The 115,343-nt window shown below is 36.4% G+C and carries 64 protein-coding genes, 1 tRNA gene and 1 pseudogene (2 of these 66 running past the window's edge); 16 read left to right on the forward strand and 50 right to left on the reverse strand.

Annotated elements, in window-relative coordinates; genetic code table 11:
- On the forward strand, positions 1–901 hold the 3' portion of the coding sequence (locus ACHZAX_RS14055; protein WP_320017662.1) for an IS4 family transposase. 197 nt of this gene lie to the left of the window's left edge; 901 of the gene's 1,098 nt are visible here — the last part of the coding sequence; its start codon lies beyond the left edge, outside the window; its stop codon occupies positions 899–901.
- 43 nt (positions 902–944) lie between these two features.
- Here ACHZAX_RS14055 and rbr read toward each other — a convergent pair whose 3' ends face one another.
- Positions 945–1,523 (reverse strand): rubrerythrin, encoded by a 579-nt coding sequence (gene rbr, locus ACHZAX_RS14060; protein ID WP_320019576.1) that lies wholly within the window; start codon positions 1,521–1,523, stop codon positions 945–947.
- A gap of 537 nt (positions 1,524–2,060) precedes the next feature.
- On the opposite strand from rbr, the gene ACHZAX_RS14065 reads away from it, so the two are divergent.
- The gene (locus ACHZAX_RS14065) at positions 2,061–2,813 is read left to right on the forward strand and encodes a TorF family putative porin (RefSeq protein WP_101308948.1); all 753 of its coding nucleotides are present in this window, start codon (positions 2,061–2,063) and stop codon (positions 2,811–2,813) included.
- Positions 2,814–3,027: 214 nt separating this feature from the next.
- Here the strand turns inward: ACHZAX_RS14065 and ACHZAX_RS14070 are convergent, their stop codons facing one another.
- Positions 3,028–3,681: a 7-carboxy-7-deazaguanine synthase QueE gene (locus ACHZAX_RS14070; RefSeq protein WP_306597569.1), complete on the reverse strand. Its 654-nt coding sequence runs from the start codon at positions 3,679–3,681 to the stop codon at positions 3,028–3,030.
- A gap of 222 nt (positions 3,682–3,903) precedes the next feature.
- On the opposite strand from ACHZAX_RS14070, the gene ACHZAX_RS14075 reads away from it, so the two are divergent.
- Positions 3,904–5,349, forward strand: coding sequence for a bifunctional metallophosphatase/5'-nucleotidase (locus ACHZAX_RS14075; RefSeq protein ID WP_320019577.1), 1,446 nt, complete (start codon positions 3,904–3,906; stop codon positions 5,347–5,349).
- 53 nt (positions 5,350–5,402) lie between these two features.
- Here the strand turns inward: ACHZAX_RS14075 and ACHZAX_RS14080 are convergent, their stop codons facing one another.
- Positions 5,403–6,314, reverse strand: a complete 912-nt coding sequence (locus ACHZAX_RS14080) for a hypothetical protein (protein ID WP_101308946.1) — start codon at positions 6,312–6,314, stop codon at positions 5,403–5,405.
- A 274-nt stretch (positions 6,315–6,588) separates the two neighbouring features.
- On the opposite strand from ACHZAX_RS14080, the gene ACHZAX_RS14085 reads away from it, so the two are divergent.
- Both ACHZAX_RS14085 and ACHZAX_RS14090 read left to right on the forward strand, forming a co-directional pair.
- Positions 6,589–9,372, forward strand: coding sequence for a TonB-dependent receptor (locus ACHZAX_RS14085; RefSeq protein ID WP_320019578.1), 2,784 nt, complete (start codon positions 6,589–6,591; stop codon positions 9,370–9,372).
- A gap of 20 nt (positions 9,373–9,392) precedes the next feature.
- A complete protein-coding gene (locus ACHZAX_RS14090) occupies positions 9,393–10,523 on the forward strand; it encodes a phytase (protein ID WP_320019579.1) in 1,131 nt (376 codons plus the stop codon).
- Between the two features lie 43 nt (positions 10,524–10,566).
- Here the strand turns inward: ACHZAX_RS14090 and ACHZAX_RS14095 are convergent, their stop codons facing one another.
- From ACHZAX_RS14095 to ACHZAX_RS14115, 5 genes are all read right to left on the reverse strand, one after another.
- The gene (locus ACHZAX_RS14095; RefSeq protein WP_320019580.1) at positions 10,567–13,947 is read right to left on the reverse strand and encodes a PAS domain S-box protein; all 3,381 of its coding nucleotides are present in this window, start codon (positions 13,945–13,947) and stop codon (positions 10,567–10,569) included.
- A 108-nt stretch (positions 13,948–14,055) separates the two neighbouring features.
- Positions 14,056–14,517, reverse strand: a complete 462-nt coding sequence (locus tag ACHZAX_RS14100) for an Lrp/AsnC family transcriptional regulator (protein ID WP_101308942.1) — start codon at positions 14,515–14,517, stop codon at positions 14,056–14,058.
- 372 nt (positions 14,518–14,889) lie between these two features.
- Positions 14,890–17,709, reverse strand: a complete 2,820-nt coding sequence (locus ACHZAX_RS14105) for an alpha/beta hydrolase family protein (RefSeq protein ID WP_320019581.1) — start codon at positions 17,707–17,709, stop codon at positions 14,890–14,892.
- 34 nt (positions 17,710–17,743) lie between these two features.
- Complete coding sequence (cysQ, locus tag ACHZAX_RS14110) at positions 17,744–18,559, reverse strand: 3'(2'),5'-bisphosphate nucleotidase CysQ (protein WP_320019582.1); 816 nt, start codon at positions 18,557–18,559, stop codon at positions 17,744–17,746.
- A gap of 44 nt (positions 18,560–18,603) precedes the next feature.
- Positions 18,604–20,502, reverse strand: a complete 1,899-nt coding sequence (locus ACHZAX_RS14115) for an SLC13 family permease (RefSeq protein ID WP_320019583.1) — start codon at positions 20,500–20,502, stop codon at positions 18,604–18,606.
- Between the two features lie 70 nt (positions 20,503–20,572).
- Between ACHZAX_RS14115 and ACHZAX_RS14120 the strand changes: the two genes are divergently transcribed.
- Positions 20,573–21,142, forward strand: coding sequence for a DUF2284 domain-containing protein (locus tag ACHZAX_RS14120; protein ID WP_320019584.1), 570 nt, complete (start codon positions 20,573–20,575; stop codon positions 21,140–21,142).
- Between the two features lie 55 nt (positions 21,143–21,197).
- Here the strand turns inward: ACHZAX_RS14120 and ACHZAX_RS14125 are convergent, their stop codons facing one another.
- From ACHZAX_RS14125 to ACHZAX_RS14140, 4 genes are all read right to left on the reverse strand, one after another.
- Complete coding sequence (locus ACHZAX_RS14125) at positions 21,198–21,755, reverse strand: HDIG domain-containing metalloprotein (RefSeq protein WP_394698273.1); 558 nt, start codon at positions 21,753–21,755, stop codon at positions 21,198–21,200.
- The gene (locus ACHZAX_RS14130) at positions 21,733–22,974 is read right to left on the reverse strand and encodes an isocitrate/isopropylmalate dehydrogenase family protein (protein ID WP_320019586.1); all 1,242 of its coding nucleotides are present in this window, start codon (positions 22,972–22,974) and stop codon (positions 21,733–21,735) included. The genes ACHZAX_RS14125 and ACHZAX_RS14130 overlap by 23 nt, the downstream gene beginning before the upstream one ends.
- A 304-nt stretch (positions 22,975–23,278) precedes the next feature.
- Positions 23,279–24,061 carry a toxin-antitoxin system YwqK family antitoxin gene (locus ACHZAX_RS14135; RefSeq protein WP_320019587.1) on the reverse strand — a complete coding sequence of 261 codons (783 nt, stop codon included), beginning with the start codon at positions 24,059–24,061 and terminating at the stop codon, positions 23,279–23,281.
- A 57-nt stretch (positions 24,062–24,118) separates the two neighbouring features.
- Complete coding sequence (locus ACHZAX_RS14140; RefSeq protein ID WP_320019588.1) at positions 24,119–27,382, reverse strand: UvrD-helicase domain-containing protein; 3,264 nt, start codon at positions 27,380–27,382, stop codon at positions 24,119–24,121.
- 379 nt (positions 27,383–27,761) lie between these two features.
- Here ACHZAX_RS14140 and ACHZAX_RS14145 point away from each other — a divergent pair, with 379 nt between their 5' ends.
- The gene (locus ACHZAX_RS14145) at positions 27,762–31,658 is read left to right on the forward strand and encodes a fibronectin type III domain-containing protein (protein WP_320019589.1); all 3,897 of its coding nucleotides are present in this window, start codon (positions 27,762–27,764) and stop codon (positions 31,656–31,658) included.
- A gap of 175 nt (positions 31,659–31,833) precedes the next feature.
- Positions 31,834–32,232: a DUF6146 family protein gene (locus ACHZAX_RS14150; RefSeq protein WP_320019590.1), complete on the forward strand. Its 399-nt coding sequence runs from the start codon at positions 31,834–31,836 to the stop codon at positions 32,230–32,232.
- A gap of 78 nt (positions 32,233–32,310) precedes the next feature.
- Here ACHZAX_RS14150 and ACHZAX_RS14155 read toward each other — a convergent pair whose 3' ends face one another.
- Positions 32,311–33,195: a DUF3078 domain-containing protein gene (locus tag ACHZAX_RS14155; protein WP_320019591.1), complete on the reverse strand. Its 885-nt coding sequence runs from the start codon at positions 33,193–33,195 to the stop codon at positions 32,311–32,313.
- A 205-nt stretch (positions 33,196–33,400) separates the two neighbouring features.
- Between ACHZAX_RS14155 and mnmA the strand changes: the two genes are divergently transcribed.
- A complete protein-coding gene (mnmA, locus tag ACHZAX_RS14160; RefSeq protein WP_320019592.1) occupies positions 33,401–34,573 on the forward strand; it encodes a tRNA 2-thiouridine(34) synthase MnmA in 1,173 nt (390 codons plus the stop codon).
- Positions 34,574–34,652: 79 nt separating this feature from the next.
- On the opposite strand, the gene ACHZAX_RS14165 is transcribed toward mnmA, so the two are convergent.
- The 8 genes from ACHZAX_RS14165 to ACHZAX_RS14200 all read right to left on the reverse strand — a co-directional run bounded on the left by ACHZAX_RS14165 (position 34,653) and on the right by ACHZAX_RS14200 (position 44,771).
- Positions 34,653–36,443: a T9SS type A sorting domain-containing protein gene (locus ACHZAX_RS14165; RefSeq protein ID WP_320019593.1), complete on the reverse strand. Its 1,791-nt coding sequence runs from the start codon at positions 36,441–36,443 to the stop codon at positions 34,653–34,655.
- 455 nt (positions 36,444–36,898) lie between these two features.
- Complete coding sequence (locus ACHZAX_RS14170; protein WP_320019594.1) at positions 36,899–37,564, reverse strand: hypothetical protein; 666 nt, start codon at positions 37,562–37,564, stop codon at positions 36,899–36,901.
- Positions 37,565–38,069: 505 nt separating this feature from the next.
- Complete coding sequence (locus ACHZAX_RS14175) at positions 38,070–39,902, reverse strand: LTA synthase family protein (RefSeq protein WP_320019595.1); 1,833 nt, start codon at positions 39,900–39,902, stop codon at positions 38,070–38,072.
- A 40-nt stretch (positions 39,903–39,942) separates the two neighbouring features.
- A complete protein-coding gene (locus ACHZAX_RS14180; protein WP_320019596.1) occupies positions 39,943–40,617 on the reverse strand; it encodes a phosphatase PAP2 family protein in 675 nt (224 codons plus the stop codon).
- Between the two features lie 19 nt (positions 40,618–40,636).
- Positions 40,637–41,509 (reverse strand): diacylglycerol/lipid kinase family protein, encoded by an 873-nt coding sequence (locus ACHZAX_RS14185; RefSeq protein WP_320019597.1) that lies wholly within the window; start codon positions 41,507–41,509, stop codon positions 40,637–40,639.
- A 91-nt stretch (positions 41,510–41,600) separates the two neighbouring features.
- The gene (locus ACHZAX_RS14190; protein WP_320019598.1) at positions 41,601–42,323 is read right to left on the reverse strand and encodes a nucleotidyltransferase family protein; all 723 of its coding nucleotides are present in this window, start codon (positions 42,321–42,323) and stop codon (positions 41,601–41,603) included.
- Positions 42,324–42,522: 199 nt separating this feature from the next.
- A complete protein-coding gene (locus tag ACHZAX_RS14195) occupies positions 42,523–43,962 on the reverse strand; it encodes a RapZ C-terminal domain-containing protein (protein ID WP_320019599.1) in 1,440 nt (479 codons plus the stop codon).
- Positions 43,963–44,090: 128 nt separating this feature from the next.
- A complete protein-coding gene (locus tag ACHZAX_RS14200; RefSeq protein WP_101308923.1) occupies positions 44,091–44,771 on the reverse strand; it encodes a DUF554 domain-containing protein in 681 nt (226 codons plus the stop codon).
- Positions 44,772–44,971: 200 nt separating this feature from the next.
- On the opposite strand from ACHZAX_RS14200, the gene ACHZAX_RS14205 reads away from it, so the two are divergent.
- The gene (locus ACHZAX_RS14205; RefSeq protein WP_320019600.1) at positions 44,972–46,501 is read left to right on the forward strand and encodes a M64 family metallopeptidase; all 1,530 of its coding nucleotides are present in this window, start codon (positions 44,972–44,974) and stop codon (positions 46,499–46,501) included.
- Between the two features lie 97 nt (positions 46,502–46,598).
- On the opposite strand, the gene ACHZAX_RS14210 is transcribed toward ACHZAX_RS14205, so the two are convergent.
- The 16 genes from ACHZAX_RS14210 to ACHZAX_RS14285 form a co-directional block, all read right to left on the reverse strand.
- Positions 46,599–50,621 (reverse strand): hybrid sensor histidine kinase/response regulator transcription factor, encoded by a 4,023-nt coding sequence (locus tag ACHZAX_RS14210; RefSeq protein ID WP_320019601.1) that lies wholly within the window; start codon positions 50,619–50,621, stop codon positions 46,599–46,601.
- 184 nt (positions 50,622–50,805) lie between these two features.
- Positions 50,806–51,948, reverse strand: coding sequence for an acyltransferase family protein (locus ACHZAX_RS14215; RefSeq protein WP_320019602.1), 1,143 nt, complete (start codon positions 51,946–51,948; stop codon positions 50,806–50,808).
- A gap of 1 nt (position 51,949) precedes the next feature.
- The gene (locus ACHZAX_RS14220) at positions 51,950–54,184 is read right to left on the reverse strand and encodes an alpha-N-acetylglucosaminidase (RefSeq protein ID WP_320019603.1); all 2,235 of its coding nucleotides are present in this window, start codon (positions 54,182–54,184) and stop codon (positions 51,950–51,952) included.
- 45 nt (positions 54,185–54,229) lie between these two features.
- Positions 54,230–56,512, reverse strand: a complete 2,283-nt coding sequence (locus tag ACHZAX_RS14225; RefSeq protein WP_320019604.1) for a GH92 family glycosyl hydrolase — start codon at positions 56,510–56,512, stop codon at positions 54,230–54,232.
- A 114-nt stretch (positions 56,513–56,626) separates the two neighbouring features.
- Positions 56,627–58,942: a GH92 family glycosyl hydrolase gene (locus ACHZAX_RS14230; RefSeq protein ID WP_320019605.1), complete on the reverse strand. Its 2,316-nt coding sequence runs from the start codon at positions 58,940–58,942 to the stop codon at positions 56,627–56,629.
- A gap of 95 nt (positions 58,943–59,037) precedes the next feature.
- Positions 59,038–60,624 carry a glycoside hydrolase family 28 protein gene (locus ACHZAX_RS14235; protein WP_320019606.1) on the reverse strand — a complete coding sequence of 529 codons (1,587 nt, stop codon included), beginning with the start codon at positions 60,622–60,624 and terminating at the stop codon, positions 59,038–59,040.
- 367 nt (positions 60,625–60,991) lie between these two features.
- Positions 60,992–62,623 carry a RagB/SusD family nutrient uptake outer membrane protein gene (locus ACHZAX_RS14240; protein ID WP_101308915.1) on the reverse strand — a complete coding sequence of 544 codons (1,632 nt, stop codon included), beginning with the start codon at positions 62,621–62,623 and terminating at the stop codon, positions 60,992–60,994.
- Positions 62,624–62,649: 26 nt separating this feature from the next.
- Entirely contained in the window at positions 62,650–65,715 is a 3,066-nt protein-coding gene (locus tag ACHZAX_RS14245) for a SusC/RagA family TonB-linked outer membrane protein (RefSeq protein ID WP_218973019.1), read from the reverse strand.
- 798 nt (positions 65,716–66,513) lie between these two features.
- Positions 66,514–68,532, reverse strand: a complete 2,019-nt coding sequence (locus ACHZAX_RS14250) for a metallophosphoesterase (RefSeq protein WP_320019607.1) — start codon at positions 68,530–68,532, stop codon at positions 66,514–66,516.
- 21 nt (positions 68,533–68,553) lie between these two features.
- Positions 68,554–71,526, reverse strand: a complete 2,973-nt coding sequence (locus ACHZAX_RS14255; protein WP_320019608.1) for a glycosyl hydrolase 115 family protein — start codon at positions 71,524–71,526, stop codon at positions 68,554–68,556.
- 357 nt (positions 71,527–71,883) lie between these two features.
- Entirely contained in the window at positions 71,884–73,203 is a 1,320-nt protein-coding gene (locus tag ACHZAX_RS14260; RefSeq protein WP_320019609.1) for a BNR repeat-containing protein, read from the reverse strand.
- 104 nt (positions 73,204–73,307) lie between these two features.
- Complete coding sequence (locus ACHZAX_RS14265) at positions 73,308–74,474, reverse strand: glycoside hydrolase family 88/105 protein (RefSeq protein ID WP_320019610.1); 1,167 nt, start codon at positions 74,472–74,474, stop codon at positions 73,308–73,310.
- Between the two features lie 109 nt (positions 74,475–74,583).
- Entirely contained in the window at positions 74,584–77,709 is a 3,126-nt protein-coding gene (lacZ, locus tag ACHZAX_RS14270; protein ID WP_320019611.1) for a beta-galactosidase, LacZ type, read from the reverse strand.
- A 46-nt stretch (positions 77,710–77,755) separates the two neighbouring features.
- The gene (locus ACHZAX_RS14275; RefSeq protein ID WP_320019612.1) at positions 77,756–78,940 is read right to left on the reverse strand and encodes a glycoside hydrolase family 43 protein; all 1,185 of its coding nucleotides are present in this window, start codon (positions 78,938–78,940) and stop codon (positions 77,756–77,758) included.
- Between the two features lie 234 nt (positions 78,941–79,174).
- Entirely contained in the window at positions 79,175–81,211 is a 2,037-nt protein-coding gene (locus tag ACHZAX_RS14280; RefSeq protein WP_320019613.1) for a RagB/SusD family nutrient uptake outer membrane protein, read from the reverse strand.
- A 12-nt stretch (positions 81,212–81,223) separates the two neighbouring features.
- Positions 81,224–84,451: a SusC/RagA family TonB-linked outer membrane protein gene (locus tag ACHZAX_RS14285; RefSeq protein WP_320019614.1), complete on the reverse strand. Its 3,228-nt coding sequence runs from the start codon at positions 84,449–84,451 to the stop codon at positions 81,224–81,226.
- Between the two features lie 413 nt (positions 84,452–84,864).
- On the opposite strand from ACHZAX_RS14285, the gene ACHZAX_RS14290 reads away from it, so the two are divergent.
- The gene (locus tag ACHZAX_RS14290; RefSeq protein WP_320019615.1) at positions 84,865–88,956 is read left to right on the forward strand and encodes a hybrid sensor histidine kinase/response regulator transcription factor; all 4,092 of its coding nucleotides are present in this window, start codon (positions 84,865–84,867) and stop codon (positions 88,954–88,956) included.
- A 621-nt stretch (positions 88,957–89,577) separates the two neighbouring features.
- On the opposite strand, the gene ACHZAX_RS14295 is transcribed toward ACHZAX_RS14290, so the two are convergent.
- The 13 genes and pseudogenes from ACHZAX_RS14295 to ACHZAX_RS14355 all read right to left on the reverse strand — a co-directional run bounded on the left by ACHZAX_RS14295 (position 89,578) and on the right by ACHZAX_RS14355 (position 111,507).
- Complete coding sequence (locus tag ACHZAX_RS14295; protein WP_320019616.1) at positions 89,578–91,917, reverse strand: beta-galactosidase; 2,340 nt, start codon at positions 91,915–91,917, stop codon at positions 89,578–89,580.
- 41 nt (positions 91,918–91,958) lie between these two features.
- Entirely contained in the window at positions 91,959–94,136 is a 2,178-nt protein-coding gene (locus ACHZAX_RS14300; RefSeq protein WP_320019617.1) for a family 43 glycosylhydrolase, read from the reverse strand.
- Positions 94,137–94,153: 17 nt separating this feature from the next.
- On the reverse strand, positions 94,154–96,115 hold the full coding sequence (locus ACHZAX_RS14305; RefSeq protein ID WP_320019618.1) for an alpha-L-arabinofuranosidase C-terminal domain-containing protein: 1,962 nt from the start codon (positions 96,113–96,115) through the stop codon (positions 94,154–94,156).
- A 17-nt stretch (positions 96,116–96,132) separates the two neighbouring features.
- Positions 96,133–98,724, reverse strand: coding sequence for an alpha-L-arabinofuranosidase C-terminal domain-containing protein (locus ACHZAX_RS14310; RefSeq protein ID WP_320019619.1), 2,592 nt, complete (start codon positions 98,722–98,724; stop codon positions 96,133–96,135).
- A 12-nt stretch (positions 98,725–98,736) separates the two neighbouring features.
- On the reverse strand, positions 98,737–98,922 hold the full coding sequence (locus ACHZAX_RS14315) for a hypothetical protein (protein WP_320019620.1): 186 nt from the start codon (positions 98,920–98,922) through the stop codon (positions 98,737–98,739).
- A 41-nt stretch (positions 98,923–98,963) separates the two neighbouring features.
- The gene (locus ACHZAX_RS14320) at positions 98,964–100,328 is read right to left on the reverse strand and encodes a glycoside hydrolase family 27 protein (protein ID WP_320019621.1); all 1,365 of its coding nucleotides are present in this window, start codon (positions 100,326–100,328) and stop codon (positions 98,964–98,966) included.
- 494 nt (positions 100,329–100,822) lie between these two features.
- A complete protein-coding gene (locus ACHZAX_RS14325) occupies positions 100,823–103,195 on the reverse strand; it encodes a glycoside hydrolase family 31 protein (RefSeq protein WP_320019622.1) in 2,373 nt (790 codons plus the stop codon).
- Positions 103,196–103,947: 752 nt separating this feature from the next.
- The gene (locus ACHZAX_RS14330; protein ID WP_320019623.1) at positions 103,948–105,498 is read right to left on the reverse strand and encodes a RagB/SusD family nutrient uptake outer membrane protein; all 1,551 of its coding nucleotides are present in this window, start codon (positions 105,496–105,498) and stop codon (positions 103,948–103,950) included.
- Positions 105,499–105,510: 12 nt separating this feature from the next.
- Positions 105,511–108,840, reverse strand: coding sequence for a TonB-dependent receptor (locus tag ACHZAX_RS14335; RefSeq protein ID WP_101308897.1), 3,330 nt, complete (start codon positions 108,838–108,840; stop codon positions 105,511–105,513).
- 129 nt (positions 108,841–108,969) lie between these two features.
- Positions 108,970–109,995, reverse strand: a complete 1,026-nt coding sequence (locus ACHZAX_RS14340) for a FecR family protein (protein WP_394698274.1) — start codon at positions 109,993–109,995, stop codon at positions 108,970–108,972.
- Between the two features lie 114 nt (positions 109,996–110,109).
- Positions 110,110–110,703 (reverse strand): RNA polymerase sigma factor, encoded by a 594-nt coding sequence (locus ACHZAX_RS14345; protein ID WP_143470845.1) that lies wholly within the window; start codon positions 110,701–110,703, stop codon positions 110,110–110,112.
- A 333-nt stretch (positions 110,704–111,036) separates the two neighbouring features.
- A pseudogene (locus ACHZAX_RS14350) lies at positions 111,037–111,225 on the reverse strand (hypothetical protein); the annotation flags it as partial.
- A 198-nt stretch (positions 111,226–111,423) separates the two neighbouring features.
- A tRNA-Leu gene (locus ACHZAX_RS14355) sits at positions 111,424–111,507 on the reverse strand.
- Between the two features lie 149 nt (positions 111,508–111,656).
- Here ACHZAX_RS14355 and ACHZAX_RS14360 point away from each other — a divergent pair.
- From ACHZAX_RS14360 to ACHZAX_RS14380, 5 genes are all read left to right on the forward strand, one after another.
- Positions 111,657–112,205, forward strand: a complete 549-nt coding sequence (locus ACHZAX_RS14360; RefSeq protein WP_101308894.1) for a hypothetical protein — start codon at positions 111,657–111,659, stop codon at positions 112,203–112,205.
- A gap of 167 nt (positions 112,206–112,372) precedes the next feature.
- Positions 112,373–112,819: a thioredoxin family protein gene (locus ACHZAX_RS14365; RefSeq protein ID WP_320019625.1), complete on the forward strand. Its 447-nt coding sequence runs from the start codon at positions 112,373–112,375 to the stop codon at positions 112,817–112,819.
- A gap of 3 nt (positions 112,820–112,822) precedes the next feature.
- Positions 112,823–113,881 carry an FAD:protein FMN transferase gene (locus tag ACHZAX_RS14370; RefSeq protein WP_320019626.1) on the forward strand — a complete coding sequence of 353 codons (1,059 nt, stop codon included), beginning with the start codon at positions 112,823–112,825 and terminating at the stop codon, positions 113,879–113,881.
- Positions 113,859–114,086, forward strand: coding sequence for a DUF4266 domain-containing protein (locus ACHZAX_RS14375; protein ID WP_101308891.1), 228 nt, complete (start codon positions 113,859–113,861; stop codon positions 114,084–114,086). Before ACHZAX_RS14370 ends, ACHZAX_RS14375 begins: the two co-directional genes overlap by 23 nt.
- Positions 114,071–115,343, forward strand: partial view of a DUF3570 domain-containing protein gene (locus ACHZAX_RS14380; RefSeq protein ID WP_101308890.1) — the 5' portion only. Its footprint extends 17 nt past the window's final position; only the first 1,273 of its 1,290 coding nucleotides appear in the window; it begins with the start codon at positions 114,071–114,073; its stop codon lies beyond the right edge, outside the window. Before ACHZAX_RS14375 ends, ACHZAX_RS14380 begins: the two co-directional genes overlap by 16 nt.

A 115,343-nucleotide genomic window follows, 5' to 3' on the forward strand; every position in this document is an offset into this window, starting at 1 on the left:
GCGTGTTCAACGTTTTATCGCGCAGTTCATGTTAGATTCTGATTTGGTAGCAAAACTCATTTTTGGATTATTACCCCAAAAAGAAAACTTGAGACTTAGTATTGACAGAACAAATTGGAAATTTGGGAAAACTAATATCAATATCTTCATGCTTGGTGTAACTTATAAAGGAGTGGCTTTCCCTCTGCTGTTTTCTATGCTGGATAAACGTGGCAATTCCAATTGCCGGGAGAGAATTGATTTAGTGAACCGATTCATACGGCTTTTCGGAACGGAATGTATTGACTGTTTGATGGCTGACCGTGAATTTGTTGGAGATAAATGGATCGAATATCTAAATGAAAATCGTATTCGATATTATATCCGAATCAGGAATAATTTCAAAATTTACGTGCCTCATAAAAATGAGGAAATTAAAGCAGCATGGTTGTTTAAATCGCTTAAGTTTGGGGAGTTTGTTCATTATAAACGAATTGTTAGAATGGGATCACAGCTTTGCTATATCTCTGGATGTAAACAAAAAGGCAAAAAAAAAGATGAAGAATTATTGATGATCGTATCGTTCAATAAACCAGAGCAGGCTCAAATAAATTATAAAGAGCGTTGGCAAATAGAAACTTGCTTCAGAGCAATGAAATCAAGTGGCTTTGACATTGAGAAAACACATTTACAAGCCATTGATCGAATTGAGAAACTGACTCTTCTTGTTATGATAGCTTTCGTCTGGTGTTATAAAATCGGAATATTCATACATGAAAATGTGAAGAAAATTAAAATAAAAAAACATGGACGAAAAGCTAAAAGTATATTCAAATGTGGATTATCTTATATTGCAAACGTCTTGTTAAATTCAGAAAATCAGAACAATATAAATGTGTTCAAGTTTTTGTCATGTACTTAGAAAAAAAAGAGACTCTATTGAGTCTCTTTTCACATACAATATACTAGTAATTTTCTCCTTTAATCTCAAAGTACGCCTGAGGATGCTCACATGCCGGACAATTCTTTGGTGCTTTTTTGCCTTCATGAACGTATCCACACTTTCTACAATACCACTTTTCATTTTCTTCTTTTTCGAAAACAGAATCCTCTTCCAAATTAGCCAATAGTTTCAAGTATCTCTCTTCGTGAACCTGCTCAACCTTAGCAATCAATTTAAAAGCAGAAGCTACTTTCTTGAAACCTTCCTCTTCTGCAATACGAGCAAATTCTGGATACAACTCTGTATATTCTTCATTTTCCCCATTTGCCGCTGCCTTTAAATTTTCAGCTGTAGTTCCCACTTTTCCTGCAGGATAAGAAGCTGTAATCTCCACATCTCCTCCTTCTAAAAAGCTAAAGAACCGTTTTGCATGCTGCATTTCCTGCTCTGCTGTTTCCAAAAACAAAGCAGCAATCTGCTCATACCCTTCCTTCTTAGCTTGCTTTGCAAAATAAGTGTATCTGCTTCTCGCCTGAGATTCACCAGCGAAAGCTTTCAATAAGTTCTTTTCAGTTTGAGTTCCTTTAATCGATTTTTCCATTGTTTCTATTTATTGAATATAGTTTCACTATACGAATATCTTGATTTTTAACAAGACACAATAAAGATTCCTGCTAAAACATCATAATTTATAATCAATAAAAAATAAGACTCCCCTAAACTTCAATTTTAGTCCGGTTCCAAACGAACCCAAATTAAAAATTCCACAAGCATAAACTTAATTAACCCATTCCCCTGAACATCATCAACAGCTAATCAATTTTAATCTTAAAAACACCTCACAATCGATTAAAATACTTTTTTTTTCAACAACACCCCCTCATTTAAAACCTTTGCATTGATAAAAATGCATTTTTTTCAACAAACACCCCTTTTTAAAATAGCAATTGTAATTTTTTTTCATACTTTTGAAATCGAAACCCCATCATATTAGGGTTAGGATAGAAATTAGTTGATTCAAGCCAACACCACCCCCTTCAAAAGAGGGGGTGGGTTAGCAAAATTCTTAAAACAATTAGAAACCACATTTTATTCATATTAACTATTTACCACATTTATTAATCTAAAATCTATTACTATGTTGAAAGCAAGAAAATTTTTCGCATTACTTATAGGTACTCTTGTAGTAACAGGAAGCCTGTTTGCACAGGAAGAATCAGGAAACGGAGAAATTTCGTTTGGAGCGGATTTAATGAACAGATATGTTTGGAGAGGAACTCAGTTTTCAACAGGCCCGGTAATCCAGCCTTCGGTTGAATACAGCAATGGTGGTTTCGCTCTTGGAGCTTGGGGATCTTACGCACAGAATGGTGCTGACGGAGCCGAAGCCGATCTTTATGCATCCTACACTTTTGCAGATGATCTATTCACTGCTACTGTTACTGACTATTTTTTCCCAACCGATGGAATTGCTGTTAACAACAGCTATTTTGATTACAAAAAAGCATCTACCGGACATATCATGGAAGCTACTTTAGCTTTTAACGGGAGTGACGGATTTCCAATTAGCATATTAGCTGCCATGAATTTCTGGGGTGCTGACCAAGATACAAATGGTGATCAGCAAAACTCACTTTATATTGAATTGGGCTATGGCTTTAAATATAAAGAAGTAGCTATTGATTTATTTGCAGGTTTTACTCCAATAGATGCAGACGAATCGAAAGGTGAGTCAGGTTTTTACGGAGATACTGCCGGTTTTGTAAACATGGGATTCACTGCATCAAAAGAAATTGCAATTACCGATAAATTCTCTTTACCAGTATCAGCTTCTGTTATCGCTAACCCAATGGCAGAAAATCTATTCCTTGTATTCGGAGTTTCGTTCTAACCACATAACCACACTAACCCAAAGTGAAGCTTCTTTGGAAGCTGGTAAAAAGGCAGTCAGATTTTCTGATTGCCTTTTTCTATTTTATTGTCCCATGCTAAATAGTAGTCAAGAAAAAATAATTCAATTAACTTTTCGAATTGCATTTCTTCATCAAAACTAAAAAAGCTGAATCAACAATTGATTCAGCCTTTTAAATATCCTATATTGCCCGTTACGGTATTCTCATAAACTTGTGCGACTGTAAGGAGATATTCCATTTTGGATTGTTCTTTACGTATTCTACAATTGGTTTTATATTGTGAACATACTGACTCCACTCCGACTGCAAATACAACAGGCAATCATCTCCTACATTTTTTGATAACTCCTCAGCCCATTCAAAATCTTTTTCTAAATCGAAAATAATAACTTTCAGCTCATTTGCTTTTTCATAAGAAGATGGTACAGGCAATTTATTTCTCTTAGGCGATAAACAAATCCAATCCCATTCCCCACTTATCTCGTATGCCCCAGAAGTTTCCAGAAAATTTTCAATATTGTGCTTCTTTAATTCAGTACACAGTGGTTCCAAGTTGTACAGCGAAGGCTCTCCTCCTGTTACAACTACTGCTTTGGCAGGCGATTCAACAGCTTTTCGAACGACCTCTTCAACAGAAATCAGGCGATGTTCTGCAGGATTCCATGAAATCTTACTGTCGCACCACCGGCAACCGATATCACATCCTCCAATACGAATAAAATAAGCTGGCTTTCCTGTGTGATATCCTTCACCCTGTATGGTATAGAAATCCTCAACCAGAGGTAAATCTGTTCCTTTATCGAATATTTCTTTGTACTTGTCTTTCAAATCGTTCTTCTTAACCAATGATAAAATCCTAATTTTTGGTTGTTCAGTAAACTGGGATACAAAATTACACGCTTTTTAAGGATTTCAAAATCAAATAGGAATATTATTTAAACTGATTCTCGTTTACAATAAATGCTTTTAAATATATTCTTTAAAGACAAACACATTATGATGAGTTTAAATTTTTCCTTAATCTTACAAAAAATAACACACAATTATACTTACAGATCAAATCACACAATGAAAAACATTAAATTCTTACTTCTCTACCTGTTTATTTTCGCGTTTGCATCTTGTTCCAAAGACAGTAATTCGCCAGATAATCCTACTGACTTCACGCCAAAGGAATTGACCATTTTTTGTATAAATGATGCGCACGGTCAATTGGATAATTTCTCAAAAATTAAACAAATCGTTGATAAAGAGAGAGAATCAACCAATGTGATCGTAGTTTCCGGTGGTGATCTGTTTTCAGGAAATCCCACTGTTGACAATCATCCTGAAAAAGGATATCCAATGATTGATGTGATGAATAAAATTGGGTTTGATGTTGCCGTTTTGGGAAATCACGAGTTTGATTACGGGCCCGAAATTCTAAAAGACAGAATGGAACAGTCCAATTTTGCCTGGGTTTGTGCAAATATGGACAAGGGAACTACAGATATTCCGGAGCCATTTGAATACAAAACCATTACCCAGGAAAATATCAAAATAACTTTCCTGGGTTTAATTGAAACCAATGGAAAAAAAGATGCAACAATCCCATCAACTCATCCATGGAGAGTTAAACAATTTCATTTCGACCGGCCTGAAGACATTGTTTCTCTCTATTCAAACGTTAAAAATGAGGAAGAGTCAGATATATATATTGCTCTTAGCCACTTAGGATACAATGGCAATGACCAAATATTAGGAGATGTTCAGCTAGCCAACAAGTTTCCCTATTTCGATTTAATTATTGGAGGGCATAGTCACGATAAAATTAACGCTAAAGTAAATGGAATACCTATTTATCAGGCTGGCAGCAATCTAAATTATCTTGGAAAGATATCAGTTACCATTGTCAACAAAAAAATAGAATCAATTACCGACGAACTAATTAATTTAAACACATATCAAGAATATGATTCTGAATTAAAAACAACAATTGATGGATACAACAATCAAGACTATTTAACAGAAGTAATCGGGGTTTCAAAAAGAGATCATAATACTAGTATGGTTGGCTGTTTTTATACAGATGCATTACGAATTCAAATGGGAGTTGATGTTTGTTTTCAGAATACCGGCGGAATTCGGTCAAACTTAAACGAAGGCGATATCACCAAAAGAGAAATTTACGAAATTACTCCTTTTAGCAACGGAACGGTTATTTATAAAATGACGGTTCTTGACATTAAAAAATTTCTGGCAGGAAGCGGATCAGGATTTTACTATTCAGGCATTCAGATTCAACAGGTTGATCAAGAAATTGAAATAAGAAATATACAAGGGCAAAGATTATCTGATGACACAATACTAAAACTTGGACTAAACGATTACATTCCGGCAGTATATGACAAATACTTCCCTGAAGCTGGCCAAGTTCAAAACATGACAGATGCAGAAACTGTGATTTCTTATCTGCAAAACATCAACAACCAGGTGGATTATCCTGTTTGCGACCGCTACTTTAGAATGAAATAATTGTTTTACAAACAATAAAATACAAAATGATCAAGGTAATAACTTTGGTCATTTTAGTTTTTCATCCACTGTTCGTACTCCACTTTATAAATTGATTGGGGCAATTTAGTTTGCTCTGTAGAGATATACAAAGAGTCGTTTTCACCAAAAACAATACCTTCGGTTTGTGCTCCACCAAGAGGCCTCAGATCTATGCGCAAACTTTTCCCTCCAAAAAAGTCAGTGCCTTCAAATTCATAAAACAAAATTATATAACTTAAATAATCTTTATAACCAACCAACGCCAACAATTTTCCATCAGAACTGATATCAGCACCAGTAACCAACATATTTGCATTAAATTCAGCCTTTACCTTTAATTTCTGAACTTCAATATTTTTAGATGCCGAATACAATCTGGTTTTGTAATTGGCCCAGTTTTTTGTGAAAAAGAAAAGAGAATCACCATATGATAAAAAAGCTTCGCAGTCGAAATCATGTTTTTGTAAATGCCTGGTAAAATCCTCCTGATCAGCCCATTCTATTCCAATCATCTCAACCTCTGCTTTTGACAATTCAGAAGTTCCCAGGTCATCTTTTTTTAGTCTTAATACACGCAGATCTTTACGATTACCAAAATTATTGCCAAAATCCCCAATATAAATGTAGTTCTGATCTGCAGCCAAGTCCTCCCAATCAATGTTTTTAGCATTAGTGATTTCAAACTCTTTTTTAATTACTCCATCCCTATCATAGGCATATAACACTGGTTCACAATCACTATCATTGTTTATCCAAAACAAATTTTTGTACCACATCAAGCCCGACTGCTCATTTACCTTAGCCGACAGAGAATCAGAAACCAAAATGGGTTGGTAAACAATTGAAGCATTAGAAACTTTCAATTGTTCATTAATTGATTTGTTGGAACGACACGCCCCTAAAAACAGAAATGAAAATAAACTGGAATAGAATAAATATTTCACGATATAATTAATATTAGAACATAACAAATCTGTTCAAAATAAATGAATTCTCAAAATTAGAATTAACACCAACAATTCTCCCTCTCCTGTCAAGCGGTTAAAAACCTCCAAATTGATAACATTCTCTTAATAAACGTATTTTTCATTTTACAATAAGTTTACAAAATAATTATACTAAGCTAATCCTTACCCGTAAATCAAAACCTAGTTTTGAGTGTTTAAAAATCTATGGAAAAATATCTAATAAGCTCATCAATAAATTAAAATCTTAAAAATGAAAACATTATTTATTACTTTAAATCTCTTTGTCGTACTCTTATTTTCGGTCACAAGCACTATTGCCGAAAACAATGCAATTAACGTAAAAAGAACAGCGACAATAACCGGTCGTGTTATCGATTCTGAAGACTACCCATTACCAGGGGCAACATTAGTATTAAAAGAGACAAACCAAGGTGTTGCATCAGACAACAACGGAGTTTATCGCATCAACAATATCATCCCGGGAGAATACACTCTTAAGATTTCGTACATTGGTTATGAAAGTGTTGAGAAAAAAATAGTATTTGAAGAATCAACTACCCTAACCGAAAACTTTACTCTTTCGGAAGGTGTAGCATTGCAGGAAGTTGTGATTCAAGGACTACTGAAAGAACAATCACGTGCTTTAAATCAGCAAAAAAGCAACGTAAACATTACCAATATAGTTTCATCCGATCAGGTTGGACAGTTTCCTGATAATAATATCGGTGATGCTTTGAAAAGAATACCGGGTATTAACGTGGAGTACGATCAAGGAGAAGCCCGGTTTGGACACATTCGCGGTACTGCTTCAGAATACAATTCTGTCACCATTAATGGCGATCGTATCCCTTCTGCTGAAGCAGGAATCCGATCGGTACAGCTTGATCTTGTTCCTTCAGATATGATTCAGACTGTTGAGGTAAACAAAGTGATAACCCCGGATATGGAAGCTGATGCAATTGGTGGTTCGGTAAACCTGATCACCCGATCAAATCCATTTAAACAACAAATTTCTGCCCGTGTTGGAACCGGATATAATTTTTTAAGTGATGATCCTCAATTAATTCTTTCGGCTCTATATGGCAACCGCTTTAAAACAGGAACACAATCAAACCTTGGTATGGTATTCTCTGCCTCATACCAGGACAATCAACTGGGATCGGACAATATTGAAGCTGAGTGGGAAAAAGATGACAAGGGAGCCATCTACACATCCGATTTTCAGATTAGAACCTACTACGTTCAACGAATTCGTCAAAGCTATTCTTCTTCTTTTGATTACAATTTTAACCCAAATCACAAAATCGAATTCAAAGCCATTTATAATCACAGAAAAGACTGGGAAAACCGTTTTCGTTTGCAATACAAAGACATTGAACAAAAGGATGGAAACTGGATTACGGAAGTTCGCCGCCAGACCAAAGGCGGAACCAATAAGAACCGCAGACTGGAAGATCAGCAGACAATGAACTTTGCTTTAAATGGAGAACACCACTTAGGAACTATTGAAATTGATTGGAAAGGCAGCTATTCCAAGGCTTCTGAAGATCGCCCCAATGAACGCTACATCACATTAAATGCTAAGAAAGTTGCGATTACACCTAATTTCTCGAATACTGAAAAACCAATGTTTTCTGTAAACGCCCCTCAATTAGCAGATTTAAGCAGCGAATTTGGTTTAAAAGAACTTACAGAACAATTTCAATACACAGAGGATATTGATAAAAATTTAAAAGTTGATATCAAATTTCCAATCCTTAGCGGAAAAAACAAGAACTCTCTTCAAACTGGTTTCAGATTAAAAAGCAAGGAGAAAAACAGAGACAACAGCTTTAATGATATTGAGCCAAATGATGAAAACGGCTTTATAAGTAATGCCTTAAACAATCAGTATGATGCCAGTAAAAGTGATTTTATGGCTGGAAATTATGCTGCCGGACACTTTGCATCCAAACAGTTTCTTGGAGGATTAAATTTTGATAATCAGTATAACCAAACCCGAAATGTTGAAGAGGAAGCCGGTAACTTTGAAGCAAAAGAAGATGTTTACGCCGGATATGTTCGTTTGGATCAGGATTTTGGAAAAAAACTTAAAATGATTTTTGGTCTTCGTGCAGAACAAACAAAATTAAAATATTCCGGTAGAATTTTGGATATTCCTGCTGACGGTGATCCAACGATTAGTACTACTGCAAAAGAAAAGAACGACTATACCAATATTCTTCCCAGTGTAATTGCAAAATTGTCGCTATCCGAGAATACTAAACTAAAACTAGCCTGGACAAACTCTATTTCACGCCCGAAATACTACGATTTGGTTCCACACAGCAAAATTAAACAGGAAGATAATGAAATTGAAATAGGCAATCCTAAACTGGATCCAACCAACTCAATGAACTTTGATGTAATGGCTGAGCATTACTACTCAAATGTTGGATTACTTTCAGGTGGTTTCTTTTACAAATCGTTAAGTGATATTTCGAACACCATTGAACACAGAGATTTCAGCTACAGTGGGAAGACCTGGGATAAATTCTACCAACCTATTAATGTTGGTGATGCTGACCTTTATGGTTTTGAGTTTGCTTTTCAAAGACAATTGGATTTTCTACCAGGTTTCTTAAGTGATATGGGATTTTATGCCAACTATACCTACACTCATTCAAAAATGAAAAACGTGAATATTTCGGGTAGAGAAAATGAAGATTTATCGATAGTAGGAACACCGGAAAACAACGTTAATTTATCTTTATTTTACGAAGGTAAAAAACTTAATGTACGTGTATCATTACAATATGCTGATGATTTTATTGATGAGTGGGGAGAATCTGCATTCTACGACAGTTACTATGATAAAGTAACACATATGGATGTAAGCGCCGGCTACAACATCAATTCCAATTTCAGCATTTTCGCATCGGTAAACAACATCTTAAACGAACCTTTACGCTACTACCAAGGAGACAAGAGTCACACCAAGCAAGCTGAATACTATGGCGCTAAAGCGAATATTAGTTTAAAAATGAATTTCTAAGCAAAAAAACAAGTTTTATTATGCATAAAAGACCAAATACAATAATTCTACTAGGGATAACTGCATCACTCCTAATTGCCTGTTCATGCGATCGCTCAAGCGAAGGTTCGAGAAAAGCTTCTTTACTGATTGAAAAAGTTACTGAGGCAGACGGCGAAACGGATGCACTGAAAAATAGATTGGCAACCGAAGATGCTGCTGATGACCCTGCAATATGGGTAAACCCTGACTCTTCGGAACAAAGTAGAATTATAGGTACAGATAAAAAAGGCGGTTTAGCTGTATATGATTTAGATGGCAATGAACTGTTTTACTATGCTGATGGCAACATGAATAATGTTGACGTCCGCCAAAACATTAAAAATGGGCAGGATTCAATTGATATTGCAGCCTGTTCGAACCGAAGCTCAAACACTCTGGATTTCTACAGCATCGAAAAAGACGGTAGTTTACATCAATTTGAAAATGCCATTCCTGTTGAAATGAAAGATGAAGTTTATGGTTTTTGCCTGTCTAAAAGTCAGGATCAACTTTACGCCTTTGTGAACAGCACTTTTGGAAATATTGAACAATGGGAAATCATGCCGGAAGGCAAAAAGATTTCCGCGAAATTGGTTCGACGACTAAAACTTGCCAGTAAAACAGAAGGAATGGTTTCCGACGACGAGGCTGGTATAATTTTTATAGGAGAGGAAGCCAAAGGAATTTGGAAAATATCAATAGATCCAAACAGTACGAAAGGATTTGAGCTTCTTTCTCAGAGTACGGTAGATCAAAATGAAAACATTTATGAGGACATCGAAGGTTTGTGCATTTACAAGCAATCGAACGGATCCGGATACTTAATTGCCTCCAGTCAGGGAAACTATTCTTATGCTGTATTTGAAAGAAAAGCACCTCACAACTATTTAGGAAGTTTTAGAATTGGTGATGGGGTGATTGATGGTGCAGAAGAAACAGACGGTATTGAGGCCATTAATCTAAATCTCGGAGAAAAATTCCCGGAAGGAATGTTTGTTGTTCAGGATGGGTTTAATAAAAAGGATGAAAAATCAATTGCCCAAAACTTCAAAATGGTACGATGGGAAAAAATCGCAAATCTTTTCGAGCCAAAATTAAATATTGACACTCAATGCATTGCTGCTAAATAGCGGACTGTATAATCTAAAAAGAGCAGGCTTTAAAAGTCTGCTCTTATTTTTTTTTCTCCTTTATAGTTTTAGGATAAAGAAACTCATACAAAACCCGATACAAGACATATTTATCAATTGGTTTTGAAATATATCCCTTAAAACCTTTCTCTAATATCTTCTTTTCATCTTCTTTCAAAGCGTATGCCGTTTGTGCAATTATCGGAATATTTGGATTCATCTTTAATATCTGTTTTGATGCTTTATATCCATCCATGACAGGCATTTTAACGTCCATCAATATTAAATCAACATCTGTTTTATCTTCTATAATTTTTACAGCCTCCATTCCATTTTTTGCCCATATTACTTTTACTGAAGTTGGAGCCAAAATTTCTTCAATCAACAAATAATTAAATTCAATATCCTCAACAACAAGAATGGTCTCATTTCTTAATAAAGGTATCGGAAATCTCTTTTCAAAACCCTCTGTTTTTCTCTGTTGTGAATGAACCACATCTCTTAATCTAAAATAGAAAACCGACCCTTTTCCCTTTTCTGATTCAAGCCACAATTCACCATTCAGCAAATTCGAAATCTCTTTACAAATAGCCAAGCCTAAACCAACACCTGACTGCATGCCCAAACCGGTTTCGTCAACCTGTCGGAAAATATCGAAAATAATTTTTGTATGCTCCGGCAAAATACCAATTCCAGTATCCGACACATAGAAGGTAATATCCGATCCTTCAACCTGATATCCATACGTAATTATTCCTGATTCTGTGTACTTTATTGCATTATTCAAAAGATTGGTTATTAACTGTATCAATTTTGTTTTATCCGAATTCAAATACAAATTGTCATCATCAGGAGTGCATTTTAACCGTATTGCCAGATTCGACTTATTGCTCTTATTTATTTCTGATTTTACATATTGTTGCAATGTTAAAAATAATTCAGACAAAGAAAAATCCTCTTTTTTAACTTTAGCCTCTTTTGTCTGAAGAAGTGATACATCGAATATCGATTCAATTATTTTCAACAAATGCTGCCCACTTAACTTGATGATCTCATTCCATTTCACAATTCTGTCAATTGCCGAATTTGAATTAACCAATCCACTAAATCCTATAATCGCATTTAAAGGGGTTCTTAATTCGTGAGACATAGATGCCAGAAATGCAGATTTCAATTGATCACTTTCTTCTGCCTTTTCTTTTGCAAATATGAGTTTTTGTTCAAATTTTCTCCGGCTAATTACTCCTGCTAATACGTCAGCAAAGGTATAGAGCAAGTTAATATCTTCCGAATCCCATTCTTTATCATGAAAAACAGAATCGAAACCTACAAAACCCAGTAAGGACTCATGTGACAAGATTGGAAGAACTAATAATGATTTAAGATCGGAATGAAAATTACCCAGCTTTTTCTGTATTTCTTTTGAAGAAAGTTTGGATAAAGGGAGATAAAGGTGCTTGCGTTGCTTAAATTTTTTAATCCACTGTTGAAAATCTTCTATTGACAAATTTTGTGAAATCTCTTTCATAGAAACAACACTTTCCCGACACCATTCGTGAGTATTATTTAATGAAATTCTATTTTCCTCAAACAAAAACACATAACTTCTATCTGTATTCGTAAATTCACTTATATTCTTTAATGCACGATTAATTAACTGATCTATATCGCTTAAAGAAGAGCCAATAAAATCAGCAGAAATATCAATTAGTAATTTTTCTATTTCCGTTTTATGCTTTAACCGAGCCTCTGATACCTTTCGATAACTAACATCCCGAACAATAGATTGAATGAATCTGGTTCCATTTAAATCAATTAAATTAGAATTAATTACAACAGGAATAATTTCACCTGATTTGGTTAAATAATTCGTCTCAAAAGATACTTTTCCTTCATTTCGCAAAGCCTCTCTTATGGCATTTATCTCACTGTCAAAATGTTCGTCTTTTAATCTTAAATTTACCAAAGTAAGTTTATAAAACTCTTCCCGGGAATAACCATAACGCTTAATTGCAGCATCATTAACTTCAACAAATTTTTGAAAATTAAAATCATCCCATGGATGAACAAAAGCAGCATCGTTTAAAGAATTAAAAAGTATTCGAAACTTATTTTCACTTTGTATTAAATTCTGCTCAGAAATCTTACTATCAGTAACATCAGCTATGTATCCTTCAATAAATAAAGGTCGGCTCTTTTGATCTTTTATAGTAATTCCCTGCTCAAACACCCATTTAAGAGTCCCGTCTTTACTAATGATTCTATACTCAATTGTAAATCTTTTATTTTTTGAACTTGCTTCATTAACGACTTGTGCAACAAAATCCCGATCTTCAGGATGTATTATATCATTATAAGCAACATGTGAATTATAATTTAATTCTTCGGGCGTATACCCAGTTAAGCTTAAACTTCCCTGACTAACGTACAACATAGTCCAGGACTCATCAGCCAAACACCTGTAAATCATACCCGTAAGATTACCCATTAAAGTTGATAACCGTCTGGTAGCCTCGATGGATTTACGCTGTAATTTTTTTTGCTCTGTTACATTTCTTACAATTGCGGTAATTTCTCTTTCACCGCTGCTGCTGATTCTGAACTCAAAATAACAAACTCCTCTACCTTCTATTCTAAGCCGATAATCAAAAACCTGAACTTTCCCGGTATCCAAGGCCGCCTCCATAGAATTCGCAAACTCACGAGTCAAATTCTCCTCAAATACTTTTCGGATATCCAAACCAACAATCGATTCCTCATTTCGGAATAAGCCTTTCTCCTCTCCATGAAGATCAATCACCTTTCCATCTCTTGATATTCTTAAAATTAAATCGGGAATTGTTTCCAGCAAGGCATTTGCTTTTGCCTCACTTTCTTTCAAACGTTTCTCTGCAGCTAACCTTTCTGTGATATCTTCAAATATGGTAAAGACTTCTTCGCTCAATCCCGTTTCCTTATTCATTAAAGGCGTTGCTGTAATACTAATCCAGATATAAGCTTGTTTTTGAGGATTATATACGCCAAGTATGGAATTAGTCACCTCTTTGCCTGTAGTCAGGGCAATTTTTGCAGGGTGTGTTTCCTTGGTCATTAAAGAACCATCTGCAAGGATGTTCTTTATTCTTGGTTCAAAGCTTTCAATGTTGAGTAAAAATTCCTTTTCAACACCTAATATTTTTGATGCGGAAGGGTTTGCATAAATTATCTTCCCGTCCTGATTTCGAATTAGTATTCCTTGATTTGTAGCATTATAAAGAAGATCAGCCCTGTTAACGATATTCTTTTTTCCAAGACTTTCTGAGTAACAATCTCTTTCCTTATTCAATTCCTCAACCTGCTTTTCCAACTCAGCAATTCTTTCCTTGTATTCGGAAAGTATTCTTTCGAATGCATCAGAAGACATATGTTGATTGTTATCAGTCATGAATTAAGATATTGCCTAATAAAACCGAATTAGCTTATCACAAGTTACTAAAACAACATCAGGAATTTATTAGATATAAGCATAAATTCTTTAGCTCAACAGTACCTATTATATATAATACTCAGATGTTTGTTTGATTTCCTTAATCAAAAATATACTATTCAGTACTCCTATGTTTTTAATTTTAGAAAGTTTATAACGTAAAAATTCATGATATTCCTCCAAACTTCCAACATGAATTTTAAGAATAAAATCGACCTGACCAACCGCATGATAACATTCCTGAACTTCTTGTAAATCCTGAATTTGTTCTTCGAATTCATCAATAAAAGCCTCATTATGATATCGCATGGAAACCTGACACATTACTGTAACGGCTTTACCTATTCTCATTTTATCAAGAATAGCCACATATTTTTTAATGAAGCCTTGATTCTCCAACCTCCTAATTCTCTCGTAAACGGGTGATACCGTAAGATTTAGCATCGACGCAATTTCCTTGGCCGTCTTCTTTGAATCATTCTGAAGTATCCTCAGAATTGTTTTATCCGTTTGATCTAAATTCTCCATATCAGAAAAAATTACTCCTTTTACAACGTTTGCACAATCACCTTTAGTAAAAAAAAGGTCTAAAACTTATATTTGCAACAATTATTACTTAATTATTTAATAAATATATGAAATAATACCGAAACATATTTACTTTGCTAGCAAATAGTACTAATACAAACATCAGATTTTTTGTAAATCGTTGATCTTAAAAATATAGGCTAACAGCCGAAGTAAAACAACAACAAACACACAACAACACACCTACAAACACTAATTCGAACGCCTCTTTTCCATCCGGAATCGAGGCGTTTTTCCATGTCCCAATTGATAGAAAGATCAGAATACAAAAAATGCGTCCTTTTCAGAACGCATTATAACTATTTTAATAATCTATTTCTTTAAATCGTAACCATCTGTAATTCCTTTTTCAACAGCCGGAATCCCATCTACCATCCATTCAGGAGCTGGTTTTCCTTTCAGATAATAGTCAAAAAACTGCATGGTTCTGATGGATAAATCCACTCTGTTTGGCCGCTTTTTTAGATTATGATCTTCATCGTTATAGGATAACAACCAACAAGGTTTTTGCAAACGCCGCATCGCCACAAACAATTCAATTCCCTGGTACCAAGGTACTGCGCCATCATGATCATTGTGCATCATTAGTAAGGGAGTTACAATTTTTGGCGCATAAAATATCGGCGAGTTCTCTATGTATTGCAATGTGCTGTTCCAAAGAGTTCCTCCAATACGACTTTGTGTGTGCTCGTACTGAAACATTCTGCTCATACCTGTTCCCCAACGAATTCCACCATAAGCTGATGTCATGTTGGATACGGGAGCCCCGGCCATTGCACATTTAAACAAATTTGTTCTTGTTACCAAATAAGCAATTTGATATCCGCCCCAGCTTTGACCTTGCAATCCAATATTTTTCTTATCGATAAAAGAATAACGATCCAGCATGCTCAGAGTTCCAGTTACAACAGCACTATATGCACATTCGCCAGGATATCCGACTTTATGATAGGTGATATCAGGCATAAATATCAGGTAATCATTACTCACACAATAGCTGGGGTTGATAATTGACCAATTGGGTTGCGGCACGTGGTGACGATGCAATGCATCGGAACTTCTCTCATAAAAATAAACTAACATTGGATATTTTTTATTTGGATCGAAATTTTCAGGCTTGTACAATAAACCTTGCAATTCTTCACCATCACCCGAAGTCCATTTCACCAATTCAACATCTCCCCAAAGGTAATTTTTCTGCTGTGGATTCGCATCCGATACTTGTTTTGAATTTGTAAACCTCATGTTACCAGTCCACAAATTTGGATAATCTTTAAAAGTAGATCGTTTCCATATCAATTGGTTTGCTTTTTTTGCTTTCAAAGGACTATTGAAACCTGCATCCTCAAAAACCAATTCTTCGGGTTCTTCATCTTGCTGTAAGCGGTAAAAACCTGATTTTTTTGTGAACTCATGAAACGCACTCAAAAGAACCGGCTTTTTCAAATCAATAAATAGTTCCTCTTCATCCAATTTCACGTAATCGAAACGAATCTTATTTCTACGACCAAAGCTATTGGTAATATTTTCAGAACCTTTCACTCCTGTCGGATCCAACTTCCAAAAATCATATCGATCACTAATAATTACATACTCATCTCCTTTTGTCCATCCCACTATTCCATATGGACTGGGATCACTCGGAGTATCATGAGTTTCATCGTAAAAATTAGCTTTTATCTTCTTTGTTAATGCCACCGTTTTGCGATTCTCAATCTGATACGAATACCAAATACTATCCTGAGTCTCGAACCAGATCAAGTACATCTGAACAGGGGAAATATTCACGCGTGAATTTTTCTTTTCCAGCACCATGTCTTTCTTTCCCGTTTTTGTGTCTACTACATAGTAATCGGAATACCAATCATCCCACGATGTCAATTGCTGATATGGCAATGACGAAGAGCCAAGCGCTAATTTAGAATTTCCGTCATCATACAATTTCACATCAGGTAATTTTTCATTTCCCAACTGCAAAACTTTATTCTCCAATGGATTATATACGGCTAACCAAGTTCTTTTCTTCTCTTTTTCGGCTTGTACTTTCTGTTGAGGCTGCAACAAAGGATCTTTCCAGTTCCACACATCAACATGATATTTTTCCTCGTCAAGCAGAGTGTCTTTTGGTTCATTAATCGGTCTGGGAGCTACTCCAAAAAACAATTTCTCTCCATTTTTCGAGAAATATATTTCGCCATTCTCACTTACCGTCCAATCTTTCTGAATATCCTTACTTAAGGTATCCACCAAAACCTTTAGCTCATTAGGTTTTATATTTTGATAGTATAAAGCAAAAGTTTTATTCTTGAGAGTATCAGAAGAAAAAATAAAAGAAAGCTGATCACCATTAGGTGCTAAAGATGTTTTCTTTGCAATTCCTTCTTGTTCGAATACAGTTTTAACCTGCTCCTTATTAGCAGTAAACCAATTCACCTTCGAGGTTTGAATACTATCCCCTTCAACCTGAACAAAAGAAACAGCATTTCCATTTTCAGATAAGGCATAATCGGAAACATCTTTGTATCGATACTCTTTTCCCGACAGGAAATTTAAGATTACGAGCTCTCCTTTTTCAATTTTCTCTTTGTCCTTCGCCCCCTTTTCACCTTTAGTTTTCTTTTCTGGCTTTTCAATCGAATCGTTAGCCAAAGAATCCTTTTTTTCCTTAGGCATTTTCAATAAAAAGGCCATCCAATTTCCTTTTTCCTTAGGCATCTTAAACGATTCCAATTCCGGAAATCGAAGAATGCTGTCTGCCATTAAATTCCAAATCCCCAATGAATCTTTTGGCAAATCCTTCTTTTCAATCTTCTTCACCTTTGCTTGCCGAATGGTATCAAACTGAGCTTTAATATTGAAACTTAAAATTTCACTTTCCGGCGAAAATATCGCCTGATATCCTCTGGCTACAGAATCCAACTTCCCCGTACTTACCTGATACAGGTAAAGATATCCATCTCCTTTCTGAGGATTCACTTCATAAGTGATCCATTCTCCGTTAGCAGATATCTGTTGATTTTTAAGGTTTTTCCAATGATCATAGTCGGCATGACTTAATGGAATTTTATTTGTTTGTGCCATTAAGCTGCCAATAAACAGACAAAACAATATGGCAAGTATTGATTTTTTCATTCCTAAATTTGTTGTGTTTGTATGTATTGTTTGTTTAGTATTCTCTTTTGCAGATGAACCAAGGATTTAAAAGGTCTTCCTTGTTGTATGAAATCTCAGCACCGGAGTTTAAATGCAAAACCTTTCCTCCTGAAGCCGATACAATTGCATGGCCTGCCGCAATATCCCATTCCATTGTAGGAGCATACCGTGGGTAAACATCAGCCTCTCCTTCTGCAATCATACACAGTTTTAAGGAGCTTCCCTTTGATATTAACTCAACATTACCGTGTTCCTCTTGCAGCTTCGAAATAAAATCTTTTGTTTCCTGATTCATGTGAGAACGAGATCCCACCACCCGAACAGACTTTCGATCCTGAGAAAGAGGCAGCGCTATGGAATGCCCGACTAATGAATCTAAATCACCAGACCAATCCATAATATCATCCATTCTAAATGCGCCCAATTCCTTATCGGAAAAATACAATTGCTTATAAACAGGTACATAAATAACACCTGCAATTGATGTTCCATTTTCAATTAAAGCAATGTTCACAGTAAATTCATCATTCTTTTTTATGAATTCTTTCGTGCCATCGAGCGGATCAACGATCCAACAATATTCCCAGTTTTTTCTAATTTCGAAACCCAAATGTTCTCCCTCCTCGCTTAAAACAGGTAAACCCAGCTCATCCAATATCGACACAATAGCTTGATGCGCCCTTTGATCAGCAATTGTCAACGGACTATTGTCCGATTTAATTTGAATCTCAAAGTCTTTGGAATTATAGACCTCCAATATCTCTTTTCCGGCTTTTAACGATGCAGTTACCGCCGCAAAAAGAAGTTCTTTTCTTTTACTAAAATTCATAGGTTTTTATGCTTAGCAATCCCTAAGGATTGTGGAATTATCAATTAATAAAAATAGATGTATGACAGTATTAATACAGTAACCAGCATGTAAATAATGGTCAGAGGAAATCCTATTTTGAAGAAATCTTTAAAGGTATATCCTCCTGGTCCGTATACCATTAAGTTGGTTTGATAACCAATTGGAGTCATGAAATTTGCTGCGGCTGCAAATGCTACAACCAATACAAATGGTTCCGGATTTAAATGAAGATTTAACGCTATTGTAAGCGAAATAGGAAATACAATAGCAACAGCAGCCTTATTGGTTATATAGGCCGCAAGTACCGATGTAATTAAATAAATTCCAAATAAAACGCCGACTCTTCCTAACGGAATAAAGACTGAAATTAACAGATCCGCAATGATCTCCGCCAATCCGGAATTTATCATGGCTGTGCCAAATGCCAAGGCAAGAGAAATAATTAAAGCCAGATTAAAATCAACCCTTGATGCAATATCTTTAGGATTAGAAATTTTCAAAGCCAGAATAACAATAATCATCACAATTAAAGTCATGAACAAAGGCACAATTTTTAGGGCTGACAAGACAACAGCCAACACCGTTCCTCCAAGCAGTAACCATATTTTATAAGCCTCCTGCTTTCTGAATTCTTTTACTTTCGATATAAAATAAAAATCCTGAACCAAATGAGAACGATCAACAAAATCGTCACCTCCTAAAAGCAATAATACATCACCGGCACGAAGTTTTACTTCTCCAATTTTACCACTTACCCGACCTCCATTTCGGTGAATACCAATTACTGCAGCATCAAAATGACCTCTGAAATTAGCCTCTTTAACTGTTTTGGATATCAAGGTTGAGTTATGAGAAATTACAATTTCAACAACTTCTATATGCTTTTTATGAGTCAGCATCCCAACCGTAGGAAGCGTTAATCCTGAATTGGGAAGCACCAAATCGGCAATGGTTTCGGTATCGCCTGCGAACAATAAACGATCGCCTTCTTCCAGTCTGTATTCATGCGAAACTGCTGCAATTCTTACATCACCCCGGTTGATCTGAAAAAGGTAAAGACCTTTCAAATTTCTTAAATCAGCCTCTTCAATTGATTTTCCAATTAAACCGGAATTTGATTTAACATGCGCTTCAACAATATACTTTCGCGAATTTTCAGAAAATTCACCCAACACATCCTCTTTTTCCGGCAACCATTTCTTACTTACCAATAAAAGGTAAATCGACCCAATAAGCATCATTGGAATTCCAACATATGCAAAACTAAACATATCGAGAGAACCCAATGCAGGTATAATTTTCTGATCGATAACCATACCATTAACAATCAAGTTTGTGGATGTACCAATTAGAGTTATACATCCTCCTAATATAGCTGCGTATGATAATGGAATTAATAATTTCGATGGAGAAATATTATTGCGCTTGCTCCAATTATGCACATATGGCATCATAACAGCAACAAGAGGTGTATTATTTAAAAAAGCTGAAAAAGCTCCCACCAGAAATATCATGCGTGCCATGAATTGCCGATAAGTAGTGGCTTTTTGAAATACCTTATCAAATAGAGTTTCAACAATACCCAAATCCCTGATAATATCTCCAATCAACAAGAGCATTAAAATGACAAAAACCTGATCATTGGCAAATCCACCAAGGATCTCTGAAGGAGTAAGAATCCCAAAAATCCCAAGAACAACAACTCCAATCAGGAAAGTAAAAGCAGGCCCAACCCATTCTTTATAGAATGATATCAGAATAAAAACCAACACGATTAATACAACGATCGCATCAAATGAGAGCATAAATAAGGTTTTTGGATTGAGTTTAAGGTACGAAGATACAAAAATACTGTAAGCTGAAAACTCATTTTTCAATCCTTTGCACGTCTGAATTATTAAACTGTTCAATTTTTTGTTCATAAACCTTTAAGCTACCCAACTAAAAGTTATCAAAACCATTAAATTTGTAAGGCTTACAAACAAATCAAACATGAATAATTACCAAACAGGCTCCTTTGAGAAACAATTTCACAACAATACAATCACGATTCATTACAAGCAGCTTCACCTCAAAACAAGTGAAATTCTTTCCTATCTAAATCCGAAAGAATTTAACATTTATTGCAAAAACGGCTGTCCAAATCATTCTCAAAAATGGACTTGTCCACCAAACTGTCCAACTTTTGAAAATTATTCCAAAGATTATTCTGTTGTATCTCTTTACTTATTTTACACCTCTCCTCATCAATTTGAAAATAATGATAACAAAGCCCTGTACTCTTACAATTTCATTAAAGAAGAACTGCAAACCTATCTTCGAAAAATTGAGCCGGCGAATGGAAAAATGATTGCTGCAAATAGTTGTGAGCTTTGCTCTACCTGTGGGCTTGCTTTGGGAAAGGAATGTCATATCCCGGAAAAAATGCGTTACAATTTGGTCGCCTTTGGTTTTAACGTAAGCAAAATAATGACCGATCTGTTTCAACACGAACTACAATGGGCTTCGAAAGATCAAATACCTGATTTTGTAAGCAGTGTTGGAGCCATATTAAAAAAATAACTCCGGCAAATTAGTTGCCCGGAGTTTTTTTGCATGATTTTTATTTATTAGACAATTACACTTTTAATCTTTCTTTAAAAGGCAAAAAAGTCATGAAGTCGGCATGGTGAACAATGTAGGCTTCGGTGCTTCTTTTCACCATATTTCCTTCTCCTGCATGGGTTGCAATAATGTGGCAAACCTCGGGTGGAATACCACACTCCTCAGCCAATGAAACCCCTGAAAAAGGATGACGGATGTATTTTCCATATGTGCCCTGAACTGCATTATCGTCCTCATCCAAAATATATTCCAACAACTTACCTACGTCGCAAAGTATGGCTCCGGAAAGTAAAACATCCATATCCACAGGCAACTCTTCTTTAAAAAAGGAATTCATTTTTTCGCCGCTTTCTTTTGCTATATGAACTACGCATTGCTTGTGATCCATAAAACTCACTTTAAAATCAGGTCCACATAAAAGCGTAAAAGGAATTCGTTGCAGATCTTCAGCGGACAGTACACTTCTTTCCAAAGCAATCTCCCATACTTTAGTCGTTTTTTCTCTTAGCACCTCATCTTCAATCCAATTGAGTTCGGGCCACAATTCCTTAACTATTTTTCTCATATTCATAATCAGGATTGTTGGAATATTTCGTTTTTAACTTTTCGATAATTACATCTGCCATTTGCTGAGTGGATGCAGCACCATTAGCAAGCACATCTGCACTGCCTGTCATCTTCATCATATCGTAGGTTTGTACCTTTCCTTCTTCAATTACTTCAGCAACCGCATTTCTAATTCTTGCAGCTATTTCCTTTTCTTCCAGATACTCCAACATCATACAAGCTGATTCTACCATTGCAATAGGATTTACTATGGAAACCGGATAATCGGCATATTTGGGAGCAGAACCATGAGTTGGCTCGAACACAGCAATTCCTTCATCAGACATTTGTGCACTGCAGGCAAAGCCTAAACCTCCAATAAGCCCGGCAAATCCATCAGACACAATATCTCCAAACATATTGCCCGCCACAATCACTCCGTAATTTTCAGGATTTTTGGTCAACCACATCATTTGCGCATCAATGTTTGTGTTCCAAAGTTCAATTTCAGGGAATTTTTTCTTCTGGATTTCCTGTGCCAGCTTAAACATCATTCCTGAAGTCTCGCGAATAACATTTGGCTTTTCGCAAAGCGTAACCGATTTATATCCATTCTTTTTGGCGTACCCGAAAGCTGCCATTAAAATTCTGGTGGTACCGGTTCTCGTGAAAATTCTTGTGGAAATGGATAAATCTTCCCTTGGTACACTGCCAAAATTCTTCACAAATTTAGGATGTGAAGTTAGTGCTGCATAAACAATATTATCGGGATTTGACCATTCTACCCCGCCGTACAAACCTTCTGTGTTCTGTCTGAAAATTACGACATCAACTATTGGTTCTTCAATTGCCCCTCCTTTGCCTCTGCGGATAAAATTTAACGGATTTCCTTTATAGGTTTTGCAGGGACGAATGCAGATATCGAGGTTGAAGTACTGCCGTAAACCAACAATTGGACTTGAGTACACCAATCCTTTATTTTGCAAAGCCGGAGCCAATTCATTCGCTGCATCATCCTTTGGTTTGGACGTTATGGCACCAAACAATCCTATTTTATGTTTTTTTAGCAGTTCAATCGTTCGCTTAGGAAGAGGATTTCCTTCCTTACACCAAAATTCCCAGCCGATATCACCTTCTTCGTAATCTGCTTCAAATCCTGCAGAATTTAAGATCCTAATGGTTTCGTTAAGTACAACTTTGCCTATTCCATCACCGGGCATAGCAACAATAGTTCTCCTGGTCATAAGTTTCTGTTTTGTAAGTTTATACCAAATTAACATCAAAAAATGCCTCATAAAATGTTTCTTTTTAGCTATATCTTCATTAAAAAAGATGCATCGTAACATGGCTATACTTTACTTTTTGCCTCGATACAGCTAAAAATTAATTCATTTTAATTAAAGTCTATTTTGAAATTAAATTGTATTAGTGTGATATATCATCTTAAATATACCAAATTACAAACATTTATCTTATGAGGAAAATCAGTGTTTATTTTAACAAAAAAAAGCCCCTAAAGGAGCTCTATATCAATAACAAAATTAATCTTTAGTTAGGATTTCGAATCGAAACAGGAACTATAATACTTAAAAGCCGATCATTTTGATACGTGGTTTTTTCCACTGCCACAATAGAAATGTTCTTTTCAATATTAAAACCTTTAGAAATAGGAATTCTTAATTCGCCTACTCCTGCAATGGTTTTCAATTCTGCAAGACCTCGGGTACCAATTGGAAAAAATTTCCCATCGATTAATTTACCCTGATAAAATTGTACTTTATTCCGCCCATTGCTCAACCGGAATTTAAGAACATATTCCTCCTTTGTTTTTAAAAGATCAATCTTCTCCACTTTAATGTAAGGTTCCGACTTCTCCTTCCCTGTCTTGGCATACTCTTTCAAGCCCACACCAAGCATATCATTTTTGTATAAAAGTTCAGATTTTAATTTCCCGTTTTCCCAGAATTTCTTCTGAAATCCATTCTTTTTACCTTTCACGTAATTGGTTTCCCGATAAACCTTTCCATCCTTATAATACCACAAAACAACACCATGTTTCATCCCATCAACATAGGGAATATCATACTGTTTCTCGCCGGTTTTATAAAAGGTTTCACTGACACCAACTTTTTTATTGTCTTTATACTCAACAAAGGATTTCAATTCTCCAGTCCCAAAATAATACTTTTTGATTCCATTTTTCACGTTTAACTTAACAGTGTCCTTTGTTTCAATCATCTTACTATCTGCTTGTTCTTTCGATTTCCCCGACAGTAAATCACAGGAATTAAGTAGGAGTAAAACGCTTATCAGCAATACAATATTTTTCATCGATATTTTTTTTTGACTGTGCAAGGTAACAGGATTTCAATTTGGAAGCAATAATAATTATACTTCCTCTATTTCAAACAGTTTTCCATAGAGAACAAATGCTTTCACCTTTTCGAATCCAAGTTGTTGAATCAATTTCTTGTAAGCTAAAACCTGCTTTTTGTGAATATTCTCCTTATTCTTTCCGAACTTAAAATCGATAACAACCGCCTCTTTTCCTTTGTAAATAACTCTGTCTGGCCGCAGCACTTCCCCTTTTCCCAAAAGAATATCTCTCTCGTTAACCACCGTCCAATCTTTCGAAAACCATTCAGAAACAATTGAGTCATTCAATAATTCTTTAGCAAACAATGAAACTTCCTGAGCTTGAATCTGATCCAGTTTCCCTTCAAATTGCAATTGACTCACCGCTTTGTTAACATCCTCTTTGTATTCTATCAGTTGAAACAGCTGATGCAGAATATTTCCCCGGCTTACCGGTGAAAAACTCTCGACCGATTCTGCTTCCGAGAAATCAAAATAATCTGCCGAATGCGCCCGTAACTTTAACCGGTCATCGAGCAAAGAAGCAGGATACCCGCTCCTCTTCTCTTTTGTTTTTTGAAGCCCTTCGGAAACTCTGACTTTCAATTCTCCCAATTCGAAATATTTACCTTCCTTGTTCCAATTCTGAGCTAAAGACACAATTTTATTTCCATTAAAATCAGAAGAATAGTTGTCTGAGTTTTCGAAAATGAACAAAAGCAAGTCTGAAATATTTCTCAAATCCCTCTTGGCCGAAAGTGGTGAATAACTGATAAAAACCTCTTCGGCTCTGGTTTGGGCAACATACAAAAGATTCAGATTATCAATGTATGACTGCAATTTTTCAGTGAAATATTCCTGATAATAGATGGTTTCCTTCAAACTGCTGCTATATCGAACAGGAAGTACATCCAAAACATTAAAACCTTCTACTTTAGGCTGACACCAAAGTATGTTTGTGTGCCGTGCATTGTCAAGATCCCAATTGCAGAATGGCAAAATCACCACCTTGAACTCCAAACCTTTCGACTTATGAATCGTCATGATTCGAATTGCATCCTGTTGGTCTGAAACCGAAATCACCTCCTTGTCTTTTCGTTCTGCCCAATAATCCACAAAAGAATTCAAATCCGGAGCATCTGTCTTTGTAAATCCCAACACCAGATCCTGAAAAGCCTCTAAAAACGGAAAGTCCTGAGCACGCTCATTCAGTTTGAAAATGTGAATTAATTTCTCAACCAAATCATACAAAGCCTGCCTTTTTAAAGCAGGAATATTGGCCGTAAATTCATCGGGGAAAATAGATTCAAATGTATTTTCATCTTTAGAAACTGTATACAATTTATCCTTATCTTCCTGTTGCTGATTTTGAATGTAAACCTGATATTCCTGCTTTAAAAACCCAAGATTTATTTTATCATCAGGATATACAAAGCAGGTCAGTAAATGAGTCAGAAAACTAATTACAGATGAGTTCTTTAAATAGAGTGAATCGTTTGAGATCACATCGTAATTGACACCTTCTTTCGCATTTTCGCTTGCGCGATACGCCATTAAAGTATCAGCTATCAAACCACCTTCTTTTCCATTTCGAACCAATATGGAAATGTCTCTTGCCTGATAACCCATTTCCTGAAATTGCTCAATTTTTAACGGCAAATCTTCCAGCACCTTCTCAATCCAATCTGAATCAGTCTCTTTTTCAATAAAATGGGCTTTTACGTATCCAGAAAATTTGTCTTTACTTTCCGGGAAGTGCTGATAAACGTCCTGATAAGCTCCTGTAATTTTCTCCTGCTCCTCTGCTAATCCTTCCGAAATATCGGTTGGAATAGAGGCATTGTATTCATTCTGCAAAATCTGCGCTCCAAGCGCAAACACCGAATTATTATAATTGATCACATTTTTAGAGCTTCGCCAGTTGTAATTCAGGGTCATGCCATTCACACCAAAACCTTGAAAATCCTGATCCAATTGTTCCGATAAGATTTTCCAGTCACCATTCCGCCATCTGTAAATGGATTGTTTTACATCTCCAACAACCAGAGAGTGATTCCCTTCGGCCAAAGAATTTGTCACCAATGGTTTGAAACTCTCCCACTGCATCGACGATGTATCCTGAAACTCATCAATCATGAAATGCTTGTAAACATTCCCGATTTTCTCATATATAAAAGGCGTGTCATTATCTCCAATAATGCTTCGGAGCAAACGACTCGCATCCGACAGAAGGAAGATGTTTTCGCTCTCGGAAAACTCCTGAATTTTTTTAGACAAGTCTGTTAATATGCCCAAAGTATAAATATAACTCAAGGTTTTATCCGTTGATTTATACAACATCGACTGCTCATCGTAATGATTAACAGCCTTTTTCAACAAATCATTCAAGCCTGCATTACAAGCCTCTCCAACAGCTTGTTTCGTTGAAGAACTTGCTTTTCCTGTTGTCCATTTTTCAGGAGTATCAACAGCTGACCTGGCTCTGATTCCCGGATCCATCTTTCCACCGTCTCCTAAACCCGATAAATAACCTGCAACACCAGATTTCCCGTATGCAAACTCAGTAATATCCAAAGCATGTTGAGCCAAAATCCGTCTTGTTTCTTCTCCTATTTTATTGAAAAACCCTTCAAAATCATCTTTTATCTCCTTTAGGATTTTACGATAGGAACTCAGGAAATTTTTATCAGAAAGTTTGTCAATTAATTTATCAGAGAAATTTTTAAAATCTTCCTTGAAAACTTCATTGCCAACGTCTAAAATTTCCTGTTTAAAATTCCAGTTTTTTCCTTCTCTGATTTTCGATTCTGCAAAATCGGTAAGCCATGATCTTAACTGCAGATCCTTATCTACATCAGTAAAAAGCAAATCAGCTGCCTCATTCAATACCCTTCGTTGGTCCAGTTCAATATTATAACCCATTTGCAGGCCAATTTCGCGGGTGAAGGAACGAACCACTTTCTGGAAAAAACTATCAATGGTAGTGACCGAAAACCTGGAATAATCGTGAAGAAGTCTGTTTAAAATTTCTTTTGCTCTGGAAACCAATTCAACAGAATTCAGATTGTGCTTTTCTTTTAATTCTTTGGCATAAGGCGAATCATCAGATTGTGACAAAAGATAAATTTCTTTTACAATTCTAGACTTCATCTCATCTGTAGCCTTGTTGGTAAAGGTAACAGCAAGAATACTTTTATAATTTAAAGGATCTTCAAAAACCAAATTTAGATACTCTTTGGTAAGCGTATAGGTCTTTCCTGACCCTGCAGAAGCTCGATATATGGAAAGTTCGGACATATTTTAATCTTTATTTAATCCGAAAATAGCAATAATAATTATGAGGTGCGAAGCAATGCAAAAATAAAATGATCATTTAACTCCAAACCATCTTGCAATTCCAAATAATAAACAAATGCAACATTATTTACAGTTAACCTAATAACAAATACAGTTTAATTTAAAACAACATTAAAAACATCAGGTGAAAACTTAAACATGCTAATTTATATGCAAAACAAAAGCCTTATCTATCACAAACTAAAAAATAACATAAAAATATAATTACATAGAAATACAACAATATATTCGTTCATCATAACAAACAACTATTGACATCGTCTTTTATTTTTCCTAACTTCTGCTTTATTATCAAAATATTCACTATAATCCAATAATTATGAAAAAAATCTTTACTCTTCTTCTTTGTTGTATTTTTATTCTTTCCTCTGGATATTCCCAAAAACGGGAAATAGACAATGATGGAAAATACAAAGGAATTATCAGGATAAAATTCTCTCCCAAATCCGATAAAAAGGTGAACGAGTTACACCAGCTTCTTATAAACAGAAGTCAGTCAAAAACAAAAAGCACTGAAGAATTTGTTCGCACCAACATCGCGAATCTTGACAAAGTAAACCAACAGTTTAAGGCAAATAAAATGCGTCGTGTGTTTCGTGATGCTGGTAAATTTGAGGCTAAACATAAAGCATTTGGCCTGCACCTTTGGTACGAAGTGGAATTTAATACGTCAACTCCGGTATCCCAACTCATAAAATCTTATCAGAATGTTGCTGAGATTTCGATGGCTGAAGGAATTAATGCAACCAAACAAATTGAAGGTGTTAAACTTCCAGAACGTAATAATACTCCTGTCCCAACTACTCTTCCTTCAGGAACCAATGATCCCCGTTTTGTTGATCAGTGGCATTACGAAAATACAGGACAGAACAATGGAACTCCAGGTGCCGATATCAGTTTACTGGATGCCTGGCAGGTAGAGACAGGAAATCCGAACGTTATTGTAGCAATTGAAGATGGTGGTGTCGATTATGACCATGAAGATCTAGCCGCAAACATGTGGATAAACCCTGGTGAAATTGCCGGCAATGGTATTGACGATGACAACAATGGATATGTTGATGATATCTATGGATATAACTTTGCTGACAATACCGGCGACATTTACGTAGGTGATCACGGAACTCACGTTGCCGGAACAGTTGCAGCGGTATCCAACAACGGAATTGGAGTTAGCGGTATTGCAGGCGGAAGCGGAAACAATGACGGTGTAAAATTAATGTCATGTAATGTTTTTAGTGCCTCAAGCGGTGGTTTTGCTGAAGCATACTCTTATGCGGCAGATAATGGAGCAGTTATTTCGCAGAACAGTTGGAGCTATACTTCCCCTTATCAATACGACCAGGCTGTTCTTGATGGTATTGACTATTTTATTGCCAATGCAGGTGGTGCAAATGCTCCGATGAACGGCGGTATTGTAATTTTTGCTGCCGGCAATGACAACTCTCAGAGCAGATACTATCCTGCCTACTACAGCAATGTACTTGCAGTTGCTTCTACCAATAAAAATGATGTGAAAGCGTACTATTCCAATTACGGAACATGGGTTGATATTGCAGCTCCCGGTGGAGAGCTGGAAACAACTAATGAGGATCCTACGGCTGTTCTTAGTACTTTTCCCAATGACAATTACGGAGTATTTCAGGGAACTTCAATGGCTTGCCCACATGTATCAGGTGTTGCAGCTCTTGTTGTTTCAAAATATGCAGGAAACATTACTTCTGCCGAATTACGTGCCAAATTAGTGGACAACACTGACCCCATTGACGATTTAAATACTAGTTACGCCGGTAAACTTGGCAGTGGCAGACTAAATGCCTACAAGGCACTTACCGATGATAATTTACCATCTGTTCCTTCTGGTTTAGCCGCCTCGAACGTAACTCAAACCAGCTTTACTATTGGATGGAATGCCGTTAGTGGTGCTGTTAGTTACGATGTTCAAATAAGAGAACAAGGCGGTACATGGCAAACTATTAATACATCACAAATTACCTATGACTATTCCGGAGCTGTTGCCGAAACTACTTACGAATTTCAAGTAAGAGCGAACAATGACGCAGGATCTGGCAGTTATTCTGCAATTGCTTCTGTAGTAACCGAAGCGGCACCAACTGTACCCGTGGCTCCGGTAAATCTTACTGCAACTAATATTACCTATAATTCATTTACCATTAGCTGGGATCTTGTAACAGATGCAACAGATTACGATCTTGATGTAAGACCTGTTGGCGGAACGTGGACTACGGTAAATTTAAACAACCCAAATTACGATTATACCGGACTTAATGCAGAAACAACTTATGAATTTCAGGTGAGAGCAAACAATTCCATTGGTTCAAGTGTTAATTCAAATTTGGTATCTGCAACTACCCTTGCTGCACCAACTGCTCCAAATGTTCCAATGAATTTAACTACCTCAGACATTTCATATAATTCATTCACCATTACATGGGATGTTACTGTTGGTGCTGTTGATTACGATTTAAATGTAAGACCTGCGGGTGGAACATGGAGTACAATAAACTTAAGTACAACAAGCTATAATTACTCAGGTCTGGATGCTGAAACAAACTACGAGTTTCAAGTGAGAGCAAACAATTCTGTTGGTTCCAGTGATTATTCAAACATAGAAACCGCAACCACTCTTGCTGCTCCTTCGGCACCAGCAACACCAATTAATTTGGCAGCTTCAAACATTACCTATGATTCTTTCACCATTACCTGGGATGTTACTGCTGAAGCTGTTGATTATGATTTAAATGTAAGACCTACCGGCGGAACATGGAGTACGATAAATTTAAGCACAACCACTTACAATTATACCGGACTAAATGCTGAAACCAACTATGAGTTTCAGGTAAGAGCAAACAATGCAATTGGATCAAGTGATTATTCAGGTATTGAGAATGCAACTACTTTGGCTGCGCCAACTGCCCCCACAGCTCCGGAAAATGTGACTGCATCAAACATTACCTACAACTCATTCACAATTAGTTGGGATGCAGTTACCGATGCTGATGATTACGATTTGGATATTCGTGAAACAGGTGGTACATGGTCAAGCTTCAACACAAGCTTAACCACATATAATTACACCTCTGCCCTGGCTTCAACCAGCTACGAATTTCGGATTCGATCGAATAATGAAATCGGCTCTGGTGATTATTCCAGTATTGAATCATTAACAACGGATCAGATTCCGGTACCGGAAATACCAACAGGATTAGTGGCATCGAATATTACGTCTAATTCCTTTAATTTAAGCTGGAACAGCATCGAATTTGCAGACAATTACGATCTTCAAATAAGAGAACAAGGTGGTAACTGGGAACTTTTCACCACATCGGCAACAAGTTTCGACTATTCAAGCGCAATGGCCGAAACGACCTACGAATATCAGGTTCTTGCCAGTAACAGTTCCGGATCAAGTGCTTATACTTCAATACAATCATTAACTACACTTGCCGAATCAACCACGCCTGATTATTGCGAATCCTACGGGCAAGCTACCCGCTATGAATACATCGATTTGGTAGAACTGGCGAATATGAACAATCCATCAGGTGATGACGGCGGTTACGGTAACTATACCAATATGACTGCAAGTGTAAAACCAGGAAACAGCTATACCCTAAATTTCTCTCTGGGATACAAATCGAGGTCTTATACTGCGAACTGGAGAATATATATTGATTTTAACCGTGATGGTGAGTTTACCAGTAATGAAATAGTAGTTTCAGGCTATACTGCCAGTGCAGGAATTTCATCTTCCAACATAACAATTCCTGCGAATGCCGCAATTGGAAAAACCAGGATGAGAGTTATGCTAAAACACAGAAGAGCTGCGAAATCCGGATGTGAAATATTTAGTCAGGGAGAAGTTGAGGATTATACCGTAGACATAAGCAACACGGCTCCTGCCCTGGCAACTAAATCTTCTGGTTTAGCCTTTGGCAACCCGCTAAGTGAAACTCCTCCTGTCGAAGAATTGAAGCTGTATCCAAATCCCGCTAAGGATTTTGTAACCCTTTACATTCAAGGCAATATTCAATCAAAAGTAAGAATAAGCTCCTTAACAGGAAAAACGATTCAAATTCTAAGTCTTGATCAGGAAAGTAATACAATTGATATTTCAAATTTACCTTCAGGAATGTATTTTATCTCTGTTGAAGATGGTGATGAAATTATCTCTAAAAAATTAATCAAACTATAAATCCACTTATATTTTCATTTTCGAGGACAGGTTTAAAAGCCTGTCCTTTTTTTTTTTACCCACAAAACAATGTAACAAATTAATTATCATACACGTAACAGCTATTACATCTTCTAAATAACTGACTCTCTCATTACTGTGATTTTATCTGTTTGATCTCTTAATTAGTTTCGTCATGAAAAAAATCATCTGTTTATTATTCATTCTTAGCATTGTTTATGGGTGTTCAACATATTCAGCATTCAAAACTCCTGTTCCTGTTCAGGGTAACGAAAATAAAATTGCCGTAACGGATAGTGTAGAGTACGAATTACTTATTTTAGATACAGGATTTGAATCGTGGTTTGCAACCAGAAACATGATGGCAACTGCACATACAAATAACTATTACAAAAACTGGAATCAGATTTACGTTTTGGAATGGAATCAGCAATACATGCAAAGAAATCCTCGTATAGATAATTATATAGAGTATGATCCTTTGGAAGATTATGGTTTGGAAATTAATTACAAGCTGTACAATTACTTTCAGTTTGTAGAAGAAAAAACCGGCATATCATTAGTTCGCCGATAAGAAAAGCGGAAGAATCCAAATAATGATTCTTCCGCTTTTTACTCATTTAAGAAGTGTATTCCCTATTAATAGTTCAGCTTAAAATTTGTAGGCCAATCCGATTCCAATAATTTCCTTGAACTGAATTTTTGGACCTTTGTTTACGCCATCCTTATTCACATATTCTACATCATCATCGTAAACCAAAGAAGTATTAACTGTTGCTGTTAAAAAATCATTCACCTTCATGTTAATCATCACATCCCATAAAACATCAACATTTCCAAAGTCTTGAGAATAATTTGTAAATAAACCCAAGGTACTCTTCAAATTTACATTTTCAACCAAATCCTTATTCAATGCCAACTTGGTAAACGCACCAAACTCTCCTCTGAATTTATCGCCCGGGTCAACACCAAAAGCCCCGACAGCAGATAATTCATCATCATTAACAATTGTCATTTTACCTGTAACAGGAGAAATATAAGCCGAAAAAACATCACTTGGTTTGTAATCCATACCTAAAGAAAGAGTAATATATGCAGGAGCCAAAAAGTTGGATACTTTCACATCTGGTTCTCCTTCGGTATTCGAATAATTGTAGCCCTTTGCAAATTGAGTTTTAAAATCCAACAAGGCACTGTAATACCATTCACCGCCATTCTTATGACCGTATTTGGTTGTGAAATCAATTTTATCAATGCTTTTGCGCATACCTTGGTCGCCTTGCTTAACCATACCGTATTCAAGGTTTAATGTATTTTCCCAACTGTTCTTTCCTTTATTGTAATTTGAGAATAAGTTTAACTGAGCATTCGTTGAGATTGCATTATCTCCACCTCCTGACCAATTTGTTAGCGATGTTTGAGAAAATGTTAGTGATGCCATACCTCCCTTTTTCCAATATGAGGTATCTTGTTTTTCCTGTGCGGAAACAAATATAGCCATGCAAAGCAATAGCATTAAAACTCCTGATTTTTTCATTTTTTATAAATTTTTAATATTTCAATAGTTATGGATCATTTATTTAATCCAACTCAAAACTAAATCGAAGTTAATTCATTTTTACTTTCAAAAAAAATACATAACAAAATTTAGGTGTTAAATTACAGGCAATTCGTCAGGCACAATTGGCACTAAGCCAAAAATTGAATACTTTTGCATCTTGAAAAACAAGGATTTATTAGTGATGAAGAAAAAAGTTGTTATCGGATTATCGGGTGGAGTGGATTCCAGTGTTGCTGCGCATTTATTAATTGAGCAGGGATATGAGGTGGAAGCACTTTTTATGCAGAACTGGAACGATACGGTTGGATTAAAATCCGAAGAATGTCCATTTGAGGAAGATGTACTGTTTGCTCAAATGGTAGCCAAAAAATTGGGAATCCCATTTCATTTTGTGGATTTAAGTGTAGAATACCGTGCAAAAGTTATCGATTACATGTTTTCGGAATATGAAAAGGGACGTACTCCCAATCCGGATGTACTTTGTAATCGTGAAATAAAATTTGATGTGTTCCTGAAAAAAGCACTGGAACTGGGAGCTGATTATGTGGCTACCGGACACTACTGCCAAAAGGAAACCATTATAAAGGATGGCAAAGAGATTCATAGGTTAATTGCCGGAGCTGATAACAATAAAGATCAGTCTTATTTCCTTTGCCAGTTATCGCAGGAGCAATTGTCAAAAGCGATGTTTCCTATCGGACACATTATAAAACCTGAGGTTCGGGAAATTGCCCGTCGTGAAAAAATGGCCTCTGCCGAGAAAAAAGATTCTCAGGGCATTTGCTTTGTTGGGAAAGTTGACCTTCCGGTTTTTTTGCAGCAAAAGCTGAAAGCCATGAAGGGACAGATCATTGAAATTATGCCTGACAAAGCTGATGAGATCATCCCAAAATCAGATGCTTTGGAAGATATTTCGGCACCATATCAGTTTAAACCTGAACACGGAACTGTTGTAGGGGAACACAATGGGGCTCACTTTTTTACTGTGGGTCAGCGAAAAGGCCTAAATGTTGGCGGAAAGAAAGAGCCATTATTTGTGATTGGAACCGATGTGGTGAAAAACATTGTTTACGTAGGCATGGGGCACGGGCATCCGCTATTGGCAAGAAAAGCTCTGTTCATTCCTAAAAATGAAGTGCATTGGATTCGTGAAGATTTAAGGCCAACTGAGGAATGTGAAAGAAAATATGATATCAGAATAAGATACCGACAGCCTTTGCAAAAGGGAACAATCTACTTCAAACAAGAAGGTTTGTACATACTTTTTGATGAGCCACAACGCGCGGTTGTTTCAGGACAATTTGCTGCCTGGTACGATGAAGGGGAACTGATTGGTTCGGGAGTGATTGACTAAAGAATTCAAAACAATTACATACAGAAGAGGCTGTCCAAAATAATGGTCAGCCTCTTTCTTTGGATATAGTGTATATGAATTATTTCTTTATTATTTTCTTTGTAATGATTTCTTGATCTGTGATTAATTTAACGATATAGGTGCCAGATGGCGAATTGCTCAAATCTATGGAGTTTGTATTGCTTACTAATTCTTTCCTGAGTAGAAGTTTTCCTGTTGAATTATAAATTTCAATAGAGAAATTATTATCTACAATTAAATTTCCAGGGATTTGAATATTAACTACATCTTCTACTGGATTAGGAAAAATTGCAATACTCGTAATTACTTTTGTAGATTCAAGATTCATTTGGGTATCGGCAAGTTGCTTAGAGTTTCCTTCTTCAGACAAGCCAACTTTTGATACAATTAATGGATCTGGATTAAAGCTATTTAAAGGACTAGGAGGTCCTGAACAATCCATAGGTATATATTTATACGCATAAATACCTGATCCACATGCGTTTTCTCCACTTACTCTTAAACACAAATTAGTTAGACATGTACTCCCGGTTGCGACAACTACATGTGAAGTGTTTTGAGCATATTGTATGCTTCCCCCATCAACACTCCAATTGTAATATGTAGCACCTGGTGATAATGCATCGGCCTCAATAATCGAATGTAATCCAACTAATCGCTGTCTACATAAAATTTCTGATCCTGAAGGTGGTCCAACCCAAACATTGTATTTCACCTCATAGATTTTTCCACATTGATTATGGAGTGTAAACTTAATTTCTGCTGCTCCTCTTATTTTAAAGAATATTGCCTTAAGGAAAGCACTGGCACCACTCCCTGTTGACTTTTCAACTAGATTAGAGGGACTTACACTCCATGTTACACTTGTTGCATTAGAGTATGCATTTTGCAATGAATAAGTACCTCCGCCAGTACATAGGACTTTTGCTCCGGTAATTTTTGGTGTAGGTTCATTTGGATCCCAATCTTTTAGCGTGATTATTTTGCTTTCTTTCAAACTAGTACAACCATCCACAATAACCGATATAGTTCCTCCTGAAAAACCATCAGGCATTACTTTAACAACATTTGAATTCGTACCACTTGTCCAAGTCCAGCTTGCAGGTTTTGTCCATTGGTATGTTGCATTTGGAACGCTTCCGATATTCAAAGTAATTTCTTTTGGTTTGCCACATACAATAAAGTCAGTGGAACTTACGAGAGGAGTAATATTTCTTCCTGTAATTTCTTTTTTTCTATCTCTAGAATTAGATGAACCACTACACTCTGTAACACCTCGCACTTTGATTGAACCATCGGTGCAGTCATCTGGAATTACAGTAATACTTGTACCTCGTGTTTTTATTCGCTTTTTTCCATCACTCACATCATTATTGTGTATCCATCCTGCTGGAATTAGCCATTCGTAATAACTGACATATACCGGAAGAGTAGAAAAACAGTTTGGATATTTTAGAGATGGAATTGAATATGTTCTAGGAGTATTATCACCAAAAGGTATGTTAAAATCTCCACTAAAATTTCCAGGAGTTTCTGTTTTTATAGATTTAACTCTAACTTCCAGAGTAGTTTCTTCAATGACTTTAGTGCCCTGTTTTACAGTTAAAGTCACTTTATGGGTAGTGTTTGAATCATTCCAGAGAATCCATACACTTGAAAAGGAGTCATAATCATCTCTGATAGTACCACCTTCAGGTATCCATTTCCACGTATACACATCAGAATCTGTATAGCTAGAGTTATACAAGGTCGCGTCGTTGGGACAAAGACCTTCTGCTTGACCTGTAATAGAAGCATTAGCAATAAAACTAATCAGTACGAAACTTAGTATCAAGTATAATTTTTTCATCATTAAGTTGTTTTAATAATTAATATCTTTTTTATCAAACACCTTCTGCAAGCTTACAAAGCACATTTTTGTTTTGTGAAGCTATGCTTGTCAGCTTACACAGTGCATTTTCATTTTGGAAAGTATGCCATGTTATCTTACACGGCCTGTTTTTATTTTTAGAAATAGGCTATGTTATCTTACATGGACTATTTTTCGTTTTAGAAATGAGCTATGTAATGTTGCACATGCTATTTTTGTTTTTGAAAACAGGCTGTGTAAGCTTGCAAGGAGTGTTTTGATTTTGGAAAGTATGCCATGTAAGATTACACAGCATACTTTTCTTTTTTTGGAGTGATTATACCGATTAGTATCTAAAATTACTCATTCATTGCTCCCGATAAACCGGGATTATGATTGAGCTTTAGATATCTATCGGCATTATACGAGTGTATAATTTTGTATCTAAAACCGTATCATGCATCAACAACTGCCACTTCTTCCTCAATTTTTTTCTTCGAAACAGTTTGCGGAAACAAGCGGTTGGCGAAAGTTTTGCCAAACATTTTTATGGCATCCAGGTAATTGAATTCGTATTGCTTCCGCAAGTTTGCCTGGGACACTTCTTCGTTGGCAACAGCCGTCCGCACTTTGGTTTTGGCTTGCTGCAAATCTGCCAATGAAGTTCGAACTTTGCCAATGCTTTCTTCCAATGGAGTAATTTGAGCAGACAGGCTGTGCTCTTGGCCCAACGATTTAATTCGCTCTTTTATTTCTTCGGCTGCATCGGCCTTTTTTACGATAGAAAAGCGCAGAATAATGGAATATCCTCCATTGGGAAATAATAGCTTATGAACCGGAAGACCTGGATTTTCTCTGTCGTATTGCTTTGCCCCATCGGATATGGTTCTGATACGATCATCCAATCCGCCTTCGTTAAATATTAAGTCGTCGTAAGCATTATCCTGCAACAGCCTTTCCTTTTTGGTTGCTGTATTTTTCACTTCCAAGTCGGTAATTAAGGGATTAATGTTGGTCACAAATATTTCTGCACCTTTTGTTTGTTTGCATCTGCGGGTGTGACGAATGGAATAGTTAATGTGTACTTCGGATGACATAGCATCGTTTAATTTTCCTGCCATTGTTTTTTGATTTAAATTATGAATAAAATCTCACCAAGGTGAGTGAATTGTAATCCCAATCTCTTAATCCGATCCATCTCACGCCTCTTAACTCTTACAAATAATCTTTATCCTCCTTCCCCCCTACTTATCTACTAATTATTTTTATGATCAGCCATAAACTTAATACATCTTTATTTAACATGCAAATATGCAGATCAAATATTAATTCCAAATTATCCGCTTAAGAAAAATAAAAATCGATTCATCACCAATTAAAATACATTCAACACGCATCAACATTAGGAAGACAAGCTATATACAATACCAAATCCACATCAAAATTTATCTTGTAAAATAATTTCTTTAGATTTATTAATCACGTCATACCCTGACATGGCCGGCTTGTTTATAGTCAGAGCATGACAGGCTTAAGACTGTAAACAGATTTTTTGAAATTAAGCAGGTATAAGACACAAAAAAAACCGTTCGAATTGAACGGCTTTTTTGTTTGCTATATGGCTTACTACCGAGCCCTAAAATCCTCATTCAGATACTGCAGTAAGGCTTTCCAGTTTTCTCTGTTGTTGGCACTTTCACCTTCTTCATGAACGTATTTATTCGAAGTTAAATCGAATACACTTCTTTCCTTTTCGTCGATGTAACCAAAACCGTTGTTGTAATCAAAATAGGCATATCCTTTCTGATCTGCCGCCAGTAGATCTTTTCCAAAAATAAACTCATCGGCATTTATATCCAACTGAGACAAAAGAGTATTTGCCATATCCGGCTGACATCCAAACTTGTCAACAACAAGATTTTTTTGATTTAAAGCACCACCCAACCACAACATGGGTATCTGATACTTTCTAAAATCACTTGGCACACTTTTATCAATATACCTGGTGCCATGATCGGCAACCAATATCAGTATTGTATTCTCCCAGGCTTCTGTTTTCTTAAAATCAGCAATGAATTTACCCAAACATTTATCGGTATAATTAACCGAATTTAAGAACCGCTCATCTTCGCTGTTTCCTTTAATCACCTTTTCCATAGGAACATCAAATGGCTCATGACTGCTTAAGGTGAAATATACTTTAAAGAATGGTTTCGTTTCCGATTTAATATCTTTTAGCAATCTTTCAAATACATATTCATCATGCACGCCCCATTTTGAATTGTATAAATCCTCCGAAAAATCGAACATGGTAACCAATCGATCAAAGCCGGTATTCATGAGATATGAATTTATATTCGCAAAACGAATATCGCCGCCATAATAGAATGCTGAAGAGTAATTTTGTTTCGTAAACTTCCGGCATAAACTTGGAATGCTTTGAGTTTTCTTGGTATAGGAAATAACGCTGCGCTGCGGCAAGGATGGATATCCGCTCAGTAATCCAACAATTCCGATTTTTGAACGATCGCCAATTGCATAAAAATTAGAAAACAAAACGCCTTCTTTGGTCAATTCATCGAAATTAGGCGTTGCTCCCTGATATCCTCCCAATGAACCAATTGCCTTACTGGTAAAACTCTCGAGCATCACCACAACAACATTAGGTTTCTTCGCTTTTATCACCTGCAGCCGATCAGAATTGGGATTGCATTTTAAGCCGGCAATCGCACTTTTCAACTGATCTTCTTTCAGGAACTTAAACTGTTTCCCATCTTTTCCAATCTTCTTTAATGAGTAAGAAAAGTTCCATACCGGATTTACTGCTGCATGATTCGCAAAAGTACTCTGAGAGAAATATACAAATCCCACATTCATAGGAGCAATACCAAAACCTCCCCTTATCGGGATAATCATACCGGCGGTAATGAATAATAGAACGGGAATCCATTTGTAGTTGATCGGTTTGATCTTTTCAAGCTTTACAATTACAAACTTCCTTAAACAGACGTATGAGGCTGTTGATGTAAGAATGAATAGAACAAACAGCAGTAAATGGGTCGAAAGCGTGGTTGAAGCCATCGCTTCTTTTGGAGTTTTCAGATAACTTAACACTGTTGCATCCAAATGAAAGCCCCAATTGCGGTACAACTCCAAATTAGGAATCAAAATCATGATGAAAATAAGACCAACTACCGAATAGATAACAGTAAACAGACCTTTTAATTTTTTCGCCGGCAACCAGAAAGTTACAGTCAAAATCAGTCCGCTCAAAAGAAGAATATATCCCATTAAGGATAAGTCGTGACGTGCACCTGAAACGAAAGCCTTTGCTATTTCGAAAAAAGACTGCCCCTCCAGCAAATCCCATTGATACAATACAAACAGCAATCGGAAAACAAAGAAAAACGCCAGCCAAAACAATCCGGCTGACAGTAAATAAAACAATCTGTTTTTCATGAAATCATTCAATTAATCAATTTAAAAATATGCTTATCGGTTATTTTAGGATATAAAAAACCGACAAAAGCATTACTATAATTTGCAGACTGCCTAACAGTGCAATTTGATGAATTCCCGCAATAGGATGAGTTTGCTGCTCCGGTTTGCAAATTAAACTTGGCTTAGAATATTTTTGCAGTAATGAATACACAAAACAGGCTGATAAAGTTCCTATTAATGCGCCAACAATTATATCTCCGGGATAATGAACCCCCAAATAAATTCGCGAATAGGACACCAAAACTGCCCAGAAAATTACAAATACACTTGTTACCCGATTCTTAAACAACAAGGAAACAAACACCGCCAAGCCAAATGAATTTGATGCATGCGATGATGCAAAACCATATTTTCCGCCCGTATATCCTTTTACAATATGCACTAAATGACTAAATGATGGATCTCTGGAAGGTCTGAATCGTTTAAAAACAGGTTTAAACACTCCCGAAGCAATTTGATCACTTAAAACAATTACCAGAAGTATGCTTAGGATGATTAAAGTTCCTTTTCTCCAGCCAAATGTGTTGATTACAGCAACAACTATCACAAAATAGAATACAAACCAAATTACTTTCCCCGATGTCAACATCATGAATGTATCCCAAAAAGGATTGTGCCGGCCATTGAAAAACAACAGCAATTCTTTGTCTAAACTAAGCAACCAATCTAACATGCTTCTTTATTTTATAGTGTTACATTTTCATTTTCACCACTTCAATCTGCTTCAAAATTTCAATACTTAAAGTCTCTTCCAATTTTTTAGGCTCGCCATCTACATGATAAGTTTCAGAATTTGAATCAATTACCAAACTACTGGCTTTTACAAACTGCACATATTTTGAATTCTTCAACTTTCCTAAAAACAAACGAACTACGAAGTTTGGCACTACATAAAAAGGAATTTTTTTTATCAAAACCAAATCGAACAAGCCGTCGTTGCAGACAGCCTTTGGAGCAATCAAAGCATTGTTCCCGAATTGCCGGGTATTTGCAATGTTGATCATATGATATTTACCCTCAATAACAGAACCATTAACATTGACTTTGGCTTGTATGGGTTTGTATTTTAGAAGCGCTTGAATGGTGCAATATACATAGGTCTTTAGTCCTCGTGCCGGCATCTTTTCAAATTCGGTTGCCACATAACTATCAAAGCCTAAACCTGCCATATTGCCGCATAGTTCATTGTTTATCTTTATGACATCAACTTTTTCAGTTCCACCTTTTAAAATCTGATCCAGTAATTTTTTAATATCGCCATCAAAACCTAACTCACGGGCGAAACCATTGCCTGAGCCATTAGGTAAAACAGCTAATTTTAGCTTGGAATATTTAATCAAATATTTCAGTGTCGTATTTATGGTACCATCGCCTCCACAAATAATAAGTACTTTGTATTTTTCCGCTTTAGCGGTCAAAAAAACATCAAATTCCTCCAAAGAATTACTGACAAAACAATCAACTTTAGGAGCAAGTTCTTTAAATTTCTCAAGGATTTTACCCGAATTAGTACCGGAGTGAGGATTGATAACAAAAATGATATCCTGTAAGTTTATTTTTTCCATATAAATTATTGGTGCACGGCTCTAGTATCTTCTGTTAAGAAGTGATATCGATATTCCGGTTTTTATTAAATTGAGCCCAAAAATAAACAAATTATTTCAGATGATCTTCTGCCCAAGCCAAATCTTCAGGTTTACCAAGGTCTGTCCAGATTTTTGAGCTGTCTTTAAAAGCCAGAATCTTTTCATTCTTTGCCAAGCGTAAATACAAATCGATAATGGAAAATTTACCTTTCTCTGTAATTAAGGGAAATAGTTTCGGACTAATTAAATGAATTCCGCTAAAAGCCATTGGTTCAGATTTATTCATCTCTTCTCTGGCAACTTTAACCTCACCGGTTTTACAGTTCTTCCAACCTGTTAACTGATTATCTTTACTGAAATACAAGTATCTGCTGCTGGTTCTTTCGCGCATAACCATACTTACCAATGCCCCGGTCAGTTTATGAAAATTGATTAATTCAGATAAATCCAAGGAAGAAAAAACATCTACATTATAGATTAAAACGGGTGCGTCAGGAATAAATAAATCAGCGGCTTTCTTTAATCCACCTCCTGTATCCAGTAGTTCTTCGCGTTCGTCTGAAATACGAATATCAACACCAAAATTGTTATTCTTTTGGAGAAAACCCTCAATCATATCTGCATAATGATGCACGTTAATAACGATACGATCTACCTTAAGTTCAATTAATTTTAATATTGCTCTTTCCAAAAGAGGTACTCCTGCCAACTCAACCAATGCTTTTGGTTTCGAATCGGTATGAGGTTTTAGGCGGGTTCCCAAACCTGCAGCAAAAATCATTGCATTCAACATCTTTTCAATTATCAGTGAACAGTTATCAGTTAACAGTTATCAGATTACCGGACTGTATTAATCCTTTTTCTTCTTGGAATCGCACAAGCTCTTGGCTTTTTTAGCCACCCGATTGCATTTTTTGCAAACAAAATTTTCCGAATTACATACTTTTTCTGCGTATTCCTTCGGTGATAATTTACAACGTTTATTGCCCATATTAACTTCCTTCTATTTCCCGTTCAATGTGCCTTAAACTGATGTTCACATCAAACTTTTCCCGTAAATGCTTTGCCAAACTCTCTGCCGAAAAAACGGAACGATGTCTTCCTCCGGTACAGCCAAAGTTCACCTGTAAATTGGCAAAATTTCGACTGATGTATTTATCAACACTCATGTCGACAATACTATATACTGAACCTAAGAACTCATCCATTTCGCTGCGCTCCTTGAAAAAGTCAATTACCGGCTGATCTTTTCCTGTCATCTCAACATATTCCTGATATCTTCCCGGATTATGAATGGCTCTGCAATCGAAAACAAAACCTCCGCCATTGGTTGTTTTGTCTAATGGAATTCCTCTTCGGTACGAAAAACTATTTATTTCAACATGAAGTTTTGGTTTTTCTTCCTTACCTACGCTTTTCAAAAAATCTGAAGAAATAACAGCCTTTAGTGCTTTCACCAATTCAGGCAATTCAACAGGAATACTCATTCGTCCCAATATGGTTTCCAAATTTTTTAATGCGAATGGAATCGATTTTAAGAAATGATCTTTTCTTTCGTAAAAACCTCTAAATCCATAAGCTCCCATTGCCTGCATGATGCGAACCAATACATATCCCTGAAAAAAGGAAGTGAAAGCTTTTGGATCTACTGTCTGTACTTTTTGAATTTCCTTTAGATAAAAGGCTAACAGTTCATCCCGAACATCCTGTGGAAGATCTGCCTTAGCATCGTATAGCAAAGAAGCCAAATCGTATTGCAGGGCTCCTCTTCTTCCTCCCTGATAATCGATAAACCAAGGCTCACCATTTACCAACATGATATTTCTTGACTGAAAATCCCGATACAAAAAATAATCACGGGGAGCATCCAACAAGTAATCCGAGAATTTTTGAAAATCGTTCTCGAGCAACTGCTCATCGAATGGAATTTTAGCCAATTTTAAAAAGTAATATTTAAAATAGTGCAAATCCCAAATCATAGATTGCTTATCGAAACTATCCCGAGGATAACAAACACTATAATCCAATCCATTTTCTCCTTCGAGTTGAAAACGTATCAGTTGAGAAATTATCTTTTTATAAATCTGCACCAAATCGTTGGCAAAACCTTCTCCTACTCTTAAATGCAGAATATAATCGAACAGAGTTGTATTGCCTAAATCCTGTAAAAGATAGATGTCCTGTTCGTTATTTTCACCGTAAATTTCCGGAACCGAAAGACCTTTTTCTGCAAAAAACCTACTAAAACTAAGAAAAGCAGTATTCTCTTTTTTATCGGCATTAAAAGCTCCCAATGCCGTTCTCTTTTCTCCTATTAACCGAATGTATTCGCGATAAGAACCTGATTGAGGTAAAATTTCCGTTTCAATTACTCTGTCATCAGCCCATTCTTCAAATAACTGAATTAGAGCAGTTTTTATTTCTTCTTTCAAATCGTATGTATTTTGATTGCCTAAAGCATTTCTTCTGATTACAAATCTACGAAAAGATCTTATACCGACTGATATGTGCAGTTCTTCTAATCTTTCAAAAACCTATTCGTACAAATATCAAACTTATTCTAAGTTAAAAAGATATAGCACAGCAGCACTTCCACAAACAAAGCGGGAAGCATATTTAAAACCTTTATTTTTTTTATTTCTAAAATACTAATCCCTAATCCGATGATTAAAACGCCGCCAACTCCGGCCATTTCGGTGATTATGGCTTCCGGTATTACTTCTCCAAACAAGGCCGCCAACAGGGTTAATCCTCCCTGATAAATCAGCAAAGGAATTACCGAAAATATAACTCCAACTCCCATAACTGCTGCTAAAGCCACAGCCGAAAATCCATCCATCATCGATTTGGTTAACAGCAGAGTCGGCTCCTTGCCCATTCCCTCTTCCATGCTTCCCAATATTGTCATTGCACCCAAACAGAACAGCATAAATGATGTAACAAATCCGGTTGAAAATTTATCATCCTTACTCCCGATTTTCTTTTTTAATAACTCGCTCAAATTTTCAACCCGATCCTCTAAACGTAAAAACTCACCAATTAATGATCCAACCACCAAACTAAACACCATCAGCAACAGCTCGTTGGCTTTTAGAGCCATACTTACACCAAGATACAGTGTAAAAATCCCAATGGCCTGAAAAACAATTTTAAACATTCGATCGGGAATCCTGGTCCGAAACAAAAGTCCCAAACTTCCCCCTATCAATATGGCAATTACATTAACCAGTGTTCCTATCATAAAATGATTTTATTTTTGAAAAACTAAATTTAAAAGAAAAACAGGAAAGTCAACGGTCTGAAACAAAAAAACTATACAGAATAAACGATACAGGAATAGGATTCTTTCATTCCTGTTCAGATATGACAATATGCATATTTCCGAAAACAGAAAATCACTATCTTGTTGCATCTTATAAAACTATAAAAGAACAAAATATTATGAAACGTCCATGCCAAAGTGATTTTGACACACAGGAGGATGATTATTCCAACATGGTAAGTTCTCCCGAAACAAGTTCGGAACAAGCTATATGGCAACTAAAAAACAAATTTATACACATGAAAAAGATTTTTGTATTTACCCTTATGCTAATTGGTATCTCCTTTTCATCAATGGCTCAATATGCTGATTATTTTACGAGTGCTGCTATGCGCCTGGATTATAATCATGTAGGAAATTCAGGAGAAGAACACTTCGCTTTCGATCAGATGGTAAATGATGGTGAGTGGCCTGGCAGTAAAACCATGCTAATCGACGAACTAAATCTGGGGAAATATTGTTTCGAAGTAAAAGATTCTAAAACAGGAAATTTACTTTACTCCCGAGGATTTGCAAGCATCTACGGCGAATGGGAAACTACACCCGAGGCAAAAACCGAATGGGGAAGTTTTCAGGAATCCCTTCGTTTTCCATGGCCGAAAAATGAAGTGGATATCACTGTATTTAAACGCAATATTAATAATGGTTTTGATCCTGTATGGACCTATAAAGTAAATCCAAAGCATTACCGTTCTTTTTCCAGCCCAGTAAAAAATCACTATAATACGATTGATATTGTTGTGAATGGTAAGCCTGAAAATCAAGTTGACATTGTAGTTTTGGGAGAAGGATACGCCAAGAAAGATATGGGCAAATTTAAAAAGGACGCACAACGTTTTGCGGAAGTTCTTTTAAGTACAGAGCCTTATGCTTCCTTTAAGGATAAATTTTCGATCAGAGCTGTGGAAACACCATCTCCCGATTCAGGAGTAAATCATCCTCATCAGGATATTCATAAACGTTCGGCACTTTCGGTTACTTACGGGGCTTTCGATTCGGAACGATACGCTTTAGGTTTCGACAACAAAACAATTCGCAATGCGGCGGCCGCAGTTCCTTACGAATTTACAGCTATTTTAATGAATGATTCTATTTATGGCGGTGGCGGTATCTACAACTTGTATATCACAGCTGCTGTTGACAATGCTTTTCAGGAATATTTATTTGTACATGAATTCGGACACCATTTTGCTGATTTGGCTGACGAATACTACACATCTGCAACAGCTTACGAAATGGATGCCAAGCATTTGGAACCTTGGGAATTAAATGTAACTGCGAATGCAAATCCTGAAACTATAAAATGGAAGGATATTGTAACACCAGACACTCCAATACCAACTCCCTGGGAAAAGGAGAAGTACGATGAACACAGTATTGCTGTTCAGAAAAAGAGAGTTGAGCTAAGAAAAGCAAAGGTTGATGAAAAAATAATGGAAGATTTCTTTATGAAACAAAGATCGTGGGATGATGAGCTTTTAGCAAATATGAGATACAGTGGTAAAGTTGGTGCTTTTGAAGGAGCTCAATACAAGTCAACAGGCTTATACCGAAGTGCTCCCAACTGTATCATGTTTACCCGTCACGATAAATTTTGTCCGGCTTGTCAACGGGCTATTAAGCTGATTATCGATCAGAACACGAAGTAAAACAAAAACACAGATAAATATTAAAAGCGATTCATACTTAAATATGAATCGCTTTTATTTTGAAATGTATAATTAAGAAATATTCCAAGACAGAAAATTATTGCAGCAAATTACTTGGAGGAAATCCAAATTGCTTTTTAAAGCAACGGCTAAAATATAAGGGATCGTTAAAACCAACAAGTGTAGCTACTTCAGATACATTATGACGCTTCGATTTAAGTAAGTATGCTGATTTTTTAAGTCGAATTGTTCTTATGAATTCATTAGGAGCCAAATCTGTAAGTTCCTTTACTTTACGATACAATTTAGAGGAGCTCATTCCCATCTCCAAACACAAAAGACTTGCCGTTAATTCGGGTTCACTCATCTTGTTTTCGATAAAACCAGTAAGTTTCGTCATAAATTCTTCGTCAATTGGTGAGTGAGTGAGTACATTAACATCACTGTCAACATCTTCCGAAAACTTTCCTTTCAGTTCAGCTCTGGCTTTTACAATGTTATCAATTCGACTCTTTAATAAAGAAGGGTCAAAAGGTTTCACCAAGTACCCGTCAGCACCAAGTTTGTAACCTTTAATTTTATTTTCGTTACCGGATAATGCAGTTAACAATATTACCGGGATATGACTAATCGACTCATCATTCTTCAATTCTTCACAGAACTGAAAACCATCCATCACCGGCATCATCACATCTGCAACACAAAGTATTGGTTTCATCTGACGACATACCCTCAATCCTTCTTCCCCATTTTCAGCTTCGTAAACTTTATAATAATCAGATAAATACTCAGCGATAAAATTCCTTAATTCCTTATTGTCCTCAATAACCAATATTTTTTCTTTCAGCTCTGTTGACTGAATTACTTTTTTAACTTCCGGCATTATTACCTCTTGATTACCTATTGGTTTTGATTCATAATCAAACACCTCCTGATCTTCATAAAACTCTCGGTCAATTGGTATTGCTACAACAAAAACACTTCCTTTATCCGGAAAACTCTGAACTTCAATAGTGGCTTTGTGCAACTGCACCAAAGATTGCACCAAAGACAATCCGATTCCTGAACCCGTATTTTCTTCCCGACTATGCTCAACCTGATAAAAGCGTGAAAATATCTTCTTCTGACTCTCCAAGGGGATTCCGATACCGTCGTCACTTACTTCCAAAACCAAAATTCTTGGATTCGTTTCTTTCAAACCTACAAACAGATCCACATTACCATATTTCCCTGTAAATTTTATGGCATTGGACAAAAGATTGTACAGAATCTTGTCGTACTTATCCCGATCAATCCAACCTGCAATCTTCTCATATTCACAAATTAAATTGAGATTTATTTTCTTATCCTTTGCAAATCCTTCGAACGAATTAAAAGTATTTCGGGTGTACAAAAGAATATCAGTTTTTGAAACCTTCAATTTCAGCTCTCCGGTTTGCGCTTTTCTAAAATCCAATAGCTGGTTAACTAAATACAGTAATCTGTTCGAATTACGCAATATCAGGTTCACTCTGCTTTTCTGATAATCAGTTCCTCCTCCCTCTTCTTCCAATTGCTTTGCAGGTCCGATAATTAAGGATATTGGAGTTCTTAACTCGTGCGATATATTGGTAAAGAACCGAAGTTTTTCATTGTTTAATTTCTCATCCCGTTCCCGTTTTACTTTCTCCAACAACAACTCTTGCTTTAAAAGACGACGATTTTTGAGTTGTTTTTGAACCTGATAAACAACAAAAGACAGGATAACAAGAAAAAGAAGTATTGCTTTGTAAGTCAGCCAAAATGGAGGATAAATAACGACCTGATAAGAAGACACATTACTCCAGTAACCACTGCTGTTACCAGCTCTTATCTTAAAAACGTATTCCTGAGGATACAAATTGGTATATTGAATATTTCTGGAATTATTACTTACGGTAACCCATTCCTTATCGAAACCTTCCAACATGTATTGGTATTTATTCAATCGAACATTAACGTAGGAGGGCGAGGAAAATGAAAATGAGAAGTTACGGTTGTCATAATCTAATTCTATTCTCCTCGAATAATTAATATCCTGATCCAATACAATTTGTCCATTAATGGTATCACCTGGGAAAATTTCCTTATTATTAACCTTAACCTCAGTAATAAATGGAGGATCCGAAATTAAATTATCACTTAATTCATTGGTTGAAAAGTAAATGATTCCATTTTTTCCCGTTAAATAAACAAGAGAATCATTGAACAACAAAAATCCTTTATTGCTAAAAATATCCAACCTGTTGCCACTCCCTACATGATAAATATTCAACTTATTTGTTGCGGGATTAAATCGACCTACCCTATCGTTGTTAAAATTCAGCCACAATTCTCCATTTTCACCCAATTTAATGTCTGTAATCCAATTATTGTGCAGTTCTTCCGGTGAAACAACCGGCACAAAATCATTTAGTAAAGGATCGTAGTAATTTAATCCCACAGTAGTGACAACCCAAATCTTCCCTTTGTTATCAATGCTGATGTCACGAACATCGCTAATCGATAATCCCTTTGATTCTTCTTCACTATGAACATAAGTAACCGCCTCGTTTTTTATCGGATCATACCGAATAACTCCAGTTCCTGTAGCTAACCAAATAATTCCTCCTGTATTGGAAACAGCATTATATATTTCAATATTATCCAATAAGTCCTTACACTTTAAATCAACAGTAGAATTTTTCGGATTCAATAAAACAGCCCCGTCACCATGCGAACCGACAAACAATTTGCCATTCTTTAACATGCAAAATGCCATTACCGGCACCTCATCAAATCCAACATCAATTAACTTTACTGATTTTGTAATGTAATTGTAAACCAATATATCGCCACTCCACAATCCACAATAAAATATTTTACCATCGGAAGAATAAATACTGGATATTTCCTTGTACTTATCTTGGAGTATCGAAAATTCCCTGTTTTTGTCCAAAAATAAACCATTATCATGAGTTGATACAATCAGTTGATCATCATACGTTTGAGCAAAACCACTTATTCTCGGAATTTTATCCCCTATAAACAATGAAATATCCTTACTTGTTTTAAATTGATTTTTAAACGGATCATACTTGTCCAAGCCATTTTCCGTACCGATCCATAGTATGCCTGAATTGTCAAAAAACAAAGCCGATACTAAATTGTCAACTAAAGATGTTTCTTCGGACCATACAGAATAATGCCATTGAAATTTCCCCTTAGCAATATCTTCCAAATGATCGCAAACAATCAATCCTCCAAGTGTTCCCAACCAATATCGACCATTTGGAGCACGTGTCACACAATTAAAATAGGGTCCCAAAATATCGCGAACCGAATTGTCGGGTATTTGCAGAACAACAAATTTATCTTCGTATTTATCTAAAATATACAGGCCTTCTCTAGTTCCTACAAAAAGATCCGACTTGTCATCTTGATAAATAAAATTAACATATGGATTGATTTCATTTGAATCTGCGAAAGGTAAGTTATAGGTTTTAATGTTTGAAATTGTCCGTGTGCTGTTTAGAGATATTTTTGCCAGCCCTTTATGATCACTACCAATCCAAATGCTGCCATTTTCATCCTTAAAAATTGATTTAATGTAATCAAAACCAAAATTTTCTACTTTAGAAAATGATTCTGATTTTGGATCATAAATACAAAGCCCCTGAGTTTTTGTTCCTACCCAAACCCGTTTGTATTTATCTATATAAATTGATCTTATCTCTGAATCGCAGATGCTATGCGGATTATTCTTTTCTGGTAAAAAAGTCTTAAACTGATGAGTTTTAAAATTATATTGGGTAAGTCCATTCCTAGTACCAATCCACATTTGGTCTGACTCATAGTCAATCTCCATTGCAGTTATATCATTATTCCTGATACTATTTCCTGCTCTGGAATTACTTAAATAGGATGTGAATTTATATCCATCAAAACTATTAACTCCTCCAAAAGTTCCCAGCCATAAAAGTCCCGTTTTATCCTGAACAATGTGCCTTATTGAATTGTGAGAAAGTCCATCCTCATTACTGAAATGCTCGAGATTAATATCCTCGGCATAAACCGATGAAGAAATTAAAATACAGATGAATACTATGAACCGACCACGCATTTAAAAAGTAAAAAATGAAATTAATAATAACAATATAGCTTCCAATATAACAATTAGAATAGTAAATACTGAAACCAGATCGTTAAATATAAGAGAGAAGGCATTAAACCTGTTTTCAAAACACCTAAATAATAAGCATTTACAAATTAGCAATCTACTAAGTAAATAGAGAAACGTAAACTATTTATATTTTGATATAAATACGTTTTCTGTTAAGCCACCATCCTAAGTACCAACAAAGAAACATGAATGCCAATGCTGTAATAAACGCACCAAATGGTCCTGGAAACACCATCTGAAAAATTCGTTCGCTTACCCACTCAAAAAGATCCAAACCAGAAGTAGTTCGGATTTGACGTAAAATAATATAGAACACCTCGGAAAACACATAAATAAACAAAGGGTTTTTCCCGAAAACATCGAAAAAATGAACACCAAACTTCACTTTTTTCATCTCGATAGCATAAATTAAAACAGCCATTACAGATAAGTCCAGGCCAATGGTATAAAGTGCGAACGAACTTGTCCAAAGCTTTTTTGAAATTGGGAAAACCAAATCCCACCAAAGCGCCAGTGAAGCAATCAAGAATCCAGCAATAAGCAATTTGCTTATTCCTTCGTAGGTTTTTCCCTTTTGTTGAATAAATACCCCCGCAATATATCCTGCAATCACATTAACAATAGACGGTATGGTGCTTAAAAGTCCTTCCGGATCGAATGGAATACTATCCCGCTTGTAAATATGTCCTTCTCCCAATATTGATAAATCGAAACGAGTTACTGCATTTGTTGCCATTGCCAATTCACCACCCGCTTCGCCAAACAAGTAAAGAATTCCCCAATATGCCAACAAAATAATACCCGACAAAATAAGAGCTGCTCTCTGAGAAAAATAGTAGAAGATAAGAGATGCGAAAAAATAGCATAAAGCAATGCGTTGCAAAACTCCCATTATGCGAGTTTGACTAATTGGTTTTAATCCCCAGGAACCATCTATGCCTTGTTGAAAAAATGGAAACCAATACATTAAATATCCAATCAGAAAAATAAGAACTATACGCCTGAGTATTTTTTTCCACACAAAACCTGATGATGCCAATTTTAGTTTTCCCATCGAAAAGCTCATTGCATTGCCCATGGCAAACAAAAAAGAAGGGAACACTAAATCGGCAAGAGTGAATCCAAACCAATTGGCATGAACCAAATAGGGATATAATTTTGCACCTGTACCAGGCGTATTTACAACAATCATTAAACAGATCGTTAGTCCTCTGAAAACATCAAGGGATAAAAAACGATTCGGTTTCTGATTTACTATTTCTTCCATCTTAGTAATTGTATTTTATTTCAGGTAAACGTTTAGTTAAAGGAATAATTCGCTTGTTATATTTCTCAAATAACTCTTTAGCAATTGCAGTTGAGCTTCCTTGTGGAACTATCGGGTAATCTTTTCTGGAATTTACCCATTCCCATTCCCACGTTTTAATTTCATCATCAAAGGCTTGTTGATCGAAATGTCCCCAGTTGCTATTTACATCCTTAAAAAAGTACTCCCAACGAGGTTTGTAAAAATCTGTAAATACGCCACTCCACTGCCTATTGGCATATTCATGAAGTCTGTTGCCAGCATCGCCCCAAAGTGTAATTAAATCGCGAGCATTTTGCTCGTACACTGCTTTTTCGCTTTCTGAATTTCCCCAACTTCGCGCATCAGCAATCCAAGGCCCCAGTAAAAAATCCTGACGAGTAGCTAACAAACGATCCATATCCTCTATCAATTCGATAAATTCTAAACTGTATTTTTCGAAAGCCACCCGATCGTCGTTTTGATAAGCCCTAGCAAATTCCTGTTGAAGTGGTAGTGCATAATTTGCCAAAACCTGACGTGTGAGATCTACCAAATCATACTGAAACCCATCATAAGTATCGCATTCAGGGATTGATTTAATGAATAAATCCCATGCAGGCAATAAATCTTCAGGTGCATAATTTAGCTTGGTTCTGGCCCATCTCCGATATCCGTCAAAAGTAGGTCTGGCTACAATAACAGACTCTGCTCCATCCCTAATTTCTTTCCCATTATATACCGTTTTCACCAAAACCGACCATGCCTCTATTAAGTTCTCTGTTTGTTTGCCATACCGATTCCTGATGTACTTTTTCAGCCAATCATTCAAATCAATAGGTGTATCTCTCCAGGTATTATCAGTCATCAACTCATAAAGAACTGGATTTTGCTCTATTCCTTCCATGGTCAATCCTATTCCAGCCATTTTTCCGGCATTAGAATCTGCTAAAGCTTTTGCCGGTTCTGCTGCAACAGTTTCAATGCGTCCGAACATACTGATGTTACCTCCAAAATTATGAAGCATGTTCCATATCCATTGTTTTCCATAGAAAGATTCAGTTCTTTTCCATACAGGTTCTATTTCCGTCGCCAGATCCAGAATAATCATTCTATCATCTGGAACAGCATCCAGTAAACCTTTTATCTGAGGAGCTTTCCAAAATTCACGATGACTGTAAAATAACCATCCCTGCATCACCCAAATAGCTTCTGGATCAGCAGATTTCATTCCTTCAAAAACCTTACTGCTTAAAGCTGACAAGTATTCCGGATCGTTAGATGGCGGCTCATTTTCGTTAAAGGTATCGGCAGAATACAAATGATCTGTTCCGTAAATACGGGATTGTGTTTCCAAAAATTTCTTTCCAATCTCGGCAAACAAAGGATCGTTTGCATCCAATATGTAGGTATCTTCAAAATCATTTCCCCAATTGGTTTGTTTCAAATTAGCTTTCGGGAAAAACTTCTTGAAGGAAGCTGGAACATGTCCTGTAAAAGCAGGTAAAACAGGTTTCATTCCCAATTCACGCTCACGTTTTAAAATCTTTTTTTGCAAATCCCGGTGGCTTTCCTTCCAACTCATTGGCAGCGGTCCGCCCCAAGCATCCAGATTCCCCATCCAAAACCATGAAAAATAAGAGGGGCCGCTAAAAAATGAGTCTAAATCCTCATCGGAAAAACCATAAGACCTATAAACCTCATCCCAAATATATTCCTGACCTGTAATTGCCAAAGGCATATTAATTCCATGCAAAGCCATCCAATCAATTTCCTTTTCCCATCGCTCCCAATCCCACCAGCTCATGCTGTAATTGAAGGTGCAGTAATTCAGATAATAGCGATATTCGTAGGGTGTTTTCTTATGCACCAATCCAGGTACTTTTGGCAATTGCTTAGGAAGCTTAAGGTTGGTTCCATTCCATGTTATTTGGCAATGAGCATATTCTTTCAGATAATAATACAAAGCAGAGGCTATTGATCCGCCGTTGTTGCCTCTCAAAACTATTTTATCATCTTTTGATTCTATTTCGAACCAATCGGTATCAAGAGTAGAATCAAGCTCAACAATAAAATTTGAAGCATAATCAGGTAAAATCCGTTCAATAATTGCTTCTTCCGGAGATGATTTTCCATCACTTATATCTTTATACTTACACCCTGCCAAACTTGAAACCAGTATCAGGCACATCAAAAGAGATTTTGAAATTTTTCCCATAATATAATTGTTACTAAAATCTAATTATTAAAAACACCTATTGATTTAATGGTTCGATTTTGAAGGTGGTAACAAGCTTGTCCCCCATGTTTTTGATGGCTTAGTATCCATTTCCAAAACAAGAGTTCCTCCGGCAGTGATATCGCTGTGCTCAATCCATGCCTTAGTAAATGGTTTCCCATTCAAACTTGCCGATTTAATGTATTTGTTTCTATCAGACATATTTTTTGCCACAATGGAAAAATCTTTCCCGTTTTCCTGATGAATTACAGTTTGTTTAAAATAAGGTGTATTGATCAGATAATAGGATTGCCCTGCGTTAGGATACAAACCCATCATATGAAAAGCCAGCCATGACGACATAGCACCGGAATCATCGTTGCCTGGAATGCCACTTCGTGTACTGTTGTAATGTGTATCAATAATTCTATGAATCTGATCATTGCTTAAGTCAGGTCTGCCAATCCAATGATACAAGTTTGGGCTCAAAAATGAAGGTTCATTGGCTACATTGTAATATTCCCGGTCGAAAAAAGTATCCAGCCTTTTTCTAAAAGCTTCTCTGCCACCCGATTTTTCAATCAACATAGCTACATCATGAGGAATTGATAAGGAGTATTCCCATGAACTGGCTTCATAGAAAAAGCCACACCACCAACACACACAATTTGGCCAATCCTGAGCAAGAGGTGTATAGGGAATATAATCAACTCTGCCATTGTTCGCATTGCATTGAATGCTGTCAACCCAATTTCCTTTGGCATCTTTTGGCATTATGAATCCGTGTGATCCATTGTCTTCAATGTCCCGCCATAAATTTTGCCAGTTATCAGACTGTTTTATGAACCGCTGATACTCTCCCTTTCGCTTTATTCCTTTTGCTACTACTGCCAAACAATAATCGTTGTATGCATATTCCAAGGTTCTATTTCCTGCCCTTACAAATCTGTTTGATACATAGCCCAAACGGTTGTAGTCTGTTAAGCCTCCCCGTCCTTCTTTTTCTTCATTTCCTCCAGGTGCAAAATCAGCATCTTTAAGCATTGCCTTTAATGCTAATTTATAATTGATCCCCTGTAAACCTTTTGTGAAAGCATCTGCAATTACAACTTCTCCATTCGATCCTCCTTGTGTTCGACCATTGCAATTGCCACTTCGTGCATCCGGCATATAGCCGTCGTGCTTGTAAATCTGAAGCATGGCGTTTACAATATCTACTTCACGTGATGGAGAAATTAAGGTAATGAGTGGGCTTGAGGAACGATAAGTATCCCATATGGCATAAAAGTCATCGTAATAAGGTGTATTGTTTTCCCACAAAGGATTTTCACCAGTTCGGTCAACAGGCATTAACATGGTATGATAAAGAGCCGTGTAAAACATGGTTTTCTGATCGTCTGTGGCATTTTTATCAATCTCAATTCTTTTTAGGATATCTTCCCAGCGAGCTTCTGTTTCTGCTAATGTTTTATCAAAATCCCAATGAGGGATTTCTTTATTTATATTATCGCGCGCTTTTAAAGTACTGACAAATGAGATGCCTATTTTCATTCGAACCGAACTTTCTTTAAGATCATCAAAAAACATCATGGCTCCGGTTTTTTCTCCTGAATCAATTTGAAGTTTCTCGTTTGGGAATAGTTTATTATTCTTCCAGGTTGAAAAATGGCTGAAAGGTTGTTCGAAAACAGCCGAAAAATAAACTGTGTAGGCACTTCCATTGTTCCATCCACCACGAATACGTGAATATCCCCGAATTTCAACATCTGAAACTACTTCTATCTCCGAGCTCACAAATTGCTGTGCTTCCCGATCATCAGGGATAGACGATTCGCCTAAAAATTGCCCCAAATCAATTTTAACGGCCTTTTTACTTTCAGTCTCGAATGAAAATTGATAAAAAGCCACTTTAGGTGACGTGGTTATTTCTGTCTGAATATTCCATTTATGAAGCTGTACACTATAATACCCCAGTTCCACAATTTCGTCGGTGCGCAATGATTCCTGAGTAATTGACTCAAAATCCCCGGAAAAAGGCATGACTGAAATATTACCATATTTTGCTCCACCGCCGGTTCCACTTACATGAGTCTGACTGAATCCGTAAATAGGTAAATCTAAATCCGGAGAGTAACCACTGTTTGCAGCTTTTTTATTATCGGGACCAGGTTTTATCATTCCATAAGGACAAGAAGGTCCAATGAAAACATTTCCCAATCCTTCCACTCCTATTTTCGGATCGACAAACTTGTATTTTTGCGCTGTCAATAATGATGTTTGAATCAATAGTACAACTACAAGTAACAGGGTATTTCTAAACAAGCTCATTAGCATGAATATTAAATAGATAATTTCATCTTTTTATTTTATAAAACAGATACTTTATTGATTATATCTGCATGTCTTTTCATTTTAATTAGTTCTACTAATTCTGAATTATTCCTAATCAGAATATTTTTCCTGAAGCATTGAAAATGGCCGGTCATTTATACCAGTACCCCATTCCATATTGGGTTTTGAACCCATTTTAAAATCAAGAACACCACCTTTACGAATATCGAAATGATTGAGATAAGTTTTTGACGTTTCAACACCATTAAACTTAACTCTTTGAATGTAATTTTTCCCGGAAGTAGCACCCGGAGCATTTAACACCAACTCTTTTCCATTCTCAAATGCAATAGTTATTTTATCGAAATGAGGACCTGAAATAACATATTCGGGTACCGAAGGACACACAGGATAGAATCCCATTGCTGCAAAAACATACCATGCCGACATTTGTCCGGCATCGTCGTTTCCACTCAAACCTCCAACACCTGTACTGTATTCAGTATTCAAAATTTTTGTCACCAACTGTTGAGTTTTCCAAGGCTGTCCTGAATAATTATATAAAAACGATATTTGATGACTTGGTTCGTTGCCATGCCAATATTGTCCTGCGCTAAAAAAGAGATCTAAATTGTTATTAAATGCTTGCCGTCCTCCCATCAGATTCATTAGTCCTGCCACATCATGGGGTACATACCATGTGTATTGATATGGCGTTCCTTCAGTTATATATCCTTGGCGAATATATTTATCGAAACCTTTAACAAAGCTTCCATCAGCATATTTTCCGCGAACACAGGAATCATTGGTACTGTATACATTTTTATAATTTGAAGCCCGTTGATGCAGTATTCTTGCATGATTAAGATCTCCTTTCTTACCCGCAATCTGTCCCAATGCAAAATCGTCGTAAGCGTACTCCAATGTTCGGGAAACCTGCTCATTATTATGAAACGATTCAAATACCATATCCTCCAAAGGAATGTATCCATATTTTAAATAAGATTTTAGAGCACGACGACCTTTACCTCCTTCGTACTCTTCATCTGTTTTTGGGGAAGTAAATGCATTCTGTAATAAATATGAATATTGCTCTTCCGAAAGATCAATCACTCCCTTCATATAAGCATCAGATAGTGCAGCGATAACATGATCACCTATCATAGCAGATGTGTAACTGTTCCAGCAGGGAAAAATAGGAAGCCAACCTCCTTGTTCTGCCTTTTGCAAAAGGCTATTCATCATATCGGCATTTGTTTTTGGAATCAACAAACTAAACAAAGGGTGGGATGCACGGTAAGTATCCCATATGGAAAAATCGACAAAATAATCTCTGTCTCCTGAATTCATGATCTGCTTTCCCCCAGCAAAACTAACGTATGAGCCATCACAATCGTTAAATATTCTTGGTTGCAAGAAACTATGATACATAGCGGTATAAAACTTCACTTTGTCATCTTCGTTTGTTCCTTCAACTGTTATTTTCGAAAGAATATTTTCCCATTCATCGCGAAGCTTACTTTTTACTTCTTTAAAATCAAGTTTTCCTGTTTCTACTTCTAAATTTTTGCGGGCCTGTTCTATACTTGTAAATGATGTTCCAACTCTTGCATAAATCTTCTCGTTTTTTTGAACTTGGAAAGTAACATACGCACCCAAATCTTTTAAATCAGAAACCTGCGTTTCCATTTCAAACAATTCTGATCCCTGATAAACACCGTAACGTTCAAAATCACCACTAAACTGAACAACAAAATACCCACTGAATCCGGCCTCTTCTCCCAATCCCTGATAAATTCGATGCACTGGATTATAACCAATTATTTCGTTGGATTCGGGAAGTACACGCACGAATCCTTGTCCCTCATCACTATTCGGATTTACAACAATATGGGCTTCCCCTTCTTTTTCGAATAGAAATTGAAATAATCCGGAACGCTTTGTGGCTGTAACCTCAGCTTCAATATCATAATCGTCTAAATGAACCTGATAAGAATAAGGTGTTGATTTTTCGTTATCGTGAGAAAATTTAGAGCCCCGAACTGTTGGCAGACATTTTAAATCACCCGAAATTGGCATAATCGTCATACTTCCATAATCCTGAACACAAGAACCACTTAACCAATGACTTCCCCTGAATCCCTGAAAAATGGAATCTGTATAATAGTACGGAGCCTGACACTTAGTTTCACTTGCACGGGTTTGCGGTGTCCAATTAGTCATTCCGAAAGGAACTGTAACATAAGGAACTACCTGCGAGTTATTTTCCAAACCATGACCATGTTCTATTGCACTAATTGTTGCAGCTGGAGCTGTACCGATTAATGGATTTACAAATTTCACAAATTTTGTTTCATTTTGCGGAGTTTGGCAACCAATCAGCAACAGGCCTAACAAGAGTGACTTTACGGATAATTTTTTATTCATTTACTATTTATTTGAACGGCATTAAGACATCGGTAGATGCTATAAAATCAAACCGTTACTATTCTAATCAATCGTTTAGTTTATTGATGGATTCTTTAATTTAACAGCTTCCTAATCAACAATTTGGCATCATTATCGGCACTTAGACCCTTTGTCTCTTTTAGGATAATCTGCTTTTTATCTGCTTTCTGCAGATTAATATTTTTAATTTCAATATCGTCTGCCTGATCGAAAACCATGGCTGGACGATAATCTTCTTCATTCAGGTTCATTCTTACATTTTTGAAAATGATTCCCTTTGCATGACGAACATAAAATCCCCAGGCTGGTAATTCTCCAAACATGGAAAACTCCGGATACCCTTTTATTTCTTCAGGAACTTGATTTAACCGGCTAAGTGGTACATAAGCCATTCCTTTTGAAGCTTTACCCGGACATGTAATTTCAACATTCTCAATCAGCACATCTTCCACACAAAATCCTGGGATACCTGTAATGGATGACGGAAGAGGATTGTGAAAGAAATTAACAGCAGGTCCACGCATATCGTAATTGATATCGGGTCGTTCAAAAGGAACTTGAACTTTAATGTCATGAATATGTATGTTCTTTATTGAGCCAGGAATTTCACCATCGCGATGTCCTAAGCGAATAAAAATAGCGTTCCCTGTATTTACAGCATCAATATTAGATACTTCAATGTTTTCTATTGCTCCCCCATCTACAGATTCTATAGCAATTGCCGATCGGAAAGTATCGTATATTTTAATATTTTCTATTTTCACATTTTTGAAACCACCATAGGATGCAGTTCCAAATTTTATTGCACTGGCACTACTTCGAACCGTGCAGTTGGCAATATAAATACTGTCATTACAAAAATCCGGATAATAGGATTTCAAGCAAATGCCATCATCGGCAGAGTTGATATTGCAATTTGTTATTTGAACATTTCGGCAATCGGTAATGTCAATTCCGTCGTTATTCCAGTAAGCACGGTTTACAAGCTGTAAACCATCAAGACTTAAATTCCTGCATAATTCAAACGAAAGTCCCCAACAAGATGCATTACTTAATTGTAAATCAGATATTGCGACATTATTACACATTGAAAACCGAAACAATTTTGGGCGGGCCGTTTCGTTCGGTCGCATTCTTCGGTAATTGTATTTAGGATCAACAATTACACCGGCATGATGCAGGCTATCGATATTCAAGGCTAAAGCTCTGCCTTGTCCATCTATTTTTCCTTTTCCTGAAATGGTAAAATTATTGGCTTTAAAAGCGACCAGCAATGCTATTTGCGAGTTATCATCTTTTTTTTGTGATTCTGGTCTTCCAAGCATTTCAACCTGAGGATAATCCATAGGATTGGTACTTCCCAATAAAATGGCTCCTTCTTCCAAATGAATATTCACATTTGATTTCATGACTAAACTTCCTGATAAAAAATTACCCGCGGGAAAAACGATTGTTCCTCCTCCTTTTTTGTTGACTTTTTCAATTAAGGATTGAATTGCATTTGTGTTTAAAGTCTCCCCATCACTAATTGCTCCAAACTCAGTTACAAAATATTCCTTATCCTTTCCTTTTGCCGATGATTCAAAACAAGTAACCAAAGCAAATAACAAGAGTATAGTAATCAACAAGTTTTTCAATATATGATGTAATTTAGTCTCCATAATTCTTAAATCTACTCCTTAAGTTTCTGTTCGTAATCTCACCGAATTCTGTAATTATATTTCCTGACTTTTTTCAACGGGTTAACATCTGCAAAACATTTCACTTTTTGAGCAAATAGTACAAATAGAGAAGTCTCAAAATTACAAGCAAATCATTCTCTACTTATGGACAAATCATGACGAAACATGGAATTTAGGGTCAATCGGGTATTTCTCCGGTCTCTATCTATTGTGAAGTAAAAACGGACAGGCACAAACAGCCTGCCCGTTTTAATCTTTCTCCAATATATTCGGTTTTACACTAGCCTAAGTAAAACCATATAAGTTGGACAGTTTCCCTAAAAAAGAAAACAATACAAGTCTGGAATTAATATCCAGGGTTTTGAGTTATACTTCCTGCTGTAATATCAATTTCGTTTTGAGGAATTGGTCTTAAAAGATGTTTTTCAGCCAGAGCATTATTTAAAGCAGCATGCGGATTATGCAATAGTGTTCTTTCAATTAACTTTCCAGTTCTCTTTAAATCCATCCATCTATTTGCTTCACCTGCTAATTCTCTTGCTCTTTCGTCAAGAATAAAGTCTAAATCTACATCACCTTCTGCTACTGATTCTGTTAAACCTGCTCTTGATCTTAAAGTAGTTAAAAGATTGGCTGCAATATCAGCGTTTCCTGATTCTAAACGAGCTTCTGCAGCAATTAAATAAGCTTCACCAGATCTCATAATCACCATATCTCTTTCTCCTTGTGAGGATTGATCCGGCTGTGCAAAAGGTACTTTTGGATCATCAAACTTTACAAACTGCGGATAGTGAACAGGTGTAACACCATCATTTGTAAAATAAGTGCCCGGATTGATTACTGCGTATGGTACCGCATCAATTTCTGCTTGTGTCCATGCTGTTTTAGGGAAAAATATTGCTAAATCTCCTGCCGGAACATTAACATTTGCTCCATTAACAGTTCCGACATAATCTTCAGTTGCATAAATTTCTCTGGTATAAGTTGCCTCAGCTCTTTCATCAGCATCATCAAAAAGACTATAAAAGAACGGAGTTGGCATAGGATCTAAACCTTTAACTGTTCTTGTCAATCCAGGATAATCAAAAAACCTGAATTTGTACATCATGTGTTTTGAGTTACCCCAACCTCTACTTACGGAATTGTTTCCAAATAGATAAGAAAAAATAACTTCAGAGTTTCGTTGATTGTCAATACTCACCAAACTTGCAAACGAAGATACTAAAGGGTGATTAGCAATAACAGTTTCAGCTAAAGCTGCTGCATCAGTAAAATCGGTACTGGAAGCAAACGATTTATAACCTCTGGTCAACAAAACTTTCGACATAAAATGTCTTACAGCATCCTTAGTTATTCTACCGTAAGCGCCTGCAGTAGTAGGAACTCCATCTAAAGCATCCTGAAGATCTTGTACAATTTGTGTGTAAACCTGCTCTTCACCAGCACGCGTATAATCTGTACTCGCACTAGTAACTTGATTAAGCACCAATGGCACTCCTCCATAGTTCTCAACCAAATTGAAGTATGACAGAGCTCTAAAAAATTTAGCTTCTGCTATTCCAATTGTTTTTTTATTTGCATCAATATTATCAATAACATCTGCATTATCTACAACTACATTAGCAGCAGATATAACACTGTATTGATTTCCCCAATATACACCAACTGCCCAATTCAAGGAATTAAAATCTACATAATCATTAAGATCACTCGTTCCGGTAATGGCTGAGCCTCTGGTTACAATATCAGTTCCTAAATCTTCAAGTGCATAATACAAATCTGAAGTATAGTGGGTTGTTGTTTCTCTTGCCCGTTCGTATACAGTAGCTACTAATTGATCAAAAGTTTCGGGATATGCGGAGGCAACCTCCACACTTAATGAGGTATTATTCTCTTCCTCAAGATAGCTATCACAACTCGAAGTGAAAACTCCTATTGTGAGTAGTGCTAGAATTACTTTATGATTAAATTTTCTCATTTTCTTACGTTTAATTTAATAAATAGTTAAAAGCTCAAATTAACCCCTGCCATAATTGTACGTGACATAAATGCAGCCCCCCATTGATTTCTTCCGGCGTTTTCAGGATCCCATCCATCATAATCTGTAAAGACGAAAGGATTTTGCACCGTAGCATAAACTCTTAGACTATTTACCTTAATTTTTTCCAGTAGATCAGAAGGAAGCCTGTAACCGAAAGTGATGTATCCAACTTTGGTAAAAGAAACATCCTTGTATTGTATAGCCGAGCCATAAATACCAGCATTACCTGGTTGATTGTAGCTGTTTGATTGGTTTTCCGGTGTCCAATAATTTACCTTATATCCGTTAAACGTTCTGTTCGGTTGGTCTTGCCAGCCCCAAGCATAGTTAGAATGAAAATTACTTTTGTACATGTTCCCCTGACTAGTGTTTATAGCAAAAGAGAAATCAAAGTTTTTATAGTTCATTGTACTTGTAATACCGCCGGTCCACTTAGGTGTAACCTGACCAATCACCTTTCTATCATGATCAGCATCGATTTTACCATCCTTATTAACGTCCGTTACTCTTACCTGACCAGGAAGTTGACCATAAACAGCAGCCTCATCTGCTTCATCCGATTGCCAAATGCCGGCAAATTCATAATCATATATTGAACCAATTGACTCTCCTACTCTATGGATAAGGTTCGTTCCGTTGATACCGAAAGTAATATCTTTACCGCCATACAATTTGTCAAGTGTGTTTTTATTGGAAGCAAAATTGAAGTTTGTAGTCCAGGTAAAATCACCATTATCAACATTCACAGTATTTAATGAAATTTCAATCCCTTTATTTGTTGACTCTCCAATGTTTTCAAATATTCTGGAATAACCTGTAACTGCCGGTAAATCTTTTCCAAAAATAATATTGGTATTTTTTCTATTGTATACATCAATAGAACCACTAATTTTATTATTTAAAAATCCAAAATCAAAACCCACATTCACTTCTGTTGTTTCTTCCCAGGTAAGATCAGAATTCGCCAAGTTAGTAATGTAAAGAGCTGGTGTAGAGACATCACCCAAATTTGTGGCGCTTGATCCTAAGAACGATTGTGAACTTAGCGGTGTTAATCCTCCACCTTGACCATTATTACCTGTTTTACCATAGCTCAATCTAAGTTTTGCATTTGACAGCAACTCTTGATTTTGCATGAAATTCTCATCCATCATCTTCCAGGCAAATGCTGCTGACGGGAAAAATGCCCATTTATTACCTTCCGCTAATATTGAGGCTCCATCATAACGTCCTGTAAACGTGAACAGGTACTTATCCATCAATGAATAATTTAATCTTCCTGTGTATGACTCTAAAGTTTGCTTAACAAAACTGCTTGATACATCTCTAATATCAGTACCTGCACCAAGATTATAGAAAGAATATGCATCGGTAGTAAAATTTCTAACCTCATTATAATATCCTTCCGAACGCTCTAAAAATCTTGACATTACGCCTGTTACATCAAAAGCATGTATGCCTTCACTAAACTTGTAGTTAAAAATATTATCCCATGAATAAGAGAAATAATTAGAATTGTTTACCTGAGCCCTTCTGTTTGATGCATTCCCACTTACACTCTTTGAGTATAGTCCCCGATATTCTCCATATCTCGTATACTTCATATTAGGTGAAAATTTAGAAGTGATCGTCATTCCGTCTAAAGGCTTAATCGTTACAGCAAGATCACCTATGTATTGTAAGAATTTCGTTTCTCTGGTAATGTTTTTTGTATCGAATAACGGATTGGTTATTTGAGTTTCTTTTTGTGTTGGAAAAAACCGTAAAGATCCATCTTCATTATAAGGACGACCAATAGGCTTTAATCTGTAAGCACTCCTAAATGCTTCCCAGCTTCCCGTGTTTTGAATGGCTGTGGTAATATAATTGCTTACACTTACATTTAACCATTTAGCAAGATCACTTTTTAAACTTCCGCGAATATTGTATCGGGTATAATCTTCACCTTCTACGTTGCCATTATCTTTAGTATAAGCCAAACCTGCCGAATAAACAGTCGTTTCATTTCCCCCGCTTAATCCAAGTGTGTGGTTGGTTTGAAAACCAGTTTTAATTAAAAGGTCTACCCAATCTGTACTTACTCCTTCAGCTATGTTTTGTTGCTCTTCCGCATCAAAAAATTCAGTAATGTCAACATCACTTGCTCTGTAACTTAAGTTTCCAGAAGCAAACTGATTACCCACAGCAACATCTTTAATAAAGTCAACATATTCGGCGCCATTAAAAACTGATGGCAGATTGTAAGCTTGCTTTACGCCAAAATAGTTACTGTAATCAACTTTTAGCTTGCCGCTTTTACCACGTTTGGTTCCTATTAAAACTACCCCGTTACTTCCTCTGGATCCATATACCGCAGTAGCCGAAGCATCCTTAAGAATATCCATTCTGCTGATATCTGAAGGATTCAAGAAAGAAATATCATCCACAAAAATTCCATCAACAATAAAAAGCGGGTTTTGTCCTGGAGTAAAACCTCCGTTCGAAGATGTCTCATTGGTATTAATAGTACTCGCACCACGAATACGAATGTTATAACCGCCAGCACCAGGTTTGTTGTCGGTACGTTGAATAACTACACCTGCAGACTGCCCTTGCATTGCTGAAACAGCATCCACTTTATTTGCCTGTGCCAATTCCTTAGCACCAACTGAAGTAACAGAACCTGTTAAATCACTTTTCTTTACCGTACCATAACCAATAGCCACAACCTCGTCCAACCCAATGGTTGAAGCTGCTAATTTTACTTGATACGAAGTAGTTTTTCCATCTAAAGTAATCTCCTGTGTTTCATATCCAACAAAAGAAAACATTAATGTCTCCGTTCCTGTTGGAGCAGTGATCTGAAAATTACCATCAATATCAGTTACAGTACCTGTTGTGGTACCTTTCACTATAACAGATACTCCTGGCATTGTTACATTCTGGTCATCAACAACCACACCAGACACAGATAACGTTTGCGCCCATGAGTTCGATGACAAGCCTATCAGTAAGGCTAACATCAAAAATTTTAAATTTAATTTCTTCATAGATTTTTTGGTTTATTAAATAAATCTTGGTCACGAATGTAACCCGAAACCGTTTTCGTAACATGGATGAATTATTCAAATGCATGGATAATTATTACATGTTACGCAATGCCCTTTAAACACAGGAGATTCTAAAGATCACACTTTCAACATTAAGATAGAATTACTATCAAAATCCAGCATATTTAAATTGTAACTTCACTAATTATATGTCCTTTTGTATAATTATCAAAACTTCAAACCTAATATTTCTTTTTACTGGAAGTTATTATCTGCCTTTTTTAAACTCTGCCTTTTTCAGTTCGTCTTTAATTCATATTCTTGGACGAAAGGCCATTTTCATATGATTATAACTGTATGTTTTTGCCATATAGCCTGTCCCGAACTTGTTTCGGGAGAACTTACCATGCTGAAATAATCATCCCCCTGTGTGTCAAAATATCCTTGTCATGGACGTTTCATATTTGAAATCTTGCGTGGATGTGTTTGAGTTCTTTGCTGTTAATTTGAAGTAAAAATGTAACCTGTTCGCCCAACTTTATACTCTATGCTTATATCCTGATGATTTTAATCAAATAACCGCACTAATTGTTGAAACAATACTGACAAACTATATTTTTGATGTACATCATACTTACATTTAATGTACATCATAATTATATTTGATGTACATCAAAAAAAATTTTAATGTAGATTAAACTTTCAATCAATAAAGACAAAGCATACAAATAAAGCTGTACAGAAGATCCATACAGCTTTATGTTTTTCAAATAAGAAAACTAAGTATTCCAAACAAACTTATTCAACCAAATCAACAAGCTCTGCATTCTTCAAGTCAATTTGGAAATGATCGGCTGGTGCTCCATTTAAAAAATGATGGAAAATTTCAGCAAATTCATAAAAATCGTTCTGCACCTTATTAGTTAATGAATTTGAGTCTTTCTGATTTTGCAATAGAGATTCAATAATTATCTGATATTGTTTGATTCTATCCAAGCCAATATCCTTTATGGCCAATTTATCGGCACTTCGAAGCCGGTAAAAATCAAATATCATATCAAAACCAGTCCAATTTTCGAATAAACTTGAATCTACTGCAGTTGAGTTTGTATAATTTAATAATTCCTTGCCTGTTGCATTCAATAAAAAATCTCTGAATTCAGCAGGCCAATCCTTCTTCAGAAACCGCAAACGAACCAACTCTTTTAAATGCCAATTGGTAAATTCATGATAGGTGGCTGCCGATAAAATATCCTTATTCCAGATATCCTTAGTTCCCGACTTTTTTAGATATAAATATTCTTGCTCGTAAATTGGAAAAAGCTCTTTGAAACGAGGAACTGAATCGATCACAACCGTTTCAACCTCCATTAAATTTTTATTTTTCACAGTGAGAATCTTATAAGCAGGTATGTAAGCTGCCAAAGATGGAATTTGAACATTTACCAAACCGGTTCCATTCTCATATTTTCTGATTCCTGTATCGTTAATGTGCATATGTCCCCCAAAATGCAGCTTGATGCCAGCCTCAGCAAAAGTTCTTGCCACATCTTCGTCAGGCACACGATGCAATTGCATTTTCCCTTCACCCATCAAATTTTTAATGTGCGGCGAAGCATCATCGTTAAAATCAATCATTGGATAATGACTAAAAACGATTAGTGTTTTCCCCAATCGGTCAGCCTCAGAAGATACCTTTTTCACCCACTTGATCAAATGTTTTTTATGCGTTAATACATTTGAGTACCCAGCACTGGCTCCTTCGTAGTTGTCGGCATTTAGTGAATCAGTTTCAACATTATCGTTGGGAACATAAACATTGGCATCTATGGCTAAAAACCACACTCCTCTTACCGGTTCCACCAAATAACTAACATCAGGAATACTTGTATTAAAATGTTTTTTATGCGTTAATACATTTGAGTACCCAGCACTGGCTCCTTCGTAGTTGTCGGCATTTAGTGAATCAGTTTCAACATTATCGTTGGGAACATAAACATTGGCATCTATGGCTAAAAACCACACTCCTCTTACCGGTTCCACCAAATAACTAACATCAGGAATACTTGTATTAAAGGGAGGTATTGAATAGTTTCTGTTATTTAATGATGACTGCTTAAAGGCTTTATCAAAAGCATAATCATTATGGGTATAAGATGTAAAAGGAGTTTCCCAATATAAATCTTCCTTTTTTGGGAAAAAACCAAAATCACCCAATGTTGTAATAACCTCCTCGTAACCCATTCGGCAAATATCTTTCGTTACTACCACAGGGTTTTCTTCCTCAGATAAAGGAACATACAAACTGTCGGCACTCATAATAACCTGTGGTTTTCCGCCTGCGCCCAAAAAATCTTTTTTGCCCGCATCCATTGCAAAAGGACGAACTGGATCGTGATTACCCGTAGTTGCAATAAATTTAATTCCATATTTATCGGAATAACTGTCCAGAATTTTCTTTAATCCGCGTACATTAAAAGGCTGTCCGTCATCACTAAAATCACCCGGCAGAACTACAAATTTTATATTTCGTTTCACTACATCATCCAAGGCCGCCAGAAAAGCGAAATAATTCTCGTTAAAAATTCGGGTAGAATTCAGTTGAGCTTCCATAGTTCGGGCAATAACGAATTTTCCGTTTGCCGGATTTACGACTCCTTTGTAATCGCAATCCTGAAATTCTCCGTAAATATCATTCAAATGAACATCAGCCATAAAGGCTATTTGTATGGATTTGTTAGACTGTAGCTTTTCTTCACACGCGTTACTGCCAATTAGTAATATGGTAAGTAACAGGCCTTGTAAAATCTTTGTCATGAGTAAAATCTATTTCCTAATTTACAATTTCGATTCCTGAGGAAATGCATATGATTTTTTCCAACCACCCAAATCAATTAAAATCTGATCAATCATCACTCCGGCATCAACCATCCAAACTTTTAGTGTGTGCTTTCCTGCTTTATTGATAATTTGCTGCACCGATTGAATCGTTGCATTTTTCAGTACATTTTCTTTCCACTGATTGCTTCGTCCCAAAGTCTGAAAATCGACAATTACAGGTTCTGCGTCATCGATGGATACGGCACAACGGACTCCTTTCCCTTCATATACTGCATGAGTGGGAACAGCCTGAACCAATACTTCTGCTTCTCCAAAGTTAAACGTATAAAAATCATATTCAAGCGACGGACTATTCTTTACAATTGCCTGAAGATCCTCAATAGATTCAGATCTATTGGGTAAAGCTGAAACAACCGATCCGGTATAACCTAGACCTTCAAGCACCTGCCACTGAGCTTGAGTACCGGAAACTTTCCGATTAAAATTTTTTGCATGCATAGAAACAAATCCTTTATCCTCAACAAAACCTTTAAAATGTTCCAACTCTGCAAATTTTGGATTGAAAACGGAAATTCCAATGCTGAATGTTGTATCTGCTGAAATGAAATTGATCGCTGAATTCACTTTATAACCTGGAGGAATTAATTGGTAATCGTGCCCAAGAGGGGCTTCTTTTTTATTCTCTCCAGCAGGAACTTTATCCCAATCGATACTGACCCAAAGTCGTTGTTCTGGTTTACCCGATTTCGTACTCACTTCTCCTTCCAATTGCGAAACATGGATCCAACCGGCTTTCGGCTCAGCCTTCCAACTAATTTCACCCTCTCCTTTTAAAAACACATCAACAAAATAAGAATTGTGTGTATAAGCATTAAAAACGGGAAGCACATCAGCATAAGAGTTGATTATCTTATTATTTACCTCCATTTGGCAGCTTTCCAATGCCAAACCCAATTCAGCTTTCTGACCGCCTATAGAAGAAGTAACCGTTGGCTTGGAAAAAACCGGTAATTGACGGGGAGCCATGCTCATAATGTGATTCCACTTGCCATTTTGCAACTGCTTATTGAAATAATTTGTTTCTTTTTGAATGCGCTGAAAAGCTTCCAACGATTTTTGTCCAAAATATTCAGCACTAATTCGGCCTTGCTGCGCTGTAAATTGATTCTTGTATGAATACAACCATTTAAAATTCAAATTAGCAGCTCCCATAACCGGATAATAAACCAATTCATAAAATGCATCTTTTCTATTTTCTGCTATGTTATCATTTATCTTATCTGCAGTAGTAAGCAATTTTTGATATTCATTAATTCGTGTCGAAACCTCATCTCCGTAATTAATTTGTGTTAGCTCGGTTTGTCCTTGTTTGGTAACCGGCTCAACCTGACTCCACGCCATAAACTCAGGACGGCGCTGAAAAGCCAGTCGATAATACTCATACATTAAATTAGTTACTGCAGAAGCTTGCTTTGATCCAAATTCACGAGCAGCCCAATTTTGCATATGATTCTTTACTCCTTTGCTTTTATCAAAAGAACTCATGTCCCAGGCCATATCCAAAAACAGTTGAATATTATACTCGTGTGGTTTAATATCACCACAATTTAAAATCCACAAGTTGCGCGACTGAAATTCGTACGCTTTACTCATCTCCTCCCACATTAAAACAGGATTGGTCGAGTTTAGCCACAAATAGTCATGCGGACGTCCCCAATAGGAAGTGTGATAATATATTCCTGCACCTCCGGAACGCTTTTGCTCTTCGCCATTGCTCAGCTGACGAATGTATCCATAATTGTCATCAGTCCACACCAGAGAAATATCCTCAGGCACCTGCATCCCATTCTGATAACAAGTCAACACTTCTTTGTATGGAATAAAAATCTGCGGAAGCTCTGAGGCCTTTTTACCAGTCTGTTGTTCCAGAATCCTGCGTTGATCGGTGATTACATTCTCCAGCAATTTCACCTGCGAATCGGTATCATCTTGGCCAACAATCATCGGAGAATCATGTTTGCCACGCATTCCCATGGTATAAATGCCTTCAAAATCGGCACTCTCTTTTGTTCTTGTCTGAAATAATTTTTTGATTGTCTCTGAATTGTTATCATATCGCCATTCTCCCATAGTTTCACTGTTCCATTCTGCATTAATATTGCACAACATGGGTTCACAATGCGAAGTTCCTACAACAATTGCATAATCGTCGGCTATTTGTTTGTTTTTAGGATAGTAATAAAACGGCTTGGTGCAGGAATGCATAGCCGGCCAAACAGTATTGGCACGCAAGCGCAATAAAAGCTCAAATACTTTTGCATAAGTTTTGGAGCCAATATCTCCAGTTTCAGGCTCAAAATTCAAGGCTGCCCATCGCTGTAATCCCCAATCCTCATCGTTTAAAAATATTCCACGGTACTTTACCGATGGAGAACCATACACTTTATCATCAACAGAAACAACTGCATTTTCCTTTTTATCGGGAGTAACATCCGCCCACCATTCCCATGGAGAAACTCCAATCATTCGCGAAATTTCCAGCAAGCCGTAAGCTGTTGCCCTGCGATCAGATCCAACAATCACCAAAGCCTTTTCAACTCCTTTTACAGGATTTTCAAGAATCTGAATGGAATAAGTTTCCCATTGTCCCTTAATTTTAGAAACATCCAATTTCTTCGCGGCAATCAGTTGATCAATTAAGCGACTATTACCAATTGTACCTGCAATTATACATGTGCTTTTTACATCAGAAGTAACTTGAATAGGTTTTCCCGTTACTTTAAAAATATCATCAGCAAGTATTTTCGCTGCAATTTCAACAACTTTTGCATCCCTTTTATCTATTGAAATACCTGTAACTTCATTGTTTACAACAATAGTGAAATCATTTTTATTTTGTGCTTCAACAATAGAAACGCAAAGCATTGCGGTAATTATAATTAATACTGATCTAAACCGGTTTCTGAACATTATTACTTTGTTTTAATTCTTTTAAAGATATTTATTGCTGCACTTTCCTGTTTGCAGATAAATAATCACTACAGTTCCTTCTCAAAATATAAAACTACAAGCTAAGAATGACAATGAGATAAACAAAACCATCACAGATATGGATAAATTATTCATCATTCCCTAAATAGGGCTAAAAACATCAATTTTATGAGTTCCCTTGAAAAAAAAATCCCTGAAAAGACATTTATTTGTCTTTTCAGGGATTTGTAATATTTCTTGAGCAATATTAGCTTTGCTTGTCTGCAATTCATTAAAATGAATGAAACAATGCTTTTTTTAACTTATTTACTTTCTAAGGTTTACCGGCACAGTATCTCATTCTGAATATCTGTCAATTTTCTTTTCTTCCAGAACATTCACCATCTGAGGTTCATAATCAGCCTTTCCTTCTCCATCAATCTGCTCCACCTTTTGTACAAAAAGATTAATTATTCCTTTATTTTTCCACAATTCCGTATCGAACGACGGCTCCCATAAACCTACACTTTCATCGGTTAAATCAACCACTTTCCAATTTCCTTGTTCAGATGTATTCCCAATCGCCATTGATACCTTTGCCTCTCTTTCTTCATCTCTAAAAATCAGATAAAAGGTGGATGTTTTATGCTTTGTTTTTGCTAAAATCTGAGGTCGGGAAATAGGAATACGTTTGGTTCCGGCTCCCTTTAATGAAAACGGCGTTTTCCTGAAGTTTAGGTTGATTGTATTCCATTTACCATTACTACAGTTAACTATATGGTATTGTGGAACATCAGAATTTTGCTCGCGCCAATAGCTTGCAATAACCGGCTGTCCGCGTTCATCTGTTGTCATTGATGTTTGATTTATCAGCTCGCTGTTTTGAGGTATGTGTGAGGCATATTCAGCAGTTTGTGCTGTTATCGGAAGCCTATATTTTTCACCTTTTGAATTTTCCCAGCTTGTTCCTCCATCTTTGGATCGTGCATAGCACAAATCATGATTGGAAGCTACATCAGGAGATTCTCGCCATACCCAGGAAACATGAATAACACCTTGCTGATCGACACAAGATTGCCAGTAAGCATTTCGCTGTCCCTCTCCGTCAATAAGGTTACTTTGCATTTGAATCCATGTTTTAGTTTTACAATCATAGGAATTCATCGCTAAATTCCCTTTTCCGGATTGTCCGTCACGAAACATGAATATGAGATTGCCATTTGGCATTCTAAAAAATTGTGGATAAGTTACATTCGTTTCATTACTGCCAGTCATTTCTATTTTAGGGCCTAACTGTAACGAATAAGCTTGTATGCTTTTGGCATATCGTAAAGGATTCCCATGATGATCCCAGGAAACATGAAGATAACCATCACCGTCCAGCATAATACTAATGCAATTATGCGCATCGTTTACATTCCCTTTGTAAGAGGTAGTATAGGTTGTAAATTGATCCGATTTACTATTTCTCTTCCCCAATTCTAAAAATCCTTCAGGATTATAGTAAGCTATAAACTGTACCCCGTTCTGAGTAACCAACGAATTCTGCCGAAATACAACTGCATTGACCGAATTTTTAGACCACCCCTTCGAAACCGGAATTAATTTCTGGGCACAAACATTATAGCTTGTAAATAAAAGAAAAACACTTAATAAGGGTATATAATAACGAAACATTTAATAAGGTTTATTTGTCATTTTCAATAAAAGTGAAAAATGCAATTTACATTAAAAATCCCTGCCTATATAGATAAATCATAATAGGCAGGGCATTATTTGTATTAATTTTCGATATAAGTTACCAATTCTGAAGCTGCTAAAAGAAATGCACCAACTCCAAAATTTGATGTTGAATTTTCATCAACCTGCTGACCTGGAATCGCTCTTTCACCAATTGGCTGAACATATCCTACCGTTCCATCATCCTGCAAAGCAACCGTGGTTAAATAAGTCCAGGATTTAGCAGCAACTGTGCTATATTCCTCTTTAGAAAGAATTCCATTGTTCATCCCCCATAAAAAGCCATATGTAAAAAATGCTGTTCCACTGGTTTCCGGACCAGGCGCATGCTCTGCATCTAAAATGCTGCGGGTCCAATAACCTTCCTGCTGTTGAGAATCTTTTAAAGTTGATGCCATCTTTTTATAAATATCAATAAATTCAGCTTTATGTACGTAGCTATTAGGCATATCTTGAATTATTTTTGCCAATCCGGCAAATACCCATCCATCGCCTCTTGCCCAAAAATCTTTTAATCCATTAACAGATTTGTGTTTTGGATATACATATTTTGTATCTCTAAAAAATAATCCGGTTTCTTCATCGTACATAATGCTTTGCGCATATTTAAAGTATTCATATAACTTTTCCAGATAAAGTTCATTATTGGTCACTTTATAAAGTTTAGTCATAACAGGCATTACCATATACAAACCATCGGCCCACCACCAATAATCGTTATTTTCTGTGCTCATTTCATATTCCATTACTTCGATGGCACGAGCTATTTTCAAAGAATCCTTTTCCTCAGAAAGATTATATAAGTCGATATAGGTTTGAAAACAAATTTGCCAATCGCCAAACAACACAAACTCATGTGATTCTCCATATGTATATTTCCAATTCGCCTTATTATCTGATTTTGCACCTTTCCATTCATTTTTATTCGCCCAAGCCTCCGAATAAGCTTTATATTTCTCAATTCCTGTAAGCTTATAAGCAGCAATATTGCCAGTATGGTAAGCTGCATTGTCCCAAAAAGCACATCCAGATTCTTGATGGGTCAATTGCCAATGCTCGTTTACCTTTTTAACAATCGAAACGACATCATTTTTTTTAATTTCAGATAAAGTTGCTGCATTATCCTTACTCTTTGAACCTGTGGCAGAACAAGCAACAAACAATGCTGCAAGTCCTATCAGTAAAATGTTTTTACTTTTAAATTTCATAATACTTCTAAATGAATTATTCCAGATAATACAATTATCTTCTACAAAAATTTCTATTTAAAGTTGTCTCCCATATCTGCTTGCAAATATGGGAGATCGAACAATAGGTTTAATTCGCCTTTTCTACGGCACTAATTGTATAACTATAGCTATACGTATTATCCAATAATAAATATGGTTTATGCGGATAACGTCCCCAACTATCATCACCTCCTAATCCCCGTTGTTTAAAATCAACATTCAGATAAACCTGATGACGGGGTGTAACATCACTTGGATGTCTTTGTTTTTTAGTTAAACCTGAATCAAGGTCTTCTACCGGGTTATGAGACACTTTCACGCTTAAGGGCTGTAATCCCTCAATTTTTAAACCTATTCCATCTGTATTGGTTAAAGTTAACCAACGTACATCTGTTTTATTTCCATTCTCCTGAGGTCTGATATAATCAACTTGCTGATCAGCCACCGAACTTGAATAAATTCCTAAAAAGCTGGATGTCTTTCTATCTGAATAATTTTCCCAGGGACCTCTGCCATAGTAACTAAACTGATTAAACTGATTGTCTAATTTTAACTGCATACCAAAGCGGGGAATCTCTGGAAGCCCCTCTCTGCCTGCAACCCAATTAACATCTACTTTGATTTTGCCATCTGCATAAACGGTATAAGTTAATTGATATGGGCTTGCAACGTTGTTTAACCATAAGTCAGATTCAACCGTAACAAAATGATCCGTTTGAGTTACTTTTACATCTTTTACGGTTCTGTTTTGTCCTGCATTTCGCCATATATTTAATTTCGAAGGCATTCCATTTCCAAAATCATTATCGGTTGGAGCTCTCCAAAAATCAGGTTCAACACTTCCATTCAACAAATTTGTTTCTTTGTATTGATATCCTGACAATAAACCACTCCATTTATCGATAGTAATCTTACTATTTGAAGCTGATATCACAATCCGGTTGTTTTTGTCCTCGTAAGAGATATCTCCCGTTACTGCATGCTCTTTTTCGAAATAATCATTGCCTTTAAAAACAAATTGTTCCCTTGCAATCTCAAATCCAACAGGAATTAAAGCTTCTGCTTTTGCAGTAAAAGCATAAATATCCAATGTATATTCTACTCCTTTCGAAGAAGTTATTTTAGGAAGCTTTAATTTAATCTCTTTTGATTCCCCGGCATTTAATGAGACTTTAAACGGAGCTTCTGCACTAATTTTACCATTCTTTTTCAGTATCCATTTAAAAGCATATTCTTTTAAATTTCGAGTTAGAAATCGATTCTGAATGGTTACGATACCATTTTCAATATCCTGATTAAAAAATAATATGTCCTGATATACTTTTTTAACTTCCTCTAAACCTGGATGTGGTATTCTATCAGGAGAAACAAGACCGTTGGCACAGAAATTTTCATCATTTGTATATTTGTAACCTCCAATATCTCCACCATAAGCCCAGTAATCTCTGCCTGAATCATCTACAGCATGTAAACCTTGATCTACCCAATCCCAGATGAAACCACCCTGCATTTGTTTGCTTGAAGTAATAATATCAAAATACTCCTGAAAGTTCCCGTTACTATTCCCCATTGCGTGTGAATATTCACACATAATATAAGGTCGGGTTACATCAGTACGTTCAGCATATTTTTTCATGCTTTCCATGCCTGGATACATTGGACAAACAATATCTGTATTCCGATTCTGCCCAGCCTGCTCAAACTGAACCAGACGGGTTGGATCCGCCTTTTTCAACCAATCGTAAATATCATAAAAGACAGGGCCGTTTCCGCATTCATTCCCCATGCTCCAAATAATTACCGACGGATGGTTTTTATCACGTTGAAATAAACGTTCCACTCTGTCTTTATGTGCGGGTGCCCACTCTGGTGAGTATGCCGGATGTACATCTTTATTGAACCAACTTTGCCATTCTGCACCCATCGCATGACTCTCAATATTCGCCTCATCAACTAAAAAGAGTCCATACTCGTCGCATAATTTATACCATAACGGACTTTGAGGATAATGACTCATACGCACCGCGTTAATGTTATGCTGTTTCATGAGTTTGATATCTTTCAACATCGTTTCTTTATCAACAACATGCCCACTGTATGCATTGTGTTCGTGCAAATTAACTCCACGCACCAAAACGGGCTTTCCGTTAATCATTAACTGAGCATCTTTTATCTCTACATTTCTAAAACCAACTTTACACGATGCAGCTTCAATTAACTTTCCATCACGATCCGATAATGTAATTAAAAGTGTGTATAAATTTGGCGTTTCATTGCTCCATTGCAACGGTTTATCTACTTTATCTTTAATATGAATTTGTTGTTCACTCTCACGTTTCAGTTCAACTGAAGAACTGATCGATAGAATTTGTTTGCCTGCGTTATTAATCAAATTAACATTTACACGAACCAACTTTGTTTCGGAAAGCTTATTGGCAAGATCAATATCTACATCCAATAATCCATTTTTATAATTTGCATCCAAACCTGCTTTTGCAAAAAAGTCTGCAATACGAATTTGATCCGGACTATACATGTAAATACCTCGGTCGAAGCCGGATAACCTCCAAAAATCCTGATCTTCCAAATAAGATCCATCACTCCATCGATAAGCCTCTATGGCTATGTTGTTTTCACCTTTTCGAACGTATTTTGTGATATCAAACTCGGTAGGACTTTTGGTATTTTGACTGTATCCAACCTTTTGTCCGTTTACCCACACATACATAGCCGCGGCTCCACTCTCAAAATGAATATACACTCTGCGGTTTTTCCATCCTTCCGGTAATGTGAAATTTCGCTTATAGCTTCCAACCGGATTGTGACTGTGATCGATAAACGGAGGATTCTTAGGAAATGGATAAGTAATATTGGTGTAAATTGGCGTACCGTACCCATTTAACTCCCAATTTCCCGGTACAGGCATCTCCCCCCAATCCGAAGTATCATATTCTTCTGTATAAAAGTCCTTTGGTTTGTCTTCTGGTTTGTACACCCAGTTAAATTTCCAAATTCCATTTAAAGACAAATACCAATCTGATTTTTGACAATCATCAGCAATAGCTGCCTCTTTGCTTTGATACGGCAAAAAAGTTGCTCTGGCGGCTTCCTTATTAATGCCAAAAACCTGTGGATTTTCCCAATCAAGAGTTTTCTCCTGACAATATACATTACCAACCAAAAATAAGGCTAGTAATAACAATGACCTTCGCATAGTATCGATGTTTATATATTATTATTTCTTTAGTATTCTATTAAAATCAATCTTTCAATTTCCATTCTTTCTTCCATTCAATAAGTGGCTTACTGTTCTCAAAATTAATTGACAACCACACATATCTGCCATCAATATGGCATTTAGGATTCCATCTATCAGCCATAAAAATGAAAGTCGATTCATCCCCAAAAACAGGCAAAATATAAGTACTCTGTGATTCAAACGTAAACTCAGATTTTTCTCCTCGGCATGGATTTCCAATCGGTACCCATGGTCCCCAAACAGATGAAGCTACTGCTGACCGTGCAGCATTAGGATTCCATCCGGTACATCCTGATGTGATTAAATAGTACTTCCCCTCTTTTTTAAACAAAGCAGGTGCTTCGTTATGTCCACCCGGAAATATTCGAACATATTTCCCTGTATAATTCAAGTAATCGTCTGTTAACTCAGCAATATGAATAGTTAAATTTTCCTCCGAAGAATAAATATGGTAAGCTTTGTCATCTTCATCCACGAACAATGTCATGTCCCGAGACATTTGTCCCGTTTTTAAATCCCTGCGTACAAATAAGCCATCTTTAATGGCTAACATCCATTCCGGAGTCCACCATTTATCAAAATCTTCAGGTGTTGCTTTAAACTTACGTTGACTTTCCGTCATATTCATTGGCCATTCACCTTTGTTAGGTCGCAATGATTTTACAAATGCATAAGGTCCTGTAATAGTATTACTTGTTGCAATTCCAACTTGTGCCGCTGAATATCCCTGACCTTTTAACTCCAAGTGGAAATACATTATGAATTTCTTTGTTTTTTTATTGAATATCACCTTCGGACGTTCTATTGTACAACCTAAGGTTATTGGACTTAATGTGTCATTTTTTTCAACAGATAATGCAATTCCTTCATTTTTCCAATTGTACAAATCTTTTGAAGAATAACATCGTACACCTACCAATGCCCGGCTTGTATTGGCACTTTTATGCTCTCCAAACCAGTAATATTTTCCTTCATAAAACAAAATGCCACCTCCATGTGCATTAATATGCTGCCCTTGATCATCTAACCACAACTCTCCCGGGTGAAAAGCTTCATATTTTGAATCAGAGCTGTCAGGCAATGTCTTTTTACTCGTAATTCTATTTTCAACAACTATTGGTCGTACTACTACTTCATATGTTTTTTCTGTTCCTTCTTGATGAGTTTCTAATGGATTAAAAATCAACGAATCTTGCTTTGATATAATACAATCACATCCCAAATCTGCATCTATACAAAATGATTTGGCAAACGAAGGAAAGTAGAACAAAACAAATAATATTATAATACAAAAATATGGCATTTCTTTAAAACTATTGAGTCTCAAAATAAAACTTAACTTAAAAAACTTTCTGTAATTATTTTGAAAGAAGACAGACCTTTAAGGAGGTCTGTCTTAATCTTATTAATATGATATTTTTTATTGTTCGGCTCCCTGACCTGCTACTATTGGCCAACCAGGATTTTGATAAATTGGAGATGTAGAAATTGTTTCGCCATCACTTGCTGTATTCAAAAAATGCTTAATCGCAATTGGTTCAAGATAATGTGCCTCTGTAAAATTAAGACCATTATAATAATTATTATTCGCCTGAACGATTTGATATGGACGTAAATATTCGCTTAGAGCAGGAGACGATGTTGTATTTTTCTTTTCATCAGCCTGATCCGCTAATAAAAGACCAGCTGCATAATCATCTTTCATTGGCCCCCATATTTTACAACCTTCTATCTGGAATCCATTTAATTGATCCATTGCTCTCCAACGGATCAAATCATAATAACGCTGACCTTCTCCAATTAACTCACAACGGCGTTCACGACGAATATTATATAATGTTGCATCAACTAAACTTCCATGTGAATAAGCTCCCCAATCGTACAGAGCCTCTTGACTCATATCTGTAGCTGCAATTGTTTTGTTATAATCCTCATCAACACCAGCTCGTGAACGTAAAGCTCTCCAGTATGTATCTGCCTTACTATCAACACTTCCATTTTTCACATAACAGGCTTCAATGTAGATCAAATAAGCTTCAGCAGCTCTGAAAATTACAGGAGCTGTAATGTCTTGTCCCAATAATTGCATGTTATAATCCAAAGCATAACCTTTACCAAGCATATAACCTGTAGAAGTTGAATATTTTCCATCTGAACTGTAAACAACCGGTGCCATTTCAAAAGTTTCCGGAGTAGCAATATTTTTAAAAGCCTTTACTTCACCAGGAGCTTTCATGAACAATCTCCAACGCCAGTCTCTGTCAATTTTTGTGTCTTGAATATGATCATCACCCTGATATCCACTTCCAGCAGCATAAACAGGCAATCCATTCTGCATCAGAAATGTATGCTCCATCTGATGGGTATATCCTTTTTGTGCACCATGATAGATATAATGATTATAACTATGCGCTCTACCCAAATCCACTGAATAATTACGATACATTAACACCTCTCCGTAAGAAGAAGGATCTGGTGTAGCAAACATGTTGTAGTAATCATTCACAGCTTGGCTTTCACTCTCCTGAATTACTTCACTATTGCTAACAAGTCCAACAGCATCAGCCACTTCTTTTGAAGCATTCATTGCCTCTGTTAAGAAATACTCAATTTCACCATCTAAACTTCCACTTGGAAATTCATAAGAACTATTGTAATCTTTATCAGCTCCTGGCCAACCCGGGCCATTTGGAACCATTGGAGTCCCTGCATGATATTTTAACCAGGTTGCTTCAAATAAAGCCACTCTTGCTTTTAATAAAAGTGCAGCTTTTCGTGTAATTCGCACTTTTCCTCCATCAGGATTATCCTTCAATAAACCAATTGCTTTATCTAAATCTTCAAGAATAAATCGAGCAACTTCATTTCTAGGTTGTCTTTTAGATGCCGCAGTAAGAGCTTCTTGATCATCAGGTAAAGTTTCCTTAATAATTGGAAAATCTCCTATTTTTCTTAATCTAAAGAAATATTCATGAGCACGTAAAAAATAACCTTCTCCAACATAATGACTTACATTAGTAGTATTACCTGAAATCTCACCGGCTTCATACCTGGGAACAACGGTTTGCAAATAATAATTCAGAGCATTAATGTTGTAGAAATTCCAATCTCCTCCCGTTGCACCTACTGTCCAAACGCCAGGAACATATTTATTACTGGAACCTCGGGTCGTTTCATTATCGGTTGCCAAGTCATTAAAATAAAAGGATTCTCCACCACTGCCATAATGGCTGGGTAATCTACCTCCTTTATCATCTCTGCCTTCGTTATACTCTTTATCATCTACATAGTAATTAATCGTATATGCAGCTAAATGAGCTTCATCCCACAAATAACTCTCTGGTGAGATTTGAGAAGGTGGAGTAATATCTAAGTAATCGTTGCAACCAACCATAAATATGGTGAATGCCCCAAAAATAAGACCTTTAAATAATTTTATATAACTATATTTTCGCATTGCTGTCATTTTTTAGAAGTTAACACTTAAACCAAAACTATATGTTTTCGACAATGGGTAAACTGTACCTCCCTGTCTACCAATACCTGCTGTTTCAGGATCCATTGTTTTAGATAAGTTGGTGATTGTCAATAAATTTTCTCCGGAAACATACAATCTTAAGTTTTGTAATCCCACTCGGCTAACCAATGCTTTAGGAAATGTATATCCTATTTGAAGATTTTTCAAACGCATATATGAAGCATCTTGCAGATATCTGGTTTGAGTTTTATGGTTTTTATTGTTGAAGAGCGGACGAGGGTAATATGAGTCTGTGTTCAATCCAAGTGGATGATTAGCATCATCACGGAAATAATCCAAATGCTCTGTCATTGCAGTAGACCACCATTGACCGCTGCCTGTTGCTCCCCAAAAAACCATACTATTTTCTCCCGGATCAAAATCGCGTTTCAAAACACCTTGCCAAAACATTTGTACATCAAAACCTTTCCATGATGCATCTAAATTTATTCCTGTACGATAACGAGGCGTGCTGTTTCCTATCTTTTTCAAATCTCCCATGTCATTCATGGTATTACTTCCATTATCAATTCTACCATCGCCATTAATATCTGCATACATAATGTCTCCAGCAGCCCAGCTACTTCCTAAAGCAGTCTGTCCGCCATCGGTTAACGTAACCAAATGAGCATTCATTTCATCATCCGTTTTGGCGATTCCAATGGTTGTATAACCATAAATATCACCAGTTAATTCTCCACCACGATACTGACCTAAATCTCCTGTTCTATTAGGATATTTTAAAATCTTAGTTTGGGAATCAGAAATATTTAGACGAATGCCATAGCTAAAATCACCCTTTTTATCTCTCCATTGTAATGCCAATTCCCAACCGTAGGTTTTTAAATCTGTATTATTTGTTTTTGGCACGCCTATACCTAAAATTGCAGGCAACTCTACACCAGGACCAACCATGTTCTCTGTTTTCCTTTCGAAGTAATCAAAGGATCCATTTAATCGGTTACTTAACATTCCAAAATCTACTCCAAAATTCGTGGTTTTAATTTTTTCCCAAGTCAAACTTGTAGAGATTAGACCTGGTACCGAAGCGGTATTTGGTTTGGCTCCATTAATTAACCACATACCATCCGAAGCACCAGTACTAAGAGTCTGATACGTAGGGTACCAATTAGTTGTATTCTGATTTGATAAAACACCATAAGATCCTCTAAGTTTAAAAGTGCCTATATAGTCAACTAAAGGACTCCAGAAATCTTCACGGGCAATATTCCAGCCCAATGAAAAAGAAGGTGTCCAAATCCATCTTTTATCAACTCGGAAACGTGAAGTACCATCATACCTCAAGTTAAATTCTGCAAGATATTTACCCTCAAAATCGTAATTAACTCTACTAAAAAATCCTGCAGTTGCCCATTCCTGATACTGTCCCATCATAGAGTAATTCTCTTTATTGGTCGTTAAATCTAAGACAGGCATATCCAAATTAACCAAATCAGTGCGTTGAGCACTCATTTTACGGTATTTCATTTGCTCTGACTGGAACCCCAATTTTCCGGCAAAAGTATGCTTACCGAACTCCTTCGTATAATTTGTGTAAATATTTGGGTTCAGAAATGTGGATTTGTATGCATATTCATACACCTGTTCATTACCAGGACTTGTAATAGCTTTATACGTTTGTTCCGGATCATCTTGCTTATGAGCATACACTCTTTTTTGATCCCAATGTGTCCAGTTATTATCAGTACTGATATTCATCTCCCCAATAATATTCCAGTCTTTTGCAGGTGTAAATGTGGCTCTAAATTGTTGTGTTAGTTTATCGTTTTGCTCCTTTTGACGCCCACCTTCCGACATGGTCTGAATGTAATTGATATCTGACATATAATATCCGTTCGGGTCTGCAACAGGTCTTACAGGTCGTGCTCTCCGTAAAATATTGTCATAAAAACCATCGTTCATATTAGTAGGTCTTCCATATTCAGCACGAACAAAGCGATTTGAATAATCAATTTTAACGTATTTAGACAACTCCGCAGAAATCTTCCCTGTTAAATTAAAGCGATCATAACTCTCTGTACCATAACGCATGAAACCATCCTGAGTCATGTAATTTGAAGAAACATAATAAGTAACCCCCTTACTTCCTCCACTTATACTCATATTGTGTTCTTGTGAAGGAGACCAATGTTTATAATACTCTTTTAACCAATCTACATTACCATATGTGTAGTCATAGTTCCACTTGCCTCCACTACCAGGATAAGCAACATCTGTGGGATCTAATTCTCCCTTATAATAACTATGTACCAAATTTTTATAATCATCACTATACAAATGCGAGTTAGATACGTTAAAATTAGCATCATCATAAAAGTTCACAAACTCCCATGAATTTTGCATATCCGGAAGTAATACCGGTGTACTAAATCTAAAACTGTTATTGTAATTAATAACAGTTTTCCCTTCTTTTCCCCTCTTTGTGGTAACCAAAACTACACCAAATGGTGCACGAGAACCGTAAATCGAAGATGCCGCAGCATCCTTCAATACTGATATACTTTCTATATCCTGAGGATTAATGGTATTGATATCACCCTCCATTCCATCAATTAAAATCAATGGATCTCCATTTGAATCATCTCCAATTGTTGCAATCCCTCTAATATTAATGGATTTTTTAGCATTCAATTCTCCTCCATTACCACTATTTGAGATATTTAATCCAGGAATTAAACCTTGTAAAGCCTGAACAGCATTAGCAACCGGACGTTCTTTCAAATCCTCGGCACTTGCAGTTGCAACGGATCCGGTAACATTTACTTTCTTTTGTGTACCAAAACCAACTACAACCACCTCGTCAAGTTTCGTAAAATCTTCCTCAAGCGTAACATTAATTACTGTTTTCCCTTCAGGCGAAATCGTTTGAGCAACAAAACCCAAATAAGAAAAAACCAAAGTACCATCTTGGGGAACCTTTAAAACAAAGTGACCATCAAAATCAGTAATTACACCAATAGTTGTATTCTTCACAACAACATTAACTCCAATTAAGGCTTCCCCTGATGTGTCAGTGACCTCACCTGTAATCGTTTGCATTTCTTGCGCCTGAACATTAAATGAATTAATTATCAGCATAATTAAAATAGTTGCAGAAAACAAAGGCTTTCTTCCCCCTATTTTTCTACATTTTAATAAAATATTAAATACTTCCTTCATTACGATATAGATTAGTTAATTTTTCCATTGATATTTTTTCCATCAAGAATTTTAAATAAAAGTTTGAATTCCGAATAGAATTTCTTTTCAAATTGATTTTTTTCATAGGCCTCACTTCTTTATTAGGTTATTTTAAAAATTAGGTACTGTAAATGTGACCCTATAAATTGTAAAAAAAGTTTAGGTATCATTCTTAAAGGTTTGAATTTAAACCACCACCCAAACTAAGCACAAAAAGTAGTATGCCGACCGATTATTCCACCTAATTGAATGATATATCACCCTGTGATAAAAACTTATATTTTGAAAGCTTCAAATAAAAGATTGGTACACTTTTTATATTAAGTTTGTGTAATAACTGGTTGAATTAAGATGTCCATTGTTAATAGGTTTTAATCACAGAGAGCTACAAAATGATCAATATTTCAAACTGTAAACTGCCCAAAATAAAAATCAACAGATTAATTTTTCAAGTCATTGTCGGCTTATTACAGTTCATTATTTTTAATGGTCAAAGTCAGAACAACATTAGGGTTAATCAATTGCCTATTTTAGATCAATTACCCTCCAATTCTGTATATAGGGTTTTCCAGGATAAAGAAGGATATATGTGGTTTGGAACACAGGATGGACTTTGCAGGTACGATGGTTACCGCATGAAAATTTTTAGATCTGATCTGAATAATCCCAATTTACTTTCCAGTAATCAGATTTCTGCAATTTCAGAAGATTTCAATGGAAATATCTGGATAGCAACAGACGAAGGTCTTAATCTACTTGATGAAAATAGTTATAAAATTATACCACATCCTGATACTTCATTGCGCAAAAAATCCATACAGACTATTTTAACTTCGAGTGACAGCACAATTTGGGTTGGATATAGCAATATTATTAAGAGATATAATCCAGACTTTACAATTCGGGATACTTATATTAACAATCCGGATGATCCCAATACAATACCCAATACAATCGTAAATTACATTTTTGAAGATTCCTATAAAAATATCTGGTTATCATTTTGGGGTAATGGACTTTACAAACACAACAGAGAATCAAACCAATTTATAAAGTATCCAAAAATAGGAGATATTGATATTCCCTTTAAAATGTTTCAAGATAACAAAAACAATTATTGGGTTGGAACCTGGAATGATGGATTATACCTTTTTACTCCTAATTCTACCTCAAAAAATATATACAAGAAAATACCCATGCCATCTTGGAAGGATAATAAAACTGATAAAACTTTTTTCAGTTTTATTCAAGATGATAATGTTGAATATATTTGGTCAATGTCTATGTCTGGGTTAACTACATATAAGTATGACAAATCAGGTGATCTTATTCCTGTTAACACACAAGAATTACTTAAAAACACCAACAATATTTTTAGCGAAATAATAAAAGACAGAGATGGTAGTTTATGGATTGGAGCTTTTAGCGAAGGGGTGTTTAAAATTGATTTTGACAAACCTGCAATTAGTAATTTCCCAATAGATGTTCTTAATAACAAAAATAACATAGCCCCTTCTTTCACCTCGTTATGTGTTGATAACCATAAGGATATTTGGGTCAACCAAAATAGGTTAGGTCTATTTATATATTCACCGGAAACAAAAACAATTAAATATTTTACCGAATTTGGAAAATTAAAAAACATACCGGAATTACGCAAAACGAATAGCATCAACTATCTTTCAAGTCGCAATGAAATATGGATCACAAATGATCTAAACACAAAAATTGTAAAAATTAAAAAAAAGGGATCTGATATTACTTCCTTAAAGGAAATCTTTCTAAATAGTATATCTGAAAACACCGGTCTGATAAATCATATTTTTGAAGATAATAAGTCCAATATCTGGATCGGTACCAATAATGTTCTGTTTATTCAACCAAGAGGATCTGAAAATATATTTCTGATAAATAAGAAGATCGGTTCAATAAACACAATAACGCAGGATACAAATGACAACTTATGGATAAGCTCTGCCAAAGGAATATATAAAATAGCTATCCCGCAAATAGTAACAGAAGATGAAATTTCCAATTTAGAAATCGAAAACATTCAAAGTAAATTATTGAGTGACCATATTCAATCCATTACCGCCGATTTGAGTGAAAATATTTGGATTGGTACTAAAGAAGGTAGTTTAATTGCATACAATACTACTGATAAATCGTTTACAAACAGAACTGTAAATTGCGGATTAAAAGGAGAGGCTATTTTAGATATTATTTCAGACAAATACAATAATATTTGGATTACTACCTATAAAAGAATAATAGAATTTAATCCTAAAAACAATGCCTATTTTGTCTATTCAGCCTCTGATGGAGTTCAAATCAATTCACATCTAAAAGGATCATTCTGTAAAACAACTGATTCAAAATATATATACATAGGAGGAAACAGAGGATACTCGCGTTTTATTCCTTCAGAAAAATTAAACTCTCCCTTAGCTAAAGTTCAAACAAAAATTACTGATATAAAAATACAGAACAAATCAATCCTTAGCCAGAACAGTGAAGTTAAATTCGATTTCAAGAATAATTCTCTTGTTTTAAGTCCTGAGGATAAAAACATTGAAATTTATTTCTCTACTCTCGATTACATAAACGCAAAAAAAATAAAGTATGCCTATAAATTGGACGGAGTAGATAACGATTGGATTTACGCTAAAAACGACAGACAATTTGCGGTTTACAATCAATTAAAAAAAGGACATTATACTTTCTGTATTAAAGCTACTGATGCTCATAATCTGTGGAGTAATAATATCACCAAACTTACAATTTACCGTAAACCGGCATACTATGAAACAAACACTGCATATCTCTTCTATTTTTCACTATTCACTCTAGGAATATTCCTGCTTTTCAAAATTATTCTAGGCAGAAGCAAATTAAAAAATGAAGTAAAAATCACCCAAATAGAGAAAAGCAAATCAGAGGAAATTACCCAAACAAAACTAAAATACTTCACAAATATTTCTCATGACCTATTAACACCCTTAACGATAATTAATTGTTTGATAGACGACATTGAAACGACGGTTCAAAAAAACATGCCCGAATTTGGAATTATACGATCGAACATTATCAGACTCAAAAGATTACTTCAGCAAATACTTGATTACAGAAAAGTGGAAGGTGGTAAAATGGAATTACGTGTTGCAAAGGCGGACATTTCATCCTTTATAAATGATATCTGTTACAACCACTTTATCCCAATGTTTGATAAAAAAAATATTCTATTTGAATTGAATTCAACACCTCAAGAAATAAGCGCCTATTTTGATGCCGATAAAATGGATAAAATCCTGTTTAATCTTCTGTCAAATGCTTTTAAATATACCCCTAGAGATGGAAAAATTATTGTTGAGCTTAATCTTCTCATCAAAGACAACACAGAATTTATTTCGATTAAAGTATCAGATACAGGCATAGGAATTCAACCCGAAGACATTGAACATATCTTTCAACGGTTTTATAATAACAAAACAACTGATGTAAGCGAAACAAATGGGATTGGCTTATCTCTAACAAAAGATTTAGCAGAACTTCATCATGGGAAAATATCCGTAAATAGTTTTCCTAAAAAAGGTTCCACATTTTGCGTAGAGATTCCTATTGATAAAAAAAGTTATACAATTGAAGAAATATATCAGGAAGCACAAAGTTTAGATTTAAATAATATAGATGATAATCCTCAGGAAGATCCGGAAATATCTTCAAAAATCAGCAACATAAACATCCTGGTGGTTGAAGACAATGTTGAATTACTTGAAATAATTCAAAAACGCTTGCTCAAATCTTATAATGTATTGACGGCCCAAAATGGTTTGGAAGCTATTGAGCTTGTAAAATCAACAGATATAGATATAATTATTAGTGATGTAATGATGCCGGAAATGGATGGCCTCGAGTTGTGCCGAACACTAAAAAACAATATAGAAACAAATCATATTTCGATTATTCTTCTTACTGCAAAAAACAGCATAGATGATCGTATTGAGTGTTATAATGCCGGAGCAAATGCCTACATCTCAAAACCTTTTGAAATAAATGTACTGCAGGCACGAATCCAGAATTTCACTTTGCAAAAGAAACAGCAGCAGCAAGATTTTAAATCTAATCAAGAAATAAATATCTCTTCATTGGATTATCCGTCAATGGATGAACAATTTTTAAAAAATGCCATTCTCATTATTGAAAAAAACTTAACAGAAACAGAGTTTGACATCAACTCTTTTGCCGGGCAACTTAACCTGTCAAAATCAACACTATACAGGAAAATTAAAACAATTACAGGATTATCACCTATTGAATTTATTCGTAACATTAAACTAAAGCATGCCTCCAAAATGCTAAAATCAGGTCACATTAGCATTTCCGAAGTAGCATATTCTGTAGGGTTCTCTGATCCTAAATATTTTGCTTCCTGCTTTAAAGCGGAGTTCAACATAACGCCAAGCGAATTTCAAAAAAAACAGTAATACCGATTGTTGCTTTGTTTGAATCATAAATTCGCAAGCTCATCCACGGCACTGCTCAACATTCTGCATTATATCATCTAGCTTTAAAGCTAAGACTAAAGGCCATTTGTTGAACTTGAGATTCAAAAAAATATTAGCATGTAAAACGGTTCTGAAACAGAATAATACACACAGCCTGAACTGATCGCTTTGAAGTCCGGGTTTTTAGCTCAGGAGCACCTCAAAGCACTTTGAACACCTTCTTTTTTGCAAAGGAGTACTTCAAAGCATTTTGCACACCTCCTTTTTCGCTCAGGAGCACCTCAAAGCATTTTGAGCACCTCCCTTTTCGCTCAGGAGCACTTCAAAGCATTTTGAGCACCTCTTTTTTTGCAAAGGAGCACTTCAACGAAATTTTACACACCTCCCTTTTCGCTCAGGAGCACCTCAAAGCATTTTGCGCACCTCTTTTTTTGCAAAGAATCACCTCAAAGCATTTTGAGCACCTCTTTTTTCGCTCAGGAGCACTTCAACGAAATTTTACTAATCGGTATTCTCCATTTACGCAAGAAAAAACAAAACCATTATTCCAGCTAAGGAATAATGGTTTTTACATTTCTTAATCTTGTGTTTTTTCTGCTTTTATAATTTAAACCTCGTTTGCTTTAAATACACTTTATAATCTTTTATCATACCCGGTTTTCCCTCTTCGGCACGCGGTAAATACCAAAAGCCTGTAACAAGCTTTTCTTCACCCAAATCAATTACAATCTGATGTGGAAAGCCTGCTTTGGTTGTTGAGTAATTCGTATGCCATATGGTTGATTCCTGTAAATCGAATACATTGCTTGCCGTATTATTGGCCACATCTAATTCTTCACTGTCGGCGTATATTACTTTCCAATGCTGCCGCGATAAGGGTTTGCCATCTTCACCAAGAATTTCCAGTTCGGCAATTGAAGCAAAATTATCTCCTCCAAAGGAATTTAAGGCTTCCAAACAAAAGTAGCGGGTGTTCGCTTGTTTATTAAAATTAATATGCTGCCAACCATTTCCTTTTGTAAATGAAGCTTTATAATTCGGCGTCTCATTGGTTAAATCAAGAGTTTCTCCTGGTTTACGCGAAGCATAAGCTCCATTTCCTTTTAAAACATCTAATATTGGGTGGCGCAATCCTTCGGTTTTAGCTTCTGTTGGCGATGCCAAATCGAAAACAATCACTTCATTTTCACCTTCTTTTAACCAACATCCCGGAACGTAAAGTGTTTGCTGCGGGCCAATTTCCCAATAGCGGCCAATGGCGTGACCATTCACCCAGGCCAAGCCCTTGCTCCAGTTGCTCATATCCAAAAAAGTGTCTCCTTTTTTCTCAACCACAAACTTTCCTTTATAAAAAGCAGGTTGTTTTTCAGAATTTGTCAGCTTGCTATAATGCTTGTTTTTAGCAAAACTGTAATCGGTAGGAATATTATATACCTGCCAATTTTTTAGTGCCTTTACTTCCTTATCCGATTTTATTTCAACCTTCCCGGTGATCCCTTTCCAGTCGTAAATCCCTTTGCCAAAATTCTGCCTTCCCATGGCCTCAACTAAAATATCAAGAACAGCACCTTCTTTTACAGGAGGCAATAGAATTGTATTTTCTCCTCTTAGCCGGCTAAGGGTTGCTATTTTTTCACCATCGATAAAAACTTGTGTCCAATCATGAGCTTCAGTTATCACTAAAGATTGCTGTTTATCCGATTTTTCAAGCTTGGTCCGGTATAAAATACTTCCCCATCCCTGATCAAAAAACTCCATCGATTTAATGTCTTCACTCATTTTTGCTTCAGGAAGATTGTCGAACAAGAGAGCTGTTTCATCCAATTCAAAAACTGGTATGCTAATGGTTGGTATTGAATCGGGAATTTCACTTAGCGATTCACCTTCAGGCAAATATTTTTCCAGTAATTTTCTAACTTCGAAATATTTGGGTGTTGTTCTTCCCGATTCGCTAATTGGCGCATCGTAATCGTACGAGGTACAAGTTGGCGAGAAATTAGGAAAGTTGGCACCGCTCCAATGTCCGAAACTGGTTCCGCCATGAGTCATATATAAACTAAACGAGATATTCTGATCCAACATATCCTGCATTCCGTTCACCAAATCGGCTGCGCTTCGGGTTTCATGTTTTGCTCCCCAATGATCAAACCAGCCCGACCAAAATTCGCTGCACATAAGAGGCGTATTAGGACGAAGCTCTTTCAGTTTTTTAAACTGTTCATTAATATTGGCTCCCGTCCCAAAATTAACAGTCCACAGCAGATCATCCAATGCATTATTCTGGAAATTGGAACTCCAATCGCACTGAAATAATGGGACATCATTAAATCCTGCACCTTTTACGATATCGCGGATATCTTGAATATAGGGCTTATTTGTACCAAAAGAACCATACTCATTTTCAACCTGTACCATTAATATATTTCCTCCTTTGGTAATCTGGAGGTCGGCCAGCTGCTTTCCTACTTCGTTTATAAATAGTTTTGCCTTTTCCATAAAATAGGGATCCTGCTCTCGCAGCTTAATATCCTTTTTCTTTAGCAACCACCAGGGCAAACCTCCCATTTCCCATTCGGCACACACATAGGGTCCGGGACGAACAATCACATACATCCCGTTCTGTTGAGCCAAACGACAAAATTCTGCCACATCATTATTTCCGGTAAAATCGTATTTGCCTTCTTCAGGTTCGTGAATGTTCCAGAAAACATACAGGCAAATTGTATTCATGCCTAAAGCCTTACTCATCTTGATGCGTTGCTCCCAATATTCTTTCGGAATTCGGGGATAATGCATTTCGGCTGCCTTAACAACAAATGGTTTCCCGTTAAGCAGAAATGTTTTATCTCCAACTTCAAATGTTCCTTCATTTTTTGGGGGCGAACAAGCATTCAGTAAGAATGTGAACAAAAGGATCGTATATAAAAATATTTTTTTCATTGTGTACAGTATTTGATAATTAAACACTCAGCAATCCATTCTTAATTAACAGCATCGATACCTGAAAGAGTTGGCTTTACTTCTTTTATACTTCCACCGGCATCAAATTCCAATTTATCAATACACACTTCGCGGTGAAATCCACCGGCTCTTCCCATTGTAATTCCTTTTGGACGGGTAAAACGATGATATACCAAATACCATTCGTCTTTGCCCGGAATTTGAATGGCTGAATTGTGTCCTGTGGCATAAATCTCCTGATCTTTATCTTGTCGGATTACAATGTTATTTTCTGGAATCGTCAATTTTCCCACCGGCGAATCTGAAGTGGCATAGCGCACTTTGTAATTCGGACTTCGGGTATCATCTTCCGACCACATAAAATAGTAGATTCCATTGCGGTAAATTACATAGCTGCCTTCACGATAAGTGTTATCAACATTCATCAATTTTGTGGTTTTTTCGTTGATAGAAACCATATCATCATTCAATTCGGCTGCGGCCATATAACCATTCCCCCAATACAGGTAACTTTTGCCGGTTTTAGGATCGGTAAATACATCGGGATCAATTTCCTGCCCATTTGTAATTCCTTTTGGCTTTTTATCAATCAATGCTTTTCCACTGTCAACAAAGGGCCCCGTAGGGTTATCGGCCACAGCCACACCTATTTTTTGTGCTGCAGTAAAATAATAGAAATACTTGTACTGTCCGTCGATTTTCTTTTCGACAATACAGGGTGCCCAGGCATTTCTATTGGCCCAGCTAACATCTTTTTTTAGGTCAATAATAACATCTTCGTCGGTCCAGTCAACTAAATTATCGGATGAAAACACACTGAATTTATAACCCGACCAATTATTGAAACCATCGCTGGTTGGGTATATGTAATATTTGCCGGTTTTCTCAGAATACAGAATGTCAGGATCGGCTTTGTAACCTTCCAAAACAGGGTTGTGATCTTCCGAAACCGATACCTCGAAGTTTTGACTTTCTTTTCCATCAATTTTAAACGTGTATTTCACCGATCCTTTCGAGAAATCCTGTGCCCCTTTGGGACTATAAGAAATTCCTGAAAAGGTTTTGAATTCCGGATCGAAATGATTCATGTCTGCTCCGGTTTTTACAGGAAGATAAATTGTCTTATCCTGAGCTTTAAAGCAGACATTGTTCTTCTTTAGTAAAGGAGAACTGGCATCAACCAGTAAATCGTCGTAATTGCTGTAAGTTGATACCAGTAATTTTAATTCTTTATCAGTAATTGGCATCACCGTACCATGTCGGGGATGAAAATTCATCGAAATATCCTGATCGATTACAGTGAAACTCTCTAAATCAGTACTTCTCGTAAATTGATAACCACCTTTGGTATAAAGGTCGTACATCAGAATCCAGTCGTTGCAGTTATTTAATTTGAAAATCCCACTTCCTTCCACAGGACTGGTTTCACAATCCATTCTTTTATCGCTAACCAGCTGATAACCTTCTGTTAATTGATCTGAAACAGCCAATTTAATGCCAGGGTCGCCATCTTCGGCTTTATGAAACAAATGATACTTCCCGTTGAAAAAGACGATATCACCATCAATACAAGCTTTTGTATTGCTTTCTTCCGGCGGAAAATAAAGTTGTTCAGGTGCTGATTCGAGTCCCGAAAAATCAGCATTTGCGTATGCATAATAGATTTTATCAGGATCATCTCCCTGCTTCATTGAAAAATAAACCATGTATTTTTTAGTGGCTTCGTCGTAGATTGTTTGCGGTGCCCACACACGATTCACATCAGAAAACTCATTCTTGAAAGTCTCGGGAATGTTTACAACAGAACTTTCCCAATGAATTAGATCTGTTGATTTCAACAAAATCATCGCATAATTATTCCAACCCTGTTCCGGTACAAATAAGTCGGTGGCTACCATGTAAAATGTTTTTCCATCCTCTCCGCGCAAAATATGAGGATCGCGCACACCACCCGAAGTGCTGATTTGTTTTGAATCAATTACTGCCTGATTGTTATTGAGAGCCCGATAGTGATAACCATCTTCGCTTACTGCAAAATGAATGGCTTCTTCGCCGGGAGCATTGCCTGTAAAATAGGCGAATAAATAGGCACTGGTATCATTTCCTGCTTTATCAGAGCTGCAGCCAAACAAGACACTGAATACAAAAAAACAGAGTCCGGAAATTAATATCATGTGCTTTTTTGGTTTTGAAAACATATATTTCAAGTTTAGATTTATTGTTTAATTTTTAGACGGCACACGTAAAAAGCATTGCCCGCTGCCGAAAGTTTAAAGCTGTTTTTTTCAGAGCTAATGGAATAATTTCCCGGTACAATTGCCAAAGGAGCTGCCAATGTATTTTGTAAGTCAGGATTATTTGAATGCAGACAAGTTATCTTCACCTCTTTGTCTTCAAAGGATTTTTTTAATCCATCCAGTTTGATATTTATTTCATGATTAACAGAAGATATATTTACCACTTTAACGATTATCTCTGAGTTTTCATGATCCAATACGGCACTTGCATACAAACTATCTTGTCCTGTAATGTTTTCATCCTTCGATTTTATTGAAAGCACGTTTGTTCCAGCATTTTTAGCATACATTTTTTGAACGTAATAATTTGGAGTGCAAACAGAAGTAAGATTATCGAACCAGATCATATCCGGACGCCATTGCCAGGCATCAACATGAGCGAATAACGGAGCATAAGTTGCCATGTGAACGATATCAGCATTTCGCTCCAATCCTGTCATGAATGCAGCTTCAGCCAATGCTGCACGCAAATTATTTGCCTTATCCTTATCGTGTGCTGCATATTCTCCGGCAAAAACTTTTGGCCCTTTTCGGTCATATGCATCGTATCTCTTTGCATTCTTATAAAACCATTCAGGATTTTTGTAATAATGCTCATCAACAAGATCAACTTTTAATTCTTTCATTTTTGGCCACAGGTATTCAAACTGCTTGCCATCAGAAGAAGGACCGGAACCGCCGACAATTTTAATTTCAGGATGCTTTTCCCGTATTACTTTCACAAATTTCTCCAGTCGCTCTACATACACTTCTCCCCATTGCTCATTACCAATAGCGATCATTTTCAAATTAAAAGGTTCGGGATGTCCCATTTCTGCCCGCACTTTTCCCCATTTAGTACTAACTTCCCCATTGGCAAATTCAATTAAATCAACAGCATCCTGAATATATGAATCAAGGCTGTCAACCGCAACGCACTCTTTACTTTCGTACTGACAAGCCAAACCGCAGCTTAATACAGGCAAAGGTTCTGCTCCAATATCCTCGCTAAGCAAAAAGTATTCAAAAAAGCCTAAACCATAACTTTGATAGTAATCCGGAAAGAAATGATATTTGAAAGTATAAAACCACCTGTTGATATTCAAAGGTCTGTTCTCAGCCGGACCAACACTATTTTTCCATTGATAACGGGTTTTTAAGGTATTTCCCTCAACAATACATCCACCTGGAAAACGTAAAACACCCGGGTGCAAGTCATATAATGCCTGAGCAAGATCCTTGCGCAATCCATTTTTCCTGCCTTTCCATGTTTCTTTCGGAAATAGAGAAATGTGGTCAACATCAACTGTTCCTGCGGTTTCCAAAATGAATCGGATTTTACCTTTTGCTTCTGTTTCCTTAGCTTTTATTGTACATGTATATTTTTTCCAGTCACTTCCTTGTACTAAAATTTCACTGGTTCCAATTGCAGCATTGCCGGCATTTAGTAATTCTACCTTAAATTTATTTTCATCATTGCTAATTGATCTCGCATAAAATGAAAACAAATATTCATCATACTGATGAAATCCAATGCCTGTGAAACCATTATTTTCGAGTCCGGTACCAGTTCTAAGGCCTTTTTCGTTAAAACGGACATAATTTGGATTTTTATCGAAACAAGGTGATTCCTGCTGAACTTTTACATCACCAAAAGGGGTCCACCCTAAAAAGGGATGTTCAAATTCAAAAGAACGATTTTTAATCAACTCTGCATACAATCCACCATCGGCACCAAAGTTGATATCTTCGAAAAACACGCCGTACATTTCAGGCTGTATTTCTGCACCAACATTCTTTACATCAATCACAAAATTATTCTGAGCGAAGATCGAAAAATAAGGTAGAATGAAGAGTGATACAAATATCAACGGCCTTTTAATCTGTTTTTTTAATTTCATTTTCGTAAATATTATTTTTATTCTGATTTGATTCGAATGATAGAGAAAGAGTACGCAGGTATACGATAATTAAACTGTTTGTTGATAACCATTGAACTTTTTACCGGTGTGCAGTTTTCGTTGATAAGTTCTCCCTTTAAAATGGTTACAACTGCTTCTGTTTCTTTTATCTGAAGTGGTTCCAAATTAATCGTTGAGTTCACTTCAACCGGCAGCAGGTTAGTTAGTTTTAAAATGTAATCACCTGTTTTACTATCGTGCACCAGCGATGAAATTATTCGTTTTTTTAGTTCCTTTCGGTTATCAGACAAGGTGATTGCTGAAGGAATATATTCATCGCCAGAATTTTGACCATAAAGCTTTTGTATGTAATAATCAACCGTGGGCTTCACTTCTGTGTTGTTGAAATAAATCAGATCCGGATTCCATTGTGTGTGTCCTTCTTTGGCCAGTAATGGTGCAAAAGATGTCATACTAACCACATCGCCGTTGCGTTCTATATTACTAAGGTGCAAAGCCTCGCAAAGTGCTGTTTCAATATTCATTTTTCGGCCGGCTATGTGTGCTGCATATTCTCCTAAATATACTTTGGCTTTGGAACGGTCATATTTGTCGTAATAGTTTTGATTATTTAAGAACCAGCCAGGAGACTGATAGTAGTGTTCGTCTACCATTGGAACATTTAATTTTGTAGCCAATTCCCAGCCTTCTCTGTAATCGGTGCCCATATAAGTTGGGCCAACAGTACCAATCACTGTGATTTCAGGATATTTTTCCTGAATAGCTTTGAAAATCATGGTAAAACGTTCCTCGAAAATATCAGTAATCAGATCTTCATTTCCAATTCCAATGTATTTCAGATTAAAAGGCTGAGGATGTCCGGCTTCAGCTCTTCGTTTTCCCCACGTGGTATTTTTATCCCCATTGGCCCATTCAATCAGGTCGAGAATTTCCTGCACATAATCACCCATGTCGCACATTGGAATGCCGCCTTGTTGTCCGTCTCCTCCGGTTGCGGAGTTCTGACAGGGCACACCTGCAGCCAGCACCGGCAATGGTTCAGCGCCAATATCTTCGCAATACTGAAAATATTCAAAATAACCCAAGCCTGCAGTTTGATGATACCCCCAGATATTCCGTTGCGGCATCCGGGCTTCCAGAGGGCCAATCGTGTTTTTCCAGCGATAGATGTTGTCAAGACCATCGCCATGCGCTACACAACCACCCGGAAAACGGATAAAGCGAGGATGAATATCGGCAATTGTTTGAGCCAAATCTGCACGCAAGCCGTTCTTTCTCTCTTTGAATGTATTCTTTGGAAAAAGAGAAACCATATCCAATGCCACTTTGCCCGTAAATTGCGGAACTATTTCCAAATGAGTTTTATCACAATCACCGTTTGCAATGATCACAAATTCCTGTTTTTTCCAATCTGAACTAATGCTTTTGCCGAAAGCTTCAGCATATACTTTCCCGTTTTCATCCACCAAACGAATCAGCAATTTCCCTTTAGCCCCATCCAAGCCTCGAACAAAAACAGAAAAGTTGTATTTGTCACCGGCTTTCACAGGAATGCCATCAAAACCTTCGTTAACCAAGGCCTCACCCTGCTTTTTAATCGATAAAACAGCGTAGTGTTTTTGATTGGGGTGGATCGGAGTAACCGTATCAATAATAAAACTGTTTTTATCACCGGTGAAATTCCATGCCGTTGTACTATTCCAATTCTTGTCATGCCCTTCTCTGTCACTTAGAGCATATTCAAATCCACGGTTTTGAATTAACTCGGCATACAAACCTCCGTCGGCAGCATAATTGATGTCCTCAAAAAATATTCCAATCAATAAATCGCTAATGGACTTACTTTTTTCCAAATCGATGGAAATTTCAGCATCCAGCGCTTTTAATGATTTGAATCGTTGTGAATCTTCACTCAGACTTTCATTTTTTTGTTGTTCATGGTACTGACTCCATTCATAATGTTTCATCAAACCATCAATTGTTTTCCATGATGTTTTTTGAATGATACCTGTTTGTTTTTCACCATCAATCATAACAACAACGCGGTCGTTTAAACGATCACTTTCGCTTCCTTCAACTGTCGTTGTATAGGTTTTAAAATCTGTAGTCGTAGTTTTATATACCTTTTGACTTCCATCATGATCGCTCAGCCAGCTAATCAGATAATTTCCTGAGCCAGTCTGAAAGGAAATTTCGGGCAAAAGAACATTGCCTTTGTCCATTACATAGGGATAGGCTTGTCTGCCCCAGGTAAATAAATCGCTGGTGGCTGCATGTGCAAACTGCCCGACTTCTTCATTTAAAGTCCAAATGCAGTGCCACTGTTCCTTCTGATCCAGAAATAGATAGGGTGTGATCAATCTTTTTTGACTTCCCCAACGCCCAAAATCACTAAAAAGGAATCTATATTCCGGACCAATGCCATGCCAGTTTTTTTTATCGGTACTCCAGGCGTAATGCATTCCGTTGCTGCCGTTATTTTTAACTGCAGCATAAGAAAACACATAAGCTGAATCGGGTTCGTTAGCGAACACGGTCTGAAATAACGATAAAACAATAAGGCTCAGCAATAAATAAAATCGTTTCATATGATTATAATTTTAAGTTTTTGCCATATGGAACTTACCATGCTTGGAATAATCATCTCCCTGTGTGTCAAAATCGATTTGGCATGGACGTTTCATATGATTATAATTTGTTTTCATTTGCCATATAGCCTGTCCCGAACTTGTTTCGGGAGAACTTACCATATAATCATCTCCCTGTGTGTAGAAAGCTTTATACATGGACGTTTCATAGTGTATTATATTTCTGTCTTAAAATTATTCTACTGTCTGAATTTGAACAATCCACAAGCATGAGCAGCTAATTCGCGGCCAAATGTATCCGAAGTCGTGCTGATTTCTTCTCCCGTCCACAAATTAATCACCTTACAGTTTGAATCTACACCAATTTCATTTAGCTCGACAGCAACTTCCACAGGCGAATCCGAGATATTGAAAAGGGCAAGATAAACATCACCGGTAACGGAATTTTTAGAAGTAATGGCAAGCTTTCCATCCTTTTGAAAAAGCTGATGTACATTAATTCCTACGCGGTGCATTTCCAACACTTCTTTATTGGTCAGCAAGGAAAGTGTAAACTCATCATTACTTGGAAGATCACCTCCAAACATTAAGGGTGATTTGAAAATTGAGAACAGAGTCATCAGCGTGTATTGTTCATCCTTGCTCAAACGGGTCATGCGGTCATTTCCACGTTCCCCGCGAATAGAGATGCGTCCCAATGGAATCATATCACAATCGGGCCAGGTGCCGGGTGCAATGTAAGGATACCATTTTTGGCAAATATCCATTAGATGAGTGATGTGTGGCCAGGTATCCCATACATCGTCGACCATTCTCCACATATTGGCATGATTTTGCACATGTTTCCCTGCTTCAATCGGTGTTTCGCCCGGTGAAGTGCTAAGGACAATAGGACGACCGCACTGGTCAATTGCATTGCGAATCAGCTCAATTTCCCCTTGATGATATGGGCGTGACAAGTCATCAATTTTAATGAAATCAACCCCCCACTCGGCATATAAATCAAAAATAGAATTGTAGTATTCCTGTGCACCTGGTTTATCTGCTGTAATTGTATAATTATCCTTCAACCATTCACATTGGAGTTCGGTTGAATAGATCTGATCGGCTGTAATACCGTCTGTTCCTTTAATTAGCAATTTATTTTCTACTGCCACTTTCGGTATACCTCGCATGATATGAATCCCAAATTTTAAGCCTTTATTGTGAATGTAGTTAGCTAGTTCTTTAAACCCTTTACCGTCTTTTGCTGAAGGAAACCGATTTACCGCAGGTTGGTAACGTCCGTATTCATCAATCACATAGTGTGGATCGGTTTGGTTGTATCCTCCTGCTTTGTCATTTTCGACAAACCAACGAATGTCCACCACAATGTATTCCCAACCATAATCTTTTAGTTTTTCTGCCATATAATTGGCATTGGCTTTCACTTCATGTTCTTCAACGGTTGGACCATAACAATCCCAACTGTTCCAACCCATAGGTGGAGTTTGTGCCCAGGATTTAAATTCGTCTTTATTGAAAGTTTTAATCGTCTTTTTAGATTGGCAGGAAGTAAAAAAAGCCAGTGTAAAAATGGATAAGAAAAAAATAGATGATCTCATTTCAGTTCTGAGTTTAGGTTTAGGTTCTATTAAATTGTAAGGTTCAAAATAAAAGTACAAAATACGTTTTCTACAATATCTGCACAACTTTAATTGGATGTTCTTCAGAATAAATAAAAGAGTAATCAAAAATATAAATGGGACTCTGAATATACCATACCTATAGTGTCCATTTAAGATCAATCTCCACTATCCGAAAAACAAAAAAAGTCACCTAATCAAAAATAGCTCCATGTAAACATATTAATATTCACAAATTCTATAAACGTGAAGAACACCTTTAAACAGATCACCAAATTCCTCTCTATCCCCATACCTCATTATTTCAACAGATAAATAATATATATGATGAAATAATGAAGTCGCCTGTTAATTTCCAAAAAGAGAGTTAGACTTTAAATCAAACCCCGAAAGAAAAAACCACAGAAAAATCCTCCTGCCATACAGGCTTGTTTGGAAAATTTCTGCGGTTTGTATTCATATTGAACAATGATCTAAAGTTTTTCTGACAGAGCTTTACCGATGTAAGTTACTGTTCTCACAGCAGTATTTTCACCCAAACCAGTTCCTGAAATTGAATTCACCAAAATCAAACGAAACTGACGTTCAGACAACATGCCTGAGAATTCTCCCTTTCGGTCTGAAATACTCAATGTTTGCTGTGCATCGTCCCATTTGAAAGAAATAGTTGAATAAGCTCCTTTTTCGTAATTGTAGTTGTCTCCTTCATCTTCATACAAAGTAAATTCGCCATCAGCACCGGGATAAATACGAATCTCCAGATCGTCCCACTTTTTCTCTGATGCATATTGCACTTCGGGTCCCCATGGTAAAATAGAACCGGCTTTCACATACAATGGGATCAGATCAATTGGTGCTTCTCGGTTTATTTCCTGACCGCCAGCCAATTTTTCGCCTGTCCAAAAATCAAACCATTCAGTCCCGGCAGGCAGATAAATCCGGCGACTATGGGTTTTACTAAAAGTACTGAAAACCTTATCATTATTTTTACCGGTATACATGGGTTTTATAACTGGTGCTACCAACAAAGACTGACCAAATACATATTCATCATTCAAATCAGCAAGCTTTTTATCATCGGGAAAAAGCAAGGGCAACGCATACATAAACGAACCTGAATTGCTGGTTACCTGCCAAGCTGTTGAATACAAATAAGGAAGCATGCGGTAACGCAGCTTAATCATCTTTTCAATGGCATCAAAAGCCCAATCTCCTCGTTTACCAAACTGATAAATTTCACGAGGAATATCTGTTCCATGCGAACGCATCATTGGAGTTAAGGCACCGAACTGAGCCCAACGAACATAAAGCTCTTGATATTCAGGATTTTTAGCACCACCGTCTTTATTGTATCTGCCGGCAAAGAAACCTCCAATGTCTGCATTCCAATAGGGTATACCACTCAATGAGAAGTTTACGGCAGCCGGAATTTGTTTTCCCAGATTTTCCCAACTCGAACCGGTATCTCCCGACCATGAATTGGCACCATTTCGTTGCTGTCCGGCAAATGATGAACGGGTTAAAATATACACCCGCTTTTCAGAGGTCATTTCCCGTTGATGATCGTAAATTCCTTTGGTATGTTCCAGAGAGAAAGCATTAGACACCGATTGGTATGACCCAAGAAAAGTAGGTTCTACAAAATCGCTCTCTTTCACATTAATATGGTCAGGTTCTGTAGAATCAAGCCACCAGGCATCAGTTCCAATCGAGAATACACCCTTGTTCAAATAATCCCAATAAATATCGCGGGCTTCCGGGTTGTAAACGTCATAAGGTTTAGTACCTCCATTGGGTGGCCAAGTATCAAAATTTATGAGCATGCCTTTCGACTCAAATTCTTTGTATTGCTTGGTTAACGGACCAAATCCAGGCCATGCAACCACCATAAGGTGTCCGTTCATTCCATGAACCTGATCTGCCATGACTTTCGGGTTAGGATATTCAATTGGTTTCCAAGTCATGGCATTCCACATACTGTCTTTGCCCCAGTATTGCCAATCCTGAATCATTCCGTCAATCGGAACCTGCAATTTTCTGTATTCTTTCAATACATTTACCAGCTCGTCCTGATTTTTATAGCGTTCTTTGGATTGCCAATATCCAAATGTCCATAATGGCATCATAGGCGCCTGACCTGTTAAGTCTCGCATTTGTGCCACTGCCTTTGTTCCTATCCCTGAATACATGAAATAATAATCGGCACAATCACCAATTGCCTCAAACGAAGTTTCTTCATCATTATCTACAAAAGTATTTGCTGCGTAGTTATCCCAATAAAGAGCATAACCTTTTGAAGAATAGAAGTAAGGGATCGTAATATTCAGATTTGAGTTCTTCATTTCGAGGGTTTGGCCTCTTTGCATCAGCTTGCCATTTTGAATCTGCCCAAGTCCGTAAAGTGCTTCATCATTTTCCAATGCAAAGGCTTGTTTTACTGTAAAACTGGCTTTGCCGGCATCATCAAACGGAGTAAATATGGAGCCAGCCTCTTTTTCTGCCAGCAATTCATTTCCGTTCAGGTCAGCAAATTCAATCTTACCGCTTACAAGATCGAGGGTCAGCTGAAGTGCGCTGCTTTTTACAGTAATCAACTGACCTTTTTTATTTATTTCCAGTAGTTGTGCTTCCGGCGATTTAATTACTGAAAGAGATTTTTTCTCGAAATTGAAGCCTTGCTTCGATTTGATAATCCTAACAATTTCAGGTGAGAAAAACTGTACTTCAATTTCGGTTGAATCAACTGTAGCTTTCAGACCAAACTGAGTTTTCTCATATTCGTCAGGAGCGCAAGAAGCCATCCATATTGACAAGTAAATAAAAGACAGGTAAATAATTTTTCGCATAATTTGTTTCTTTGAGTTACTATTGGGTTTTTGGTTGCAGCAGCTTGTTGGACAAACGAATTAAAACAGATCGCCGGAAACTATATTTAACAGCTCCCTCTAAAAACACTGCAAGTATTGCTTTGTGCCAGTCTTATACTATCTGCCGGTGGTATATAATATGTGTTCTGAAATGTTGGTCCGCATAAAGACAAAGTTAATGGTGAATTTTTCTCACAGAAACAACATTTCCATTCCAAATGTTAACCATACAACCAGTCCATTAGTTTTCATATTTGATTAATTTACACTTTCAAAAGTGTAAATTACTTTTTAAATATACGAATTCCGAAAATAAATAAAAAATAGAAAAATAAAGGAACGTGCCACACAGGCAGGTCAAATTATTGCTCATAATTCGCAGATAAGTATTATACGCCATACGATAATCCATACTGCCTTACCGTTTAATTTGTAAATTTATTTTCCGAAAATGTTTATTTTTATTTTGCAAGTTTTAAGCGAACCAATTTATATGTTTCTCTCACCAACCCGTGCTTTTAATTGAAATATTTTTGCATTTTATTTGACAAGTAAAAGTATTGTTCACTATTAAAAATCAATGCTTATTAATTTCAATTCAGATCCATTTGCAAATCTTGTCAGTGGTTTATTTTGTGGATCAATAAGAACCAAAAAACGTAAGGATTAGTTCAAAAACAAAAGCCAAGATCTTAAAAAAGACCTTGGCTTTGCCTTATTAATTGATATTTTTAATACCCAGGATTATTAGGGAGTAAATTTTCATTAATATCAATGTCTCCTTGAGGTACTGGCCACAACCACCCCTTGCTTGCATTAAAGTTTATAGTAGTTATCTTAATCTGTTCGAACACCCATTTAGTTGGGTCTGCAGGGTCAGATAATTTCGATTTGTCATAACCATACACATCATGCACTAAGGATTCATCTTTCCAACGCAACATATCTGCATACCGTGTTCCCTCCATGCAAAATTCGACTCTTCTTTCATGTCTTACTATTTCACGAAGTTGAGTTTGGTTAAGCCCGGTTCCTTCAACAGATTCAATAGCAGGCATTCCCACTCTTGCACGAACAGCATCAATCAGGTCATAAATTTCCTGATCCGTACTACCAGATTCGATTAGCGCTTCAGCACGCATCAGGCAGATATCTGCATATCGCATCAAGATCGTATTCAGGGTACTGGTGTTGACGTCGGCAACTCCATACTCCGCATATTTACGTGGTTTGGCGCCACAAGGGTATTCAGCATAACTGGCAGGAATAAAAGTAGCATCTCCATATGTTGAACCCGGCAGAACTACAGTACTAGCAAGTCTTGGATCTCTGTTTGTATAAGGATCCTGATCATCATAACCAGATGTTGCATCTGTTATCGGCAACCCATTGGTCATGTAATATGAATTAATCATATCGGCTGTAATGTTCGACGTTTGCCAGGTACCCAGAACAAATGGCTCTGCCGGCCATGGTTGGGGTTGATTTGTTGTGTATTGAATATCAAAAATAACTTCACTATTATTCTCCTTGGCTTCCGTGAAAAGACCAGAGTAGTCTGAGAAAAAATCATAAACCTCAAGATCCATAACATCCTTAGCGGCCTGAGCGGCTGCATCCCATTGTTCATTATAAAGTAAGATTTTTGCTTTATAGGCCAATGCTACACCTTTAGTCGCACGTCCTACCTCAGAATAAGATTTTGGTAATACAGCGATAGCATCAGTAAAATCAGAAAGAATTTGAGTAAGAACTTCACTTTTAGCATTTCGTGACACGTAGGCTTCATCAAGTGTCAGCACTTCGGTTATAAGTGGCACATCTCCAAAAAAAGTAATTAAATCAGAATAGGCATAAGCTCGTAAAAATTTTGCTTCCGCCACCATCTGAGTCCGCACTTCGTCGCTTACCGGAGCTGTACTAATGTCTTTCATAAATTGATTTGCCCTTGTAAGGATTTTATAATCTTGTTGCCATTTTGCATTCGGAGCCCAGCTGTTTGAATTGGTACTCCATGAGCCAATTTCATTTGAACCCTGCCATGCTGCCTGGCAATAACCGTTATCCGACATAAATTCAAACTGATAAAAATGAGTCGGTGTGGCATTTGGCTGAATGGCATTGTAAATACCCATTAGTGCCATTTTAGCCTGGGTTTCGTTTTTATAGAATGTGGTAGGGGACAACCTATCAAGAGGCGTTTTATCAAGAAAATCATCTGAACAACCAAACAAAACTGATAAAAGAAAAAATATAGTAATGATTTTATTTGCATTTTTCATCGTTAGGATCTTTTAAAAGTTAACATTTATACCCATAGTCATCACACGAACCTGAGGAAAAGCCTCAGCTCTGGTTTGATCAACTTTTTGCTCAGGATCAAAACCTTTAAAATTCGTGATGGTAAAAGCATTTTGGATACTTCCATAAATTCGTACGGAACCTAATCCAATTCGGGAAACAATTTCAGGATTAAGGGTATAGCCCAATTCAATATTCTTCAAACGGAGGTAGGATGCATCTTCCACATAGAAAGACGAATGAACATTCGTACGATATTCGTCTAAAGTTACCCGTGGCATAGTATTGGATGGATTTTCAGGTGTCCATCTGTCTTTCCACCATGAACCTAGATTGGCAACACCGCTAAATGGCGTAGCAATTTCATAATAAAAATAGCCATCAATGCCTTGTACACCTTGAAAGAATGCACTAAAATCAAATTGTTTCCATTCCAAATTTAGGTTCAACGAATAAGTAAGATCCGGGAACTGTTTACCAATTATCGTTCTGTCGTTATTCTGATCTACAACGCCATCGCCGTTAAGGTCTTTAAACTTAATGTCTCCCGGCTGTGCAACATAGTTTGAAACAGAAACAACACCTGGCTTTAAAGTATACGTACTTCCATCATAGTCAAAATCAGATAACTGATAAATTCCATCCATCTTGTAGCCGTATAATGAATTAATGGCGTCCCCCACTTTTTGAGCCTTGGGAGAAGTAAGTTTCTCCGGATCCATTTTTGTAATTTTATTTACAACGTGAGATGCGTTAAACGTAGTACGGAACTTAAGACCATTTGAAAACGTTTTTCGGTAGGTTAAAGAAGCTTCAATTCCCTTATTCTGAACTTCACCGGCATTTACGAAAGGTGGATTCAATTGCATAGTCCATGGAATTTGTCGATCTAAAAGTAAACCTTTTGTTTTTTTGTCAAAATAATCAACGGTCAGTTCCATGCCGTTTCTCAATGTCATATCTATACCAAAATTCAATTGTTCTGATGTTTCCCATGATAAATCTTTATTGATCATATCTTCTAAAGCCACACCTGAATATAGGGCACCTCCAAGCGAATAATCTTTACCTGACTGCAAGATATCACTCCCGTTATAATAGTTTGGTATTTTCTCATTTCCAAGCTGTCCCCAAGAGGCACGTAGCTTCAAGAAATTAAGCCAATCAGCATCTTGCATAAAATCTTCTTTCGAAATAATCCAACCGCCTGAAAAAGATGGAAACGTTCCCCACTGATTTCCTGAAGCAAATCGCGAAGATCCATCTCTTCTAATGTTCGCTTCAAACAAGTACTTGTTATCAAATACATAATTTATACGCCCGAAGTAGGATCGCAAGCCAAGGTCGTAACTTCCGGCATTATTTTTCTGAGTAGCAGCATCACCAAGATTGAGTACTCGCTGGTCATTGTTAACAAAGTTTTTTCGATAGCCACTTTGCCAATCGTAAGTAAACTCTTCTTCAGAATAACCGGCTAACAATTTTAACTCATGTTTTCCAAATGTTTTGTTGTATTTCAATAAAGAAGTCAACATTGTCTGAACATCTGTATTATTACGAACATCCAAATCTGATGATTCTGTTTTTGAACTTCCGTCCTTATTTGCTAATACAACATTCGCATTAAAACGGTTCCCGTTTGATGTAACAACATTATATCCATATGTTACCTGCGCACTTAAATCTTTAGCAATTTTATATTCAGCTTCAACCTGCCCACTAAAATTATAGCGTTTCGTTTCTGCTGTACTACCAGTTTTAATTTCGGCATAAGGATTTAATTCCCCGTTTACGCTCATATATTCTCCATCAGCATTTCTAAGGGGATATACCGGAGCTAGTGTTGCATACCATGTAGCATTCCAAACACTGGTAGGCTCACCTTTAACACCAAGGTTACCAGCCAATTTAGTCGACAGCCTTAATTTTTTATCTTTTAAGAAAAAAGCATCTATGTTCGAACGAAAATCGGTCTTTTTGTAGCTGGTTGCTACCATAATACCATCTTGATTTAAATGCCCAAGCATAAACGCGTACTGCACATTTTCATTACCACCTGACATATTTACACGATGATTCTGTGTATTTGCCTGACCATAGTACACTTTAAAATAATCAATATCAGGATACATTGGGTCATTGTGTGCTGCATACTTTTGAATATCTTCATCGGTGTAATTTGGAACACTTCCTGAATTTGCCGATGCCTCGTTACGAAGTGTGGCATATTCTACCGAATTTAAAACACTTGGCAAACGGGTTGCTTTCTGTACGCCAAAATAGCCGTTATAGCTCACTTTCATCTTGCCGGCAGTTCCTTTTTTTGTGCTAATCAAAATAACTCCATTGGCAGCCCTGTTTCCATAAATGGAAGAAGATGCTGCATCTTTTAATACTGATATTGATTCAATGTCAGTTGCATTAACATCAGACATATTGCCAGGAAATCCATCAATCAGTACCAATGGTGAATTATCAGTCCATGTTCCAACACCTCTAATGGAAATAACCGCATCATCATCTCCTGGTTTTCCTGAACTTTGCAAAGCATATACTCCAGAAACAGTACCTTGCAAAGCCAAACTGGCATTGGTCAAAGGTCTGCTTTCCATATCCCCCATCTGAACACTTCCTACGGCTCCAGTCAAATTTGCTTTCTTCTGTGTGCCATAACCAACAGCTATCACTTCATTCAACCCAATTGTTTCTTCTGTTAATGTTACGTTAACGTTTGCTCTTCCATCAAAAAGAATCTCCTGAGACCTCATTCCAATAAAAGAATAAACAAGAACCCCATCACCTGGAACATTCAAAAGAGTATAATTTCCATCGATATCGCTTATTGTTCCATTTGTGGTTCCTTTTACCATTATTGTTGCACCTGGCAGAGGAATTCCATTGGGATCAGTAATTTTTCCGGAAACTGATTTTTGCTGCAAGTTGTTTTTTTCTTTTCCCTCACTGTTCACCAGTAAGATATGGCGATCGAGAATCGAATAAGAAACATCAGTATCTTCAAATAGTTTATCCAATACCTGATCAATCTTGATTTCTTCGACCTTGATGTCTACCTTACGGCTAACATCAATCAAATCATTATTGTACATGAAAAAGTACTCCGAGTTACTTTCTATTTGATCAATAACTTCTTCCACACTTACATTCGTCATGTCTAATGATATTTTAGTCAATTGAGCGTAAGATTTAATCGCGAACGTTTGCGATACAGAAACTAATAAGATAAAAATGGTAAAACGCATAATCTTAAGCATTTTTAACAAGCTGGTGTCTTCCAGCAGCCTGTAGGTTTTGTTTTTTTTCATAAATTTGTAATTAACGGATTTACTACTTCTTAAAGTTAAATTCTAATTAATCGACAGGGCAGGTAGTGCAAATACCTCCCTGTTTTTTTTCATAACATTGTCATAGGCATTTTTTTTGGGTTTTATATTTTAGTTTAACCACATTTCTATTTTCTTTTTTAGGAAAGTGCTGTCTGGTTGTTGTAGTCTTTTGTGTATTTTATACTGTATGGGAGCCACAGTTGATAACATTTTGCAAATATCTTCGAGATTTTCATCTTGAAATGAAGCCCTGAATATTGAGGCTTTCAACGCATCACCATGAAGAATTATTTCCACATTATATCTTCGCTCCAGTCTTTTTGCTATTTCTGCCATAGTAGCATTCTTAAATATCAGCAATCCTTCTTTCCAACTTGTGTAGCTTTTTGCGTCAATACATGATTTAACAAGCTTTTTTGTTGATTTGTTATAGATGAGTTGCTGGTTAGGGTCAAGTTCCCCTTTCACACTTTCATCTTTACCAAGAACAATTACTTTTCCTCTTTCCAAGATAACCCCGGTAGTTATATCATCATCATATGCATTCACATTAAATTGAGTTCCCAATACCTTAACATCAAGATATGGTGTTAGTACCCTAAATCCATCCGAATTGATATGTACAACATCAAACCAAGCTTCACCGGACATTTCAACTTTCCGATTCTGTGCAAAATTGACTGGATATTTAATGGTGGATCCGCTATTCAACCATCCTTGAGTTCCATCCGGCAACTGAAATTTCACTCTGGATCCAATTGGCGAATGAATTTCAGCCCAGGATTCAACCTTTTTAGGAGAATTAATTGAAAAGTAAGATAAAACACCGACAGTAATTAAAGCAGGAATCAATAAAACAACAGCAATTTTTGAGAATACATTGTAAAACGATTGAAAGACAGTTTCTTTTATTTTGCCGGTACTATTTATATGATCATGCAAGCGGTTCAAAATTCCAGCCAGGCGTTCCTTGTTATCCTCAGTCGGTTTAGTTTCATTCCACTCCACCTCCATTTGCTTCTTTAATTCTTCATTACTCTCTTCATTTTTGAAATAAGAGGATATGGATAAATAGTCATTGAATGAATATTTACCCGATAAAAAGCGATTTAATTTTTCCCTATTTGTTTGCATGATATCTATAATGTCCATTTAAGCGAAATATCCACTATCGGAAAAGGTGAAAAAAAAGATAAAAAAAATCAAAAAGACACATACAACACTAAATATCAGTGCATTATGTTTTTATTAAATTGAAACAAAAAAAGCAAAAAAAAGTGCTCCAGCCAATTTTCTTTTTGAAAGTTCTTTTAGAATTTGCTTCTGGGCGGAAGCAAGCTGATTTTCTACGGTATTAGGAGAGATTTCAAGTTCTTCGGCAATTTGTTTAATTGAAAGTCCGTAATACTTTCTTTTGATAAAAATTTCTTTACGCCTTTTCGGTAAAGCATCAATAATTAGCTCTACTTTTTCAAGAAGAAATTTATAATCTATGGTTTTATCCAAATTGTTTTCCTCTTTAAGCAGAGAATAAATCAAATCATCTTTAAAAGCATTATCCTTAGATTTTTTGATGAAGTATTTCTTAATAATATTATAGGCTATTGTGAAAATATAAGCATTAAAAGAATGTTCTGGTTTTAAACCATCTCTTTTATCCCAGATATACAGAAACACTTCCTGTACAACCTCTTCGGCTTCTTCACTTGACTTTAAATATTTAACAGAGAATTTGAATAAACGTGAAGAATACTTTTTAAATAAATCATCAAATGCATTTACATCTCCACTCTTCAATTTTTTCACAGAATGATAATCTATATGTTGAATTGACGAGCTCATGGTTTGCTGATTAATTTTCAATATACCGATTTAAAGATAAAACAAAATCATACAAAACAAGGAAATGTCAACTAAAAAAGAATCATTTTTATTTTTTTAAAAGTATTCTAGCAACTTAATAAAGAATATTGCTCATTTAACTTCTTCCATATTTATGGAATACTTAGATTATGGTTTAAATGTCTTTTGTTTATCAAATATCATCCTTTCAGTCATTGAAATATTTTGTTGTAATACTCCGATTCAAATAGTTTAGAATTGACACTATTCAGGAAAACAAAAATCAAGTTATATTTATCCGGAAGAAACCTGAAGAATATATTTACTATTTCATCACCTGCTTTCCTCAGGAATTACAGATATCTCTCCGACACTTGCCATGGTAGAACTATCAAACACTTCCTTTACAATCAATTTAATATATCTTGCATTTACTTCTTTTGGAAATATGATTCTCCGGACCTTACTTGACCCATCAAAACACTCATCCTTCAGCACCTTTTCCCAAGATTTACCATCGAGACTAGTTTCAAAAAATCTAAATCATCTCAAAAACTACAACATAGACATATTTACAATTAATATGGATTCCTCCATTTCTGCCATGTATATTAGCAATATATCAAAAAAACAATCAAGCTCTCCTCACGAATAGAAAACAAAAAAAGCGCTTAATTCATAAAGAATAAGCGCTTTTGGTGTGGTTTAACAGTAGTAATGTGCCCAGGAAAAGACTCGAACTTTCACGACCATACGGCCACCAGCCCCTCAAGCTGACGCGTCTACCAATTCCGCCACCTGGGCAAGGGTCAGCAAAATTAACAAAAAAGATACAAACGCAAAGCAAAATCAAACATTCATAAAATTTCTAAATAAAATTGATCTGCCATTATTCATTGTTCTTTGGAGATGCAATTCATTTTCTATCTTTGCAGGATATTATTACAGAACACATGGCAGAAAATAAAAAGGATTACTCCTACTTAGATAAGTTGGCAATTCAACCTGAAAAATGGAATGAATTAGACAAAAATGAATTTCAAGTGATGACATTCAGAACCTGTTTTTTATATGGCGAAAGCCAAAATAAAAAGATGATCCCGGTTCTGTTCCAAATGTACGATCACCTTCAGTCGAATACCAGCAGTATTGAAAGAATTAAAATGCTAACTGCTTTAAGTGCTTCCATCCGAAAAAATAAACCAAAAGCAATTATGGCTTTGTTTCCTTTTATTCAAGTTGAAGAAGAAGGAAATGTAATACGAACAGCTAGTCAATTTTTCGTGAACCTATCTGTTATATCCAACAAAGAATATAGCTCCGGAGCCAAGATCTTAATAGAATTAGTAAAAGATGCTCCTTTAGATCGCAACTCAGCCTATATACTTCTTGGCCTTCTGGATATCAACAATGATAAAATTGATAAATTAATTTCTCTCCTTAAATCAGTAATTGGAAACGAGGTTAAAAGCATTTTACACAACAATGGCGTTAGCTTGTAGATGTTTTAAATTCTACCAATAACAACAGCTGCAATCTAAATATGTATCTTTTTGCATCTTTTAACAATTAAGATACATCGCACAAGACATATTTTTCATAGATTTGATTTATTAAAAATAAATACTGAAATTAAAGTATCTATTACCTACAATAAATAATTATTTTTATGAAGATTTTTTTTAAAACATCACTACTGTTTATTTGCTTAACATTTTTCTATGGTGCATCCGTAATGGCACAAAACAATTTGGAAGAAGCCTTACAAAAAGCAAAAATTGAAAATAAAACCATATTCCTTAACTTCTCTGGTTCGGATTGGTGCAGATCCTGTATTCTGCTAAAAAAAACAATTTTAAATACAGATGAATTCAAAAAATTTGCAGAAAAAAATTTAATCATTCTAGATGTAGACTTCCCTCGATTGAAGAAAAATAAATTATCGAAAGAGCAAACTGCTGTTAATGAATCTTTAGCAGCCAACTACAATTCAAAAGGGCAATTCCCAACCGTCATTCTTATGAATTCGGATGCTAAAATTATCGGGAAAACCGGATACAAAAATGTATCACCAGAAGAATACATTGATCACATCCAATCTCTTATTGCACAGTAAAGTATGAAACAATTTGGCATTTTACTGCTTCTGCTGACAGGAGTCTTGCTTTCAGCTTCAGCACAAAATAATAAATCGTATACCGAAGTATTGTTACTGATGGGATCGCGTTTTGAAATGACAGCTGTAACAAGTGATGAAAATCAAGCCAGACTGGCCATAAAAACAGGTATTGATGAAATTAAACGAATTGAGCTCTTAATCTCATCATGGGATGCAAATTCGCAAACAAGTAAAATAATTGCTAATGCCGGAATCGAACCTGTTGTGGTAGATCAGGAGCTTTTTAATTTGATTCGTCGGTCGATTAAAATTTCTAATCTTACCCACGGTGCTTTTGATATTAGCTACGCCTCAATGGATAAAATATGGAAATTTGACGGCAGTATGAAAAGCATGCCCGATTCACTATCCGTTGCAGCTTCAGTCTCAAAAATAAATTACAAAAACATTATTCTTGATGAAGAAAAACACAGCGTATTCCTAAAAAAAGCCGGAATGAAAATAGGCTTTGGAGCCATAGGTAAAGGATATGCTGCAAATAAGGCTCTTGAATTGATGGCGAAAATGAATTTGGATGGCGCACTTGTAAATGCATCAGGAGATTTAATCAGCTGGGGAAAAGACGAAGGTGGTAAAGATTGGAAAATTGGCATTACAAATCCAAAAAACAAAAACCAGATTTATTCCTGGTTGACAATTGGAGAAACGGCCGTTGTAACATCAGGAAACTATGAAAAGTTTGTTGAATTCAATGGTATAAAATACAGTCATATTATCGATCCGAGAACAGGTTATCCTGTAAAAGGCTTAAGCAGTGTTACGGTAATTTGTCCCAATGCAGAACTGGCTGATGCCCTGGCAACTTCTGTTTTTGTTTTAGGAAAGGACAATGGACTCGAATTAATCAATCGGCTAAATGGTATTGAGTGCATTTTAGTGACTGATGATCAAAAGCTGATTACTTCAAACAATCTAAAACTGGAATATCAGAACGACAACAAAAAAAATAATTATCAAATACAAATTGGAGAAACCAATGAAAAACAAAAGGAAAATTAACTTAGTCATCATGGGTTTATTTGCGATGATTGCAATGAACAGCTGTGTTTCAGTAGCAGCTTATCAAAAAACCTATTTAAATGATGAAGAAATGGCACTTCAGGCCAAAAAACTTGAAGTTTACGAATCAAACTTCCAGGCTTACCGCGAAGGTGCGGCAGGAGCCAATGGAGGAAAATCAGGAGGAGGATGCGGATGCAACTAAAAATTATTTTATCCCTAACATTGCTATTATCAGTAGTATTTGCAGTAAATGCCCAAACAGATAAAAACAGCATCGACGACAAACAAGAAGACAGTCGTAAAAAAGTAAAATCATCGGAAGATTACAAAGAAACCGAAGTGGATTTCCTGCTTAACTACTATGAGCAGGACGGCGATCATTCTCCTGTTACCGGCGGACAAGGCACTGAAGAACTAACCAATGTTGCTCCAAGCTTTGTGGTTCACATTCCTGTTGATTCCTTATCAAGCCTGGATTTAAATTTTGGTATTGATATCTATTCATCTGCTTCAACAGATAATATCGATTACCTTCAAACACACAAAACATCTGCTTCAAGCAAAGATGCAAGAGCTCATATTAATGCATCTTATTCTCACACTTTAGCTAATTCGGGCAATGCTTACAGCGTTCTAGCCGGATTCTCGCAGGAGTTTGATGTTAGCTCATATCATGCAGGTGGTTCATACACCATCAATTCTAAAGATCAGAACAGATCTCTTACCATTGATGGATTGTATATGAGCGATAAATGGAAATTACTTTACCCTGTTGAAACAAGAGGAACTTCAAAGGCGAATCTTAAAGATGATGTCCGCAATACTCTTAAATTTGGTTTATCATACTCGCAAGTGATTAATAAGCGCTCACAGGCCTTATTTTCAATGGAAATAGTTTCACAAAGCGGACTGTTATCAACTCCTTTTCACCGGGTATTTTTTGATGATACGCCCAATTATCCCAATACTCTGGCAGAACTAACTCAATACAGCAATGTTGAGAAATTAGATGATAGCAGAATAAAAATTCCAATCTCGGTAAGATGGAACTACTATTTAAGCGATTTTATCCGATTGAAAACCTTCTATCGATACTATTCTGATTCATGGGGAATTTCTGCTCACACGGCAAGCATAGAACTTCCAATGACGGTAAGTCCATCGTTTATTGTTTCGCCGTTTTTTAGATACCACAATCAAACTGCTGCCGATGATTTCTATAAGTTCGGACAAGCCAGCGCATCAAACACTCCAGAATTTTATACTTCGGATTACGATTTATCGGATTTTAACAGCTATAAAGTTGGTGTTGGCTTTCAATATTCGCCGGTTATGGGAATTTGCAATTTTAAATCTCCTCTACGGAAAAATAAAACAGGTCAATTAAAAAGAATTGGATTACGAACCGCCTACTATGACCGAAGTGATGGTTTAAATGCCTGGTTAGTTAGTTTGGATT

This window comes from Labilibaculum manganireducens, from assembly GCF_963665805.2.
Classification (GTDB): Bacteria; Bacteroidota; Bacteroidia; order Bacteroidales; family Marinifilaceae; genus Labilibaculum; species Labilibaculum manganireducens.

Excerpts from the sequence above, each read along its gene's own strand:
- ACHZAX_RS14075 (WP_320019577.1), top strand. The coding sequence starts at position 3,904 with ATGAAAAACATTAAATTCTTACTTCTCTACCTGTTTATTTTCGCGTTT.
- ACHZAX_RS14300 (WP_320019617.1), bottom strand. The coding sequence starts at position 94,136 with ATGTTTTCAAAACCAAAAAAGCACATGATATTAATTTCCGGACTCTGT.
- ACHZAX_RS14360 (WP_101308894.1), top strand. The coding sequence starts at position 111,657 with ATGGCAGAAAATAAAAAGGATTACTCCTACTTAGATAAGTTGGCAATT.
- ACHZAX_RS14365 (WP_320019625.1), top strand. The coding sequence starts at position 112,373 with ATGAAGATTTTTTTTAAAACATCACTACTGTTTATTTGCTTAACATTT.
- ACHZAX_RS14225 (WP_320019604.1), bottom strand. The coding sequence starts at position 56,512 with ATGAGCTTGTTTAGAAATACCCTGTTACTTGTAGTTGTACTATTGATT.
- ACHZAX_RS14235 (WP_320019606.1), bottom strand. The coding sequence starts at position 60,624 with ATGGAGACTAAATTACATCATATATTGAAAAACTTGTTGATTACTATA.
- ACHZAX_RS14190 (WP_320019598.1), bottom strand. The coding sequence starts at position 42,323 with ATGTTGAATGCAATGATTTTTGCTGCAGGTTTGGGAACCCGCCTAAAA.
- ACHZAX_RS14090 (WP_320019579.1), top strand. The coding sequence starts at position 9,393 with ATGCATAAAAGACCAAATACAATAATTCTACTAGGGATAACTGCATCA.
- ACHZAX_RS14285 (WP_320019614.1), bottom strand. The coding sequence starts at position 84,451 with ATGAAGGAAGTATTTAATATTTTATTAAAATGTAGAAAAATAGGGGGA.
- ACHZAX_RS14150 (WP_320019590.1), top strand. The coding sequence starts at position 31,834 with ATGAAAAAAATCATCTGTTTATTATTCATTCTTAGCATTGTTTATGGG.
- ACHZAX_RS14345 (WP_143470845.1), bottom strand. The coding sequence starts at position 110,703 with ATGAGCTCGTCAATTCAACATATAGATTATCATTCTGTGAAAAAATTG.
- ACHZAX_RS14180 (WP_320019596.1), bottom strand. The coding sequence starts at position 40,617 with ATGTTAGATTGGTTGCTTAGTTTAGACAAAGAATTGCTGTTGTTTTTC.
- ACHZAX_RS14105 (WP_320019581.1), bottom strand. The coding sequence starts at position 17,709 with ATGAAAAAATCAATACTTGCCATATTGTTTTGTCTGTTTATTGGCAGC.
- ACHZAX_RS14130 (WP_320019586.1), bottom strand. The coding sequence starts at position 22,974 with ATGACCAGGAGAACTATTGTTGCTATGCCCGGTGATGGAATAGGCAAA.
- ACHZAX_RS14340 (WP_394698274.1), bottom strand. The coding sequence starts at position 109,995 with ATGCAAACAAATAGGGAAAAATTAAATCGCTTTTTATCGGGTAAATAT.
- ACHZAX_RS14065 (WP_101308948.1), top strand. The coding sequence starts at position 2,061 with ATGTTGAAAGCAAGAAAATTTTTCGCATTACTTATAGGTACTCTTGTA.
- ACHZAX_RS14165 (WP_320019593.1), bottom strand. The coding sequence starts at position 36,443 with ATGAAAAAATTATACTTGATACTAAGTTTCGTACTGATTAGTTTTATT.
- ACHZAX_RS14240 (WP_101308915.1), bottom strand. The coding sequence starts at position 62,623 with ATGAGAAAATTTAATCATAAAGTAATTCTAGCACTACTCACAATAGGA.
- ACHZAX_RS14210 (WP_320019601.1), bottom strand. The coding sequence starts at position 50,621 with ATGCGTGGTCGGTTCATAGTATTCATCTGTATTTTAATTTCTTCATCG.
- ACHZAX_RS14310 (WP_320019619.1), bottom strand. The coding sequence starts at position 98,724 with ATGAAACGATTTTATTTATTGCTGAGCCTTATTGTTTTATCGTTATTT.
- ACHZAX_RS14295 (WP_320019616.1), bottom strand. The coding sequence starts at position 91,917 with ATGAAAAAAATATTTTTATATACGATCCTTTTGTTCACATTCTTACTG.
- ACHZAX_RS14085 (WP_320019578.1), top strand. The coding sequence starts at position 6,589 with ATGAAAACATTATTTATTACTTTAAATCTCTTTGTCGTACTCTTATTT.
- ACHZAX_RS14120 (WP_320019584.1), top strand. The coding sequence starts at position 20,573 with ATGAATAATTACCAAACAGGCTCCTTTGAGAAACAATTTCACAACAAT.
- ACHZAX_RS14185 (WP_320019597.1), bottom strand. The coding sequence starts at position 41,509 with ATGGAAAAAATAAACTTACAGGATATCATTTTTGTTATCAATCCTCAC.
- ACHZAX_RS14200 (WP_101308923.1), bottom strand. The coding sequence starts at position 44,771 with ATGATAGGAACACTGGTTAATGTAATTGCCATATTGATAGGGGGAAGT.
- ACHZAX_RS14095 (WP_320019580.1), bottom strand. The coding sequence starts at position 13,947 with ATGACTGATAACAATCAACATATGTCTTCTGATGCATTCGAAAGAATA.
- mnmA (WP_320019592.1), top strand. The coding sequence starts at position 33,401 with ATGAAGAAAAAAGTTGTTATCGGATTATCGGGTGGAGTGGATTCCAGT.
- ACHZAX_RS14205 (WP_320019600.1), top strand. The coding sequence starts at position 44,972 with ATGAAACGTCCATGCCAAAGTGATTTTGACACACAGGAGGATGATTAT.
- ACHZAX_RS14260 (WP_320019609.1), bottom strand. The coding sequence starts at position 73,203 with ATGTTTCGTTATTATATACCCTTATTAAGTGTTTTTCTTTTATTTACA.
- cysQ (WP_320019582.1), bottom strand. The coding sequence starts at position 18,559 with ATGAATTTTAGTAAAAGAAAAGAACTTCTTTTTGCGGCGGTAACTGCA.
- ACHZAX_RS14220 (WP_320019603.1), bottom strand. The coding sequence starts at position 54,184 with ATGGGAAAAATTTCAAAATCTCTTTTGATGTGCCTGATACTGGTTTCA.
- ACHZAX_RS14175 (WP_320019595.1), bottom strand. The coding sequence starts at position 39,902 with ATGAAAAACAGATTGTTTTATTTACTGTCAGCCGGATTGTTTTGGCTG.
- ACHZAX_RS14335 (WP_101308897.1), bottom strand. The coding sequence starts at position 108,840 with ATGAAAAAAAACAAAACCTACAGGCTGCTGGAAGACACCAGCTTGTTA.
- ACHZAX_RS14100 (WP_101308942.1), bottom strand. The coding sequence starts at position 14,517 with ATGGAGAATTTAGATCAAACGGATAAAACAATTCTGAGGATACTTCAG.
- ACHZAX_RS14255 (WP_320019608.1), bottom strand. The coding sequence starts at position 71,526 with ATGTTCAGAAACCGGTTTAGATCAGTATTAATTATAATTACCGCAATG.
- ACHZAX_RS14115 (WP_320019583.1), bottom strand. The coding sequence starts at position 20,502 with ATGAACAAAAAATTGAACAGTTTAATAATTCAGACGTGCAAAGGATTG.
- ACHZAX_RS14245 (WP_218973019.1), bottom strand. The coding sequence starts at position 65,715 with ATGAAGAAATTAAATTTAAAATTTTTGATGTTAGCCTTACTGATAGGC.
- ACHZAX_RS14375 (WP_101308891.1), top strand. The coding sequence starts at position 113,859 with ATGAAAAACAAAAGGAAAATTAACTTAGTCATCATGGGTTTATTTGCG.
- ACHZAX_RS14145 (WP_320019589.1), top strand. The coding sequence starts at position 27,762 with ATGAAAAAAATCTTTACTCTTCTTCTTTGTTGTATTTTTATTCTTTCC.
- ACHZAX_RS14325 (WP_320019622.1), bottom strand. The coding sequence starts at position 103,195 with ATGCGAAAAATTATTTACCTGTCTTTTATTTACTTGTCAATATGGATG.
- ACHZAX_RS14265 (WP_320019610.1), bottom strand. The coding sequence starts at position 74,474 with ATGAAATTTAAAAGTAAAAACATTTTACTGATAGGACTTGCAGCATTG.
- ACHZAX_RS14305 (WP_320019618.1), bottom strand. The coding sequence starts at position 96,115 with ATGAAATTAAAAAAACAGATTAAAAGGCCGTTGATATTTGTATCACTC.
- ACHZAX_RS14125 (WP_394698273.1), bottom strand. The coding sequence starts at position 21,755 with ATGAATATGAGAAAAATAGTTAAGGAATTGTGGCCCGAACTCAATTGG.
- ACHZAX_RS14330 (WP_320019623.1), bottom strand. The coding sequence starts at position 105,498 with ATGAAAAATGCAAATAAAATCATTACTATATTTTTTCTTTTATCAGTT.
- ACHZAX_RS14215 (WP_320019602.1), bottom strand. The coding sequence starts at position 51,948 with ATGGAAGAAATAGTAAATCAGAAACCGAATCGTTTTTTATCCCTTGAT.
- ACHZAX_RS14290 (WP_320019615.1), top strand. The coding sequence starts at position 84,865 with ATGATCAATATTTCAAACTGTAAACTGCCCAAAATAAAAATCAACAGA.
- ACHZAX_RS14250 (WP_320019607.1), bottom strand. The coding sequence starts at position 68,532 with ATGACAAAGATTTTACAAGGCCTGTTACTTACCATATTACTAATTGGC.
- ACHZAX_RS14315 (WP_320019620.1), bottom strand. The coding sequence starts at position 98,922 with ATGTATAAAGCTTTCTACACACAGGGAGATGATTATATGGTAAGTTCT.
- ACHZAX_RS14155 (WP_320019591.1), bottom strand. The coding sequence starts at position 33,195 with ATGAAAAAATCAGGAGTTTTAATGCTATTGCTTTGCATGGCTATATTT.
- lacZ (WP_320019611.1), bottom strand. The coding sequence starts at position 77,709 with ATGCGAAGGTCATTGTTATTACTAGCCTTATTTTTGGTTGGTAATGTA.
- ACHZAX_RS14230 (WP_320019605.1), bottom strand. The coding sequence starts at position 58,942 with ATGAATAAAAAATTATCCGTAAAGTCACTCTTGTTAGGCCTGTTGCTG.
- ACHZAX_RS14370 (WP_320019626.1), top strand. The coding sequence starts at position 112,823 with ATGAAACAATTTGGCATTTTACTGCTTCTGCTGACAGGAGTCTTGCTT.
- ACHZAX_RS14140 (WP_320019588.1), bottom strand. The coding sequence starts at position 27,382 with ATGTCCGAACTTTCCATATATCGAGCTTCTGCAGGGTCAGGAAAGACC.
- ACHZAX_RS14320 (WP_320019621.1), bottom strand. The coding sequence starts at position 100,328 with ATGAGATCATCTATTTTTTTCTTATCCATTTTTACACTGGCTTTTTTT.
- rbr (WP_320019576.1), bottom strand. The coding sequence starts at position 1,523 with ATGGAAAAATCGATTAAAGGAACTCAAACTGAAAAGAACTTATTGAAA.
- ACHZAX_RS14170 (WP_320019594.1), bottom strand. The coding sequence starts at position 37,564 with ATGGCAGGAAAATTAAACGATGCTATGTCATCCGAAGTACACATTAAC.
- ACHZAX_RS14135 (WP_320019587.1), bottom strand. The coding sequence starts at position 24,061 with ATGAAAAATATTGTATTGCTGATAAGCGTTTTACTCCTACTTAATTCC.
- ACHZAX_RS14280 (WP_320019613.1), bottom strand. The coding sequence starts at position 81,211 with ATGCGAAAATATAGTTATATAAAATTATTTAAAGGTCTTATTTTTGGG.